The sequence below is a fragment of the Bacillus sp. FSL M8-0071 genome, from assembly GCF_037975455.1.
GTDB lineage: Bacteria > Bacillota > Bacilli > Bacillales > Bacillaceae > Bacillus > Bacillus subtilis.
The window spans coordinates 1231238-1344343 of the sequence record NZ_CP150256.1 but is presented as its reverse complement, the minus strand read 5'-3'; the positions used below and the strand labels follow the sequence as shown (position 1 = coordinate 1344343).

At 44.2% G+C, this 113106-nt stretch carries 132 protein-coding genes, 1 tRNA gene, 3 pseudogenes and 2 riboswitches (2 of these 138 only partly in view); of the genes and pseudogenes, 42 read left to right on the top strand and 94 right to left on the bottom strand.

The window, feature by feature from the left end; genetic code table 11:
* The 6 genes from steT to spoIISC form a co-directional block, all read left to right on the top strand.
* Positions 1-603, top strand: partial view of a serine/threonine exchanger gene (steT, locus tag MKX71_RS06990; RefSeq protein WP_003244819.1) — the final stretch only. It extends 714 nt beyond the left edge of the window; the window shows 603 of its 1317 coding nt (coding positions 715-1317); the start codon falls outside the window, past its left edge; the stop codon is at positions 601-603.
* A gap of 275 nt (positions 604-878) precedes the next feature.
* Positions 879-1496 carry a DUF47 domain-containing protein gene (locus tag MKX71_RS06985; protein WP_003218470.1) on the top strand — a complete coding sequence of 206 codons (618 nt, stop codon included), beginning with the start codon at positions 879-881 and terminating at the stop codon, positions 1494-1496.
* Between the two features lie 12 nt (positions 1497-1508).
* Complete coding sequence (locus MKX71_RS06980; RefSeq protein WP_003232642.1) at positions 1509-2510, top strand: inorganic phosphate transporter; 1002 nt, start codon at positions 1509-1511, stop codon at positions 2508-2510.
* 109 nt (positions 2511-2619) lie between these two features.
* Positions 2620-3366, top strand: a complete 747-nt coding sequence (gene spoIISA / locus MKX71_RS06975) for a toxin-antitoxin-antitoxin system toxin SpoIISA (protein WP_003244695.1) — start codon at positions 2620-2622, stop codon at positions 3364-3366.
* The gene (spoIISB, locus tag MKX71_RS06970) at positions 3366-3536 is read left to right on the top strand and encodes a three component toxin-antitoxin-antitoxin system antitoxin SpoIISB (protein WP_003232646.1); all 171 of its coding nucleotides are present in this window, start codon (positions 3366-3368) and stop codon (positions 3534-3536) included. The genes spoIISA and spoIISB overlap by 1 nt, the downstream gene beginning before the upstream one ends.
* Before the next feature lie 85 nt (positions 3537-3621).
* The gene (spoIISC, locus tag MKX71_RS06965; protein WP_003232648.1) at positions 3622-3759 is read left to right on the top strand and encodes a three component toxin-antitoxin-antitoxin system antitoxin SpoIISC; all 138 of its coding nucleotides are present in this window, start codon (positions 3622-3624) and stop codon (positions 3757-3759) included.
* 36 nt (positions 3760-3795) lie between these two features.
* Here the strand turns inward: spoIISC and MKX71_RS06960 are convergent, their stop codons facing one another.
* The 36 genes and pseudogenes from MKX71_RS06960 to MKX71_RS06785 all read right to left on the bottom strand — a co-directional run bounded on the left by MKX71_RS06960 (position 3796) and on the right by MKX71_RS06785 (position 31260).
* Positions 3796-4689 (bottom strand): N-acetylmuramoyl-L-alanine amidase, encoded by an 894-nt coding sequence (locus MKX71_RS06960; RefSeq protein ID WP_014479567.1) that lies wholly within the window; start codon positions 4687-4689, stop codon positions 3796-3798.
* 12 nt (positions 4690-4701) lie between these two features.
* Complete coding sequence (locus MKX71_RS06955; protein ID WP_003232653.1) at positions 4702-4965, bottom strand: phage holin; 264 nt, start codon at positions 4963-4965, stop codon at positions 4702-4704.
* Positions 4966-4977: 12 nt separating this feature from the next.
* Positions 4978-5247 carry a hemolysin XhlA family protein gene (locus MKX71_RS06950; protein ID WP_015252265.1) on the bottom strand — a complete coding sequence of 90 codons (270 nt, stop codon included), beginning with the start codon at positions 5245-5247 and terminating at the stop codon, positions 4978-4980.
* Positions 5248-5299: 52 nt separating this feature from the next.
* Positions 5300-6139, bottom strand: coding sequence for a phage-like element PBSX protein XepA (xepA, locus tag MKX71_RS06945; RefSeq protein ID WP_339231903.1), 840 nt, complete (start codon positions 6137-6139; stop codon positions 5300-5302).
* A 43-nt stretch (positions 6140-6182) separates the two neighbouring features.
* A complete protein-coding gene (locus MKX71_RS06940) occupies positions 6183-6347 on the bottom strand; it encodes an XkdX family protein (RefSeq protein WP_128992693.1) in 165 nt (54 codons plus the stop codon).
* Positions 6344-6673, bottom strand: a complete 330-nt coding sequence (locus MKX71_RS06935; RefSeq protein WP_339231901.1) for an XkdW family protein — start codon at positions 6671-6673, stop codon at positions 6344-6346. Before MKX71_RS06935 ends, MKX71_RS06940 begins: the two co-directional genes overlap by 4 nt.
* Before the next feature lie 1858 nt (positions 6674-8531).
* Positions 8532-8795 (bottom strand): annotated as a pseudogene (locus tag MKX71_RS06930) (terminase); the annotation flags it as partial.
* 2 nt (positions 8796-8797) lie between these two features.
* On the bottom strand, positions 8798-9070 hold the full coding sequence (locus MKX71_RS06925) for a hypothetical protein (protein ID WP_003232665.1): 273 nt from the start codon (positions 9068-9070) through the stop codon (positions 8798-8800).
* Positions 9067-9645 carry a YmfQ family protein gene (locus tag MKX71_RS06920; RefSeq protein ID WP_339231900.1) on the bottom strand — a complete coding sequence of 193 codons (579 nt, stop codon included), beginning with the start codon at positions 9643-9645 and terminating at the stop codon, positions 9067-9069. The genes MKX71_RS06925 and MKX71_RS06920 overlap by 4 nt, the downstream gene beginning before the upstream one ends.
* A complete protein-coding gene (locus MKX71_RS06915; RefSeq protein ID WP_015252271.1) occupies positions 9629-10675 on the bottom strand; it encodes a baseplate J/gp47 family protein in 1047 nt (348 codons plus the stop codon). Before MKX71_RS06915 ends, MKX71_RS06920 begins: the two co-directional genes overlap by 17 nt.
* Positions 10668-11093, bottom strand: coding sequence for a DUF2634 domain-containing protein (locus tag MKX71_RS06910; RefSeq protein ID WP_029317673.1), 426 nt, complete (start codon positions 11091-11093; stop codon positions 10668-10670). The genes MKX71_RS06915 and MKX71_RS06910 overlap by 8 nt, the downstream gene beginning before the upstream one ends.
* A gap of 56 nt (positions 11094-11149) precedes the next feature.
* Positions 11150-11416, bottom strand: a complete 267-nt coding sequence (locus MKX71_RS06905; RefSeq protein WP_015252273.1) for a DUF2577 family protein — start codon at positions 11414-11416, stop codon at positions 11150-11152.
* Positions 11416-12393, bottom strand: coding sequence for a phage-like element PBSX protein XkdQ (locus MKX71_RS06900; protein WP_003245730.1), 978 nt, complete (start codon positions 12391-12393; stop codon positions 11416-11418). Before MKX71_RS06900 ends, MKX71_RS06905 begins: the two co-directional genes overlap by 1 nt.
* A gap of 15 nt (positions 12394-12408) precedes the next feature.
* Positions 12409-13068, bottom strand: coding sequence for a LysM peptidoglycan-binding domain-containing protein (locus MKX71_RS06895; protein ID WP_339231899.1), 660 nt, complete (start codon positions 13066-13068; stop codon positions 12409-12411).
* Positions 13061-18142, bottom strand: coding sequence for a transglycosylase SLT domain-containing protein (locus MKX71_RS06890; RefSeq protein ID WP_339231898.1), 5082 nt, complete (start codon positions 18140-18142; stop codon positions 13061-13063). The genes MKX71_RS06895 and MKX71_RS06890 overlap by 8 nt, the downstream gene beginning before the upstream one ends.
* Complete coding sequence (locus tag MKX71_RS06885) at positions 18143-18283, bottom strand: hypothetical protein (RefSeq protein WP_014479557.1); 141 nt, start codon at positions 18281-18283, stop codon at positions 18143-18145.
* Between the two features lie 41 nt (positions 18284-18324).
* Positions 18325-18771 (bottom strand): phage portal protein, encoded by a 447-nt coding sequence (locus tag MKX71_RS06880; protein WP_015715734.1) that lies wholly within the window; start codon positions 18769-18771, stop codon positions 18325-18327.
* Positions 18772-18861: 90 nt separating this feature from the next.
* Complete coding sequence (locus MKX71_RS06875; protein WP_076457802.1) at positions 18862-19305, bottom strand: phage tail tube protein; 444 nt, start codon at positions 19303-19305, stop codon at positions 18862-18864.
* Between the two features lies 1 nt (position 19306).
* Positions 19307-20707, bottom strand: a complete 1401-nt coding sequence (locus MKX71_RS06870; protein ID WP_339202519.1) for a phage tail sheath family protein — start codon at positions 20705-20707, stop codon at positions 19307-19309.
* Positions 20704-20922, bottom strand: coding sequence for a hypothetical protein (locus MKX71_RS06865; RefSeq protein WP_003232679.1), 219 nt, complete (start codon positions 20920-20922; stop codon positions 20704-20706). The genes MKX71_RS06870 and MKX71_RS06865 overlap by 4 nt, the downstream gene beginning before the upstream one ends.
* A gap of 3 nt (positions 20923-20925) precedes the next feature.
* A complete protein-coding gene (locus MKX71_RS06860; RefSeq protein WP_339231896.1) occupies positions 20926-21366 on the bottom strand; it encodes a phage portal protein in 441 nt (146 codons plus the stop codon).
* 12 nt (positions 21367-21378) lie between these two features.
* The gene (locus MKX71_RS06855) at positions 21379-21864 is read right to left on the bottom strand and encodes an HK97 gp10 family phage protein (protein WP_339231895.1); all 486 of its coding nucleotides are present in this window, start codon (positions 21862-21864) and stop codon (positions 21379-21381) included.
* Complete coding sequence (locus MKX71_RS06850; RefSeq protein ID WP_070548845.1) at positions 21861-22217, bottom strand: YqbH/XkdH family protein; 357 nt, start codon at positions 22215-22217, stop codon at positions 21861-21863. The genes MKX71_RS06855 and MKX71_RS06850 overlap by 4 nt, the downstream gene beginning before the upstream one ends.
* On the bottom strand, positions 22214-22597 hold the full coding sequence (locus MKX71_RS06845) for a DUF3199 family protein (RefSeq protein WP_021479474.1): 384 nt from the start codon (positions 22595-22597) through the stop codon (positions 22214-22216). The genes MKX71_RS06850 and MKX71_RS06845 overlap by 4 nt, the downstream gene beginning before the upstream one ends.
* A gap of 21 nt (positions 22598-22618) precedes the next feature.
* Complete coding sequence (locus tag MKX71_RS06840; protein ID WP_003232690.1) at positions 22619-23554, bottom strand: phage major capsid protein; 936 nt, start codon at positions 23552-23554, stop codon at positions 22619-22621.
* Between the two features lie 25 nt (positions 23555-23579).
* The gene (locus MKX71_RS06835; RefSeq protein ID WP_339231893.1) at positions 23580-24407 is read right to left on the bottom strand and encodes an XkdF-like putative serine protease domain-containing protein; all 828 of its coding nucleotides are present in this window, start codon (positions 24405-24407) and stop codon (positions 23580-23582) included.
* Positions 24408-24426: 19 nt separating this feature from the next.
* A complete protein-coding gene (locus MKX71_RS06830; protein ID WP_339231892.1) occupies positions 24427-25914 on the bottom strand; it encodes a phage portal protein in 1488 nt (495 codons plus the stop codon).
* Between the two features lie 3 nt (positions 25915-25917).
* Positions 25918-27219 (bottom strand): PBSX family phage terminase large subunit, encoded by a 1302-nt coding sequence (locus MKX71_RS06825; RefSeq protein WP_003232697.1) that lies wholly within the window; start codon positions 27217-27219, stop codon positions 25918-25920.
* A complete protein-coding gene (gene xtmA / locus MKX71_RS06820; RefSeq protein WP_339231891.1) occupies positions 27216-28013 on the bottom strand; it encodes a phage terminase small subunit in 798 nt (265 codons plus the stop codon). Before xtmA ends, MKX71_RS06825 begins: the two co-directional genes overlap by 4 nt.
* Positions 28014-28127: 114 nt before the next feature.
* A complete protein-coding gene (locus MKX71_RS06815; RefSeq protein ID WP_024572595.1) occupies positions 28128-28637 on the bottom strand; it encodes a sigma-70 family RNA polymerase sigma factor in 510 nt (169 codons plus the stop codon).
* Between the two features lie 115 nt (positions 28638-28752).
* Positions 28753-28959 (bottom strand): phage-like element PBSX protein XtrA, encoded by a 207-nt coding sequence (gene xtrA / locus MKX71_RS06810; protein WP_003244900.1) that lies wholly within the window; start codon positions 28957-28959, stop codon positions 28753-28755.
* Positions 28956-29306, bottom strand: coding sequence for a phage-like element PBSX protein XkdD (gene xkdD, locus MKX71_RS06805; RefSeq protein WP_021479479.1), 351 nt, complete (start codon positions 29304-29306; stop codon positions 28956-28958). Before xkdD ends, xtrA begins: the two co-directional genes overlap by 4 nt.
* Positions 29307-29390: 84 nt before the next feature.
* Positions 29391-29558 carry a hypothetical protein gene (locus tag MKX71_RS06800; protein ID WP_003245588.1) on the bottom strand — a complete coding sequence of 56 codons (168 nt, stop codon included), beginning with the start codon at positions 29556-29558 and terminating at the stop codon, positions 29391-29393.
* The gene (locus MKX71_RS06795) at positions 29558-30358 is read right to left on the bottom strand and encodes an ATP-binding protein (RefSeq protein ID WP_015252287.1); all 801 of its coding nucleotides are present in this window, start codon (positions 30356-30358) and stop codon (positions 29558-29560) included. Before MKX71_RS06795 ends, MKX71_RS06800 begins: the two co-directional genes overlap by 1 nt.
* Positions 30258-31094 (bottom strand): phage-like element PBSX protein XkdB, encoded by an 837-nt coding sequence (locus MKX71_RS06790; RefSeq protein ID WP_003245799.1) that lies wholly within the window; start codon positions 31092-31094, stop codon positions 30258-30260. The genes MKX71_RS06795 and MKX71_RS06790 overlap by 101 nt, the downstream gene beginning before the upstream one ends.
* Entirely contained in the window at positions 31081-31260 is a 180-nt protein-coding gene (locus MKX71_RS06785) for a hypothetical protein (RefSeq protein WP_015715728.1), read from the bottom strand. Before MKX71_RS06785 ends, MKX71_RS06790 begins: the two co-directional genes overlap by 14 nt.
* A 177-nt stretch (positions 31261-31437) precedes the next feature.
* Here MKX71_RS06785 and xre point away from each other — a divergent pair, with 177 nt between their 5' ends.
* Both xre and MKX71_RS06775 read left to right on the top strand, forming a co-directional pair.
* On the top strand, positions 31438-31779 hold the full coding sequence (gene xre, locus MKX71_RS06780; protein WP_003232719.1) for an HTH-type transcriptional regulator Xre: 342 nt from the start codon (positions 31438-31440) through the stop codon (positions 31777-31779).
* A 166-nt stretch (positions 31780-31945) separates the two neighbouring features.
* Positions 31946-32542: an ImmA/IrrE family metallo-endopeptidase gene (locus tag MKX71_RS06775; RefSeq protein WP_003232721.1), complete on the top strand. Its 597-nt coding sequence runs from the start codon at positions 31946-31948 to the stop codon at positions 32540-32542.
* Between the two features lie 43 nt (positions 32543-32585).
* Here the strand turns inward: MKX71_RS06775 and MKX71_RS06770 are convergent, their stop codons facing one another.
* Positions 32586-33422 carry a manganese catalase family protein gene (locus tag MKX71_RS06770; protein ID WP_041351205.1) on the bottom strand — a complete coding sequence of 279 codons (837 nt, stop codon included), beginning with the start codon at positions 33420-33422 and terminating at the stop codon, positions 32586-32588.
* A 76-nt stretch (positions 33423-33498) separates the two neighbouring features.
* Positions 33499-34101 (bottom strand): poly-gamma-glutamate hydrolase family protein, encoded by a 603-nt coding sequence (locus MKX71_RS06765; protein ID WP_128992666.1) that lies wholly within the window; start codon positions 34099-34101, stop codon positions 33499-33501.
* Positions 34102-34206: 105 nt separating this feature from the next.
* On the opposite strand from MKX71_RS06765, the gene MKX71_RS06760 reads away from it, so the two are divergent.
* Positions 34207-34584: a PH domain-containing protein gene (locus tag MKX71_RS06760; RefSeq protein ID WP_014479546.1), complete on the top strand. Its 378-nt coding sequence runs from the start codon at positions 34207-34209 to the stop codon at positions 34582-34584.
* Between the two features lie 39 nt (positions 34585-34623).
* Here MKX71_RS06760 and MKX71_RS06755 read toward each other — a convergent pair whose 3' ends face one another.
* Positions 34624-35577: an N-acetylmuramoyl-L-alanine amidase gene (locus tag MKX71_RS06755; RefSeq protein WP_128992665.1), complete on the bottom strand. Its 954-nt coding sequence runs from the start codon at positions 35575-35577 to the stop codon at positions 34624-34626.
* A 120-nt stretch (positions 35578-35697) separates the two neighbouring features.
* On the opposite strand from MKX71_RS06755, the gene MKX71_RS06750 reads away from it, so the two are divergent.
* Positions 35698-35955, top strand: a complete 258-nt coding sequence (locus MKX71_RS06750; RefSeq protein WP_003232731.1) for a YciI family protein — start codon at positions 35698-35700, stop codon at positions 35953-35955.
* A gap of 29 nt (positions 35956-35984) precedes the next feature.
* On the opposite strand, the gene phrA is transcribed toward MKX71_RS06750, so the two are convergent.
* From phrA to yjoB, 3 genes are all read right to left on the bottom strand, one after another.
* Entirely contained in the window at positions 35985-36119 is a 135-nt protein-coding gene (gene phrA, locus MKX71_RS06745; RefSeq protein ID WP_326237668.1) for a phosphatase RapA inhibitor PhrA, read from the bottom strand.
* Positions 36109-37245, bottom strand: coding sequence for a response regulator aspartate phosphatase RapA (gene rapA, locus MKX71_RS06740; protein WP_015252291.1), 1137 nt, complete (start codon positions 37243-37245; stop codon positions 36109-36111). Before rapA ends, phrA begins: the two co-directional genes overlap by 11 nt.
* A gap of 145 nt (positions 37246-37390) precedes the next feature.
* Positions 37391-38662, bottom strand: coding sequence for an ATPase YjoB (gene yjoB / locus MKX71_RS06735; protein ID WP_230488570.1), 1272 nt, complete (start codon positions 38660-38662; stop codon positions 37391-37393).
* Between the two features lie 148 nt (positions 38663-38810).
* On the opposite strand from yjoB, the gene MKX71_RS06730 reads away from it, so the two are divergent.
* Together MKX71_RS06730 and MKX71_RS06725 are read left to right on the top strand one after the other, a co-directional pair.
* Positions 38811-39275, top strand: a complete 465-nt coding sequence (locus MKX71_RS06730) for a DinB family protein (protein WP_014479541.1) — start codon at positions 38811-38813, stop codon at positions 39273-39275.
* 224 nt (positions 39276-39499) lie between these two features.
* Positions 39500-40264, top strand: a complete 765-nt coding sequence (locus MKX71_RS06725; RefSeq protein WP_014476525.1) for a sulfite exporter TauE/SafE family protein — start codon at positions 39500-39502, stop codon at positions 40262-40264.
* Positions 40265-40302: 38 nt separating this feature from the next.
* Here MKX71_RS06725 and MKX71_RS06720 read toward each other — a convergent pair whose 3' ends face one another.
* The 13 genes from MKX71_RS06720 to MKX71_RS06660 all read right to left on the bottom strand — a co-directional run bounded on the left by MKX71_RS06720 (position 40303) and on the right by MKX71_RS06660 (position 55391).
* Positions 40303-41796 (bottom strand): altronate dehydratase family protein, encoded by a 1494-nt coding sequence (locus tag MKX71_RS06720; RefSeq protein WP_339231890.1) that lies wholly within the window; start codon positions 41794-41796, stop codon positions 40303-40305.
* Positions 41793-43235: a tagaturonate reductase gene (locus MKX71_RS06715; RefSeq protein WP_339231888.1), complete on the bottom strand. Its 1443-nt coding sequence runs from the start codon at positions 43233-43235 to the stop codon at positions 41793-41795. The genes MKX71_RS06720 and MKX71_RS06715 overlap by 4 nt, the downstream gene beginning before the upstream one ends.
* Before the next feature lie 75 nt (positions 43236-43310).
* Positions 43311-44312 (bottom strand): LacI family DNA-binding transcriptional regulator, encoded by a 1002-nt coding sequence (locus MKX71_RS06710; protein WP_108029317.1) that lies wholly within the window; start codon positions 44310-44312, stop codon positions 43311-43313.
* Positions 44313-44399: 87 nt separating this feature from the next.
* Positions 44400-45668, bottom strand: a complete 1269-nt coding sequence (locus MKX71_RS06705) for an MFS transporter (RefSeq protein ID WP_339231887.1) — start codon at positions 45666-45668, stop codon at positions 44400-44402.
* A 47-nt stretch (positions 45669-45715) separates the two neighbouring features.
* Positions 45716-46552, bottom strand: a complete 837-nt coding sequence (locus MKX71_RS06700; protein ID WP_038828735.1) for an SDR family oxidoreductase — start codon at positions 46550-46552, stop codon at positions 45716-45718.
* The gene (gene uxuA / locus MKX71_RS06695; RefSeq protein ID WP_339231886.1) at positions 46549-47628 is read right to left on the bottom strand and encodes a mannonate dehydratase; all 1080 of its coding nucleotides are present in this window, start codon (positions 47626-47628) and stop codon (positions 46549-46551) included. Before uxuA ends, MKX71_RS06700 begins: the two co-directional genes overlap by 4 nt.
* A gap of 24 nt (positions 47629-47652) precedes the next feature.
* A complete protein-coding gene (locus MKX71_RS06690; RefSeq protein WP_339231885.1) occupies positions 47653-48672 on the bottom strand; it encodes a zinc-binding alcohol dehydrogenase family protein in 1020 nt (339 codons plus the stop codon).
* Between the two features lie 5 nt (positions 48673-48677).
* Positions 48678-49682, bottom strand: coding sequence for an ureidoglycolate dehydrogenase (gene allD / locus MKX71_RS06685; RefSeq protein WP_339232035.1), 1005 nt, complete (start codon positions 49680-49682; stop codon positions 48678-48680).
* Positions 49683-49796: 114 nt separating this feature from the next.
* The gene (locus MKX71_RS06680; protein ID WP_192858367.1) at positions 49797-51176 is read right to left on the bottom strand and encodes an MFS transporter; all 1380 of its coding nucleotides are present in this window, start codon (positions 51174-51176) and stop codon (positions 49797-49799) included.
* 67 nt (positions 51177-51243) lie between these two features.
* The gene (gene uxaC / locus MKX71_RS06675) at positions 51244-52665 is read right to left on the bottom strand and encodes a glucuronate isomerase (protein ID WP_339231883.1); all 1422 of its coding nucleotides are present in this window, start codon (positions 52663-52665) and stop codon (positions 51244-51246) included.
* Between the two features lie 199 nt (positions 52666-52864).
* The gene (locus MKX71_RS06670) at positions 52865-54043 is read right to left on the bottom strand and encodes an FAD-dependent oxidoreductase (RefSeq protein WP_003232765.1); all 1179 of its coding nucleotides are present in this window, start codon (positions 54041-54043) and stop codon (positions 52865-52867) included.
* Positions 54044-54082: 39 nt separating this feature from the next.
* Positions 54083-54505, bottom strand: coding sequence for a DUF1641 domain-containing protein (locus MKX71_RS06665; RefSeq protein ID WP_003220510.1), 423 nt, complete (start codon positions 54503-54505; stop codon positions 54083-54085).
* A gap of 388 nt (positions 54506-54893) precedes the next feature.
* A complete protein-coding gene (locus MKX71_RS06660) occupies positions 54894-55391 on the bottom strand; it encodes a cupin domain-containing protein (RefSeq protein ID WP_033884358.1) in 498 nt (165 codons plus the stop codon).
* Positions 55392-55522: 131 nt separating this feature from the next.
* Here MKX71_RS06660 and MKX71_RS06655 point away from each other — a divergent pair, with 131 nt between their 5' ends.
* The 3 genes from MKX71_RS06655 to fetB all read left to right on the top strand — a co-directional run bounded on the left by MKX71_RS06655 (position 55523) and on the right by fetB (position 58121).
* Positions 55523-56497, top strand: a complete 975-nt coding sequence (locus MKX71_RS06655) for a multidrug resistance efflux transporter family protein (RefSeq protein WP_020425117.1) — start codon at positions 55523-55525, stop codon at positions 56495-56497.
* A 119-nt stretch (positions 56498-56616) separates the two neighbouring features.
* On the top strand, positions 56617-57369 hold the full coding sequence (locus MKX71_RS06650) for a phosphate ABC transporter ATP-binding protein (protein WP_003232774.1): 753 nt from the start codon (positions 56617-56619) through the stop codon (positions 57367-57369).
* The gene (fetB, locus tag MKX71_RS06645; RefSeq protein ID WP_017697302.1) at positions 57369-58121 is read left to right on the top strand and encodes an iron export ABC transporter permease subunit FetB; all 753 of its coding nucleotides are present in this window, start codon (positions 57369-57371) and stop codon (positions 58119-58121) included. The genes MKX71_RS06650 and fetB overlap by 1 nt, the downstream gene beginning before the upstream one ends.
* A 45-nt stretch (positions 58122-58166) precedes the next feature.
* On the opposite strand, the gene MKX71_RS06640 is transcribed toward fetB, so the two are convergent.
* Positions 58167-58982, bottom strand: coding sequence for a uroporphyrinogen-III synthase (locus MKX71_RS06640; RefSeq protein WP_339231882.1), 816 nt, complete (start codon positions 58980-58982; stop codon positions 58167-58169).
* A gap of 173 nt (positions 58983-59155) precedes the next feature.
* Here MKX71_RS06640 and MKX71_RS06635 point away from each other — a divergent pair, with 173 nt between their 5' ends.
* Positions 59156-59344 (top strand): hypothetical protein, encoded by a 189-nt coding sequence (locus MKX71_RS06635; RefSeq protein ID WP_003232781.1) that lies wholly within the window; start codon positions 59156-59158, stop codon positions 59342-59344.
* 40 nt (positions 59345-59384) lie between these two features.
* On the opposite strand, the gene MKX71_RS06630 is transcribed toward MKX71_RS06635, so the two are convergent.
* Together MKX71_RS06630 and yjiB are read right to left on the bottom strand one after the other, a co-directional pair.
* Positions 59385-60563, bottom strand: coding sequence for a glycosyltransferase (locus MKX71_RS06630; protein ID WP_070548839.1), 1179 nt, complete (start codon positions 60561-60563; stop codon positions 59385-59387).
* Between the two features lie 22 nt (positions 60564-60585).
* Entirely contained in the window at positions 60586-61776 is a 1191-nt protein-coding gene (gene yjiB / locus MKX71_RS06625) for a monooxygenase YjiB (RefSeq protein ID WP_038428813.1), read from the bottom strand.
* A gap of 390 nt (positions 61777-62166) precedes the next feature.
* On the opposite strand from yjiB, the gene MKX71_RS06620 reads away from it, so the two are divergent.
* Positions 62167-62445 (top strand): hypothetical protein, encoded by a 279-nt coding sequence (locus tag MKX71_RS06620; protein WP_042974212.1) that lies wholly within the window; start codon positions 62167-62169, stop codon positions 62443-62445.
* 30 nt (positions 62446-62475) lie between these two features.
* Here MKX71_RS06620 and MKX71_RS06615 read toward each other — a convergent pair whose 3' ends face one another.
* The 4 genes from MKX71_RS06615 to fdhF all read right to left on the bottom strand — a co-directional run bounded on the left by MKX71_RS06615 (position 62476) and on the right by fdhF (position 67529).
* Complete coding sequence (locus MKX71_RS06615) at positions 62476-63102, bottom strand: NUDIX hydrolase (protein ID WP_256683362.1); 627 nt, start codon at positions 63100-63102, stop codon at positions 62476-62478.
* Positions 63103-63180: 78 nt separating this feature from the next.
* Entirely contained in the window at positions 63181-63822 is a 642-nt protein-coding gene (locus tag MKX71_RS06610; protein ID WP_339231880.1) for a DUF4352 domain-containing protein, read from the bottom strand.
* Between the two features lie 196 nt (positions 63823-64018).
* On the bottom strand, positions 64019-64579 hold the full coding sequence (locus tag MKX71_RS06605) for a DUF1641 domain-containing protein (protein ID WP_003232799.1): 561 nt from the start codon (positions 64577-64579) through the stop codon (positions 64019-64021).
* Positions 64572-67529, bottom strand: coding sequence for a formate dehydrogenase subunit alpha (gene fdhF, locus MKX71_RS06600; RefSeq protein ID WP_181216992.1), 2958 nt, complete (start codon positions 67527-67529; stop codon positions 64572-64574). Before fdhF ends, MKX71_RS06605 begins: the two co-directional genes overlap by 8 nt.
* A gap of 145 nt (positions 67530-67674) precedes the next feature.
* Here fdhF and MKX71_RS06595 point away from each other — a divergent pair, with 145 nt between their 5' ends.
* On the top strand, positions 67675-68250 hold the full coding sequence (locus MKX71_RS06595) for a YjgB family protein (protein ID WP_014476503.1): 576 nt from the start codon (positions 67675-67677) through the stop codon (positions 68248-68250).
* Positions 68251-68350: 100 nt separating this feature from the next.
* Entirely contained in the window at positions 68351-68749 is a 399-nt protein-coding gene (locus MKX71_RS06590; RefSeq protein WP_319620474.1) for a DUF2809 domain-containing protein, read from the top strand.
* 8 nt (positions 68750-68757) lie between these two features.
* Here MKX71_RS06590 and MKX71_RS06585 read toward each other — a convergent pair whose 3' ends face one another.
* A complete protein-coding gene (locus tag MKX71_RS06585; protein ID WP_339231879.1) occupies positions 68758-69657 on the bottom strand; it encodes a DUF2268 domain-containing protein in 900 nt (299 codons plus the stop codon).
* A gap of 126 nt (positions 69658-69783) precedes the next feature.
* Between MKX71_RS06585 and MKX71_RS06580 the strand changes: the two genes are divergently transcribed.
* Positions 69784-69951 (top strand): YjfB family protein, encoded by a 168-nt coding sequence (locus MKX71_RS06580; protein ID WP_014476499.1) that lies wholly within the window; start codon positions 69784-69786, stop codon positions 69949-69951.
* Positions 69952-70075: 124 nt separating this feature from the next.
* A complete protein-coding gene (locus tag MKX71_RS06575; RefSeq protein ID WP_003244679.1) occupies positions 70076-70549 on the top strand; it encodes a YjfA family protein in 474 nt (157 codons plus the stop codon).
* 39 nt (positions 70550-70588) lie between these two features.
* On the opposite strand, the gene pdaC is transcribed toward MKX71_RS06575, so the two are convergent.
* Positions 70589-71992, bottom strand: coding sequence for a peptidoglycan-N-acetylmuramic acid deacetylase PdaC (gene pdaC / locus MKX71_RS06570; protein WP_026113742.1), 1404 nt, complete (start codon positions 71990-71992; stop codon positions 70589-70591).
* 253 nt (positions 71993-72245) lie between these two features.
* On the opposite strand from pdaC, the gene cotT reads away from it, so the two are divergent.
* The 4 genes from cotT (at position 72246) to MKX71_RS06550 (ending at position 74889) form a co-directional block, all read left to right on the top strand.
* On the top strand, positions 72246-72494 hold the full coding sequence (cotT, locus tag MKX71_RS06565; protein WP_015715704.1) for a spore coat protein CotT: 249 nt from the start codon (positions 72246-72248) through the stop codon (positions 72492-72494).
* A gap of 122 nt (positions 72495-72616) precedes the next feature.
* Entirely contained in the window at positions 72617-73606 is a 990-nt protein-coding gene (gene cyoE / locus MKX71_RS06560) for a heme o synthase (protein WP_076457955.1), read from the top strand.
* 620 nt (positions 73607-74226) lie between these two features.
* On the top strand, positions 74227-74556 hold the full coding sequence (locus MKX71_RS06555; RefSeq protein ID WP_088325626.1) for a YjdJ family protein: 330 nt from the start codon (positions 74227-74229) through the stop codon (positions 74554-74556).
* A 138-nt stretch (positions 74557-74694) separates the two neighbouring features.
* Positions 74695-74889 (top strand): DUF4177 domain-containing protein, encoded by a 195-nt coding sequence (locus MKX71_RS06550; RefSeq protein WP_003232825.1) that lies wholly within the window; start codon positions 74695-74697, stop codon positions 74887-74889.
* Between the two features lie 39 nt (positions 74890-74928).
* Here the strand turns inward: MKX71_RS06550 and ybaK are convergent, their stop codons facing one another.
* The gene (gene ybaK, locus MKX71_RS06545) at positions 74929-75408 is read right to left on the bottom strand and encodes a Cys-tRNA(Pro) deacylase (RefSeq protein WP_029317643.1); all 480 of its coding nucleotides are present in this window, start codon (positions 75406-75408) and stop codon (positions 74929-74931) included.
* A gap of 228 nt (positions 75409-75636) precedes the next feature.
* Between ybaK and MKX71_RS06540 the strand changes: the two genes are divergently transcribed.
* Entirely contained in the window at positions 75637-76032 is a 396-nt protein-coding gene (locus MKX71_RS06540) for a hypothetical protein (protein WP_101502008.1), read from the top strand.
* Between the two features lie 218 nt (positions 76033-76250).
* Entirely contained in the window at positions 76251-76757 is a 507-nt protein-coding gene (locus MKX71_RS06535) for a GNAT family N-acetyltransferase (RefSeq protein WP_339231878.1), read from the top strand.
* A gap of 45 nt (positions 76758-76802) precedes the next feature.
* Here MKX71_RS06535 and MKX71_RS06530 read toward each other — a convergent pair whose 3' ends face one another.
* The 4 genes from MKX71_RS06530 to manR form a co-directional block, all read right to left on the bottom strand.
* Complete coding sequence (locus tag MKX71_RS06530) at positions 76803-77285, bottom strand: YjdF family protein (RefSeq protein ID WP_087962193.1); 483 nt, start codon at positions 77283-77285, stop codon at positions 76803-76805.
* A gap of 169 nt (positions 77286-77454) precedes the next feature.
* Positions 77455-78402: a mannose-6-phosphate isomerase, class I gene (gene manA, locus MKX71_RS06525; protein WP_339231876.1), complete on the bottom strand. Its 948-nt coding sequence runs from the start codon at positions 78400-78402 to the stop codon at positions 77455-77457.
* Between the two features lie 14 nt (positions 78403-78416).
* Positions 78417-80369 (bottom strand): PTS mannose transporter subunit IIABC, encoded by a 1953-nt coding sequence (gene manP / locus MKX71_RS06520; protein ID WP_339231875.1) that lies wholly within the window; start codon positions 80367-80369, stop codon positions 78417-78419.
* A 146-nt stretch (positions 80370-80515) separates the two neighbouring features.
* A complete protein-coding gene (manR, locus tag MKX71_RS06515) occupies positions 80516-82462 on the bottom strand; it encodes a mannose transport/utilization transcriptional regulator ManR (RefSeq protein ID WP_339231874.1) in 1947 nt (648 codons plus the stop codon).
* Positions 82463-83012: 550 nt separating this feature from the next.
* Between manR and MKX71_RS06510 the strand changes: the two genes are divergently transcribed.
* Positions 83013-83360 (top strand): Ig-like domain-containing protein, encoded by a 348-nt coding sequence (locus tag MKX71_RS06510; RefSeq protein ID WP_003232839.1) that lies wholly within the window; start codon positions 83013-83015, stop codon positions 83358-83360.
* Between the two features lie 148 nt (positions 83361-83508).
* On the opposite strand, the gene MKX71_RS06505 is transcribed toward MKX71_RS06510, so the two are convergent.
* The 5 genes and pseudogenes from MKX71_RS06505 to MKX71_RS06485 form a co-directional block, all read right to left on the bottom strand.
* Positions 83509-84264 carry an SDR family oxidoreductase gene (locus MKX71_RS06505; RefSeq protein WP_003245148.1) on the bottom strand — a complete coding sequence of 252 codons (756 nt, stop codon included), beginning with the start codon at positions 84262-84264 and terminating at the stop codon, positions 83509-83511.
* Between the two features lie 236 nt (positions 84265-84500).
* On the bottom strand, positions 84501-84818 hold the full coding sequence (locus MKX71_RS06500; RefSeq protein ID WP_212059231.1) for a putative quinol monooxygenase: 318 nt from the start codon (positions 84816-84818) through the stop codon (positions 84501-84503).
* Positions 84819-84991: 173 nt separating this feature from the next.
* Positions 84992-85309, bottom strand: a pseudogene (locus tag MKX71_RS06495) (hypothetical protein); the annotation flags it as partial.
* Positions 85286-85414: pseudogene (locus tag MKX71_RS06490) on the bottom strand (hypothetical protein); the annotation flags it as partial. The pseudogenes MKX71_RS06490 and MKX71_RS06495, both read right to left, overlap by 24 nt.
* A gap of 152 nt (positions 85415-85566) precedes the next feature.
* Complete coding sequence (locus MKX71_RS06485) at positions 85567-85887, bottom strand: hypothetical protein (RefSeq protein WP_339231872.1); 321 nt, start codon at positions 85885-85887, stop codon at positions 85567-85569.
* A gap of 125 nt (positions 85888-86012) precedes the next feature.
* On the opposite strand from MKX71_RS06485, the gene MKX71_RS06480 reads away from it, so the two are divergent.
* Together MKX71_RS06480 and MKX71_RS06475 are read left to right on the top strand one after the other, a co-directional pair.
* Entirely contained in the window at positions 86013-87242 is a 1230-nt protein-coding gene (locus tag MKX71_RS06480) for an amidase domain-containing protein (protein ID WP_339231871.1), read from the top strand.
* A 402-nt stretch (positions 87243-87644) separates the two neighbouring features.
* On the top strand, positions 87645-87875 hold the full coding sequence (locus tag MKX71_RS06475) for a hypothetical protein (protein WP_033884384.1): 231 nt from the start codon (positions 87645-87647) through the stop codon (positions 87873-87875).
* A gap of 206 nt (positions 87876-88081) precedes the next feature.
* On the opposite strand, the gene MKX71_RS06470 is transcribed toward MKX71_RS06475, so the two are convergent.
* Positions 88082-88154: transfer RNA gene (locus tag MKX71_RS06470), tRNA-Val, on the bottom strand.
* A gap of 172 nt (positions 88155-88326) precedes the next feature.
* Here MKX71_RS06470 and MKX71_RS06465 point away from each other — a divergent pair.
* Positions 88327-89517, top strand: coding sequence for a DUF819 domain-containing protein (locus MKX71_RS06465; protein WP_029726265.1), 1191 nt, complete (start codon positions 88327-88329; stop codon positions 89515-89517).
* Positions 89518-89586: 69 nt separating this feature from the next.
* Complete coding sequence (locus MKX71_RS06460) at positions 89587-90132, top strand: GNAT family protein (RefSeq protein WP_003232852.1); 546 nt, start codon at positions 89587-89589, stop codon at positions 90130-90132.
* 32 nt (positions 90133-90164) lie between these two features.
* On the opposite strand, the gene metC is transcribed toward MKX71_RS06460, so the two are convergent.
* Together metC and metI are read right to left on the bottom strand one after the other, a co-directional pair.
* Positions 90165-91337, bottom strand: a complete 1173-nt coding sequence (metC, locus tag MKX71_RS06455; protein ID WP_014479474.1) for a cystathionine beta-lyase — start codon at positions 91335-91337, stop codon at positions 90165-90167.
* Positions 91330-92451: a cystathionine gamma-synthase/O-acetylhomoserine thiolyase gene (metI, locus tag MKX71_RS06450; protein WP_015715681.1), complete on the bottom strand. Its 1122-nt coding sequence runs from the start codon at positions 92449-92451 to the stop codon at positions 91330-91332. The genes metC and metI overlap by 8 nt, the downstream gene beginning before the upstream one ends.
* Positions 92452-92518: 67 nt before the next feature.
* Positions 92519-92639, bottom strand: a riboswitch (SAM riboswitch).
* Between the two features lie 167 nt (positions 92640-92806).
* Between metI and MKX71_RS06445 the strand changes: the two genes are divergently transcribed.
* The 3 genes from MKX71_RS06445 to MKX71_RS06435 are packed head-to-tail and all read left to right on the top strand — an operon-like array spanning position 92807 to position 94507.
* Entirely contained in the window at positions 92807-93529 is a 723-nt protein-coding gene (locus MKX71_RS06445) for an esterase family protein (protein WP_339231870.1), read from the top strand.
* 36 nt (positions 93530-93565) lie between these two features.
* Positions 93566-94081 (top strand): YjcG family protein, encoded by a 516-nt coding sequence (locus MKX71_RS06440; protein WP_003232861.1) that lies wholly within the window; start codon positions 93566-93568, stop codon positions 94079-94081.
* Between the two features lie 3 nt (positions 94082-94084).
* On the top strand, positions 94085-94507 hold the full coding sequence (locus tag MKX71_RS06435) for a GNAT family N-acetyltransferase (RefSeq protein ID WP_339231868.1): 423 nt from the start codon (positions 94085-94087) through the stop codon (positions 94505-94507).
* A gap of 72 nt (positions 94508-94579) precedes the next feature.
* On the opposite strand, the gene MKX71_RS06430 is transcribed toward MKX71_RS06435, so the two are convergent.
* Positions 94580-94834 carry a hypothetical protein gene (locus MKX71_RS06430; protein ID WP_042977867.1) on the bottom strand — a complete coding sequence of 85 codons (255 nt, stop codon included), beginning with the start codon at positions 94832-94834 and terminating at the stop codon, positions 94580-94582.
* A gap of 116 nt (positions 94835-94950) precedes the next feature.
* On the opposite strand from MKX71_RS06430, the gene MKX71_RS06425 reads away from it, so the two are divergent.
* Entirely contained in the window at positions 94951-97230 is a 2280-nt protein-coding gene (locus tag MKX71_RS06425; protein WP_339231866.1) for an ATP-dependent helicase, read from the top strand.
* Between the two features lie 73 nt (positions 97231-97303).
* On the opposite strand, the gene spoVIF is transcribed toward MKX71_RS06425, so the two are convergent.
* The 4 genes from spoVIF to yjcA all read right to left on the bottom strand — a co-directional run bounded on the left by spoVIF (position 97304) and on the right by yjcA (position 98763).
* On the bottom strand, positions 97304-97558 hold the full coding sequence (gene spoVIF, locus MKX71_RS06420) for a sporulation-specific transcription regulator SopVIF (protein ID WP_003232870.1): 255 nt from the start codon (positions 97556-97558) through the stop codon (positions 97304-97306).
* A 132-nt stretch (positions 97559-97690) separates the two neighbouring features.
* Positions 97691-97837, bottom strand: a complete 147-nt coding sequence (yjcZ, locus tag MKX71_RS06415; protein ID WP_015252337.1) for a sporulation protein YjcZ — start codon at positions 97835-97837, stop codon at positions 97691-97693.
* Between the two features lie 81 nt (positions 97838-97918).
* Positions 97919-98125, bottom strand: coding sequence for a hypothetical protein (locus MKX71_RS06410; protein WP_017695696.1), 207 nt, complete (start codon positions 98123-98125; stop codon positions 97919-97921).
* Positions 98126-98406: 281 nt separating this feature from the next.
* On the bottom strand, positions 98407-98763 hold the full coding sequence (yjcA, locus tag MKX71_RS06405) for a sporulation protein YjcA (RefSeq protein WP_014476457.1): 357 nt from the start codon (positions 98761-98763) through the stop codon (positions 98407-98409).
* Positions 98764-98922: 159 nt separating this feature from the next.
* Between yjcA and MKX71_RS06400 the strand changes: the two genes are divergently transcribed.
* From MKX71_RS06400 to cotZ, 5 genes are all read left to right on the top strand, one after another.
* Positions 98923-99309, top strand: a complete 387-nt coding sequence (locus MKX71_RS06400; RefSeq protein ID WP_029726269.1) for a spore coat protein — start codon at positions 98923-98925, stop codon at positions 99307-99309.
* A 39-nt stretch (positions 99310-99348) separates the two neighbouring features.
* On the top strand, positions 99349-99672 hold the full coding sequence (locus tag MKX71_RS06395; RefSeq protein ID WP_015252340.1) for a hypothetical protein: 324 nt from the start codon (positions 99349-99351) through the stop codon (positions 99670-99672).
* A gap of 94 nt (positions 99673-99766) precedes the next feature.
* On the top strand, positions 99767-100279 hold the full coding sequence (cotX, locus tag MKX71_RS06390; protein ID WP_015252341.1) for a spore coat protein CotX: 513 nt from the start codon (positions 99767-99769) through the stop codon (positions 100277-100279).
* Positions 100280-100430: 151 nt separating this feature from the next.
* Positions 100431-100919, top strand: a complete 489-nt coding sequence (gene cotY, locus MKX71_RS06385; RefSeq protein WP_014479465.1) for a spore coat protein CotY — start codon at positions 100431-100433, stop codon at positions 100917-100919.
* Between the two features lie 127 nt (positions 100920-101046).
* Complete coding sequence (cotZ, locus tag MKX71_RS06380; RefSeq protein WP_014479464.1) at positions 101047-101496, top strand: spore coat protein CotZ; 450 nt, start codon at positions 101047-101049, stop codon at positions 101494-101496.
* Between the two features lie 92 nt (positions 101497-101588).
* Here the strand turns inward: cotZ and cotO are convergent, their stop codons facing one another.
* The 10 genes from cotO to MKX71_RS06330 form a co-directional block, all read right to left on the bottom strand.
* A complete protein-coding gene (gene cotO, locus MKX71_RS06375; RefSeq protein WP_217011485.1) occupies positions 101589-102272 on the bottom strand; it encodes a spore coat protein CotO in 684 nt (227 codons plus the stop codon).
* A 100-nt stretch (positions 102273-102372) separates the two neighbouring features.
* A complete protein-coding gene (fabI, locus tag MKX71_RS06370; RefSeq protein WP_003232896.1) occupies positions 102373-103149 on the bottom strand; it encodes an enoyl-ACP reductase FabI in 777 nt (258 codons plus the stop codon).
* A 135-nt stretch (positions 103150-103284) separates the two neighbouring features.
* Positions 103285-104100: a bifunctional hydroxymethylpyrimidine kinase/phosphomethylpyrimidine kinase gene (gene thiD / locus MKX71_RS06365; protein ID WP_014479462.1), complete on the bottom strand. Its 816-nt coding sequence runs from the start codon at positions 104098-104100 to the stop codon at positions 103285-103287.
* Positions 104101-104118: 18 nt separating this feature from the next.
* The gene (thiF, locus tag MKX71_RS06360; RefSeq protein ID WP_033883575.1) at positions 104119-105129 is read right to left on the bottom strand and encodes a thiazole biosynthesis adenylyltransferase ThiF; all 1011 of its coding nucleotides are present in this window, start codon (positions 105127-105129) and stop codon (positions 104119-104121) included.
* The gene (thiG, locus tag MKX71_RS06355; RefSeq protein ID WP_010886483.1) at positions 105126-105896 is read right to left on the bottom strand and encodes a thiazole synthase; all 771 of its coding nucleotides are present in this window, start codon (positions 105894-105896) and stop codon (positions 105126-105128) included. The genes thiF and thiG overlap by 4 nt, the downstream gene beginning before the upstream one ends.
* Positions 105893-106093 carry a sulfur carrier protein ThiS gene (gene thiS / locus MKX71_RS06350; RefSeq protein ID WP_015252345.1) on the bottom strand — a complete coding sequence of 67 codons (201 nt, stop codon included), beginning with the start codon at positions 106091-106093 and terminating at the stop codon, positions 105893-105895. Before thiS ends, thiG begins: the two co-directional genes overlap by 4 nt.
* A complete protein-coding gene (gene thiO, locus MKX71_RS06345) occupies positions 106093-107202 on the bottom strand; it encodes a glycine oxidase ThiO (protein WP_151262124.1) in 1110 nt (369 codons plus the stop codon). Before thiO ends, thiS begins: the two co-directional genes overlap by 1 nt.
* On the bottom strand, positions 107186-107803 hold the full coding sequence (gene tenI, locus MKX71_RS06340) for a thiazole tautomerase TenI (RefSeq protein ID WP_021479540.1): 618 nt from the start codon (positions 107801-107803) through the stop codon (positions 107186-107188). The genes thiO and tenI overlap by 17 nt, the downstream gene beginning before the upstream one ends.
* Complete coding sequence (gene tenA / locus MKX71_RS06335; protein ID WP_339231865.1) at positions 107778-108488, bottom strand: thiaminase II; 711 nt, start codon at positions 108486-108488, stop codon at positions 107778-107780. The genes tenI and tenA overlap by 26 nt, the downstream gene beginning before the upstream one ends.
* A 78-nt stretch (positions 108489-108566) precedes the next feature.
* A riboswitch (TPP riboswitch) is annotated at positions 108567-108675 on the bottom strand.
* A 61-nt stretch (positions 108676-108736) separates the two neighbouring features.
* Positions 108737-110581 (bottom strand): monovalent cation:proton antiporter family protein, encoded by a 1845-nt coding sequence (locus MKX71_RS06330; protein WP_029317615.1) that lies wholly within the window; start codon positions 110579-110581, stop codon positions 108737-108739.
* A gap of 234 nt (positions 110582-110815) precedes the next feature.
* Here MKX71_RS06330 and prpE point away from each other — a divergent pair, with 234 nt between their 5' ends.
* On the top strand, positions 110816-111550 hold the full coding sequence (gene prpE / locus MKX71_RS06325) for a bis(5'-nucleosyl)-tetraphosphatase PrpE (protein WP_024573345.1): 735 nt from the start codon (positions 110816-110818) through the stop codon (positions 111548-111550).
* A gap of 12 nt (positions 111551-111562) precedes the next feature.
* Here the strand turns inward: prpE and MKX71_RS06320 are convergent, their stop codons facing one another.
* Positions 111563-112462 (bottom strand): RluA family pseudouridine synthase, encoded by a 900-nt coding sequence (locus MKX71_RS06320; protein WP_192858360.1) that lies wholly within the window; start codon positions 112460-112462, stop codon positions 111563-111565.
* Between the two features lie 14 nt (positions 112463-112476).
* Positions 112477-113106: the 3' portion of an NAD kinase gene (locus tag MKX71_RS06315; RefSeq protein ID WP_003232918.1), read on the bottom strand. The gene runs 171 nt beyond the window's last position; 630 of the gene's 801 nt are visible here — the last part of the coding sequence; its start codon lies off the right edge, out of view; it ends in the stop codon at positions 112477-112479.

Genomic DNA, 113106 nt, shown 5'->3' with positions numbered 1-113106 from the left:
ATCTATATTTTCATTAATTTTGCATTGCTTCACATCCTGTCAGCGAACGAAATTGTCACGCTTGGTGAAAATGCGACAAGCACCGCTGCAACCATGCTGTTCGGTTCAATTGGCGGAAAGCTGATCAGTGTAGGGATTATCGTCAGCATCTTTGGGTGCTTAAATGGAAAGGTGCTTTCTTTCCCGCGTGTTTCATTTGCAATGGCGGAACGCAAACAGCTTCCATTTGCTGAAAAACTGTCACATGTACACCCGTCGTTCCGCACACCATGGATTGCGATTTCTTTTCAAATTGCTTTGGCTTTGATTATGATGCTGATCAGCAACCCTGATAAGCTCTCAGAAATCTCCATTTTCATGATCTACATTTTTTATGTGATGGCCTTTTTTGCAGTGTTTATTCTCCGCAAGCGAGCAAAGGGAGAAAAGCGCGCCTACAGTGTTCCGCTTTATCCATTTATGCCAATTCTGGCAATCGCGGGCTCATTCTTTGTGTTAGGCAGCACACTCATTACAGATACAATGAGCTGCGGATTATCCATCCTCATCGGCCTTGCCGGACTGCCTGTCTATTACGGGATGAAAAAACGAAAAGCAAGCTGATAAAACGGTTCCCTTGTTTAGGGAACCGTTTTTTGGTGAAACAGAAGATAAAAGTTGACAGGAAAAACACAACTTTTGATATACTTTTTACGTTAAGCAGAAAGTTTTTGCAAACTTGGGTCGTTTTTTTAAAGCGAAGTAGGTCAAAATAAGGAGACACGATTTATCAAAAAAGTCAAGATACGTTTTTTTCGACTTTACCTGTTTTTTTTCGACAAAAGGCTATATAATAATTTGATGTGTGCATTGTTCATTCAAACTATGGAGGGTTTTTAATGATAAGAAGAAAAAAAGATAAGTTCTCACTCCTTTTAACAGAAATTGCAAAGAACATAGACGAAACTGCAGAATATTTTGTGAATTTTAAGGTCACTAACCAAACGACTCTTAAAGAATTTGCAGATACGTTAAAGGAATATGAAACAAAAGGTGACAATCATGTTCATGTCATGATTAAAGAGCTTAACAAAGCGTTCATCACTCCTATTGAGCGCGAAGATATCCTTCAGCTGACAAACAGCTTGGATGATGTGCTTGACGGAATCGAACATTTCTCTGCCATGATGGAGATTTTCTCAATTACTTCATCAGACGAGCATATTGATAAATTCAGCGGATATATCAGAGAATGTGCGAAAGAGATTTTGATTACGATCGAGCTGCTGGCAGAAAATCGCTTAAAGGATATTCAGCCTCACGCAATCAAAATTAAAGAGTATGAGCACAGTTGTGACAACTTGCACAGAAAATCATTAAAGAATCTTTTCGGAAATGAAACAGATCCAATCAAAGTCATTCAATATCGTGAAATATACGAAACGCTTGAAGAAATCGCCGACTCTTGTCAAAGTGTTGCCAATAATCTTGAAACCATCATTATGAAAAACGCGTAACGAGGGGTAAAAATGGATATTCTATTAATATTAACGATACTAATAGTCATTTGTGCTCTGGCGTTTGATTTCATCAACGGGTTTCATGATACGGCAAACGCAATTGCGACTTCAGTATCAACAAAAGCGTTGAAACCGCGCCATGCCATTATATTGGCGGCTGTGATGAACTTTGTCGGAGCAATGACGTTTACAGGTGTTGCCAAAACCATTACGAAAGACATCGTAGATCCTTATACGCTGGAAAATGGCTCTGTTGTCATTTTGGCTGCGCTACTCGCTGCAATTGCCTGGAACCTTATCACATGGTACTACGGTATCCCAAGCAGCTCATCCCATGCCATCATCGGCGCTATTGCCGGTGCAGCCATTGCGGCAGCCGGATTTGCAGCGTTAAACTATAAGGGCTTCATTAAAATCATTGAAGCACTGATCCTATCACCAATTATTGCCTTTGTCCTTGGTTTTATTCTTTATAGCATCGTTAAGCTGATTTTCAAAGACAGCAACTTGGCGAAAACGAATAAGCAATTCCGCAGAGTGCAGATTGTAACAGCTGCCCTGCAATCGTATACACACGGAACAAACGATGCGCAAAAAGCAATGGGAATTATCACAATGGCTCTCATCACAGCGAATTTACATACTTCTGCTAATGACATTCCTACCTGGGTGCAATTCGCCTGCGCGACAGCCATGGGTCTCGGAACATCAATCGGCGGCTGGAAAATCATCAAAACCGTTGGCGGAAAGATCATGAAAATCCGTCCGGTAAACGGTGTTTCCGCTGACTTAACCGGAGCAGCCATTATTTTCGGCGCCACGTTTATTCATTTGCCGGTCAGTACAACCCACGTCATTTCTTCATCAATTCTTGGCGTCGGTGCGTCCCACCGCGTAAAAGGCGTAAACTGGGGTACGGCCAAGCGAATGCTCATTACATGGGTCATCACGCTTCCTATTTCAGCGACACTTGGTGCCATCGCCTACTTTATTTTAAATATGATATTTTAATGTCACACCGCTTCTGTCAAAGGAGCGGTTTTTTTGATGGAACAGGAAAACCATCCGGATCTCTCGAATACAATAAGCAGAACCTATTTCAGATGTGAGGGATTCGAATATGGTTTTATTCTTTCAGATCATGGTCTGGTGCATCGTGGCCGGACTGGGGTTATACGTGTATGCCACGTGGCGTTTCGAAGCGAAGGTCAAAGAAAAAATGTCCGCCATCCGGAAAACTTGGTATTTGCTGTTTGTTCTGGGCGCTATGGTATACTGGACATATGAGCCCACTTCCCTATTTACCCACTGGGAACGGTATCTCATTGTCGCAGTCAGTTTTGCTTTGATTGATGCTTTTATCTTCTTAAGTGCATACGTCAAAAAACTGGCCGGCAGCGAGCTTGAGACAGACACAAGAGAAATTCTTGAAGAAAACAACGAAATGCTCCACATGTACCTCAATCGGCTGAAAACATACCAATACCTATTGAAAAACGAACCGATCCATGTTTATTATGGAAGTATAGATGCTTATGCTGAAGGTATTGATAAGCTGCTGAAAACCTATGCTGATAAAATGAACTTAACGGCTTCTCTTTGCCACTATTCGACACAGGCTGATAAAGACCGGTTAACCGAGCATATGGATGATCCGGCAGATGTACAAACACGGCTCGATCGAAAGGATGTTTATTACGACCAATACGGAAAAGTGGTTCTCATCCCTTTTACCATCGAGACACAGAACTATGTCATCAAGCTGACGTCTGACAGCATTGTCACGGAATTTGATTATTTGCTATTTACGTCATTAACGAGCATATATGATTTGGTGCTGCCAATTGAGGAGGAAGGTGAAGGATAATGGAACGTGCGTTTCAAAACAGATGCGAGCCCAGAGCGGCGAAGCCGTTTAAAATCCTGAAAAAACGTTCAACCACCAGTGTCGCAAGCTATCAAGTCAGTCCGCATACAGCAAGAATCTTCAAAGAAAACGAACGGCTGATTGACGAGTATAAACGAAAAAAAGCATGATCACACTAAAAGGACAAGGGAAAACAGCTCTTGTCCTTATTCCTTTTCTTAAAGGGTGACATATAATAAATACAAACAGAGGATAATGTCAGGTGATACAGTGAAAAAATTGGTGAGGCGTGTGAAGTTTGTTGATTACGGAAGGTTTGGGCTTTCCGGGTACTCGCTTCGGGTGAGGGAGCGCAGTGCTGGAATTATTAAAAAGTTGAAGAAGAAAAAATAAATCCCGGAGCAGCTCCGGGATTTTTATGGTCTTTGATCAGCTTAATTGCGCTGCGATCTTCGCTTTCGTCGCAGGCCCGTAGATACCGTCAGCAGTTAGACCGTTAACAGACTGAAAACGGGCAACTGCGTCAGCTGTTTTCGGTCCGTAAACGCCGTCAATTCCGTTGTTAACAGCGCCTTTATCAGGGTAAAAATACAGAGCCGCAAGTGCTCGTTGCACCTGAAAGACGTGTTCTCCTGAGGTATATGGTGTTGTCAATTGAATGATACCATCAGGGAGCGGATAGAGCTCGGGTTCTTCAGCGGACGATGGAGCACTTACAATTAATACTTGACCAACGCGAATAAGATTCGGGTCTTCGATATTGTTCCACTCTTGCAGCTGAGCAACCGTAACACCAAATGCTCTCGCTATAGATGTAAGTGTGTCGCCCTGTTTCACGACGTAAGTTTGGCTGCCGCCTCCCCCAATTCCTGCTTTGAACGAATCCCACGTATCTAACAATTTTCGCGGACATTCCTTCCCTGACCAATACTTATGAGGGACGACATTGGCGAGACTGATATTATGTTCAGCCATTAATGTTTTGATGAGCCACTGGGCATTTGCTGTTGCTTTTGCAAAATCGCCATCGGCATTTTCGCAAATTTCAATTCCAATAGAAGCCCGGTTGCCGCTGCCATTTCCGTCTCCCGCATGCCAGCCGTTTTCATTTAAAGGCAGATGCTGATAAATTTCTGTATCATCAACTGTAAAATGCCAGCTTGTCGTCGTATCAGGATTTTTCAAATAGCGGGCATGCGCTGCAGCATCTGCTCCTACTGCGGTATTCGCTGTGTTGTGCACCGTAATGTAAAGCGGCGTCATTGCGTAGCCTGGACGGTTATTTGCGCCAACCGGAATAAAGTCTTGAATAATGTTAACCATTTTCATCTCTCCTTATTTCGTCAGATTATTGTCCCTTAACAAGTCGCGCTGTTTTTTTCCTTTTTCTGTTACATAGTTGTTTTTAAACCAAGCGGCAAGTGTCGTTCCAATTGTAAATGCGATGGAACCGGCTGAATAAAGAGCGTCAGCGAGCTGATTGACCTGCTCCTCCTGAATGTCCAATGGTGATTTGCCGAGCATCAGCATGGTCTGGTTGATTAAAGCAATTAAAAGAAGCACCGTCCTGATGACCGTGCCCTTGTCAAACGTGTTCATGAAAATCCCCCTTTAATGCTGCAGCAGGCTGTACATAATGGCGATGGCTCCGCCAATGATGCCTGTAGACACTGCTGTAATGATGGCACCTGTGATGGTGCGTTTAATCCACGTGGTGTTTTCTTCAATTTTGTTTAATTTTTCGTTCAGCGTCATGATTTGCTGGTCTTGACGGTCAGACACGCGTTCTAATGCGGAAACCCTCTGCTCAAGTGCTTTGTGCTCGCCTTTTATGTCTGCTAAGTCCTGCTGAAACACATTCACATCTGCCTCTTGCTGCATTATTCACTCCTCCTTCACATGCAGATCACCTCCCTTCCGAGAGCCAAAACTGTTATGAAACAGCGGTCCCTTTTACCGAGAGAGTACCGCCGGTGATACTGACGATCTCCATGATGATCTCCTTAAACCCTTTAATATCGAAGGCCCATGCCTCAGCTTTTCCTAATGTACTCAAAGCAGAGATGGCATCATCAGTTTTCACGCCTCTGATCGGCAGTTTCTGTCCTGACACCGATTTGCCCCAAAATTTGACTTCGCTCATTTCTGCTGTGCCGTAGACTTCAACGAGTAAATGCGCGGCACCGTCAACAGGTAAAGCAGCCCCCTCGCTGGCGGACTCTGCATTTTCATGAAAGACAAAGTCAAATGTTTTGCGAGCCTCGACTTTCAGCCGTCCATCGTGTGTTTGATTCTCCGCAAAGTCAATCTGTAAAGGCGTTTTTTCATTGACACGCACATCCATCTCACCCGCACCGACTGATTGGTATAATACAAACTCAGATTGCTGAAGATTCCCGTTCACATAGCGGAAACGGTAATAGCGTTTAGAAAGATATACCCAGTCCGTCGCTGTCAGGACGCCTGCTGCGACATTAACTGCTGCTGTCGTTGTCCAAACATTGTTGTTGTCGCTTTCTTCTATAAAGAGCGTACCTTCACGATCTGCATACGCCCAGCCCTTCACTTTCGAAATCAGAACTGCGCCAAGCCTGTCCTGCCCGAGCTGACTGTATGCCTCAGTCGCCTTTAAAGCAGCATTTGTTAAAATCTCCGCTACGCCTGACAAATTCGAAACAGGTGTCACAAAATCATTTTTTCCTCCTCGATAGGGCTTTACAGCGCCGGCTTTTCCAGCCTTATCGAGAGGAAATTCATATTGATACTTCACCATCTTCATCCTCCTTTGATCTAAAAACAGGCAAAATAAAAAAGCCTTACATGGCTTTACCGGTAATTTCTTTATACTGGTCAGCTGTGATCAGCTTTTTGTTCACACCCTCTGCCAGATCCTCAATTGAACAGTCTTCATATTCTAAAGCCTGTTTCACCATATCCGTTGTCGCCCACTCATAATAGAGGGCAAGCACCCAATAATTCATTCAGCATAATCTCCTTTCAAGGAAAGTAATGATAGCTTTATATCTGACAACTCGTTCCCTAATGTTTTGTTCAGCTCTTCAAGCTGCTTGCGTGCCAGCTTTTCCTGTGACAATTCTTGAGCGAGAAGCTCCACCTGATCAGGCGGCTCGTACGGCGGATTTTTTTGCAGCTCTTCCCACCAGGTTTCGAGTTCTTTTTGTGTTGGGATTGGAGCGCGCAGGTTCCACTCGGCTATATAAGACCCTTCCCCGTCATTTTGAACGATAAAATCTCTTGTTGGGTCTGCACTGGGGTATTTAAACATGATTGCTTCTGCGATCATCATTTTGCCTCCTATCTTATACTGTAGGATAGTTAAGTCCTCCAAGTTCTTGGATGTCTATATAGTTGTATAGCTCGTTAAAATCGGATACACCTCTTCTATCATCACCGCTATAATTGCAATAACAATAGATCTCTATATAGTCACCTTTGTTCATAGGAACGGTTACATTACCATTTAATCCAAGGTACATTTCATTTTGCTTATCAACAAAGTCCCCTCTCTTATGGTCAATTGGTTTATACAATGATCCATTGAGATAGAGTTTCAGATGAAAATTGATGTAAGCCGGTGTATTTATCATATACAGCCCAACTCCCACTAAAAACATTCCATCATTAGGAGCAACGAATCTACTATTATTTGTGTCAAAAGCATTATGACTATCTTTTATTTTGCGTTTAAACTGAATTTTTGTATGGTTAGCTTTATTTAAATATTGTATGCTGTTGGCCCGAATATTGGCATGTGCAAATCCAGAAATTTTATGCCAGGCTGTCCAGCCTGAATCTGCCCACCAATGGCGAATCCAAGAACCTGTGTTGGCAAAGTAGGAGCTAGATTCATTTCCAGTTCCATAAAAATACTGAGTAAATCTATAATTACTGTGTTTTTCATTTTTTACAATACCATAGGTAAGAGGGTATCCTGTTGTATTATTTGCTCCTATATCCATAAAAGTCAGCCCAGCTGGATACTCATTGCCGCTTGTTCTAGCGTCTTGAATTGCATTGGATCCTGTAAGAACTGTTAATTTATTATTCGTATAATTAGAGTCAACATAGTTTTTAGCATCAGCTAAGGCTTTATCTGCTTTAGCCTGAGCGCTGGTTTCAGTTTCAACCTTGTTCCATCCTTGCCATGCAACAGTACTTCCATCATAATAATTCGTAAAAACGTTGTTTCTGTAATCGGTAGCTAAGACCCAACCAAACATACCTTTCCCCTCAGTTGATTGGCTAGTCAAATGAAATACTCCTCTTATTGAAAATGGTGATGGAGCGTTTACAGCTTTTCCATGTGCATAAAATGTGCCCATACCTCTACCTTGATCAATTATTTTTTGAAGAATGTCCTCTCCTTCGTTTGCTGCAATGGACACCCCTCCTATATCACTTGTTATTTTAGTAAGCTGAGCTCCATTCCATTTACTTCTCTCAACAGATGTAATGTGTATTGCTGAGTCCTTAGCATGATTAGATACCTTTTCCTCTGCTCCAGCTGTTGTCTCTAATTCAATCCAATCTGACCAGATTCCTCCTGAGATCGTCTTTCGATACGTTTTATTTGTATTGTCAAAAGCGATAATTTGCCCGTAATTTCCAGTCGCATTAATAGTCCATAAGCCCCTGACTGAAGTACCAGGGCCGTTTAGTGTATTTGGTGCAGAAGCAAAATGAACCAATCCAGTGTTCTGTGGAACAATTTTATGAAAATCATCTGTTTCGCTTAAGTATAGTTTTCCTTGACCGTTGTCTGCAGTAATTTTAAAAAGCTGGCTGTTATTCCACTTGTCTTTTTCTGCTTGTGTGACATGTATGTCTGAAATGTCTGCATGAGCGTTCACTTTTGTTTGAGCGCCCTCTGTCGTCTCCAATTCAACCCAATTTGACCAGATACCGTTTAAGAGAGTTTTACGAAAAGTTTTATTATCATTTGTCACCACAATTACATGACCATTTAATTTGCTGTCGCTGCAAGTCCAAAATCCTCTTCCTGAGCCGCCTGGTGAATTTAGAGGCGTGCCAGTATAAGAAAAATAAGTCAATGTAGGATAGTTCAACAGTTCCGTATGGAAATCACTCGTTATATTGAACATAGGCTGTCCATCATCTTTTGTAATCTTAGATAATTGACCTTTGTTCCATTTCTCTCGCTCTTCCTCTGTAACATGCCGCACCTGATCTTGCTCATGCTTGTCAAAATCCTTCTTAGCCGCCTGCTGCACATTATCCACATTCCCCAGCCCGATTTGCGCCTTTGTTGTGTTGTGGGGGTTGTTCATGTCGTTTTTGTGGGCAGCCAGGTCGGTGTGGGCGTCTTTTATTCCTTTTTCCCAGCGGTTGACGTCATCTTCGTTGATGGGGTCGTCCGGAAGCCAGTCTGTTTTTTCTTCGTATGCCATGTTTACACCACCTCAAAAGTAAATCTGAAATCGAGTGTTCTGTTTTCGCTGACGTCCAGGTCAGTCTTTCTCTCTGTGATCACATTGCCCAGCTCGTCAAAAATTTGTACCGTTTCAATATGCTTGATGTCTTCCTCACGTTTTGTCAGAACGGTGACTGTCGCACCGTCAATGGCGAGCTCTACTATTTCTGTTTTTTGGCCGTTGAGCAGCACGTGATCGATTCTGCTTTTTAGATCAGCCGCTGTGCGTTCTCTGTATATGGTTGAAATCAAGTTAAAACCACCTCATTGTTGTTAAGAGTGACAGAATAACCGACCTTGAGCTCATTGGCTGTTCGGTATCTGCGGTGATTCAGGATGACTGTATCTTTGATTCGCAGCGTCTCATTCAATCCGCCTCTGAGCGTATACGCCAAATGAGCGGGTTTCATGTTTTCTATCGCTTCGATCAGCTCATTCATGTGCTGGAGGTCATCAACATTGATATCGACGTTAAATCGGTATTCGCCGGGAAGCAGGCGGACCTGTGCAGACGGGTTTTTCAAGAAACGGTTTACCGCCTGCTCAATGGCCCTGTATGTGATTGGCGGGATGTTCGACATTTTGGAAATGAGCCGCAATCGTCTGATCTCATCAGTGTCGCCTGATTCCCGCGGGACGTTTAAAATTTTTTCCCAGCGGCTGAGCCCCCAAGTCGCCGTCGGCACGAATAACTGATCCGTCAGATCAAATATGCTGTCATTTTGTTTATCAAACTCAGGCGCTTCCGCTTTCAGCAGCTCAGCCATTTCTTTAAGGCTGGTGAGAAACGGCGGCAGATACGCTGTCATGTCATCTTGTTTGCTCAATGATCTTCACCTGCCCAAGCTTAGGAATTTCCACGTCGCTCAGCACCAGATTTTCAGACGTGCCGTTGATTTGAATATTGGAGTAGTCACTGACTGATGGTGAATTATAGACGATATTGTTAATTTGAGAAAGGCGGATGACGTTATCTTCAAACGCCATTTTCTTAAAGAGATTTAAAACGCCTTCCTCAATTTCTGACTTCACTTCATCAATTGAGTGATTGATCTCAGGCAGCACTTCGGCAGAAATCTCAACTTCTTTCCAGACCGCGCTCTCCACTGTGACAACGGCTCCGATTGGCGCCTGTCCCTCTCCCTGCCCTGGTTCAGGGTCGATATAATCTTTCACTTTTTGAATTAAAATTTGAGAAGCGGGCTCAAGATTCGCATTCGTGACGACAATTTTGACCGTGCCTTCACCGTTCCAAAGCGGGAAGATCTTTGCCTTGCCCACACCGTCCACTTCTTCAGCCCACTCTTTATAATGCATTTTATTGGCACTGACGGCCTCACGCCGAACCCTTGTAAAATACCGTTCTCGCAAGCTGTCATCTCCCTCTTCCTCGCGCCCCGGAATCAGGATTTCTTTGACTATAGCCGTTTCTAAACCGGGAATGGTATCCAATGACAGTAAATTGCGTCCGGTCAGATTGGCGTTTCCCGCTTCACCAGGTGTTTCACAGATGAGCGTCCCGTCTGCCGTATATTGAAAATAAAGATTATCCACGTAAAAGCGGGAGCCGACAGGAATAGTAACTCCAGATGTAAACTCTCCCGCTCTGACAGCCTTTGTCGCGGCAGTTCTTTCAATTCCCGCTTCCGCTGCACGCCTGTCTAAAAATTCGCCTTGTGCGGTATCAGAAAAAACTAGCTCAAGCACAGTATCCAGCCATATATAAGACTTCGCAAGCTCGGCCGCCGCCGGGGCTAACGCATTATAAATGACACTGCCTTCTCTTGTATCAATATCTGCGGAAATGCTGTTCAGCATACGCTCCATAATCGCTTCAAAAGTCTGATCTTCAAACATCTTCGCCAATCACCTCCTCAATCTCAAGCGTTCCTTCATCCGTCTCCACCACGAAGGACACATGAAACGCGGCGCCTTGTTTTTCAATCTCAAAATCTGTTACAGCCGATATCCGGTCATCATAAACCAGCGCCTCTTCTATCAGCCTCGGGATCTCCATCTTTTTATAGGCATCAGTTGTCTCATGATCGGTCAGCACGTCCTGAAGCTCGTTTCCGACATTATGGCTGTATATGGAATACGCATAGCGTTCTGTCTGTAAGGCGATATACACGAACTGCCTGATCGCTTCAAGTCCGGTAATCAGCTCATTCGTAATTCTTCCGTTTTCAAAATCTATTTTGTACGTTTGCGAGGTTTCAATGATTTCACTCACATCTTCAATATCTTCAAACTCCACTTCTGGTGTCAGGGCCATGATGCCCACTCCTTTTACATGCTAAATAAAAACCCCTTCGTACTGAAGCGGTTTGTCTATACCTTATCTAAAATAAAAAACGATTGCCCGCCAGTCAGAGCCGCGGTCATGAGGCGATCCCCCGGCTCGAGTGCATCGTCTCCTCCGGACTGCATTCGTTTTGGGATAATGATGGCGTCTTCCGGTATGATCAGTTTGCTGTTTTCTTTTAATTTGATTTCCACAGGAGAAACCGAAACAACTTCAGCCGGGAGCAGTTCTACCGGAGACTCAGCGTCAATTGCGCCGACTGCCAAATGTTTTATAGCCTCACTTAATCTCATCAGGATACTCCTTCCGGCATCGTATTCTTTTCGACAACATCGATCGTCATCGTATGTTTCGTTCCTTTAAATTCATGCCGGTCCGTATCTACCCAATAGGTTTTCTTGATGCCGGCCTCCGGAATCGAAATATAGACGGGCAAGCCGCTCTGCACTTCCGGGATGCCCACTGCCTGAATATTTTTCAGTTCTTTTTTCACGCCCTTTTTTTCAGCAAGGCGTACATCTGCCCGCTGCTGAAGCTGTGCCTGGTTGATGTCATCTGTGACCGTTTCCGTATATTGAAGCACACCGTATTTATTTAAGCCTGAACTGTCCTTGGCAGAGGCTTTATATGTCTTATTGTCCTTCTGCCGGCGAAGCACCACCCGAGTAGCAGTGTCGTTTATAGAAGTGCTGTATTGGTAGCCCGTGATATTGACGCCCGTTTCAAGCACCCATACTTCTGACGGATCTGGCCAAGCGCGCAGACCGAGCTTTCCTTTTTCCGAATACAGCTGGTAATGTCGTCCTGTCTGGCTTTTCGTCTGTTTCAGCGCTTTTAATATGATGTCATACAATGTCGTATCATTTTTAATGACAAGACTTTTGATCGTATGGCCTGTGTTTGCGATCGAGGTTGTCGGTATCTGGAAGTCACTCGCAATCCTTCTGATGATCTGGTCGGCCCGCTGATTGGAAAACACGTACATATCCTGGTTTTTCACCAGGTACTGAAGCATGTCATAAGCGCTGAAGGCAAGCGTATGCTCGTCCGGGGTTCTTGCAAAAACAATGCCCCGAAACAGCTCTTTTCCCTTCCATTTAAACAAGACCGTATCTCCTTCTGAGACACTGTAATACGTCTGGTCGCCCTGCTTGGTGACGATGGTCGCTTCAATGGAACGCGGCGCCTGATAACGATGGCCTTCAAGCGATACGCTTTCTGCAACCAGCTCAAGCCACTCTGTGTCTTTAATGACGAACAGTTCTATCATCATACATCACCTGTTTCATTGCGGTATCTTTAATTTTTGGCCGAGAAAAATCCAGTGGCCCGGCTGCCTGATGTTCCGTTTGCTTCGTTTGATCATTGCTGTTTTATTGGCGTTCCAAATTTTGCGCCATTGAGTGCTGTTCCCGTAAAATCTGCCTGCAATGTCCCATAGCGTGTCTCCCTTTTTCACTGTGTACGTCTTCGGCGCAGCCTTCGACGGACGTTTTGCCTTTGTTTTTTTCTTCTGCTTGATTTTCCGCGGGGAAGCGGTTTTGTATTCTTTTAATACAATATCAAAATCCCGATCTCCTATTTCATTGTCTCCCTCACTATATTTAAGGCTTTCAATACTGCATGTCATATTGATTTTTGTTCTCGTAATTAAAAATTGAACAGGCTTTTTTGCCTTCATCCATTTTTCAATTTTCGCAATGGCATTTTCCGGAGACGGGAGATTTTGATATTCAGCTATCGGCGTATACTTTTTTGGAAAAAAAGAAGAAAATGAAATTTCTTTTGCTCCGGGTTCTTCAATAAACGTTAGTTCACCCAATCCCGTTATCTTTACTGAGTCATTTTGTACACTATTCGCTATATCAATCGCTTCAGGAAGAACAGGGAATCGCAGCTTTTCTTTCCCCTGTGATATCCAAAATTCATAGATAGACTTAGTCAAAAGCCACGACCCCCTTTGTTCCGGTGTTAATGTCATTTTGTAATTCATCAAGTAATGCCTGCTTGATTTTCGCAACCAGGCCATCAGCATCCTGTCCATTATGGAAATGCTGATCGCCGTTAAACTCAATCTTTATTTCTTTCGTTCCGGCTGTTTGTATCGTTTGCCGTGTACCGGATGTAACTGCTGAAACTTGTCCTGAAGAAAGCTCAGACTGCTGGGATTGAGACGGATCTGTCACTTCCATACCAAGAGCTTGCGCAGCTCTCTGAAGGAGGTAGCGGCCGCGGATGCCTCGCTCCTCCGGAATGATCCATTCCCGCTTGTTTCCTTCTCCGACACGTGCAATTTGTTCTTTTGTAATCAGCCCGCCGTTTGCGTAACCGACATACGGTCCGCCATGATTCAGGCTTTTAATACCCGGCACATTGTTGATTGATCCATATCTGCTTTTAATATAGCCGATCGCAGCAGCTGCGTTGTGAATCGGGTTTTTAATGTTACCCATACCCGGTGCTTTATGGTCATTAAAGGTGCTTGGGATCGTCTGCATCAGCCCTCGTGACGGATGCCCCGCTTTTGCGTTGCTGTCCCACAAGTTAATTGCATTCGGATTGCCTCCGGATTCATACTGCGCAATCGTCATGAGTCCCGGTAGCCAGCTCATCGGTGTCTTGGTGGCCATGAGAGCAGCCATAATCCATTGTTTTACGTTCCCGCCCATGGCTCCCATTCCGGAATAGGCAGCCGCCAGTGATCCGGCTTGTTTTTCAGCATATTTCTTTACATCTACTGAGCCAAGGCCTTTGACAACACCAATTGAAGCAAAACGCCCCAAGCTCATCATGACACGGGAAGGTGAATGAATATCTAGCTCCTCACGGAAAGCCTGCTCCACTCTCTTGGCCATATCCTTTGCTGCTTGTTTTACTTCACTGGATTTAGAATTCATGCCTGTCACAAAGTTTCCGATCAAACCGGAGCCCCAGCTGTTCGATGTGTCTTTTGAACGCAGGAACGGTTTGTCAACATGTGTACTCACATACTGTGCAGTCCCTGTTTGGGTTGAGTTTTGTCCTTGCGCAAAGCCTTTGACCGTTCCTGTGCCCCATGAAGACGATTTGTTCACAGTGGCTTGGTACGGCGTTTTAACTTTTGATTGCAAAAAGCCGTCCGTTCCGGTTGCTGTACCGTTTTGGCCCTTGGCATACCCGCTTACCATTTGTTTACCGTAATTTGGTGAAGCAGAAATCATTTGTGTAAATGGCGTATTGATGTTTTTCTTTTTCCAGTCTTCCATTTTGACCGGCTGATCGCTGATGCCTTTACCAAAGCCTTCTGAAAATTGCTGTCCGAGTGTGGACGCTTGGCCTGTAAGATTTGCAGTGTTCATTACTGGGGAGGCTGAGCCTGATAGAGGACTGACAGCTGCTCCTCCTGAAACAGATGCTGGACTTCCGCCAGAAGACGAAGCTGCGCCCATATCGTCTACAACTTGCATACCCAGCTTAGACGCCGCTTGTGAAAGAAGCATCTTCCCCCGGCCTCGGTTGTTATCAACCGGGATAACGAATTCCTTGCCGGCTTCACCGATCCACGAGATGGTTGGTTTGGTGATGTAGCCGCCTGTGGCATTTTTATCCGGATCCTTACCTTTATTCGGATCACCGCCGCCGGTTACAAAATTAATTACTTTACTAGCTACGCCGCCAGCTTTATCCCAGATTTGCTTCACCCAGCCGAACGCTTTAGAAAAAGCATCTGAAATCGCTTCTCCCACCTTTGTAAGAGGTTCTTGAATATTCTTTTTAAACCAGCCGCTCAGGCCTTTCCAAATGTTCTTAACGGTGTCTATCGCTTTTTTGAAAGCATCTGAGATTCCCTTACCTACATCTGAGACTGTATTTTTGACCGGGTTCCAAACTGTATCCATGAACCATCCCGATACCGTACTGAAAACACTCTTAATCTTATTCCAAGCACCGGTCATTTTATCCCAGATTGTAGTTGCCGCTCCTATTACAGCAGATTTGACTGGCCCCCACACATTACTCATAAACCATGAAGCAACTGTACTGAACACATTTTTAATTGTCGTCCATGCATTTACGATTTTAGACCATATTGCTGTTGCTACACCCACAACTGCTGATGAAACCGGTGTCCAGACATTGTCCATAAACCATGTTGATACAGTACTAAATATCGTTTGGATCGTTGTCCAAGCATTCACGATGTTGGACCATATGCTTGTTGCTACACCCACAACTGCGGTTGACACTGGCGTCCAGACATTATCCATAAACCATGTTGATACAGTTCCCCAAGTATCCTGAATGGCTGACCAGGCATTTTGCGCACCCTCTGTGATGCTGTTCCATGTATCTTCTAGAGCGCCGGCATCAATTGCCTTACCTAAACTTTCACCGCCGAAAGTACCGGCAATTCCTCCTACAACACCGCCAATAGCGGTCCCGACTCCCGGCACAACGCTTCCAATAGCCGCTCCTGCAGCGGCTCCTGCTAAACCTCCGCCGGCTGAACCTACTTTTTCACCAGCATTATCCTTATTGATACCGGCTAAGTCAGTAAGGGACAGTATTTCGCCTAATCCCGGTATTCCTTTTGCCGCTCCTTTTAAGCCCTTCAGTCCGCCTTTTAAGCCTTTTGATTCACCCAATGTTTTCAGAAGGCCTGAAAAACCTTTGCCTGATGCTCCTTTAGCAGATTTAGGTGTATTCACAGGATTTGTTTTATTCCCTTTTGTTGATGAACCGTTTCTATTTTTCACTTTTTTGCTTTTGCCTGTACTGATTCCGGCACAGCAGCAACCACAAGCCCCGCCCCATTTGCCGCCTGACTTTTTCGATTTTGAACCTGAAGATTTTTGGTTCATAGAAGGTTTTTTAGTGCGGTTTGAATTGTTAGAAGTTGAGTTCTTTGTATTGGCTTTTGAAGCTTTTTGTTTGCCTTTGCTTCCGCTGGATTTGCCGCCAAACAACCCGCCAATATCCAGATTCCCCAGCTTCTCAGCAATGCCTTTTATAATTTTTTCAAAAAACTCTCCCACTTTTTCAATAATTTTATCAGGGCTGAATTTCTCGAATTTCTTGGCGATTTTTGAAACAATGTTATCAACAAACTTTTCTGCTTTATTAGCGATTTTATCCGGGTTCAGGAAATTAAATTTCTCTGAAATTTTGTCAACAATATTTGTTACAAAGTCTTCCGCTTTAGTAATAATGGCGTCTGGACTGAATTTGCTGGCGACATCATCTACTTTTTTCATAAAGGAATCTGTAAACTTGTCAAGCTCGTTAAAAATGGTTTCCGGACTGAATTTACTTACGACATCGTCCACTTTTTTCATGAAGGAATCTGTAAACTTGTCAAGCTCGTTAAAGATTGTTTCCGGGCTGAATTTACTTACGATATCATCCACTTTTTTCATGAAGGAATCTGTAAACTTATCAAGCTGCTTAAAAATCGCTTCTGGACTGAATTTGCTTGCGATATCATCCACTTTTTTCATAAAGGAATCTGTAAACTTGTCAAGCTGCTTAAAAATCGCTTCTGGACTGAATTTACTTGCGATATCATCCACTTTTTTCATAAAGGAATCTGTAAACTTGTCAAGCTGCTTAAAAATCGTTTCTGGACTGAATTTACTTGCGATTGCATCCACTTTACTCATAAACGATGTTGTGAATTTATCCAGCTGTGACAGAATCGTTTCTGGACTGAACTTCGTTGCAATTGCGTCCACTTTATTCATGAACGATGTTGTGAATTTATCCAGCTGCGACAAAATCGTTTCTGGACTGAATTTCGTCGCAATTCCGTCCACTTTACTCATGAACGATGTTGTAAACTTATCCAACTGTGCCAGAATCGTTTCTGGACTGAACTTCGTTGCAATTGCGTCCACTTTATTCATGAACGATGTTGTGAATTTATCCAGCTGCGACAAGATCGTTTCTGGACTGAATTTCGTCGCTATTGCGTCCACCTTGCTCATAAACGATGTTGTGAATTTATCCAGCTGCGACAAGATTGTCTCTGGACTGAACTTTGTCGCGATTGCGTCCACCTTGCTCATGAACGATGTTGTGAACTTATCCAGCTGTGCCAGAATCGTTTCTGGACTGAACTTCGTTGCAATTGCGTCCACTTTACTCATGAACGATGTTGTAAATTTATCCAGCTCTGTTAAGATTGTTTCCGGGCTGAATTTTGTGGCGATCTCATCCACCTTATTCATGAACGATGTTGTAAATTTATCCAGTTCTGTTAAGATTGTTTCCGGGCTGAACTTTGTAGCGATTTCATCCACCTTTTCCATGAATGAAGCAGCAAATTTGTCCAGTGCTGTCAAAATCGTTTCTGGATCAAACATGCTCGCAATATCTCCTGTACCTCCTGCTGAAGGCGCTCCTTTTTCGGAGGGACCTGAACTTCCCATGCTGTCAATTCTTTTCTGCAATGAATCCAGCTTATTTGACACCTTGTCATTAATAGCGAGCTCAAGTTTGTTGTCTTTTCCTGTTAAGGCATTAATACCAGCAGAAATACGACCGACTGTTTTCATGACGTGATCAATCACGCGTATCGTAACAGAGTAACCATTTTTAAGTGCAGTTTCCATATAGCGCTGTATTTTTTGCACAGCCGGCAACACTTGATCTTCTGCACTCAGCATAATCATAAAGCCTTTAAAACCTGCCACGAGCTCTCTTAATCGTTCAAACTTTTCGGTTGCTTGGTCACTAGCATCTATTTTAATAGATACAGATGACGGCAATCCCTGCAATTGAACATTAACCTGCTGAATGATACTGCTGGCTTTATCCTCAGTTGAAATGGAGATCATTTGGGAGCCAAGCTTTTTCTTTAATGATTTTTGTATGCGATCAATTGTCCTTAATACAGTTTTGCTTTCTTTTCGTACATCAATAGCGCTTTTTCGCTGCACCATTTTTCTAAATTTTTCAAGTGCTCTAAACCCATTCTGGATCTTTCTTAACTTTTTACTTACACGGTCTTCCATTTCAAACCTTGCTGTCAGCTTTGCCAATTACGATGCCCCTCCTTTCTTTGCTTGTTTTTCAAGGAGATCGAGCTTATATCCGATCAGTCCATATAACAGCGCTTTATAGTTTCTGGGCGCTTCGTAGAGCGCCAATAAATCTGATGGGGAATAGTGAAGCTCGTGCATCGCATAGTAGAGATACACGGCTTCTTTATGCCCATCCTTGATTAGTTTTTTGCTTCTTCTTCCAGATCCTCTAATTCATCTTCAAATCCATTAATCTCAATCGCTTTGTTTAACCAGTTCGCATACTCGCCTCCAACTGAGAGCACGCGTTTCGCAACTTCTACCGGGTCAGCCGTTTTGTAAGCTTCTCGAAGCTCTTTTGAACGGAAGTCCGGATAAACGGTTGATTCAACTGCGATTCGGGCATAAAAGCGCTGGCTGTCTAAATCTTTTACACGGCCTCTGCCTTTGACATTTTTATACGTTGTTGTTTCTTTCTCCAATTCATCAATGCGCTCCGTCGTGATCGCTTTAAAAATAAATGGCACGATGTTCCCTTTTTTATCAACAAAACGCTTTGAGATCGGCACCTTGATTTCCTCAGCTTCAATTGTTTTTCCCGGCATAAAAAAGGAAAGATCATATACGTTTTCGTTCTTCTCGCTCATGTAAAAAACTCCCTTGTCTATTGTTTGGTTTCATCTTTAAAAAACAGACCTTTCTGAGAAAGGTCTGCGCATGGGTTGATTCAGCTTTGATTAAAACGTGTCAGATAGCTTTTGAGGGACGTCGAAGTCTTCGAATGTAAATGGAACTTCTTCCTCTAACGCTTCTGAATCGACATCAAGGCTTGCGATTTTGGCAGAGTCAAAGTTGACGTCGTACAGCGTGACTCGCTCTGTGCCCCGGCCTGAGGATTGATCATCCAGCACAGCTTGAAGTGTGAAATAAGGGTCGCTGCCTTTTTTGACATAGTCCATCATCAATAGCACGAATTTTGATGTGACTTTGTAGAACGTTGCGGTCCCTGTTCCATTTGCCCCTGTTGTTTTATGGCCTGTCATGCGGCGGCCCATAATGTTGACTTCGGATTTGTTTTTCTCAACGTTTGCTTCAAATGTTTTGATGTGCGCCATTTCCTCACCATCGAGAAATAAGCGGCCTTCTTTTCCTGAGATTGTGTTTTGTGCTTTTAATGCCATATTAGTTTACCTCCACATTAAAGTAGAATTTTTCTGCTGCGTCGACAGGCTGTACAGCTAGGTCAATCAAGAAGCCGTCACGATCTTCATTCATTGAAATTGTGATATCTTCATCGGAATCAAAGCCAGTGATGCCGCCTGCATCCTGAAGCGTTGTCATGTATTGCGTGATCATCGTTTTTACATACTGCAGTCCGTCTTCAGATGCCGGGATATCGCTTCCGCTGCCTTTTCTTGATTTAATTAAGGCTTTCAGCTCGCGTGTTAAATCATTATTCACAGCATCCAGGACACGAACGATTTTGTTTTTCGCAAATTTCTTGTTTTTCTCAGCTGTGAACGTCACGAGTGAGTTAATATCCTTTTCTACACTGACGGATTTATCGCGGGCGTCGAATGTGAATAAAAATTCACCTTTGCCCAGACGTTCAACAATCGTATCGTGGTCAAGGCGGTGTAACACATCAACGGCGCCTTCGTACTCTACAAATGTGAGTGATTGGTTAAAGGTTGCTCCTGCACTCGCTCCAGCTACCCAAGCCGTTGCTTTGTCCGGTGTAACTTCCGTGCCATCTTCAAGCAGCACGCCCTCGGTTACGTTGATGATGCCTTCATAATCACCGGCATAATTGGCTGTGACGCCTTGCACTTTTTGTCCTTGGCCGTCGCGAAGGCGTTTAATGAAAGCAGCAAACGTCGCCTTCAACTGGTCACCTTCTGCAACAGGCAGCGCAATCACATCAAAGCTCTCCGTTTCAGCCGCGGCTAAGAAATCTGTATAGTCGGAGTTAACAGGGGCTTTATCCGTACCGCCAGATAAACGGATTCCCGCGGATGCATTCAGCGTCTCAGCTGCAGTGTCTCCTTCTGATCCAGTGAGAGGAATCGTTGAAGAAAGATCGCCTGTTCCGGTAAAAGTGACATAGCCGTTAGCTGTTAATTCTTCAGCCTTTTTGACAGTCTGTTTATCAACCTCTGATTCGTCCATATATGTTGTCACATCGAAAGAATTAGCATCCAGCACATTTTGATTGATGCGGATGATAATGTCATTACCTTTTGTTCCGCCATATACTGCAGTTGCTTTGACGCCTTCAGCAATATCAGCAGACGCTCGGACACCTTCGGTTAGACGGTACATCAATACCGTTTTCGCATTTTTCTTCGCTTCACGCAGCAGCAATAGAGACGGGTCATCAATGCTGATGCCCACTTTTTTGTTTAGGTCTTCAACGCTGGAAATGGAGACGAACGTTTTCGCTTCGCCCCAGCTTGATGCGACCGGAAGTGCGACTGTTCCCCGTTCACTGAGTGATACCCGCTCCTGTGCCGTCGTTTTAAAGTTAAAATAAATGCCTGCACGTTCTTTTTCTTTGCCTGTTGTAAATGTTCCGCCATTCATGATGACATGACCTCCTTGGTTAGAAATGTTTGAATCAATTGATTGGCTTCTGATTTCGTCATGCGTGGTTGATCCACGCCAAATAAAGCCCCCTGAAGAATATCCGGCTTAACGCCAAACAGTTCCTTCGCGTGCTTAATCAAATCCGCTGTATCAAATAGAGCTTCCCGGCTCTTTGTATGTACAGCCTTCTTCTGTTGTTTGTCCTTTGACACCGTTTATTTCACCCCGCTGTTCATGTCGATATCGTGTAAGACAGGCTGTTCTGTTTTGTGATAATAATATCGGCTGCTCCACCTGATCACCATGGCCGCCTCGCCCCTGTCTCCTACCCTTGTCTCGATTTGGGAGATGCGAACCATATCCCCCGTCTTCTCACCGGATTCACTCAGCAGCGGAATCATATTTCTCGCTTCTCTGATGGCATCCGCGAGCCTGTCCGCTTCATCCAGCGCCTGAACGGAGTCCAGATGAAACAGTTTTACATTGAGACTGTAGGTTTTTTTAAATGTGGAGACCGTATCTGTTTCCTCGAAAACAGATGGTGGCGGGACGTATAACGACGGCACCTGAAAGTGATCAGGAAGCTCGCGTTCATAAATGGGAACAGACCACCGGCTGTACAAAAACGCCATGATCGATCCTGTTTCACTGTTCATCCTGCTCCTCCTTTACAGCTTCTTCAGCCACTGGCGCAGTTTGCTTTCCAGCGATTTTTCAAACAGCTGTTCATATAAAAGCAGTGCATGATCCCAGTAGCCCGTGCCCGGTATCCATTTTCTCTTGAGCGCCATTCCCGTTGAAGCCGCTGGATCATAAATAAACCGTGAGCCTTGAAAACGCCCCGGCACCCATCTCACATCTTGTTTTGACGTCCAATGGCCGTCATTAAGAAATGAGGCGTAATCAAGCTGTGTCCCCACCTCAAGCGAAAGCCCGCCGCTTTGCACAATCCAGAGATTGTCCTCTGCGCCTTTCTCAAAGGAACTGAGCAGTTTTTCTGTATCAATCGTTTGTGTGCTGATGAGTTCAGATTGGACGATCTCCAGAAAATCTTGCCCGCACTCCTCAAGCCACTGGGACGCCTGTCTGGAAAAACCGCCTGAAGCCGCTTCTTTTAATGCCGTGTTCAGCTGTTTCAATCCCACTATTTTCATAGGCTTTCATCCCTGACTGCGACGACCTCCCAATGATGATGTCTGATCCTTTTCGGCAGCTTTAGTATATATTTATGATTCTCCCAAATGATTTTATCGTTCACGCGGATGTCCGCTGACAACGGAAAATGGACGAGAAAGCTATGATATACAGTTTGATCCGGCTTCTCCTGAATCAGCTGCTGCGTTTTTTCGGTAAAATAACAAGGGACATCTTGTTCATCGGGTGTATCCGGATATGAAATCATCGGCTGCAGCCTGTCTGCCGGAATCCCAAATCGGCCTGCAAACGGCGCTTGCGCTACTTCATGATAAATGTCGCAACGGTGAATGAGCATCTGCTTGTAGCTCATAAAGATCTCACCTTCAGTCTGGAGGATTCAGGGACGTAGCCCGGCTTGATAAACTCTTCGAGCAAATGATACACCTCAGGCCGCTGAATCCCGCCTTCTCCGGAAACCGTGTAGGAATAATCCCCCATTTTCTCAGACTGATAGCTTGATGAGGCAGATTCATCGCTGTTGACAAGCGCAAAATACTGGGCAAGCTTTACTAAAGCCAACTTCACCTTACCGGGCAGCGGATCATACAAGCTGTCTTCAAAGCGGTGGCCCGTGATGAGAGCCGCTTCCGCTTCCGCCTCGATGATATCCTGCGCCAACAGCTCTTCCGGCCTGTTTTTCACCCGATCATAGACCGAATAGGAGGCTACGTCAGTCGGTTCAATGAGCATGAGCTGACCACCTCGTTTCTATTATTCTTTTACGTTAATTAATTTCGCGCAGGCATCCTCTTCCTCGAACTTGCTGTCCAGCTTGGCCGTTAAGACAATAATGAATTTACGGGAGCGGATGTCTTTGTCGACTTCAATTCGGATATTGCGGGAGAAGCCGAGAATGATATTTTTCGGATGTGTGAGAATGATATCAGAAGCGTCATATTGCGCGTCTCCCTCACCGACTGTGTACGGCTGAATATTGGATACCCCTTTGACCGGTACGCCGAATGCTGTTGACAAGCCGCCCTGAACAGCCTGGTCCCCAAGGTTTGTCTGGCGGTCTGCCACGCGGTCCTTCCATTCAACTTCTAAGCCGTGAGACGTATAGAATCTGAATTCCTGAGGGATGCGCAAATATTTTGGCGGAACTGCCTTTAAGCCTTTCTTGAATGTCGCTCTGGACAGTTCTTCACCGTTCATGTCAACGATATGGGAAACCGCCTGTTTACGGATGCCGTCCAGCTGTGCCAGATACGGATCAGCTGATGCTGTATCACCGTTAACGATCAGCTCTTCAATATCAACTGCTGCGCGCTCTGCTAAAATTTGCATGATTGTCTGCTGCAGGCCGTCTTTTTCAATATTGTTTTCAAGTGTGTCATACGTAATGTTAATTTCCGCAATGACTTCCTTCGTGTTCAGCTGGACAGTGCTTGTCGTTGGAACTGTCAGCTCGTCGTTTGACAGTGCTTTTCCTTCTTGCGCAGCCCGCAGAATACGCTGGCCGAAGCCGATTTTCTCAAATTTTTGCGAGTCATTTTCCATTTGAATCACGCGAGATTCGCTGAAAATGGTCGGCGTGTTTTGCACCATGCGGATAAAAGCCGATGCTTGCGCAGGGTTCATAAGCCCGCCGCTTTTTAAAGCAGAAAGCGACATTTCCGCTTTCCGAATGATCTCTTGATTTCTCAATTGATTTCCTCCTCCTTGACTGGTTTTACAGCAGTCCGCTCCAGATTGATTTTTTGACTTGCTCTGTATTGCCGCCCGTATCGTCAGCTGTCTGCTTAGACGCGCCTCGCGCTTTTTCCAAAGCCTCGATGCGTTCGATCAGCGGGGCAAGCATGTCTTCAACGAGCTTTTTCAGACGCTCGTCATCACCCGTCTGCTCCGGCTTTTCCTCCGTGTCTGTGTTTTTTTCAATCCGCTCAAGCCGTTTGAGCAGAGGGTAAAGCGCATGCTCGAATGATTCTCTCATGTCTTCTTTTCTCATTTCTTCAGTCTCCTTCCCTGTTTTGTCAGCAAGCATCTGCTTGAATACACTGAAGAATCCCGATTTTTCGACCGGTTCTTCTTCATACACATCTGCAGTGCCCGCCATGCTGTAGCCGGTGATGATTCCAGCCTTGATCTGTTCCCACACCTCGTCAGACGCTCTTGTCACGAGCACCCAAGAGCCCTTTGTAATCCGCTTTGACCCGATCATAAAATCATCGGGCGCCACATAGGACTCGACCACGACGCCGGTTCCGCCCTCAAAGCTGTGATTGATATCTATCTCCCGTGCTTCAGCGAGAAAACCGTGCGCCGCTTTTTCAATTTCCTCGGCGGTCATAAAATCGCCGTGGGCATCAGGAACATCAGGCTCATACACGATTCCGTACACGAGCTTTTGTTCATCCTGCTCACTTTTTGTAAACAGCCGAACCTTTTTTTCAAATGACGGAGGTTCGGCTGACTTCGTAAAGAAAAATTCTGTCTGGTTAGCCGCCTTGTCCACATAACTGACAAAGCTGATTTTGGCATTTCTTAATTCTCGCGCCACCTGCTTGATTCACCTCCCTTCAGGACGTTTTGATATCTTCGATGCTTTCTTTCAACTCCTGCATGAGCGCAGCCAGGTTTGTCTTTTCCGCATCCTGTCCTGCAGGCCGTTTATAAATGTCCTCAGGCCACTCCTCCAGTGTTTTGCCAAGCACCCGTCCGGCAAGGTCGCGTAAATCATTCGGCGAGACCGCTCCTGCTGTAATAAAAGGACCGAGCACCTTCGCAATCTCAAGCGGATCACGAAAGTCCGGTCCTTTTAATGTCAGCCTGACGTCATGGATATTCAGCTCCGGCAAAAGCAGCGTGTTCAGTTTATTCACGAGCGTTTTTCGCTCCGGCTGAAAGACCTGCTCCTCTGTAATTTTTCTAGCCGTATCCGCTGTTGCCCGATTGTAGTCCTGGGCCTCGCCTGTATACAGCGGCGGGAGGCGGAACGCCGAACGCAGCTTATTTCTGCTTTTTTCATCGTATTCAAGAAACAAGGCGTCGTTTTGCAGAATTTCAGCCAAGGATTTGATTTCCACGGAAACCGGTGTAATGTCCTCGCTTCCGTGAAGATCTTTTTCTTTTGCGATTCCTTCCGCTTCAATCAGGAGAAATTTATGGGCGTTTTCAACGCCTTCAAGATCATTCATGTATTCCTGCAGTTCCCGGTAAGAAGCTTCAGACAGCATCCCGTTTTCCACTGTAATCGCAGCTGGAACGTGACGTCCCTGCTTAAAATACATAAAATTGAGTTCTTCTGCTTTTCTTGCTCCGTATAAATTGACTATATTGCCGATCCAGCGGGGCACACCGTATACGCCGCTTCCAATTTTCAGGTGAATGGCTTCATTTGCTTGATACTTCTCTGCCAATGTGTTTACATATTCACCAGTACGCATATCCATTTTTCGCGGATCGCCGTATTCTTTAAAAAATACTTTCTTTCCATTGATCATCTGGACATATTTTCGGAAGCGTTTTTGCCTTTTGATCCTTTTTATTTTCCCGTTTTCTTCATATATAAATGAGACCTCAACAGGCTCACCGGCTCCGCATACACGCATATATTTCACATCTAAATATTCGATGCCGGCCGGTTTTCCCGCCCCGTCTCGAAGCACTTCCATAAAGCCGTTGCCTGTTTTTTCTCTGTCTTCGATGGCATATCCTAAAATCATTTCAGCTGATTCATCAAAGTGAAGACATTTATAAAAGGCTTCGAGTCTTGCCCATTCTTTTTCCGCTCTTTTCTTTTTTGTCTGATCGACATCACTCGCGTTGACATCAAATGTGTACTCCACATCAAAGCCAAAACCTGTAATATTCACTTTGTACGCATCTATACATTGCTGAAGAATAGTCGAGTATTCGGCAATGGTTTTGAGCTCGATGATATTGTAGGGCGGAGCGATAATGTCCTCTCCGTACAGCTCAGAAAAGTCATCTTCATAGATTTGCTTTGTCTGAGGAGCCGCGGCATTGGCTTTAAATACAGTTGCTCTGACTGTTTGATTGTGCATGATTTATGACCTCCTCCTTTCTCGGTTCGGCCGGATTCGTTTGTGTGCTGTCTCTTTCATATCAGCAACCTCATAATCATCAAGCGCATACCAAATGGCAGAAAGCGTATGCGGGTCAATCGTGAATTCATCCTCAATCAGAGCTCCGTTTTTATCTTTGGCATACGTAAGTGTCTTGAGCTCATAGATGACATTTTCACAGCGATCCGAACAGAAGATTTTTTTGAACCGTTTTACCTTTTTGGTATATTGAAGCCTGGAGCCGGGAAACTTTCTGGCTCCAACCATCCGAAAGCCCTGCTGGCGGAAATATTGAATGCTTTTCGGCTCAGCCGAGTCGGCTTTGATCAATTCCTGTGTCTCAATAAACTCACGCAGCTCCTCAGCCGTCCTGTCATCTGTCATTTTGTTTTGATAATACTCCCAATAAATGTAGAGGTATTTTTTTTCAGGATCTACAGCAAGCCGGACGACGGCATTATAGGATTCCTCGAATCCAAAATCCATGCCTGTACGAAAGATTGGCTTGCTGATGGCTGCGATACATTTTTTCATTTGATTATGCGGGAGTACCTCGAACTGCGGCAGCACCCTGATCCCATTGACGCCGAATCGTCCTTTGCGGGCAATCCGGTACAGGTCGGGATCATACTCTTTGAGTCCGTCAAGCTGTTTCAGATAGCTTTCCGGGAGAAAAAGATTGTCGTTAGCGGTGGAATGATGGTAATACGTATCTCCCTTCACAATCGTCCGCTTTTCGTAAAGTTCGCTGTCATCCAGCACAAACCGTTTCTTGCGTTCATCCCGAAAAAAATGTCTGTACGTCCAATTGGAGGTGCCGACGGGATTGGTGGTACAGATCATATGAAGCTTCAGCTCAGGATGGCGAAGACGTCCGATTAATTCCTTGAACCCCTCATACTTCACCTCTGAGCACTCTTCAATCCATATTAATGAAATGTTATGAACCGATTTTAATTTTGCCGGATTGTCCATTCCTTTGAACATGATCCGGCTGCCATTGTGAAATCGCAGCTGCAGCGGGGAAGAAAGAGATGCCACAGCCTTTGTGAGACCGAGCTCTTCGATCACCTCTTGAAACAAGGCGAAGGTCGAATCCCGATGGGTATCGAACACCTCCCGGATCACAAGGGCCGTCCGTTTTTCCTTCAGCAGCTTTAGCACGATTTTCAATGCCGTATGATAGCTTTTGGAGGAGCCGTAGCCGCCGACGAGAAATTGGTACGTCTGCTCCCAATTGAACACGTAATCTTCGAAATGAGGATTGATTTCTTTTACAATCATGACTTGCCCTCTTTTCGTTTGATCATAATTTCAATCGGCTCCTGGCTGTCATCTGTTTTCTCCGCTTTTTGTTTGGCAAGCTTCAATTTCTCATTTTCAATTTTTTGTTTAAATTGATCTGGAAACAAATCAAAATATAAGGACAGCTTCTCAAGCGCCTTCATTTTATCTGCAAGCTTGATGGCAATGCCTTCTTTGCCAAGCTTTGCTTCCGTTACAATGGTGCCGTCAACGAGCCCCGAGTCTTTGACATCGACAAAGCTGATTTCCTTCATAATCGGGTTATCATCTTCATCAAACAGCGGACCCGATTTCCCGACAGCCTGGACCTCTTTTTTTCCAAAGGTCACATAGTCCGTAATATCCGCAAACGCGATCTTGATATAAACCTGCAGCACATCCATCGCTTCAATAAACATCTCATTGACCATTTCTTTTTTTATGCGTCTGATTTCAGCAGCGACCTTTTCGTTTTTTAAGAGCCGGCTGCCCGTCACATGAGCGCTGTCCGGAGAATAGCCCGCTTTGATTGCTGACTGTGTGGCATTGAAGCTTTTGACGTAATACAGGCAAAACAGCCGCTGGCGTTCATTTAATTCATCGTTGTCTATAGGGCGCTGTTTTTGTTCGTTTTTGGACGCAGAAAACAGGACCTCTTTCCATTTGTCTTGTTTTTTCCAGATGCCGATTGTTTTCGCGGAAACACCGATTGTGTCCGCAATCGCCCGATTTGTGATCTTTCCTTGATGTTGTTGATAGATTGCTAATGCTTGTTCGCGAAGTTGTGTTTTCATGCTACGGCATCACCGCCACCTCCAGCATGGTTGTCTATTCATAAAAGCGGCTGATCAGCCAGCCGCTTATGTGTCATGCTATTCACTTATAGGTGGCAAACGTATGACAAGCTTTCATGCAAGTGATCGATTCATTTCTTCCTGCTGTCTTTGCATCTTTACGATTGCCCGTTTGATCGTCGTTTGCACTGTCGATTTTTTCACGCCGAGAAGATCGGCGATCCGTTCATAAGAAAAACATTCTACCTTATGCAGCAAAAACATTTCCTTTTCTCTGTCCGTTAACAGGGCTAATGCTTCTCGAATTCTCTCTCTGTCTTCTTCTGATACCTGTCCGTCCGGCTCAAACATCATAGCGCTGGAAAATGATTCGATGATCCTCGGGTCCTTGATCATCAGCCGCTGGTAGGCATCACGCCGGTCAATGGCCCGTCTGATGCCGGGCTGCCTTCCTTTTTCAAGCCACTCTGTTACATATTCAAGATCAGTAATCATATTTCTAATGATTTTTTTATCCTTCAGCTCTTCAGCTGAGAGCACGGATTCATCTGCCTCAGCGAGCGGTTTATATTGGTTTCTTGTTTGTTTGAGCGTTCGTTTATATTCAAATAGTAAGTCTTGCATTCTATGATCCTCCTCATTTTTGGCAAATAAAAAACGGACACCAATCAACGCACAAATGCTGTGCAGTTGATCAGTGTCCGCAGGCTTTCCGTCTTGGACGTATTCTGTTTTCGCTTTAATTTAATTTGTAGCCGATTTCAAATTCCACTCGGGCAAGGTCGCCCTTTCTTGTTTCGACGAGCGTTTTTCCATGCTCGGGCGCTTCTGTGATCCATGCTTCTTGCTTGATGCCATCCACAATAATGACACGGATTTTCCCGTCCTCCAGCTGGCTCTTAAGCGTGACGGAATCGATATGCAGCAGTTTTTTAGGATGAATCATGTTTTATTTCCTCCCCTTTTCGGTGCAGCGCTTGCTTCAGCTTTTTCTAATAGCTGAATGATGCGCTCCTTTGAATGAACAGAATTCCCTTTCAGAAAATCAAGCGCTGCTTTAGACGCTTCCAGCAATTCAGGCGCAGCGGCCATCAAAGCGGCATTGCTTTTTTGCGAATAAGAGCTAAGGTCAAATACAGCGGCAATCAGCCGTCCGTTTGAATATGGGAATCTTTCTTTTTCTTCTTCACTGTAAGCTGAATAAATATAGATCGGTTTCGTATCCCCGCACGGGACAGCACGCCACGGCGCAGGGCTTTTCTCTGCCTGTTTTGTCTTTGCCAACACTTTCACTTCCCGTCGTCCTTATACCATTGTTCAATGTTTTTTTCTGTTCGCTTTGCCCGAAACAGCAAAGTGATTAGAGCAGTCAGCTGTTTAATCATAGATATTCAGCCTCGCTTTTCCCGCTGTCAGCATTTGCTCCAGCTTTTGAATGACAGGCGTTAAGTCAGTGCCGGACCGGCAGTTCGGACATGGATGAAAAACGACCCCAATACCGGTATGTTCCACAATGACTTTCTTTGTTTGACAAAGCTTGCACATTATCTGACGCCCTCCAATCTATGGTTAAGCTCGTAGGCTGCTCCTTTGATAATCACTAAATAGTCACTGCACATCTCATAGATTCTCGTGCCGAGCGCTTCATCGACCCGTACAAGTGCTTCAATTGTCAGCTCGCTCGAAAGCAAAATCGGTTTATGATTTAAGTAGCGATAGTTGAGTACCGAATACATTTGCTCTAATTGCCAATCTGTAGCGCGGGGTTTGCCGTTAACCGGTTTAAACAGATCATCAATGAACAGCACATCCGCCTGCTTCATCCGGTTCAGCTTCGCTTCTAATAGGGCAAAATCATTTTTCAGATCAGTAAAGCCTTCCACGAACGGAAAATAAATGACAGGCACATAGCATGTTCTCATTAATTCGTTGGCAGCGGCGGTCAAAAGGTGTGTTTTCCCTGATCCGGGCTGTCCTAAAAGGGCAATGCTGTTTTTTCGGCAATCCTTGATTTGTTCATAATCGGCAACATACTCTTTTGTACACTCAAATGCGTCTTTTATAGCCTGCGGCTTTCCCTCCGTGCGGAATTCCTTGAAGCCGAGTTGTCTGAAAGCGTGGGTAATCTCACTTGCACCCAGCAGCCGCTTCACTTTCCGTTCTGCCATGCAGCTGCACATCGTCCAGACTTCCAGGCCATTCTGCCTGACGAGATAACCTCCCTGATCCTTGCAGCGCAGGCAATCATACCTGCTTGCGTCTGATTCGGCCGGTTTGTCCGCCAGTAATGGACGTCTCCCTCTTCTCAGCTCGTCCAAAATCTGTTCGATTGTTCGTTTTGTCATGTTTTTTCATCCTCTCATGCTGAATTGCGGCATTCTTTTTGGCTTGCTGCGCGAAAAATCGATCTTCAATGAATTTCGAGCAGTAGCGAAAAGCCTTGATTGTTTCAGAAGCGGCGGTCCGCCGGTTTTCAAAAGCCTGAAAGCATTCTTCAAGCCATTTGATTGTTTGCGTGACAGGAACGCCGATGGCAACAATGCGGGCGATGGCTTGATAATCTCTTGAGGAAGGATACACGGTGCGTCCTTCTTGAGCCGACCGTAATTGTGTAAACCGCTTCGCAATGTGATCCACTGCATCATCAGCAGCAGTATATTTGTTTGTTTTATCTATATCTGTACGGTCGTTTGTGTCCGGTGTCTGCGGCGAAAATGGCCGTTCTTTTAGACTCCCGTGTACAGTATTGTCCGATCTGAAGCTGAATTTTTTGGAATGCTTGACCGAAATCATCAGTCCGTATGGCGCACGGACGGCCTTTATGTAATCATGGTTTTCGAGAAGCTCCAGCCATCTTCTGACGGTTTTTTCACTTACGCCGAAGACTGCCGCCATTTCTCTCGCTTTTAACGGCTTATGGCCGAGTACGATGCCCCAGCTTACGCCGTCTTTTTCGATTTCTTTTGTTGTTGAGCTGATAAACCAGAGAAACAGCCATAGCGCCGGGCCAATTTTGTCATAATGTTCTGAATTCAATAGCCCTGAATACGTCGGAAAAGGATAGCTTTTATCGTTTTTCATTGGACGCCGCTTCTCCTTTTAACATCATGTATGCTTGAAACTGTTCCTGCGTTTCAAAGTGAAACACCGGAAGGCCGCATGCGGTAAACGAAATGGTGCCGCCGGATTGTCCGAGATGGCGCTGATCTATGGGATTTTCACTAAAAACGATTTGGATCGGATACATGTGATCACTCTCCTGATCTTTTTTGATACATTTTGTATCAGTTGTTACCAAGTATAAACGATACAATCTGTATCATCAAGTTATTTTTGATACTTTTTTTATCATAACTTTATTTTGATACATTTTGTATCTATAATCATAAGTAACGTAGGGAGTTTAAAAAAGAGAGGTCATAGTATGATAGGCGGCAGATTGAAGAGTCTCAGAGGGAAAAGGACACAGGAAGAAATCGCATCACACATCGGTGTGTCACGGGCACGATATTCCCACTATGAAAACGGGCGAAGCGAACCCGATTACGACACACTCCAAAAGCTGGCTGATTACTTTCAAGTAACGACTGATTACTTATTAACGGGAAAAGACAAAAAATCCGATGACGATATGTTCTCAGATCCGGACCTGCAGCTTGCATACCGCGATATGCAGGATTTTTCCCCAGAAAGCAAACAGCAGGCCATCGAATTTATCAACTATTTAAAAGAAAAAGAGAAAAACCGCAAACCGAAAAATAAATAAATAAATCGTTCTCTGTTCTCTAAAACATATAAAAAGTAGACCGATATAAAGAAAAAAGTGTTTATTTTTTAAAGAAAAGGGAAAGATTTCTACACTACCTTCCAGTCCTATACGGGCTTTTCTTTCTCGCTAAAAACAGAACAAACGTTCGAAAGGGAGTATTCAATTGGGCGATTACTTATCACATCTGGAGGAATACGTTAAAAATTTATACGGCCGGCTGGGCATCACATCCCCTCATCACATTGACATGCTGAAAATCGCAAAGGATCTGGATATTTGGGTGCACTTTGAGGATATGGGGAGCATGATGGTGAAATACGACGGCATGTACAGTATCGTATTGAACCAAAAAAAGTCACGGGAAGAGCAATGGGAGGATTTTGGCCATGAGCTGTGCCACGTGTTAAAGCATGCAGGCAATCATTTTCAGATGAACAAGCTCTTCAGAGAGCTTCAGGAATTTCAGGCAAATCAATTTATGTACCACTTCTGTGTGCCAACCTTTATGCTGTTGCAGATGGAACTGCCGCAATGGAGAAGCCAGGCACTCGCCACAATTGCGGCGGTATTCCGGGTAACAAAGGAATTTGCTGATAAAAGGCTTGACATGTTTGAACGGCGTAAAGCAGGTATTCAATTTCAGAAGCGGCTCGCTTATTTATTATCTCACAAGCGGCCAAATGCGTACGAGGAAGGCGATCAGCAGCACTTGCAGGTCGCTGAGGAAAAAGCGTTATATCATATTGGCAAAAACATCTGATCAAATACGGGCTAAGGATATATTCCTCAGCCCAGAAGAGAACCTAACATTTCGACATTGGGGGAACTGTATTATGCAGCCACATGGGCGCCGGTTTAAGATGAGGCGCAGATGCGAACGCAATCGGAGCCGGGATATACCTGAATTCACCCCGGCCGTCAAAGGCTTCCCCATGTGCCCATCTTCCTTGTGAGCTTTCATCCCCCCTGGAAAAGTTAAACAGGTCATAGGAGACTTCCTGCTTTTCGAGCTCACGCGGAAACGTCGTCGGGACGACAATATCCCGTTCTCTCTCCTCCAGCTCTTTAATGGCCGCGTACCACATATTTTGATGATAGGTATCCCTTGCAATCAAAAATGACAGCATATCTCTTACCCCTGGATCATCGGTCATGGCATAAAGCCGTGTCACCTGAAGGCGTCCTTGGGCCTCCGCATTTAAGTTAGCGCGAAAATCAGCCAGCAGGTTTCCGCTTGAGATAATGTATTTTGCATTCCACGGATAGCCCTCACTATCTGATGCCATCGCCCCCAATCCGGACACAATCGCGTGCTGAGGATTCATACCTGACATGACTGCTGCGATAGCGGGATTGCTTTTATAAGCTTCCTCCTGTACATCCGCGGGTGCATTGTCCAGAAGCCTGGAAATCATCGTTGCCAGCATTTCTACGTGCCCGATCTCTTCGGTCCCCACATCATATAACAAATCTTTATACTTAGCATCCGCCCTGCAGTTAAACCCTTGAAACAAATACTGCATCATGACGCTAATTTCACCGAATTGGCCGCCGAGCACCTCTTGAAGTTTTTTCGCATAAACCGGATCAGGATGAGCTGGCTTTGCTTGATATTGAAGCTCTTTTATATGATAAAACATGAATCATTCCTCCCCACACTTTCGCACAACCCCAGCGTATGAAGGAATAGGCCGACCGTGCAGGTCCCGTCTAGTTTTATTTATAAAAGCCAAGCTTGACGGCTTCCACATATCGATCAAACAAATCGTTTTGTATGTAGCTTTTATCACGGCACCCAAAATTGCGGAATAGCGCATTTCGCTGTGCCGTGCTTACCTCCAATTGCAGTCCCATTTCTCTTTTCGTCCGATTGACAATATTGTTTGGGTGTACACCTGCCAGGCGGTCTTTCTCATTAGTGAGCTCGGCGCTAAAACCCGCTTCATTCAGACGCTCACAAATGAGCTTGGCTTTTTTACGATCCGCCCCCCCGACCAATGTATGCGGGATTTTCGGATCATAATACCCGTGAAACGCTAATGCGTAATGGTGGTCATTCACTTTTTCTAAAGCCAGCGGCTCATCAAAACGAATGCTAGTGAGATGCAAGGAACGGTTGTTTCGCGGCTTTAGACCCTCAAACAAATAGATGGAACATCGATCCGAAAATGCCCGCACCAGTTCACTGACGCCAGGCTCAATTCTGCCGCCGTGAGGACCGAGGACGATAAGCTCACTTCCGTTTTTCTCCTCATAAATAATCCGATACTCCGACTCAGAAGCAGAAAGGGCCGCAAAGCTGTCATACATATCTTTCATCTTGAACGCCCCCCTTTACCATTCAGCACCAGTTTACTCTACTCATCCATGAATGAAAACCTTTTTTATAGTATGATTTGATAGAATACGAAGAGGAGGTATATGATGGGGTTTATTGATGGATTACTCGGCAATGCGTCAACACTGTCAACGGCTGCTGTAAAAGAAGAGCTTGCTCATATTTTACTTGAGGGTGAGAAGGTTGAAGCCGCGTTTAAGCTGGTTCGCGATTTGATTGTCTTCACTGACAAGCGGCTTATTCTTGTGGACAAGCAGGGGATCACAGGCAAGAAAACGGAGTTTCAATCGATTCCGTACAAAAGCATTTCCAGATTCAGCGTGGAAACGGCCGGCCGCTTTGACCTCGATTCAGAGCTGAAAATTTGGATTTCCGGCGCAGAGCTCCCTGCCGTCTCAAAGCAGTTTAAAAAAGATGAGAGCATTTATGATATTCAAAAGGTGCTTGCCGCAGTTTGTATGTAAGGCAAAAAGACGGAAGCTTCACAGCTTCCGTCTTTTCATTTACAGCTTTTCCTCCAGCTTCGCTTTCGTTTTCGGACCGTAAATCCCATCAGCCGTTAAACCGCTGACAGACTGAAAACGTTTCACTGCATTTGCTGTTTTCGGGCCATAAACGCCGTCAACGCCGTGATTTTTCGCTCCTTTATCAGGATAAAAATAAAGAGCGGCTAAAGCAGTCTGCACCTGCTTTACTTTTGTCCCTTTCGTCAGCGGGCTTGTCACTTTGATCACGCCGGATGGGAGCGGATATGAGGATGCGGCATGGCTTTTAGAAGCAGATGCCGTCTGAGGCAGTTTGATCACTTGTCCGACTTTAATGTAATTCGGGTCAGTAATATGATTGATGCTTTGCAGCGTTTTCACACTGACTCCGTGTGATGCGGCAATCCCTGACAATGTGTCGCCTTTTTTCACATGATATACAGACGCTGAAGAAGAGACTGCAGCTTTTTTAGCTGATACACCCCCGTTTAATTCCTTTTCAATTGCCGCCTTCACTTGATCCCAGCGCCCCTCTGATAAAATGCGGTGCGGGCAATACTTTCCGTTCCAGTCCTGGTGCTTTCTCACCCGATCGATGCCCCAGCCGCGCTCCTTCAAAAGCTGTGCTACAAATGAAATCGCCAAGGCTTCAGCTGCCTCATACTTTGGGCCTCCCGATTTGCTGTAGCAAATCTCAACGCCAATTGATTTGCGGTTTCCCGGACCGTTTGTACCGTCACCTGTGTGCCAGGCGTTTCGGTTAAGCGGCAGACCTTGAATCACCTCTTGATCATCGACTGCAAAATGAAAGCTTGTCGAGCTTGTGTTCCCGATCATATAGCTGATTTCATTGGCCGCTGACGCATCGTTTGCCGTGTTGTGAATGGTAATGTATTCAGCGGACATTGCATTAGGACACTTCAACGCGTATTTCGCCTCAGAAACCAAATTTTTCTTTACTGGAATGCTCACCTATCATCTCTCCTTTTCTTTTTTCATAAATAGGTGGCATTCGTAGGACGAAAAGCTCATATCATCTATCACTGTAATATGGATAAATGTGTTAAACTGAAGTTCACGGAGGGTCTGAATATGTATACATATTTAATGCTGACAATGAGAACGGAGAAATTTAATCAGGAGCATGTGGCTGGGCACTATGAATTTCTGGATCGTTTACAGGCAGAAAAACGTTTAAAAATGTTTGGGCCATTCAGCGACGCCACAGGCGGAGCGTATGTCATCGAAGCAGATTCACTGGAAGAGGCAGCGGAAATCGGCCATGCGGATCCGCTGGTGGCAAGTGGATCTTCTGAGCTGACGATAAAAGAATGGAAGCTGAAGAAATAAAAAAGACCCCTAAGGGTCTTTTTTATGCATCATGTTTGATTGCGTGCCGCAATATGAAATGTTTTCCCTTCTGTGTTTGCTGTTTCACCTCCATGAACCATCACCTGAGTAAAGCTGAACCCGATCGCAACGAGCAACAAACCTGACATCCATTTAGATTTCATATAAACAATCTCCTCTCTGGATTTGTTTTTGTGCGTGCACCATTTTCTCATAAAATGAAAGTGCTTTTTCGGGCTGTCCGTTTTCTATATAGAATTGGGCAGCATCATGCGCCAGCTCTTCAATATAAGGATACAGCATATGTTCTTCAAGAAATTGAAAGGTGTGTGAGACCGATTCTGTGTCAATGTTTTTTCCGTATAACGCATGTAAAAATTGAAAAAGCTCCACAAATAATTCATCACTGTATTGACGGGCGATTTCCAATCCTTCACGATACTTTTTTTGCGCTTCGGCGTCATTTTTTTGTTTATACAGAACTTGTGTTAAAGAGTAGATAGAATGCGGAAGATTATCGAACTTTTCCGACTTGCAAATAGAAACAGATTTCTCAAAGTATTCGGCTGCCTTTTGCAGTTCACCCATTTTCTCATAGCAGTTTCCGAGATTATATAGGGCAGAACTGATCAAGCGGGGATTGCCTTCTTTCTTTGCAAGATCTAAAGCCAGTTCTAAGTGGGGCAATGCTCTTTCTGGATACTGCATATCATCATAATTACCTGCAATAACGAATTCACATTGGATTCTGCGGACGGTGTACGTTTCATACATTTGGTATGTTTCTAATGCCTGAACGGCGTAGCTCATCGAAACATAGGTTTGTTTTAAATTGTAAAAAATCTCAGCCATTTTAAAAGCAAACTCTGCTTTCTCAATATCATCCGAGACGAGGGCAAGATTCTTTTCTGCCCGTTTATAATACATCATGGCACTGACAAACATCTTCTGCTTAAATTCATACATTCCTCGAAAAAAGTTAAAGTAATATTCGAGAAGCCCTGTCAGCTTGTACTGATTCCCTTCGATGTCTTCTAACAATTCTGAAAACTCTAGCTGCGACGTGTCCTCTCCAAAAGGCTTAATGTAATCCAGCATGACACGGTGCCTGAACTCCATTAAAGAATAATACAGCAGCAAATCTTGGTCTTCTTCCATATCCTCAATTTCTCTTTCTACTTCGAGCTTGACCCGTTCGGCTTCAGCGACGTGGAACTGCCGGATATGAGTATACCATTCATTAATTTTAAGCCCGACATAAGAGGACGGAATCGTCTGCTTCATCCTCAATTAATCCCCCCTTTTTGAATTACCCGAGATATGTCATATTTTATCATATTTGCAAGAAAAAGAAGAACGCAAAATAACCGCAATTGTCGAATTTCGGCTAACCGCAACAAAAAAGCACGGGTTTTTCAAACACCCGTGCTTTCTTTTAGTGAAAACCGACTTTGTTTCTTTCCATCCAGCTTCCCCGCTGGCTTTTTCTTTGCTCTCCTGTCATGTCTTTCACCATGGTTTCAATATGGTGATTCCCTTCTTGGTGCCATTGAAGGGCTGAAGATACATATAATTCTCCCAGCTGTGCAAAGGAAAAGCCTTCTGTAAGTTTTGCGGCATTTTTTATTTCTCCTTCACTCAAAAAGATGCCAAAGCCTCTCATTTTCATATATTCCAGCCGCAGCTCTTCATCCGGAAGCCCGATTTCATAGGCACGGTCAAATCGCCCTGCACGATTCATCAAACCTGGATCGATCTCTTCGGGATAGTTTGTCGTGCCGATGAGAAATAGCCCCTCTTTTGATGTCGCGCCGTCCAGCGTATTGAGAAAAAAGGACCGTACATCTTCCGGCATCGAATCTATATCCTCGATGACCAGAACTGCAGGAGCAAGGCGTCTCGCTGCCTGAAAGACTTCTTCTATTGTCTCGCTCGACGTAAATTCAGTAATTTGCCAATAAGCAACAGGTGCATCGATACTGCCTGCGATCGACTTCACTAACGTCGTCTTTCCGTTTCCAGGAGGTCCATATAACAGAATGCCGCGCTTGTAAGGGATGTCATATGTTTGATAAAACGATTTATCACTATGAAAAAACTGATCAATTGATCTGTATATCTCTTTTTTCAATAGCGGATTCATGATGACTTGACTCCGCTGAACCTCTCTGACAATGGCTTCCTGCTCTCTTGAAGTCCCTCCATCTCCATCCGTAAACACGGTCACTTTTCGCTTGCTTTTTTCCCAAAGACGCGGTCTGACTCCCTCCAGAAATGCACGCATCTTTTCATCGTTAACCGCAAACAGACAATCAAAACTCATAATGCTCCCATCTTGAAAATATGGAATTCTGGCAAAAGCAACTCCCTTTTCAGGATACGCGTATACACTGTTTCTTATAGACTTATGGACGGTATAATCCGGTTCTTTCTCATCTTCATCGTAAGCAAAGGTTTTCTTTTCAAGCTTTTCAAATATATATGCCACATGCTCAGGCTCCAATGAACCGCTGCGGACATCTTCTACAAGAAGCTCCCAGTATTCCGTATTTGGATCATCACTGGCATAGAGCTCATAGAATACACCGTATTGATTATAAAGCGTTTCTTCAATCCGTGTGATAAGGTAACCGAAAGTGCCGTAGCCCGCCGCAGCTCTTTCATTCTCTTTTTCTTCGTACTGATAAATGAAAGGTATGTTAGTCATGTTTATACTCCATTTCATGTTTTGTGAACGTTATATATACGATTGACATAGCATTTTGTTTCATCCCACAGCATATTACTTGTGAATTCATAACCGTTGATATAGGATTTCATTGCACCATTTATTTTTACATATGGAGGAGATCATAATGAGCCAATCCAATCAAATTGTCAGCCATTTTTTATCCCATCGAAACGTGACCAATGAGCTTGCCGAAAAAATCAGCAAAGACCATTACAGCTACAAACCGGCAGAAACATCAATGTCAGCAGAAGAGCTGGTCAAACACATTCTTACGTCTTTCCACTTGTTCGCAAATGTCATTAAGGAAGGCAATGCCTCACCATTTCAAAACAAGCAGGAAGAAACAGAAACAGATCTCAATGTTCTGGCAAAAACATATACAGAAAAAACGGCCGCTATCCTTGAACAGCTGACTGAAGAGCAGCTGGACAGAGAAATTGATCTGACATCCGCTTTCGGCAGAAAAGTCACAGGCCGCGCGCTGCTTCAGCTTGCAATGGAGCATGAAATTCACCATAAAGGCAACCTGTTCGTGTATGTGCGGGAAATGGGCCACACTGAGCTTCCTTTCTATCAGCAGCGCATGTAGCGTAAACAAGAAAAAAGATACCTGTTAAGAGGTATCTTTTTTTTGAGCCTTTAGTACTTCTCGATTTCGTCCAGACACTCATTATAGGGCAAATGAATAGAGATATTGAGCATACCAAAATTTCAAGCAGCTAACGTGCAAAAATTCAAAAAATTTAATTGATTAACGCGTCCTAATCATATATAATCTGATAAAAATAGTCGGGTTTTCAGGAGGCCTTTATCATGAGTGTAAGCATCATATTGATGGGTTTGTTTGTCGGAGCCTTAGTCGGATTGACGGGAGTGGGTGGAGCGGCCTTATTAACTCCCCTTTTAATTGTGCTTGGAATTAATCCTTCCATCGCGGTCGGTACAGATCTTGTATATAACTCGATCACAAAGCTGTTTGGCGTTGCCTCCCATTGGCGGCAGAAAACGATTAACTTTAAATTGGTAAAATACTTAGCCATCGGCAGTATTCCGAGTGCTTCGCTAGCCATTGGCATATTGCATTTGTTCCCCGCCTTTCACCAGCATCAGGAAGAAATTATTAAGCACGCTCTAGGATATGTGTTAACGCTGGTTGCCATTTCAATCATCGTTCGTTTGTTTTTGGATAGAAAACTTCGTCCCAACCGCTGGCAGCTGATGCCGCTTGAAAATAAGCGGGCGCTGACGATTCTTATTGGTGTTGTGTTTGGGTTTATCGTCGGCTTAACATCAATCGGTTCTGGCTCATTATTTGCAATTGCCATGATTTACTTATTTAACATGAAAGCGTCACAGATTGTCGGAACCGATATCGCGCATGCTTTTCTTCTTGTTACGGCAGCAGGCATTTTGAACGCAAGCTTCGGAAGCGTGGATTACATGCTGGCAGCTAATCTGCTCATTGGTTCAATTCCCGGCGTGCTGATCGGGAGCCATCTTTCGCCTCGATTCTCCCCGCGTCCGCTGCAATTTATTATGGCGTCCATTATTTTAGTCAGCGGTTTAAAATTGATTTAATGAAGAAGGCTATCCGCTTGAAGGATAGCCTTTTCTTATTATAACGTCACACCCGATTTAAAAATGGCGAGTTCTTTGAAATCATTTTTTTCATGGTTCACAAGCTGGCCGCTTGCCACCTCAATCATATAGTGGATAAACTCACGCAGCACATATTCCTCATGAACATCATCCTCTGCTAAAAGGCCTGCGTTAAAATCAATCCAATGCGGCTTCGCCTCATACAGCTCGGTGTTTGTCGCTACTTTCACCGTCGGGACAAAGGTGCCAAACGGCGTGCCTCTTCCCGTTGTAAAGAGGACAATTTGGCAGCCGGCAGCCGCCAATGCGGAGGAGGCGATCAAATCATTGCCCGGTGCGCTCAAAAGAGTCAGCCCTTTTGTCTTGAGTACTTCACCGTATTTCAAGACATCCGTGACAGGAGAAATCCCCGCTTTTTGCGTACAGCCCAGCGATTTATCCTCAAGTGTAGAAATGCCGCCCGCTTTGTTGCCCGGTGAAGGATTTTCGTACACCGGCTGATCATGTTTAATAAAGTATTGTTTGAAATCATTGATTAAATCGACTATCTTATGAAACACTTCTTCATTGGCAGCCCGCTGCATCAGGATGGTTTCTGCGCCGAACATTTCCGGTACTTCCGTCAGCACAGTACTCCCTCCCTGTGCAATGAGATAATCTGAAAAACGTCCAAGCAGCGGGTTTGCGGTTATGCCGGAAAAACCGTCCGAACCTCCGCATTTCAGCCCGATCTTCAGTTCAGACAGCGGAATGTCTTCTCTCTTATCTCCTTTGGCCGCTTCATGAATTTCCTTCAGCAAAGCAACGCCTGCCTCCATTTCGTCGGTCACCGACTGGGATTCCAGAAACTTCACCCGCTCCAGGTTCACATCTTGCAGTGCTTCCTTCATTCTTGCCAGCTCATTGTTTTCACAGCCAAGCCCTAACACCAAGACGCCGCCGGCATTTGGATGGCGAATGGCATTCAGCAGGATTTGCTTCGTATTTTCATGATCGTCGCCAAGCTGCGAGCATCCGTATTGATGCTTTAACACCAGTACGTTATCAAATGGAGCGATATCCCCTGTTTCTCTGACAAAACGCTGCAGCATTTTTTCTGCTATTCCATTGACACAGCCGACAGTTGGGACAATCCACAATTCATTCCGTACACCCGCATCTCCGTTTTCTCTTCTAAAACCTTTAAACGTCCGGTTCTCATTAGAATACGGATTTTCATCAAATCTCGGTGTATAGCTGTATGATTGGATATCAGACAGGTTTGTTTTCGTATTATGGACATGAATATGCTCTCCGATCGAGATATCTTGTGATGCATGACCGATTGGAAACCCGTACTTGATGATGCTGTCATTTTCTTTAATAGGCTGCAATGCAATCTTGTGGCCTCTTTTTATATCATCCTTTACTTCAACCGACACACCGTCCGCATGCAGCCTCTCTCCCTTTTGGATATCCCGCAGTGCAAGAAGGACATTATCTTGCTTATGAATCTTTATAAACGACTTCAACGTACCTCTCCCCCTTGTATGCAGTATTGTTCAAGAGCCCGCTGCATGCCCAGCTCATGAATATGATTCAAGTAAACAGCGACTCTATCAGTCAGCTTCGGTATCTCATTGAGATCTGCCCCCCACAGCCGCTGTTCGCCTAACACTCTTGATGCAATCCGAAGCATGTCGCCATCCTCCTGACACCAAACCTCTTTGAAAAATTGAAGCACTGCCGGATCATCCTGCAATGTCTCATTATTATGATAAAAATACAGAAGAGCGCTGAAAGAAAACACCAAGCGTTCAGGAAGCTGTCCCTTTTGTTCAGAATATTCCTTAAGAGTCGGCAGGTTTCTCGTTTTGAATTTGGAAATGGCGTTCAATGCAATGCTTTCCAGGTAATGCTTAATATACGGGTTTTTAAAACGGTTCAGCACATCGTCAGCATACTGAGAAAGACCTTCCATTTTTAAAACAGGAAGAATTTCGTCATCAATCAGCTCTCTTATAAATCGCCCCACTTCCGGATGCTCGACTGCATCCCTAACAGTCTTCAAGCCGTATAATAAAGCCACTGGCGTCATTGCTGTATGAGCGCCATTTAAAATTCTTACTTTTTTAGTCCGGTATGGGGTGAGGTCGCTGACGATCTTTGTATGCAGCCCTGCAACCGCAAAGGGAAGTTCTTTTCCAATCCAATCAGGCCCCTCGATAACCCATAAATAATATTGCTCTCCCACAACTATCAAATCATCCTGATAGCCAAGATCTGCCGTGATCTCCTCGATGCTGTCTACAGGAAAACCCGGGACAATCCGATCTACTAAACTATTACAAAATGTATTAGCCTCATGAATCCACTGTGTAAATCCTTCCTCCAGCTTCCACAGACCTGCATAATGAAGAACCGTTTCCTTCAGCTTTTCGCCGTTGTTCTCAATCAGTTCACATGGGATTAGGACACACCCTTTTGTCTGATCTCCTTTAAAAGCCTGATAGCGGAAGTAGAGAAATGCAGTTAATTTCCCAGGGAATGTTTTTTGCGGTCTATCCTCTAAACGATCTTTTTCCTCACATACAATCCCAGCCTCAGTGGTGTTGGAGATGATAAACCGAAGCCCTTCGCTTGATGCCAATTCTTTGTATGCTTCATAATCAGAAAACAGGTCAATCCCCCGGCTGATTGAGTTGATAATCATATGCTCGTTTACCGCTTCTCCGTCTATCATTCCTTGTAAAAAAAGCGTATATAATCCATCTTGCTGATTTAATCGTTTGATTTTTTCTGAGCCTCTTGGCTGGACAACTGCCACGCTCCCATTAAAATTAGCGTGTTGATTCAATTGATCAATCTGCCAATCAACAAATCCCCGAAGAAAGTTTCCTTCTCCGAATTGGAGAATTTTTTCTGGATACCGAGTATAGTGATCGTACACATTTTTATTCAGTTTCTGCATCCTTATTGCCTCCCTCTTTTTATGCACACGTTAACATTTTTCTTTATAAAAGAATGCCCGCTGAAAAACGGGGCATCACGTCGTCAATCGTCTGACTGAATCACGCACCATGAATTCTGTGTTTTCCAAGATTTTTTCTGCTTTTGTTTCGGGCTCGCTGATCAGCGACAAGAGTTTTTGCGCACCGAGCACGCTGATTTTCTCCACTGGGCGCTTTACTGTTGAAAGCCTTGGCGTGATGTACTGTGAAAACCCAATATCATCAAACCCGATCACCGAAACATCATCAGGAACGCGCAGGCCCTTTGCGAATATCGCATTCATCGCTCCGATTGCCATGTCATCATTCGAACAAAAAACAGCGGTTGGAGGATTCGGCAGCGCCAGCAGCCGCTCCATCGCTTGAAATCCGCTTTCCATATCGTACTGTCCTTTGACACTGTATTCATGCTTGATCGGAATATGATGTTGAATCAGTGCAGATAAGTACCCTTCCTTTCGCTGCTGGGAGGATTTAAAGCCTTCGATCCCCTCGATGATGGCGATGTCTTGATGTCCGGACTGAATGAAGTATTCTACAGCTTCTTGAGAGCCTTCCTTGTCATTGGACAAAATATTCGTGATGGTGCGATCATCAATATCACGATTCAGCACGACAAGCGGAATGTTTTTTTCGCGAATATGGTAAATAAAAGAATTATCAATGTCACTTTGGCTCATTAAAATGATGCCGTCATATCTCATCGGTGTAACGGAGTCATAGTTTTTCAGATCATCAATGCCGCGCACATACAGATTGTAATCCTCACTTATGGCTTGATTGACGCCTTTGATTGTGTCTGCAAAGAAGCTGTGTGAGGTTCCGTTTGTAATGCTTGTAAAGAATAGCCCGATCGTATGCGACTTTTGCATCGCCAGACTTTTCGCATTTACATTTGGTGTATAGTTGAGCTGCTCTGCTAGCTCTAATATCTTTTTCTTCGTATGTTCTTTGATGTAAGGGCTGTTATTGAGTGCTCTGGAAACGGTTGTGTGGGATACGTTTGCGAGTTTTGCGATATCTTTTATGGTTACCATCTAATTCCCTTCCTTATCATACCGGCTGCGATTATTTACTGTATATTGTATCATCAAATATACCGCCTCTCCCACTATATTTCCAGATTAATAAGACACAGGATTCTCAGCTTCTGTTCCCGCTGGCTTGCCAATGATTGGACGGACAAAACGAATCACAGCAAGTGAAGCGAAGACAGCCAGCCCTCCGGCAAGCAAAAATGCTCCAGAAAACGTGCCTGTTTGGTCAACAATAAATCCGGTTAAAGCCGGGCCGATAATTCCTGCCGTGTTGGCGAGGAAATGCATGAAGCCGCCAACAGAACCGACATTGTTTTGATCAACCACATCTTGAATGACAGCCCAATAGATAGCACCGGTCAAATAAAGAAAGAACACTGACAGAGCGACAAGAGTGACAGCCCCCGCAGTCGTTGCCACAAGCCCGGCAAATCCAATCAGGACAGCTGATGAAAACAAACACGTGACAAGCACAACCTTGCGCGAGAACAGCACACCTTTTCGGGCCGTTTTTTTGTACACATAGTCAGAAACAAATCCCCCCGCAGCCAGCCCGATAAATCCTAAAATCCACGGTATGACCGTGATGACACTCATCGATTCAACACTTAATCCCCGTTCGTCGACAAGATAGCTCGGAAACCATGTCAAAAAGAAGAAGAGGATGTAGTTGTAAGCGAAAAAAGCGAACGCCGTGAACAAGACCGTTTTTTGCTTCAGGTAAAAGGTGAGCGGAATTTTTTCTCCGGGAGACGTTTCTGCTTTTATTGCCGGTGCTTCCTTGATCGTCTCTTGCGGCTTTTCTTTGACAAACTTGAACCAGAGCACTGCCCATATCAATCCAATAATCATAATGAGAACGAAGGATACCTTCCAGCTGAACGCCACTGCGATCATGCCGACTATCGGGCCGGAAATGGCTCCCCCGAGCGGCGTGCCGCTGTTGGTTACACCGATAACAGACGCCCGCTGGGTCGGCGGGAACCAGTTGTTCACCATCTTGTTGATGGTCGCCGAAAGCGGGCCTTCTCCCATTCCGAAGAGAATGCGTATAATCAGCAGGCTGACAAAGCCAAAAGCGAGGGCGACTGCTCCGCTAAACAGCAACCAAACAACCATCGCGACAAACAAGGTCAGCTTTGCCCCATAGCGGTCGGATGCCACGCCCCCAAGAAAGTTAAAAATCGCATAACCAATCGAAAAACTGCTGAAAATCAAGCCCATTTGCGTGGCAGACAATGTGAGATCATCCTGAATAAAAGGAGCTGCAATGGAAAGCGCCGAACGATCCAGGTAATTAATCACCCCTGCCAGGAACAAAAAAAGGATAACGGGAAGCTTATCTTTTGAAAACATCTCAACCTCACCCCTATGTTGGTTCAGTTTCTGTTGCATCGCTTTCGTTACACACCTGAATAAGCCATAAATCCTCCATCGACAGGAACGGTGATCCCAGTGACAAAACCGGAATAGGATTCATCCGCCAGCCAAAGGAGCGTACCGAGCAAATCCTCGGGTTTTCCGAAGCGCTTCATCGGTGTTCCCGCAATAATTTTGTGAGATCGGCTGGTGAACGTTCCGTCTTGGTTGATTAGCAGATCATGATTTTGTTTTGTCAGAAAGAAGCCTGGAGCAATCGCATTGACCCGCAGCCCGGTTTCGGCAAAATGAACAGCCATCCACATCGTAAAATTATTAATGGATGCTTTGGCGGCACTGTATGCCGGAACCTTCGTCATAGGTGAATAAGCACTCATCGAAGATAGATTGATAATCGCCGGTGAATCAGCCTTCAGCAGCTCTTTTCCAAACACTTGAGAGGCTAGAAACGCACCGGTGAAGTTGGTGGAGAATACAGTTAGAAAGCCCCTCTCATCCATATCAAAAAAGGATTGGCCTTCTCCCGCTTCTTCATATGTCTCCACATCGGTTATCGCGGCAGGATGATTGCCGCCAGCCCCGTTAATTAACAGATCAACAGCGCCAAATTGGCCAAGGATGTCTTCCTTTGCCCGTTCCAGTGACATCCTGTCCAGCACATCCGCAGCAACAGCGCACGCTGTGCCGCCAGCCGCCGTTATCTCCTTCACGACCGCTTGGCCTTTTTCAGCCGTCCGATTCAATATCGCCACCTTCATGCCATGACGGGCTAGCTCCCGTGCCATCGCAGAGCAAAGCACGCCGCTGCCGCCAGTGATGACAGCCGTTTTACCAGCCAGGTTCTCATGCAGCGGGATCATACGCCCACCTCTTTTTTTGCCATTGCTTCATAGGCGTCCCACAGCCCGTTCAAATACATGATGCCAAGTGCCCGATCGTATAAGCCATATCCCGGGCGGCATTGCTCGCCCCAAAGATGGCGCCCATGATCCGGTCTGACATATCCTTCGTAATCCTGCTTATGCAGTTCTTCCATCACGCCTTGAATGTTGATCGAACCATCCTTTGTTAAATGAGATGTTTCAATAAAATCACCATTCTCATAAATTTTCACATTGCGAATATGTGAAAATGGAGCGATGCCGGCATACGTTTTAGCGATCTCCACCATGTCGTTAGCGGGATTGGCTCCCATTGAACCTGTACAAAGGGTGATACAATTAGACGGTGAATCTGATATCGCCCGCAGTTTCTTATAGCTTGCCTCTCCTGTGATAATGCGCGGCAGTCCGAAAATCGGCCACGGCGGGTCATCCGGATGAATGGCCATTTGAACCCCATAGGCCTCAGCAACAGGAAGAATTTCCTGCAAAAAGAATGATAAATTGTCCCATAGCTTTTCTTCATCGACCGTTCTGTAGGCAGCAAAAAGCTCTTTGATCCGAGCCAATTTTTCGGGCTCCCACCCCGGCAGTGTCATGTCAGATGCTTCCTCCACCGTCCGAATCAGCTCTTGAGGATCAAGGCTTTCCACCTTGGCCTTTTCAAAAAACAGAGCGGTCGATCCATCTTCTAGCGGCCGGAACATGTCCGTGCGTGTCCAATCAAAAACCGGCATAAAATTATAGCAGATCACTTTCACGCCAAATCCGGCAAGGTTGCGGATCGTTTGCTTGTAGTTTTCAATATACCGGCCGCGTTCTTCGTTCCCAAGTTTAATCGCTTCGTGAACATTCACGCTTTCTACAACTTCAGCATGAAAACCATAGGATTGAATATATTCAGTCTCGGCTCTGATTTCTTCTTTTTCCCACACGTCGCCGACGGGCTTTTGATGGAGAGACCAAACGATGCCTTTGACACCGGGAATTTGCTTCACGTGTTCAAGTGTGACTGTATCGTTGCCTCGTCCATACCATCGGAATGTCATATTCATGCTCGCACCTCCGGATTCAGTCATTTAATCAAACGTGATGACGGCTTTCCGCACCTGATCTGGATGCTCCTTAATAAACTGAAATGCATGATGAACGTCATCAACTGAAAATGTATGGGTCACCAGCCCGTTATGCATTAACCGGCCTCCATTCAAAAGCTCTACCACTTTTGGAAACTGATTGGTCTGCAATCGGGATCCGGTTATCGTGACTTCTTTTTTTGTAATTGGCAGCTGAGAAATCTGAGCCGCTCTTTCATCAAATCCAAGCACAACCACATGTCCCGCCGGTGACACAGCCTCAATTGAAAGTGCAAAAGTCTCCGGCAGGCAAACAGCATCAATGACCACGTTTGCTCCTTCATTCCCAGTCCATTCAAGGACCCGCTCGGCAACATGTTCTGCTTGGACATTTACAACAGCATCGGCGCCGTTTTCTTTCGCAAATGCCAGCCGCTCGTTGTTCAAGTCAGTCATCATGACAGCAGCGCCCGCCAGTTTTGCCATTTTTAACACACAGATCCCGATGGGCCCCGCTCCCTGGATCAGGACGGTATCACCTTTTTCCACCTGGCCTCTCCACACTGCCTGGGCGCCTATCGTATAAGGCTCGGCCATGACTGCTTCCTCCCAAGGCAAGTCCTTTGAGACCGCGTGAAGCTGTCTTTCCGGAAGCACAATATATTCCCGCATGCCTCCGTCCTCATGTACGCCAAATACAGAAAGCTTGGCGCAAACATTCGGCCGCCCTTTGCGGCAGGCATAGCACGATCCGCAATAAGAAATCGGCTCAATTACCACATGATCACCGGGTTTTAGGCTCTGTACTTTCGCACCAACTTCCTCCACTTGTCCCGTTACCTCGTGTCCGATGACTCTCGGGAGGGTAGCAAGCGGATTCGTTCCATGATAAATGTGCATGTCTGAACCGCAAATGCCGACTCGCTTGACTTTCACGAGCACTTCATCATCCTTTGAAAGAACTGGCTTCTTCACCACCGCTGTCACCAGATCATACGCTTTTCGCACTTGAACCGCTTTCATTTTTCTCACCTGCTTTTTAAGAATTCATACACGCTCCGGGCGATAGAAATTCCTTTTTCCTTATTTCTTTCTTCAAGCAGCTGCTCGATCTCGCCGGGCACATACACTCTTTCGAATCCAACAGCCGGCGGTGATTGCTGCAGTTCATCAATCATGTCATCCATCTGCTCTAAAAACGTATCCCAGTCAGTAAAAAAGGCTGGATTGATCGCGCAAACGTAATGCCCCAGCTTTCTTTTTTGATCAAGGCCGCTGTACATTTTGGCAATATGAGGACCAAAAGCCGCGCCCGCCAGCAATCCGGAAAACACATCCACTACAATCGATAGTCCATAGCCTTTCGGGCCGCCGAATGTTGAAAGTGAGACGACCTTGTCAGGATCAGTTACTGCTTCTCCGTTTTCATCGACTCCCCATCCTTCAGGAATTTCATTGCCCTCTTCACGGGCCTGCAGAATCTTCCCAAAAGCCACTTTGGATGTCGCCATATCTAGGATAAACGGTTTTTTATGCTTAGCCGGAACACCGTAAGCAATCGGATTTGTCCCTAAAAAAGGAGTCCTCCCCCCAAACGGGACAACGATACTGTCTGTATGCGTCATTGCCATTCCGATCAGCTTTTCGTCAGCCGCTTTTTGCACAAAATAGCTTAGCGCTCCGCAATGGCTGCTGTTTACGGCCGTGACCATGCCGACTCCTTTTTTCTTCGCCATGTCAATTGCATGGTCCATCGCCATGTCGCAATTCACATGACCGAAACCATCGTCTCCGTCAAGCACCCCGGTCACAGGCCCCGTCTCTTTAAAAACAGGCTGTGCCCCAGGATTGATCCCTCCCGCTAAAAGCCTGTTCACATAGTGTTCTGTGCGCAGCACGCCATGCGAATGTACATTGCGCAAATCAGCGTGCACGAGAACATCTGCCACTTTTTCAGCATCTCGTTCATTCAAACCGGCACCGGCCAGCTTTTGCCAAACGAGTTCCTTTGCTTCTTCAGCTGCAATTGTTATCGTTTTTCAAGCAAGTGCCTCCTTCCTTTTCAGTTTTTTGGGCACTCTCCAAGCGAAACCCCTACAAACACATTTTATTTACAAATTATTTTAAATATTCTTTATATTATATTGTCAGCTCTTTTGATGAAGATCCTGAACGATCTGAGCATGCTGCTGGTCTGTGAGTTTATAAAGAAAGCCGATAATGAACATCGCTAATGCCAAAGCAATGGCCGGATACAGAAGAAGCAGCGCTTTGATGCCAATCAGCGCCTGTGCTGTCTGGACTGCATTCGGCACATAGCCGATAATCCCCAAACCGATCCCCGAGAGAAAGCCAGACAAAGATTGAGCAAGCTTTCTTGAGAAATTGAAAAGTGAATATGTCGTTGCTTCCTTCCGTTCACCGGATTTCCATTCGCCATAGTCGATAATATCGGAGACAAGAGCCCACGTGATGCCATTTGGGATACTGATTCCAATAAAGGCGATACTGGCGAGAATTGTAAACACATAAACGTTAGATGGAAGCATAAAGTTGATCAGATCCGCGGCCACACTGATGCCGAAGCCGATCATTGCCGTTCGTTTCTTTCCAAACATCTTGACGAGCTTTGGAAGGAATACGACGCCCAAAAAGGAAGAACCGATAATGATGAAGTTCATATAAGCCATTAATTCAACATTGCCCAAGTTATATTGTGCGAAATAGACGAGCATGGCGGATTTAATGTTGTATGCGGAAATTGAAAAAATCGTCATCAGGACAAGGGTTAACAGCGGTTTATTTGTAATAAATGTTTTGACGACAGATGAGAGTGTTAATTTTTCTTTGGGTGCTTCCGATATGACAATGCGCTCTTTGCAGTTGCGGTAGCAAATATAAAACCAAAGCACACCGAGTGCGGCGAACAAGCCCATGACCACCGGGTAGCCGACCTTCGGATTATCAAACTTGATGAGCAGCGGCATCACGGCAACACTTGTGATAAACAAGGCGCCAAGTGATCCGATTTGGCGGAACGTCGAAATGGAGGTCCGGTCCTCAGAATTTTGAGTCATCGCTGCCCCTAATGAGCCGTACGGAATATTCACAAACGAATAGCCGATGCCCCAAATCATATAGGATGCATATGCATAAATCAGTTTTCCAGTCGTTGATACATTGGGAGACAGAAAAATAAGAACAGTAAGCACCGCAAGCACGAGGCTGCCGATTAATAGATAAGGCCTGAATTTCCCCCGTTTGCCGATGTTTTTGCGATAATCGATTGATGAGCCGACAATTGGATCTGTTATCGCCGCAAACAGCTTACTGACTAAAAAAATGCCGCCGGCCATCGCAGCGGGGATTCCCGCTACATCAGTGAAATACTTCAATAAATAAATCTGGCCGAGATCAAACATAAAACCATTGCCAAAATCACCAAAACCATAGGACATTTTCTCTTTCAATGAAAGCCTTTTTTCCGTTTCGACCGACACAACCTTATTTGCCAGTTCAGTTCGCATGTTCCACCTCTGTGTCTTAAGAATTTTCGGATAGTGATCCGCTCAGCGATACTGAGCGGATACTTTGTTACACGTTTGCTTTCTCTTCTTGAAATTGAAAGTAGTGTTTCGCATTGTCATAGCAAATCCCCTGAACGATGCTTCCCAGAAGCTCCGTATCGCGCGGCACTTCGCCGTTTTCCACCCATTCTCCAATCAAATTGCAGACGATCCGCCTGAAATATTCGTGGCGCGTATACGAAAGAAAGCTTCTGGAATCGGTGAGCATGCCGATAAAACGGCTGAAAAGGCCAACATTTGATAACGCTTTCATTTGGTCGAGCATTCCGTCTTTAGTATCGTTAAACCACCAGGCTGTGCCGAATTGTATTTTTCCTGGGGTAATACTGTCCTGAAAACTGTTGATCATGCTGGCGATGACATAGTTATCATTTGGATTCAGTGAATATAAAATCGTTTTCGGCAGCTGGTTCTTCATCTCAACTGAGTTCAGCAGCTTGTATAAAGGCTTAGCAATTTCTTCATCGTTCATTGAATCATACCCTGTATCAGGTCCGAGCCTTTTCATCATTTTTGTATTCGTGTTTCTTAAAGCGTTGATATGAAACTGCATCGCCCAATCGAGCTCCGCATACAAACCGCAAAGAAACTGAAGCGTATATGTCTTAAATTTCTTCTCATCTTCACAAGAAACCTCTGTTCCTTGTAATCTGTCAGAAAAAATCCGTCCAGCTTCTTCTTTTGTTGTTTCGGCAAATACCATTGAATCTATCGCGTGATCAGAAACTCTGCCGCCGGCTGAGTGGAAGAATCGCACTCGTTTTTCCAACGCCTTTAAAAACGCATCATAGGTTGTAATCGATATGGCGGCGGCATCTTCAAGCGCCTGCACCCACTCAGGAAAGCCTTCACGATTGATCTCAAGCCCTTTATCCGGCCGAAATCCGGGCAGCACGCTGACAGGAAAGTCTTTGTCTTCTTTTAATAATAAATGGTATTCAAGAGAATCGACAGGGTCATCCGTGGTGCACACGACCTTTACATTTGATTTCACGATTAAATCCCTTGCCCCGAAGCCTTCCCCTTTGAGCAGTTCATTTGTCCGTTTCCATATAGCCGGCCCGGACTTCTCGTTTAAAATCTCATAAATGCCAAAAAAACGCTGCAATTCTAAGTGAGTCCAGTTGTAGAGCGGATTGCCAATCGCCATCGGCACGGTTTTCGCCCAAGCCATAAATTTCTCTTCATCAAGCGCATCTCCGGTGATGTATGTCTCCTCAATTCCATTGGCTCTCATGATGCGCCATTTATAATGGTCACCATACAGCCAGGCTTCCGTGATGTTTTGAAATGTCTTATTTTCATAGATTTCTTTCGGACTTAAGTGGCAGTGGTAATCAATAATTGGCATGTCTTTCGCATAATTGTGATAGAGGCTGACAGCGGTTTCATTTTTCAATAAAAAGTTTTCGCCCATGAAGGGTTCCATGTCCTCACCGTCTTTCATTCTATTTCAAAATGTTAACGTTAACATTTTGATTTGTTTTTATTTTACCTTTATATTCCTTTGGGATCAATCTCTTTTTTGAAAATGAAATGTGTTAACGCTGTCATAAACATAAAAAAAGACATTGCCAGAAAGCACTCGGAAAGGAATGCTTTTGGCAATGCCAGATTCATTAAAAGGATTAGTAAGCCAGGCTGAAAAGTCCTTTAATATGTGTCAAATATCGTACATTACTTGCTTCTTTCATCAAGGAAGCAGGAAGACCTTTAAGCGGTGTAGAATTAGCACCAATGATGGCAACCGCGTCTTTGCGTCCAAGGCTTGCAAGTGTACCAGAGTTTACTGGCTTGAATGTTTCAAGCGTTTTGCCTTCTAGGTAAGCGAATAGGTTGTAACCGATCAGCTCACCCATTTGCCATGCGATTTGTGCAGTTGGCGGGTATGGACGGCCGTCGGGACCGAAGTAAACTGCGCTGTCTCCAGCAACGAATACATCTTCATGAGATGTAGATTGCAGGAAGTCATTTACAGTCGCGCGTCCGCGGTTCACTTCTAGGCCTGATTCACCGACTAATGGGTTACCTTGTACGCCGCCAGTCCAAACAAATGTGTTGGCAACAACTTTAGATCCGTCTTTCAGATCGATTACGTTTCCTTCTACATTTGTAACAGGAAGACCTGTTAAGAACTCAACGCCGCGTTTTTCAAGGCTTGCAGTCGCACGCTCGATAAGATCATCCGGAAGAACAGGAAGGATCTTCGGACCTGCTTCAACAAGTTTCAATTTGATTTCTTTATGGTCTACGCCGTATTTTTTCGCAAGGTTCGGCATGATGTCAGCAAGCTCACCAACAAGCTCAACACCTGTTAAGCCGCCTCCGCCGATAAGGATTGTTGCATCTGCTTCGTTTTTCGTTTTAGAGTACTCGCGCACACGATCTTCAACATGTTGGAAGACTTTGTTCGCATCGGCAGCAGATTTCAATACCATGCTGTTTTCTTCAAGACCTGGGATGCCGAAGTAAGCCGTTACAGAACCAAGACCTACAACAAGCGCATCGTAAGTTAATGTAGAACCGTCAGCAAGCGCAACTTCTTTTTTATCAACAGAGAAAGAGCTTACTTCCGCAATTTTAAGATCAATGTCTTTGCCTTTGAAAAGTTTTTCTAATGGCATTGCAACCGCTTTTTCAGACACGTTGCCTGCAGCAAGGCGGTGTAATTCCGTAATGATTTGGTGAGTTGGGTATTTGTTTACCACTGTCACGCGTGCTTGTTCTTTTGTGTAATGTTTGCGAACTGTTAGAGCAGAAAGAACTCCGCCATAACCAGCGCCTAGAATGACAATATGTTTTGACATCGTATATCCTCCGTCCTTTATATCAATTTGAATCTGAGATTATTTTTGGTTTTCGCGTTCGTTCATGACTTCAAGGTAGCTGTTAGCAAAACGGAACAGCTTTTGAGCTTGAGGATCTTTCAGCATGCGAAGAAGGCCGAAAAGTCCAATTGTTTCGTTGCTTGCTTCCGCGCGGTCTTTTGCTTCGATCGCAGTCGCAGCTACTTCTTTCGCTGTTTCTTTTACAGGCTCGAGAATTTCAGTGATCGCACCGACTGTGTCGCTCTTTAACACTTCGTCAGTCGCTACAGACTGAGCGAAATCATAAGACTTCGTTAAAATATTCACTAACTCAGTCAGCTTCGGAAGCTGGTCAACTAAAACAGTCAATGATTCTTGAACTTCTGGCTTTAATAGCTGATCAATAAGATCTTGCTGGCTTTGGCTGACAGACGCATTTGTTTGATCGATTGTTTCTGGCATATCCAATTCTCCTTTACTATAAGCAGTTTGCTGATTTTTTTGGAAAGGGTAGTGCCTCTCCCTGTCTCACGCTTTTAAGGCATAAGAATAAGGATTGTGAATTCGTGCACAATCATTTACAAAAATAAATGTTTACTACCCAGTTTTTCATCTTGCCATATTCAGTATTATTTTTATCTAAAAATAAACAATTGAATAAGTCAAAATCCTTTACTCTCTCTGAAAATAGCAAACACAAAAAACTCCAATTCGATTACCTTCTATATGATAACACTTTTTGAACAAAATTTGAACGTGAATTGCTTCGATTATGAAATTAATTTATATGGAGCTCATGTCATAACGTTTCTGCGGCACTAGTTATTGACAATCCAACAATTTCTCCCCTTCACTTTACCCATATTTCCAATAGAGGCTCTCTTTTTCCTGTGATCGGGTCATTCGCCGGCAACGCCGCCTGCTTAATCTGTTTGAGCGCTTCCTCCCGCTCATTCGGTTTCCCCGTCTTCATATCATACTGAACGCCACCGGGATAGGCGCCAAGGACAGTAAAATCGGGACTTGAGCTGAGCTTTTTATGTCCGACTCCGGCTGGAATCACGACTGCGTCGCCTGATTTGAAAGGGATGGCAGCCCCTTTTTCTCCCCCAAACTGAATCACAGCCTCTCCCCTAAGGGCAATCAGGACTTCATGCGTATTGCTGTGATAATGATGGTATGGAAAAACACTCCCTGACCAGCTGTTTGACCAGCCATGCCGGATGACGATCCGCTCTGCCAGTCCGGTGTCCTTAAGCGCGTTTTGATACACCACGAGCGGAAAATCAGGGTGATTCGGAATCCTGCCGTCATCCGGAAAGAAGTATGTCTGTGTCTCTTTTTCCATCAATTACACCTCCCTTTTTTGTCTTCCACACATAGCGGTTCGCAAAACATGATGTTTTTCTCATGATTCCATTGATCTGCATGATACCGAATAGTATAGTATAAAAAAATAATGCCAGAATGAGGGATATCATGAAAGCTATCGTTATCGGAATATTGGCTTCACTCTTTTTCGCCGTTACCTTTATATTAAACAGAGCGATGGAGTTATCAGGAGGCAGCTGGCTTTGGAGCTCTTCGCTGCGCTTTATTTTTATGGTGCCGTTTTTATGTTTGATTGTCATCATGAGAGGGACATTCACGCCTCTCTTACTAGAGATGAGGAAAAAGCCGTTTTATTGGATCAAATGGAGCTTCGTCGGCTTCGTGCTTTTTTACGCGCCGATTACATTTGCGGCTGCATACGGTCCGGGGTGGCTCATAGCCGGAACCTGGCAAATTACAATTGTAGCCGGGGTGCTCTTATCTCCTTTGTTTTATGTCAAACAAGATATGCCGGGCGGTCCGCAGCTCGTTCGCCAAAAGATTCCCCTGGTTTCACTTGGCACTTCCATGATCATCCTGATTGGAGCGGCTCTGATTCAGCTTCAGCATGCAGAATCGCTTTCTGGGAGGATGCTGCTTTTCAGTGTGCTGCCGGTTGTCATTGCGGCTTTTGCCTATCCGTTAGGAAACAGGAGAATGCTCGAAGAATACGGAGGCCGGCTTGATACATTTCAGCGCGTGCTTGGAATGACATTGGCAAGCCTTCCATTCTGGCTTATATTAGCAGCTTACGGCTGGTGGTCAGATGGCCTTCCAACAGCAAGTCAAACCGTTCAATCCTTTATCGTTGCCGTCAGCTCAGGCATCATTGCGACGGTTTTATTTTTCTGGGCCACTGATATGGTAAGAGACAATCCGCAAAAACTCGCAGCTGTTGAAGCCACTCAATCCGGTGAAGTGATTTTCGCGCTGCTTGGTGAAATTGTTCTGCTGTCAGGCGTTTTCCCATCTCTTTTATCATTTGCCGGTTTGTTCATTATAATAGCGGGGATGATGTTACATACCTTCGCTTCACAGCCGAGAAAACCGAAAAAGAAAGCACAGTCAAATCTGACTGCGTAGCATCTGCAGGAGAATGGGTGAAAGCCTGTTCTCCTTTATTTGTGCTACCAAAAGGAATCTGTTTCACGTTATAGTTAAATATAATGTCAGCCTACTTATATTGAAAGGTGATTATTGTAATGGAAGCAAACGATCAAACACAAAACATACCAGCCATCTCCTTCAGATCAGTCAGAAAAAGCTATAAACAAGATGGACAAACCTATGATGTGCTGCAGGATGTCACCGGAGACATTCAACAGGGCGCAATCGTAGCCGTTTTAGGTCCTTCCGGCTCAGGCAAAAGCACCCTCCTTTCTATGTGTAATTTAATGAGAACGCCTGACAGCGGCGAAGTCAACATATACGGAAAGGAAGTCAGAGAATGGAATGTCAATGAGCTGAGGCGAACGGCAGCCCTCGCGTTTCAATCGGCTCCCGTGCTCGACGGGACAGTGCGTGACAATTTAAGTCTTGTACAAAGGCTGCATCAATCCCAGCTGTACTCTCCTGAAAAGCTGGCTTCGCTTGCAGGGCTGCCGCCAGAGTTGTTAGACAGAAGCGCCAGAGACTTATCGGGCGGGCAGCGGCAAAGACTGTCACTGGCCAGAACGCTCTCAAATCCTTCCTCCATTCTATTGTTGGACGAAATCACATCGGCCTTGGACCCGGTCTCTGCTCTTGAGATTGAAGAACTGATCAAACGTCAGCATCAAGAGAAAAAATGGACAGTCATGTGGGTCACTCATAATATGGAGCAGGCAAAACGAATAGCCGATACCATTTGGTTTATGGCAGATGGCCGGCTGCTTGAAATCGCTGAAACCGACACATTTTTCTCCGCTCCGCAGCATGAAGCAGCGAAAGAATTTTTGAAGGGTGGGACCCGGTAATGGATTACCTTTCTCTCTCTTTAACGATGATCTTTGTTTTGATCGCCTTGTTTTTATCAAAATCCTTTAAAGCCGGTGTAGAAAAAGACATGATCATCGCCACCATCCGGGCCGCGGTGCAGCTGCTTATCATCGGTTATGTTTTGTCGCTGATTTTTCGCGGAGACCACCCTGTTTTTATCCTGCTGATGGTGCTGTTAATGCTCGCGGTGGCGGCGCAAAATGTCATCAAGCGAAAGAAAAATGCAATCGGTTCGTTTTGGAGGGTGTTTGCCGCGTTAGCAATCGTAGAAATTGTGACGCAGGGAATTCTGCTGTCTCTTCATATCATTCCGCTTACGGCACGATATGTCATTCCGATCAGCGGGATGGTCATCGGAAATTCGATGGTGCTCTCAAGTTTGTTTCTAAACCGGCTTAACTCAGAAGTCGGCGTTCGCAAAGAAGAAATTCAATTAATATTGTCACTTGGCGGCACACCGAAGCAATCCATACAGCGCATTCTTACCTCAGCGATGAAAATGAGTATGATCCCGACGCTCGAAAGCCAGAAAACACTGGGTCTTGTCCAGCTTCCCGGCATGATGACTGGCCAGATTCTAGCCGGCGCGGACCCGATTCAGGCAGTACGCTTTCAGCTCTTAATCGTGTTTACAACGATGGCCTCAGCCGCGCTGACTTGTGTAATCTTAAGCGTGCTGACATACCCATCATTATTCACCGTTCATCAGCAGCTGAAGCAGAATGAATGACAGACAAAAGCCGCTTTCCAATGGAAAAGCGGCTTTTTGTACTTGTTATTCCTTTTCTTCATAATACTTGGCCAGCTCAACAATCATCGCACCCATCCGCTCAATCTCTGGCGCAAGCAGTCTCGTAATGCCCTCTTCCCGCAGTGCTTCAGCAGTCACTTTTCCGACAGCAGCTGCGATGGCGCGTTCTTCGAATACCTTCTTCACTTCATTGATATAACCTCGCCCCTTAGCAAAATCAAACAGGGAACGAACCTGAATGGCCGTTGTAAAACAAACGGCATCGATCTCACGGTTCATCAGCTCTCGGCATAACCGCTCCACCGTTTCCTCCTCCGGCGGGATGTGCTGATAAGGCAGAATCGGCAGGACAGACGCGCCTTTTTCTTCAAGAAATGCCATGAGAGCCGGCGCTTTTTCGCCATGAAGCTGCACCATGACTGTTTTTCCTGAAAAGTCGTGAGGCTCCAAAGAACGGATTAAGCCTCTTGTTGTCCCGTCTTCATCCGAAGCTTCCGGTGTGATTCCAAGCTTTTTCAGCGCAGACAGCGTTTTGTATCCCCGGCATGCCGCTTTCGCTTGGCAAATGGCCTGCAGAAACTCATCTTTCAGTCCAATTTTCTCTGCCATATCGACAAGAGTCTCCAACCCGATGCCTGTCGTGAAAATGACCCAGTCAGCTTTTTTTCCCTCCACAAACGTCCGCAAATCCGGCTCCACCTGCTTCTCTGCTAAGTAAACCGTGCCTTGGAGAGGCCGGATGACAGGTATTCCGCCCTGTTTTTCAATGATTGTACTGATTTCTTCCGTTTTTCGTGAGCCACCGATTGCCACATGTTTTCCAAGTAACCCTTTTCCCATACCCGTTTCCTCTCCTCTTTGCATAGGCTTTTTATGTATACAAGCTTATTAAAGCTATTTTGGCGCAAACCAAGGGAGAAATCAAGATAAACCCAAACTCCTAAAATCCATTGAATACGCCGGAAGCTTGCTGTAAGATAAACAGCAGACACGTCTTGTAACGGAGGGACGACATGGAAACAAAAAAAGAAGAATATGAAACAAAAGGCTACGATACATCGATCGTTTACGAATTCAATGAATATCCGGACGCCCGCAGCGGGCGCTGCGACAACTGTGATTACACACTGTTCAAAAGCTCTGTAAAAGGCGGAAAATTTCTTAGAGAATGCCGGAGATGCGGGATGAAAAAAAATATTTAAACAGAAAACCGAAATCAAATTGATTTCGGTTTTTATGTTTTTACTGTGGGACAGCGGATTTTTTCATAAACGCTTCAATCTCAGCTGCCGCACGCTCCGCTCCGCCAGCTTCTTTTACATCCTTTTGCATATTCTTGACGCGGCTGAGCAGCTCTTGATCACTGGATACAGCCTGAACCGCTTCCTGCAGGCTGGAAACATTCACTTCCTCTTTCGGCAAATAAACGCCAAGGCCTAATTCATCAACCCGATTTGCAGTGAGCTCTTGCTCGTACATTTGCGGAATGACGACAAGCGGCACACCTGCGTTCATCGCTTCCATCGTACTGTTCATCCCGCCATGAGAGATGAACAAATCAGCTTTCTCTAACACCTCAAGCTGCGGCACACTTTGGCGAATGGTAAAGTTAGCAGGAATATCCTCCAAGCTTTCTGGATCAATCGTTTTCCCAACCGACATGATCACTTGCCATGAAGAATCCCGAAATGCCTTGATGCACATCTTGTAAAATTCCGGCCATGCGTTAAACGCCGTACCCAAAGAAATCAGCATAAGCGGGCGATCATCCTTGTCAATCAACAGGCTTTCTTTTTCCTTCCGTTCTCCGAGAGAGGGGCCGACAAAACAGAAACGGTCATCGAACGTCTCATGCTGAATCTGAAAAGACTTCGGCATAAAGACAATATTTAATGCTTCCGGCACAGCTAACTGTTCAAATGAAACAGCCGGCAACTTCTCTTGCTCCAAGTAGGCTTTAAATTCAGCCTCTGCTTCTCTTATTTTTTTCAGCATGTCTTCATTTCCTAACTGAAAGGATTCATTTTGGGCATATGACGAACAGAGCTTAATGACCGGAACATTAAGCTTTTCAGCAAACAACTTACCAGCCAGCGCAACAAAGTCATAGATGATCAGATCAGGCTGATCATCCTTATATAACTCCTCAAGCTGCGGCAGAATGCTGAGTGATTCTTTCAAAAGACTGAGGGGCGCGTCATTCTTTTCCATCATCTCCCTGATTTGCTTAGGATCAATATTCAAGGATGTATGATAGATCAATGCTTCTCCACCGGCTTGCTGAACAGCGGGCGCAAACTCCTCAGTCGTCGCGTACGTGACACGGTGCCCTTTCTCACAAAGCTTCTCTACTAAAGCAAGCGTAGGATTGACATGTCCGTATGCCGGGATATTGATCATCGAAATATGGTACTTTTTCATGAATCTCCAGTCTCCTTATCTATTACATTTTCACACGGAAGCTCTTTAATCCGTATATCACACTGTTTTCAATCGGAGTGATACTGACGCACTCCATATGAGGAAAAGCAGAAATCAAAGACGTTAACGCGATATTTGCTTCAAGACGGGCAAGCGGAGCCCCAAGGCAAAAATGGATGCCATGGCCAAACGCAATATGCGGGTTGGAATGGCGGCGGATATCAAACATGTGCGGCCTGTCAAACTTCGCTTCATCACGATTTGCCGATGCCACAAACGCCAAAACCATATCACCTTCTTTAATCAGATGCCCACCGATCTCCGTATCCCGCTTGGCAATGCGCCTCAAAACCGGGGCGGGCGCTCTGAAACGTAAGGCTTCCTCCACTGCCTGAGGCATCAGTTCAGGATGGCTGCGCAGTTCCTCGTAAACGCCTGGCGTTTCTAATATGCTGTACATCGCATTTGAAATCAGGTTTGTTGTGGTTTCATTTCCGGCCACCAGCAGCAGCGTGCAAAACGGAATCAGCTCTTCACCGGACAGCTTCTCGCCTGTTTCTTCCGCTTTCACTAAAATAGAAATAATATCCTGTGCCGGTTTGTTTCGCTTTTCTTCTATGATGCCGGCAAAAAACGCAGCCAGTTCTTCCTCACACTTATCTCGTTCTTCCAAAAAGGCTTTTTCAGCTTCTTCACTTTTATCCTTCGGTGTACTGACCAGAAGATCAGACCATGCTTTAAACTGATCCATATGCGCTGAAGGCACTCCTAGCAGCTCAGATATCACAATAACCGGAAGCGGGTATGAAAAATCGTGAACAAGGTCAAACTCACTGCGCCCCTGACATTTTTGAATCAGTTCATCTGTGATTTCTTGAATTCTCGGTTCCCATTGCTTCATCACGCGCGGAGTAAAGGCTTTATTCACGACTGAACGGATTTTTGTATGCTTCGGCGGGTCCATGTTAATGATGGAATTTCCAATAGAGCTTGTCTGCTGCGGCATGTAACTGGAAAACAGCTCTTTATCCCCAACAACTTTTTTGACATCATCATAAAGAAAAACGCTCCACACTTGATTTTCTTCATCAAAGGAAACAGGCGCATCCTTTCTCATCGATTCGTACCATGGAAACGGATGATACGCATCCTGTTTGTTTTTCCCATTGAGCAGCGCTCGCTGCAAGGCTTGCCGGCGGTTTAACACATTCATGTACGGTCACTCCCCTTGAAAGAATTCAGCAATTAATGTTCCACTTCACCTCCCGCTTTCGAAAAAGAGAGGGACTACCACAAATAATTAAATTGATAACAGCAGGCAGGCGATCACGATGTTCGATGCAGGCATCATATATTCCCCCTCGAATTTCGTTCATCTTACCATAATCTTTCAATTTTTTTCTATTCTGCACTGCTGTTTTGGCTCACAACGTGACCTTAGGCATAAGCACGCAAATCCAATATGGATTCAATTGCACCGCTCCGCTCAAAAAACGCCTCTGTTTTCAACCAAATGCACTAACTCCAAAAATGACTTTCCCATTATGTAAAATAAGCTGATTCTATGATTAAATAGAAGGTAAAAGGTGAAGGAGAGAACAACGTGGCAGCACAGACTAATTACAAAAAACAAGTTGTCGGCATCCTACTTTCACTTGCATTCGTACTGTTTGTGTTCTCTTTTTCTGAGAGACATGAAAAACCGCTTGTTGAGGGAAAAAAACAGGAAAACTGGCATACTGTCGTCGACAAAGCCTCTGTCAAAATTTATGGCAGCCGATTAGTTGAAGAAAACAAATTAAAGCAAAAACTCGGCCATAAACAAGCCGATTCTATTTTGACCCTTCTGAAACTCGCCAACGAAAAACACATTACATTATAAAAAAGAAAGAGCCAATTGGCTCTTTCTTTTTTAGTCAAATATCGTTTTCTTGTCCGGATGGCGCAAAAAGTCAAACAGCATGCTAAGCTGTGAGGGTGTGTTTCGTTTTGGAGAAAGCGGCGGGAGGCTGTCTTCCGGAAAAAAAGCGGCATGATTCGTCTCGATCCCTGTTTCCCCCTGCCCGCCCGTCATGCTGCATGCGATGAAGATTTTATAATAGTGATAAGGCTGAGGGGGATGAGAGTGTTTATGGCTGTCTAGCACGGCCAGCAATCGAGACGGCTCTGTATCGTACCCCGACTCTTCTTTGATTTCCTTGACAACGTTTTCAGCCGGCGATAAACCAATCTCGCAAAATCCGCCCGGCAGCGACCACAGCTCATCATGCTTCTCCCGGACAAGCAAAATCTGATTCTCTCTGAATACAGCGCCGCGAACATCCGCTTTCGGTGTTGGATAGCCCTTCTCGCCTTGCCATAAATCAGTGATAACTTCAATGTCCTTCTCCGAGTAATCCGCCATCATTTCCGCGCTAAGCTTCATTAGCTCTTCGTACCTCTCCCTGTCGTACACATCCTTGGAAAAAGCAAGCCCCGCTTGGGCGATCGCCCGAATCCGCTGTGCCCGTTCCAGCCATTTGGTTTGCACTTTTATCACTCATCCTTTCAAGTCAAGTTTCGCTATAAAAAATGCACGTTTTCCACAGATGAAAAACGTGCAACTGTAAATTAGCTTCTAATCTAACTTCACCAAGTAATCAATATCGTCCTTTACTCTCTCTTCTGTATTACTGCTATTTGTATCAGCTAAAAACGGATTATATACCAGTGTGTAATGTTTCTGTTCTCCTTTAGGGATGACATAACTGAGTACACCTGTAACCTTTTTCCCCGATACTAGTGTTCCTCCCATAAGGATTCTGCCCTTCTCTTCTATAGAAAAAACAGGCCGCACTGATTGATCATTCTTATCTCTTAAATCAAACCCGATAAAATTGTAGCTTATTGAATCTTCCCCTATATTTTCCATCGTAACTTCTATAATAAGCCGTTCCTCATCATCTTTTATTGTTTTTGTCTCCTCATTTACAGCTCCGCCAACATTCATATATTCACCTTTTTGCACTCTATCAACTTTATTCACTGTAAAATTCGTATGTCCTGCTTTAAATGTTTCTCCTATTTTATGTATTTGATCATCTTTTTTGGTCTTCGGCTCACCGACTTTTTTCAATTCCTTATCAAGTTCCTTTTCAAGCTCTTCTTGCGATTTTTTCTCTTTCGGTTTTTCCTTCTCTGACGCATCGCTCGATTGGCTGCACGCAGAAAGCGCTAACCCGATCGTCAAGACAAATAATAGTAATAAGACTTTTTTCATGATTGTTCCCCCATCTAAAGTAATCGATTTCTATTATAATCAGATTTTTCCTTTTCTTAACAGGTAAGAAAGTAACGATTATTTCTATCTCATTCATCACAATCTTACTTCTTCCTAGTATTTGAATATTTTTCACTAGTCCATTAGACCTTTTCATCAAAAAACCCGAGCTGGCTGAAGCCGCTCGGGTGGGAGGTCAATCTCGCTTATTCATTCCTCTTTTCTCTCGAGGTTCCTGATGATGTTTTTGGTGTTCCGGAGGCTGCGTCGTGCGTTCCAGCTCCTTTGTATCTTGTCCCATTCCTTTTAAAAAGGAAAAGAGCAGTGTAATTGATTTGTTGATTTCCGGGTCTTTTAGCGAGCGGATAATATCAAAATAACCTGTCTTTTCTTCACTGTTTTTCTGCTCTACAGCGCTTGCCACACCCGCATTCACTTTCAAAATGAGAGGCTCCAGCTGCTTCACGTCCAGCATGCCGAGTGTTCCAAACAGAAGAAGCAGATTTTTCAGCGTATTGGCTGTTTCCTCTGTATCTGCCTTTTTCACCAGGATATCAAGAACTTTATCCCCTTGGCCAAAAAGGCCGCGGAGCAACGGCAGGACACCGCGCTCGTTCATATGGCCCAGCATATGCAATGTTTCGAGAATCGCTTCTTTGTGGTCAATTAGAGCATCTTCAATTTCCCGCAAATCACGCTTTCGCTGATCCTCTTCTGTTACCTCGATTTTTTGGATTCGTTTAATCGCTTTAGCCATTATGGCCCATCCCCCTTTTCACAGCGTCACCAGGGAAAATATAATCCTTCCGCGCCCATTTCTTATGAACCTGCACACCGATTTGCGGCTGCGGATTGCCGTTGCGGTGGTTGATCTTAGGCAGCGGGCTGATTCCGTCGTGCTTCAAAATTTCCATCTTGGCCGATGTTTCTTTGTAAGCAGGCGTATCGGTATCCTTATCGGCATGGCTGCCTGTTAACAGGTTGATCGCCGCTTCCCCTGAATCGTTCATTGGCAGATATACTTCCTTCCCTTTGACTCGATCAGTAATCAGGCACTTCACTTTGACATTTCCGAAAGGCGATGTGAGTCTGACGAGGGTTCCGTCCTGAATCCCTCGTTCTGCCGCAAGCTCAGGAGAAATTTCTAAGAACACTTCCGGTGTTTTCTCCGAAATCCCTTTTGATTTGTAAGTCAGGTTCCCTTCGTGGAAGTGCTCCAAGAGCCGCCCATTGTTGACATGGATATCATATTCCTCACCGAATTCCTCAGGCTCTGTCCACTGGACAGGGTAGAGAATGGCCTTGCCGTCCGGGAAAGGGAAGCGCTCTGTAAAGAGTAAAGGCGAATCCTTTCCATCAGCGTTTACAGGCCATTGCAGGGAATTATAGCCCTCAAGACGTTCATAGGTGACACCGGCATAAATCGGCGACAGCTTGGCTGCTTCCTCCATAATGTCTGCAGGATGCTTATAGTGCCAGTCGGCGCCAAGCTTATTGGCAACCTCCATAATAATCTGCCAATCCGGCTTTGATTCACCCAGCGGTTCAAATACCTGATACAAACGCTGAATCCGGCGTTCTGTGTTTGTAAACGTTCCTTCTTTTTCAAGGCTTGGGCTCGCAGGAAGAACCACATCAGCAAACTCCGCTGTACGTGAAAGGAAAATGTCCTGCACCACAAAGAAATCAAGCTTTTCATATGCGGCGTGTACATGATTGATGTTGGAGTCGACAAGGCCCATTTCTTCACCTTTTACATACATCGCTTTCAGCTGTCCGGAATGGATTTTTTCAATCATTTCGTGGTTGGTCATACCCGGCTCCTTCGGCAGCGGCACGCCCCACGCCCGCTCGTATTTTTGGCGGACTTGTTCATCCGTCACTTTTTCATAGCCCGGTAGTCTGTCAGGCATACTCCCGAAGTCACTTGCTCCCTGCACGTTATTATGGCCGCGCAATGGGTAAGAACCTGCTCCCGGTTTTCCGTAGTTTCCTGTCACAAGCAGCAGGTTAGAGATCGCCGTGCTCGTGTCGCTTCCTCCAATGTGCTGTGTCACGCCCATCGCCCACAATGCACACACACTGTCAGCTTGCCCGATCATCTCTGCCATTTGGATAAGGGTTTCTTGATCAATCCCGGTTTTCTCCTCAGCATATTCAAGTGTGTACGGCGCGAGGCTTTTTACATATTCATCCCGTCCGTTCACTCTTTCTCTCAAAAATCGTTCATCGGCCTTGCCGTTTTCTATTAAATATTTGGCGATCGCATTCAGCCAGACGATATCCGATCCGGCACGCGGCTGGACAAATAAATCGGAGCGTTCTGCCATTTCGTGTTTTCTGATATCCGCGACGATCACTTTCTGCCCTCTCAGCTTATGAGCCCGTTTAATGCGAGTGGATAAGACTGGATGCGACTCAGACGTGTTCGAACCGATAATCAAAACAAGGTCCGCTTGCGCGATATCTGTAATTGATCCTGAATCACCGCCATAGCCGACTGTCCGGAACAGGCCGGCAGTCGCAGGAGATTGGCAATAGCGGGAGCAGTTGTCCACATTATTTGTGCCAATGACCCCTCTGGCCAGCTTTTGCATAAGATAGGATTCTTCATTTGTACATTTAGAAGATGTAATAAAAGCGAGAGAATCCGGGCCAAACGCCTCTTTTAATTCAGTGAACTTGCTGGCGATCAGCAATAACGCCTCCTCCCACTCTGCTTCACGGAAATGGTCGCCTTCCCGGATCAGCGGCTTTGTCAGGCGTTCTTCGCTGTTGACGAAATCCCAGCCGAACTTGCCTTTCACACAAGTAGAAATGCCGTTGGCTGGCGCTTCCTCCTGCGGCTCTACTTTCAGAATGTCTCTGCCCTTTGTCCAGACATCAAAGCTGCAGCCGACGCCGCAATACGTGCAGACGGTTTTCGTTTTTTTGATTCGTTCATCACGCATGGCCGATTCCATATCAGAAATCGCGAGAATCGAGCCGTAGCCTGTCTCTACGCCTTTCGTGATCTCAATCATCGGTCGCAGCGTTTCGTTATTGATGCCTGTTAAATATCCGGCTTCCCCTTCCATTCCTTTTTCCATCATCGCGTTGCACGGACAGACCGTTGAACAATGGCCGCATGACACACATGACGACTCATTGATCGGCACGTCGTTATCCCAAATGACGCGCGGGCGTTTCCGCTCCCAGTCAATGGTCAGCGTTTCAGTTACCTGAACGTCCTGGCATGCCTCAACACAGCGTCCGCACAAAATACATTGATCTGGATCATAACGATAAAACGGATGGGATTCATCCTTATGGTATGGCTTGTGATCAAACGGAATGCTTTGGTGATTGATTTTCATTTCCTTCACCGTATTATGTATTTCGCATCCCCCATTGTTGTAATCGCAAACTGTACAATAAAGCTCATGATTATATAAAATCTTGTCCATCCCGATGACCTGCGCTTTTTTCACGTCAGGTGAGAGCGTATCAATGATATCCCCATCCTTTAATTCAGCGGAGCACGACCTCTTCAGCTCACCATTGATGCTGACGATGCACGTATCACATGTTTCAATCGGTCCTAAGCTTGGATGATAGCAAACTTGCGGCACTTCAATCGAGCTGTTATTCAAAAGCTGCAGCACCGTCTGTTCCTCGGACGCTTCCATTTCAACGCCGTTTATTGTGATTTTTTTCTTGCCAGGCATCTCCATTCCCCTTTCTTGCTTTATATACCGAATTACCTATTTCAGTTCCCTTACAACAACTCAATAAAACATACAAAGCGCACTCACATGTTTTATTGCACTAACACCGGGAAACGGGATGGTAGATCAATAAGGAGGGATCAACATGAAAAAGACAATGTCTGCTATTACCGCTGCGGCAGCAGTAACAAGCTGTTTTACCGGCTTTGGGGCTGCGTCCTTTTCAGCACCGGCAAAGGCCGCAGCTCAAACAAACACGCTCTCAGAAAACACGAATCAATCAGCCGCCGAGCTTGTCAAAAACCTCTATAACACCGCCTATAAAGGGGAAATGCCTCAGCAGGCGCAAGGCCTTACCATTAACAAAAGCACAAAAGGGGATGTCCACGCTGCGTTTGGGGAACCGGAAAGACCAGTCGGGGGAGACAATCGATTTGATTTATATCACTGGAATATGGGACAGCCGGGCTACGGATTTTCCTATCATAAAGACATGACAATTTCAGAAATCCGTTACTTTGGAACCGGTGTGGAACGGCAGCTGAATTTAGGCGGAGTTACGCCGGAAGTACTGCAGAAGCAATTAGGGCCAGCAAATCGGGTGTTAACCGTCCCGTTTACCGATGAAATCGATTATGTATATGATACAGGCCGCTATGAACTCCATTTTGTAATAGGCACGGATCAGACAGCCGACCATGTAAACCTAAAAGCAAAATAAACACCCTACGCGGCTATTCAGCCGCTTTTTTAGTGGACAAATAAAAGCTATATTCCTTACAATACAGGGAGATGAAAAAGAGACGGGGTATCAATTCGCAATGAAGCGAAATCGTTGGATATATGCAGTTTTCACCTTACTGATCATTGGGCTGGGGCTTGGATCCAGAGCATACTCCAGTGTTCTTCCTGATACCCTCAATACTTATCTTGGGGACTCGTTGTGGGCCGCCATGATCTTTACGGGATGCGGATTTCTATTTCGGAAGCTGAAGACAATGAAAACGGGCATTATCAGTCTTTCTTTCTGTTTTGTCATTGAATTCAGCCAGCTCTATCATGCCGAATGGATCGACCAGATTAGGGATACTTCTCTTGGCGGGCTTGTACTGGGGTACGGTTTTTTATGGAGCGATATCGAAGCATATACAATCGGAATTGCCGCCTGTGCCGCCATAGAACTGCTGGTTTTGGGAATCAAAAAGCGCCGCTGTATGTGACGCTTTTTTCATGTAGAAAACAGCCCGCATTGAGAAAGAATGGTCTTCGCATCCAAACGTGTGGCCTCGCTTATCGTGATATGATGTTGATTCATAAATGACTGAACGGCATGATAGCCAACTGCATAACCCGCAAAAGCCGATAAATCTGCAGGCTTAAAGCCTTGGTCGTTAGCAATTGGATCACCAAACATATAACGGCTGACTTCCGAAACTCCTTTCACATCCAACATCTCATTAATCACATCAATGGAATATTGCAAATCCTCATGATCAAAACGAGTTACCCAAGGGCCCAATCGTTCCGTACCAAACAGCTCTCTGGCGAATGATTCCGCCAATCCTTCAATCACAAGATAATCCCCGACACTTACAGAGCCATGATGAAAATCTATATACGAAAACCGCACATTATGATGAAACTCATGAGCAATAATGGAAGGAATCCTTGGCAGGTTATAACTGTTCGGATTAATCCATACATGAATAAAGCCCGGTATCCCGCCAAACCCGCAGTAGCCTTTTTGCAGCTGAAGCTTATTTGGATCAGCGATATAAAGGCCGAATTTGATCTCCTTTGCATTCACCCGCAGCTGTTCGCGCTCAGCAAAAAATATGCATTGCCGAAGTGCAGATTCAGCTGTCTCTGAAACATGTGATTCTTTCAGTATTTGTAGTGCTTTCTGGCCGCTTTCAGCATCACGGACATCCAAATAGCCCAGCATTTTCGCAGCCATGATCACATCATAGCCGTTTGGCTCCTTCGCTTTCAGCGGAACTTGGATGGCGGTCCACATCTTTTCAAACGGCCTCATCATCGTATACAGAAATACATCTTCTCTTTTCTGTTCTTCCATTGAAAACAGCTTTTCGTATTGCTCAAAGGTCTTTTCCATTACTAGATTCATCCTGATTCCCTCCTTGTCAAAAACATACGATATGCCGCAGCGTAAGGGTCAACAAGAGAAATTAAGCCATTTTTCACTGTAAAATCATACAAACCCGCCGATAGGTAAGGCATAGGAGGTGGAACCATGGATATTCCTGCTTTATCGGTTGCGATGCATCAAGCATCCCTTGCCCAGAATGTAAATATTGCTTTAACGAAAAAAATGCTGGACACCGCCCAGCAAAATGCCGATCAAACCTTAAAGATGATTCAACATCCAACTCTCGGACAAACCATTGATGTAAAAGCATAACCTCATACCAGAGGCGGCCAAGAACTCCATCCTCCCGGCCGCCTTTATTGTTCACAAAAAAGCATGCATGTTTTGATTGTTCCTCCATATGATTTATTGTTTGCCATATTAAGGAGGTCATAAATTGAAAAGACTGTTTATGAAGGCTTCATTGGTGTTATTCGCAGTAGTATTTGTTTTTGCCGTCAAAGGTGCACCCGCCAAGGCGGAAACCCATGCCTACGATGGAAAAAGCCCTTATTACAATGATTGTGCGTCCAGCGGCTCTACAAAAAAATCCTCAAACTTAGTGAATGCCAGCAATCAAGTCATCGGAGTAGTCGAGCTTAAATTCAGCAGTACATGTAAAACGGCTTGGGCAAAAATCACGATGAATAATACATTGACGTCTGGCTATGAAGCAAATGCGGAGATTACCCGGAACACAGACGGAAAAAGATATAATTGTGATTCTGCAGGCGGCAATGGAAAAGCGGTGGCCGGCCAAAAGTCTTGCTATACACCGATGGTATATGATTTAGATCCAAGGACTTCTTACGCTTTCGGCAAGTATTCAGGACCAAACTTAAATGTTTGGGCCACCACAGGCTCTTATTAAATAGAAAAAAGGCTGTCCGTACGGACAGCCTTTTCTAATTTATTTCGCTTCTCTTTGTTTTTTAACCTCTTCAAGCTGAGAAACTGTCACCAATTGATAGCCTTGATCGGTGAGCTTTTTTATAATTTCATCGGCCGCATCAGCAGAGGTGCGGTAAATATCGTGAATCAAAATGGTTCTTCCATCTCCCGCCTGATTCATGACACGGTCAACAATTGTTTTTTTGTTACGGTCTTTCCAATCTTCCGGGTCAACATCCCATAACGCAACATCCATTTTCATTTGACTCCGCAGTTCATCATTAATGCCGCCGTATGGGGGTCTTACAAGCGTCGGACGATATCCGCTTATTTTTTCAATGATGTCTTGCGTATCATTGATCTGCTTTAACGCTTCTTTCACTGAAAGCCTTGTGAGAAGCGGATGGCTCCATGAATGGTTCCCCACCTCATTTCCTTCTTTCAGCATTCTTATTAGCGTTTCCGGATAATATTGAACTCTGCTCCCCAAAACAAAAAACGTGGCATGACCCTTATATTTCTTCAAGGAGTCTAGAATCTGATTTGTTGTCGCAGGATTCGGGCCGTCGTCGAAAGTAAGCGCAATGACTTTTTGATTTGGATCAACTGTTTCCTCTTTGGGTAAAGAAATCACTTCATGCTTCGGCTTTTGTTCTTTGATTTTATTTTTATTTTTTGCTTTATCAATATATTGTTCTTTCAGAATGTCTTTCAAAAGACTTTTCTTAATGGCAATCGATTGCTCTCCAAGATAGCCTGCTGCAACCTGATATGTGTCAAAGTAAAGTTCGATATAATCCTCCTTGATGGCAAAGCGGCTGAAATTTTCTTTTTTCGGAGCCGTCCCTTCCTTTAACAGTGCATCGTCCGCGGCAATGTCCTTATTCTTTTTCAGCTCGTGATAAGCGATTAACGAAAGCTTATGTAAGTAGTCAGCGTCCTCTTTGAAAATATCATCAATGGAAAGAAACGCTTGTTTACTAAAATCATAGTTAAACGTTTTTTTCACGGTTTGCCCGTGTGCCCCGCCGATGTATTTATATTCATTAAATATAATCGCCACTGTCTGTTTGGCATAATGGACAATTTTATAATCAACATTTAATTCGTTGCGTTTTGTCGTATGCTCTTGGTCAACGTCTTTTGTTTCCTTTTGAAATTGACGAACCTCTTTTTCTGCGAATCTTTTTAATGCCGAATCCATTTTTTCATTTTTGAAAACGGGATAGTTAACCGCGTAATTAAAAGTTTTCCCGTCATTCACAAGCGTTGCGATCTCAACATTCCCATATTGAGAATCAGTTCTTACTTTATTCATGACCGTTTCTTTTTTCAATGAATGATTATGGAAAAAGCCGATAAGGCCCACCACACATACAACTGCTATTAATACATGAAACCATTTGATTCTTTTTGCCAACAACAAAAACTCCTTCTTTCGTAGCCATTTCGATTTACTCTTCATCAGTTGGAACTGTATCTATTTAGAAATGTTTTTGTAACATTGTAGTAACATTTATTTCACATTTGTAATACTATGAGATTTAGAAGTTCATGTCAATCCTTTTTAAGGAATTTCATCATAAAAAAAACCGAATTTCATGAATGTACATACACCCAACTTAAGCATCAGGAATATGGTAAAAGGAATAAAAAAAGCTAGGGAGGTTTTCCTCTTGGATTACCCTTTGAATGAACAGTCATTTGAACAAATTACCCCTTATGATGAAAGACAGCCTTATTATTATCCGCGTCCGAGACCGCCATTTTATCCGCCTTATTATTATCCAAGACCGTATTATCCGTTCTACCCGTTTTATCCGCGCCCGCCTTATTACTACCCGCGCCCGCGACCGCCTTACTACCCTTGGCACGGTTACGGCGGCGGTTATGGCGGAGGATATGGCGGAGGTTACGGTTACTAGTCGCCGCATATCAAAATGGGGGCAGTCCAGCTCCCCATTTTTTTGTTTTAAAAATGACAATATCATGACAAATATAGGAAATAATTGTGATTCCGTCCCCCTCTTGTTACGATAACAAAAGCATGCAGTTTTGGGGGAGGCGTCTATTTTTGGAGAATACAAGAGATTCTGCAGCCATATCTGAAACAAAATACATAAAAGCTTCGAACCGGGTAACCATTTACGATTTTATCAAACTTGCAAAACCCGGCATTATCATATCAAACTCGATAGCAGCCTTCGGCGGATTTTGGATCGCGTTTGCAAGCGCAGAAAAAACGTTAACCGGCTTGGCTTTTTTGATGACAATGGTAACAGCAATGTTGGGAACCGCGTTTGTGATGGCTTCCGGCACTGTCTATAACAACTATTTTGATCGGCATATGGACGCAAAAATGGCACGCACTCGCAGCAGGGCCTCGGTCACAGGGAAAATGCCGCCAGCCATGATCTTAACATATGGCTCTGTTTTAGGAATCGCAGGTCTTGCCATGCTTTATTCCCTCAATCCATTAACGGCCTTTCTCGGACTGGCCGCCTTTATTTTTTATGCGATTATCTATACGGTATGGGTGAAACGAACGTCTGTGTGGAGCACATTTGTCGGGAGCTTCCCAGGAGCTGCGCCGCCATTGATGGGGTATTGTGCCGTAACCGGTGACCTCAGTATGACAGCAGTGCTGTTGTACACGATTATGTTTCTGTGGCAGCCGCCGCATTTTTGGGCGATTGGGATAAGACGCAAAGAGGAATATCGCGCTGCTGGCGTTCCGCTCTTGCCAGTAGTCAAAGGCAATCATTTAACAAAAATAAAAATGATGCAATATATTGCCGTCCTGGTGCCGGTCACGCTATTATTTCCTTTCTCTCTAGGCACCGGCCATATAAGCCCATTTTATTTCTTAGCCGCCTTGGTTCTCGGAGGCATATGGATCAAAAAAAGCATCAAAGGATTCAAAACAGACGATGACGTGAAGTGGGCAAAGGATATGTTTGTCTACTCGCTTATTTATTTTTGCTTGCTGTTCTTCATCATGATGATCGATTCATTTATGATGTTTCTGATCAGATGATGCAAAAAGAGCCACACATTAATGTGACTCTTTTTTGTTTGGAAAAACAGCATCTAATAGAAATGTCACGGCAAAAAACACAGCCATGCAAATCAAAAATCGTATAATCTCACTCAAAATCCAGCTATCAGCTATGCGCATACCATCGGTTTCTCGGAGGGTTGCGCATATTGAAAAAATCATGAGTATGTTTTTTAGGGTTTCTTTGTTCATAAAATACCATCGCTTTCTCGATAGGATGACTTAAAGGCAATGAGATAAGTCATCAAGATATAAAATATGTCGCATCGTTGCATGTTTTGATTGAAAGAAATCATTGTTTTTTTGCCAGCCAATTGTAAAGCTCAGGCAAACAGATGAAAAGCGTTTCTGTGAAAAAGCAGATCTAATCGAATGCTTCTATACTCTCTCCACAAATAAAAAATGCTTAAGAAATACATTTGTTTCTCTAATCTATAAACCCGCACTCTTTTTCCATCATCAGGTATTATAAGCCAAAAACAAACAAAAAAATAGACTTGCGTTTGAGTTGTATGAAAGTGAAATTGCAAGAATAACCCATACGGTGGTAATATATTGTTTGATTTTCCCATATTCATAGATTTGGAGGTCATACAAAAGTGAAGGGAATATTTTTAGTTGTTCAGCTTGGATTTTCTATTATGATATTTCTGTTTTTAGCTGCTGTTAATTGGTATCAAGGAAGCGAGCTTGTTTCAGATCGATTTGATTGGAACTATACTGCTAAACTCTCAAAACTGCTTAATGGAATTGATGCCGTCAGCAGCCCCAAACAAATTTCACAGCTTGATTTTTTCATCTACTCCGCTAAACACTACCCTGTTATGAGTGCGTTAATGATCATCTCCTTCTTATATGTTCTGGCCGCTCTTTTTTTACTTATATACTCAGTCAAATGCAATAAGCAAGAGATTCATTTGGACTGCTGACCCGGTAAAATCCGTTTTTATAGCCATGCAGGCATAAATGGATTTGTTTAGTGAGTGAAATATACTTTCCGACCTTAACCTAGCTTTTCGGAACTTCTTGCTCAATTATGCGTATACCTTAATAGGAGGGATCAAACGATGAAAGAATATGAATTCGTAAGAGTTGAGCTGAGCACGATGAGAAGAAGGCCTAAAGAAGATTACCAGCAAATCATCCATGATTATGCGAAAAGAGGCTGGAGATTCGTTCAGATTTTCGCTCCCAGTATAGATGGGTATGGGGCAGCTGCTTATTTTGAAATCATATTTGAAAGGGATGCGGAAAAAGCTTAATCGATATGACTAAGCTTTTTCGTTCCCCTATATCTGCATCTATACAATTTCTGCAAATGCGGCATCACATGATCTGGCTAAATCTTGTGGCGCCAACTTTAGCTGCATACCGATTTTCCCTGCACTGACAATAATAAAATCAAGCGTTTCTGCAGATGCATCAATATAGGTCGGGAACAATTTTTTCATGCCAATTGGCGAGCAGCCGCCGCGAAGATAGCCAGTTACCGCTAACAGCTCCTTCATTGCAATCATTTCTATTTTCTTTTCCCCTGTCACCTTTGCTGCCTTTTTTACATCTAACTCTTCTGCAACGGGTACAACAAAGACATAATAATGATTTGTTCCTGCTGCTGCAACCAACGTTTTATATACATATTTCAAAGGATAACCGATTTTTTCCGCAACAGAGATGCCATCTACCGGCTGGCCGTCTGTTTTATACCCTAATACCTCATAAGAGATGTTCTGCTGTTCTATCAGACGAACCGCATTTGTTTTTGCCATTTTTTTCGCCATTGTTTTCACCCACTATCAAAATGATGTATGTCTAACTTCTTGCAGTAATATGTAAATTCTATCATCCTAACCAGCATTTTCAAGGTTACTAGCATTGAATCAACGAAAGGACAAATTGATTTCATTGGACGCCTATAGCCCATTATTAGTCTACATGGAACAAAACAGGAATGAACAAATAACTCCCACATACAATTTGTATGAATGGAAAATAAAGGAGTGGTTGCTTTGTATCATTACTTTTATGGCCCTGCGTTAATTCCTTACTTTTCACATACTCATAACCCTCAAAGAAGTCCAGACTTTTCAGAAAGACAGCGAAGAAGAGAAATCACATTGACTGTAGATGGCATTGTCCCCCCATCTTCCACCAAAGATCTTGGAGACGGCTTTTATTCTTACGCATGGACGAACCAACAGGTCATCAATCCAGGTGAATACTTAGTTTGTCATCTTGAAGGAAGAGATATCAACGTGATAAATGGTGGATTCACTCCGCGCGATACTGCTCCATTGTATGCTGTAGCAAGCTTTCCAAGACGAAGAAACCAATGGGTCATTATCATTCATAATCCTGTGCAAACCCAAAGAGCTATATCGCTTTATTTGATTGCGAAAAGGTAGCACAACATGTTATCAGAAACCCTGCATTCAGGAACAGAAAAACGGGTAGGGACACATTAACATCGGTATTTTCCTACCCGTTTTTGGTCTGGGCAAACTCTTACCTGTCACTCTTTCAATTCCCCTCAATTTCTTCATCTTTCTCTACTGCCAAGGTATCAGAGAAAATTGTTATATGTTATCATTATTCCCAGTAAAAAGAAAAGAGGATTAGATATATGGTTCTCCTTGAAACGAATCGATTACGATTACAAACGATTGATATTCCCCTTCTTGACGCCGCGTCTAAACTAGATCATCAGGCTATCAAAGACTTAGGTTATGAAACAAATGGTGAATGGCCAAATTCTGATTTTTTTGAAGCGATACCTTATTTCCGCGAGATTTTAGTCAAAAACAATGGAACAAAAGGATTTGATTCATGGATTATTGTAAAGAAGGACAGTCATGAAATTGTTGGGGGAACTGGATTTTTAGGTGACCCAGACGAAAATGGCATGATTGAAATCGGTTTTGCAACAAATAAAAGTCATCGCCGCAAAGGTTATTGTGTGGAAGCCGCCCAAAAACTAATAAACTGGGCATTAAGCCAAGAAACAGTAAACCGGATCACCGCAAGATGCGAACATGATAATCTAGGCTCACAAAAAACCTTGAAGAAGTTAGGGTTTATATTGAATCATAAATCAGCGGATTATAAACATTGGATATATGTTACAAAGTAGAGTCCTTAATTACAAAAGCAGGCACTGCGCCTGCTTTTGTTTGGATTATTTACCTCTGTGCTTCTTTTTCGCTTTTTGCTTTTTGAGCATATACCTTTGCTCTTTTACATGTTCTCGTTGTTCTTTCATTATTTGTTTTTTCTTTTGCTTTCTTGCTTCAAGCTCTAGCTTTATCGCCTCTTGAGCTTTAGAAGCTACTCCGGCGTTTTTCAACTCTTTTGAAACCTGGCGCTGCAATCTTTTTGGATTGATCTTTTTTTGACGTCTGCCTTGTAAACGAACTCCTTCCTGCTCAGCTTGGGCCAACATATTCAGGAGTTGGTTATGAACAAACTCTAATACTTCAGAATCCCTCGGCTCTTTGCCAAAAAGATGACGAAAGGCTCTTAGCTTTCCATTGTTCACAACTTCAACAACGCCTACCCAAAACTGACCATCGTAGTAAACCGTTAATTTCATAACGATTCCCTCCTCATAAAAGATATTAAAGAATGATGGACATCCCGAGGAGGGGAAGGTTACTGACATTCTCAATCATGCATCCGGACTACCAACCGAATCGTGTTTTTTCATTCTTTACCATATACAGAAAAGAGTGTAACATTTCTTCTCCAACTATTAAACTCTTATTTTATTTAGATCATTGCTGGAGAATAGGCGTCTTCACTCGCAAATTTATTTCTCAAGCCCTGCCATGTTACAGATGGGAGACGATACATTCTGCATATCCTTCGAGTTTAAATTCTCCAAGACCGTAAGGCAGCAACATATGATCTCCTTTTTTGAAAGGATAGACATACTCACCAGAGATCATACGGCCCTCCCCTTCAATCACACTGATAAGAAGGAATGGTTTTTGCTGCTTTAAGCTTGCTGATCCTGATAAGTTCCATTTCCCCACCGAAAAGTAAGCGCATTCAATCAATGTCGTTGTAAGCAAATCCTCAATTTGTTCATGGTGAACTGTATGCCGTTCTGGAATAGACGGGACCTCTATCACTTCGATGCTCTTTTTCAGATGAAGCTCGCGCAGCTTGCCTTCTGCATCTTTTCGATCATAATCATATAATCTGTAGGTTGTGTCTGAGTTCTGCTGCGTCTCCAAAGCAAGAATTCCTTTTCCAATCGCATGAACAGTACCGCTTGGCACATAGAAAAAATCCCCCGGCTTTACCTTTACACGGCGCAAGAGCTCATCCCATTCTCCACGCTCTATCATGGTAGTTAGTTCTTCCTTTGTTGTTGCATTGTGGCCATAAATAATCTCGGCATCACTTTGGCAATCAATAATGTACCAGCATTCTGTTTTTCCAAGCTCACCGTTTTCATGTATGTTGGCATATTCATCATTCGGATGCACCTGAACAGATAAGTCCTGGTCAGCATCTAATATTTTTGTAAGCAGAGGGAAACGATCCCCTTCAAGCTGTCCGAATAAATGTCTGTGATGTTCCCATAATTCGCTGAGCGTGAACCCCTTATACATTCCGTTTTGAACAACGCTTTGACCATTTTGATGCGCGGCAAAAGCCCAGCACTCTCCTGTTCGTTGTGACGGAATGGTATAGCCAAAATCAGCTAAAGCGGTCCCACCCCAAATTCTTTCTTTGAAAACAGGCTTGAAAAATAACGGTTCAGTCGTCATGAAAATCCCCCGCTTTATTCGATTTCTTCTAGCAGCTTGTATGCTTCTTCTGTTGTTTGCACGGAGAGCAGCCGCTCCCTATAATTGTCATCCATTAGCTTTCGAGATAGCATCTGCAGTATTTTGAGATGCTGGTTTCCCCCGCTCTCTTTCGGTACAGCAATCATAAAGATTAATTTAGCTTCTGATCCATCCAGGCTATTCCAATCAACGCCTGATCGTTTGATCCCAAAGGCAACACTCGGCTCCCTGACCGCCTCAGACTTTCCGTGCGGAATCGCGATATTCATGCCAATCGCCGTTGTTCCCTGTTGTTCACGATTCAAAATGGCTTGTTTAAACCCGCTCTCTGAAAGCAGCGCACCTCTTCGGGACAATTTCTGAATCAATTCATCTATGATGTCATCCCTCGTTTCCCCCGATAAATTTGGTTCAATTAATTCCGGGCTGATAATGTCTGTCAGTTTTTTAAATTCCGACATCTCAGCTTTTTGGCTTTGAATTGGCTGCTTTATTTCATTTGCTGCCGCAGCTTCACTTGGCGCGGAGGGCGGTGCAGTTTCACTGAGCACAGGAGACGCCGTAATATCCTTTTTTAGTACATTGACGAACAGAGCAGTGACAAGAGATCCTGCAATCACAGCAATAAAAAACATCAAGACATGATCAACTGCACCAAGCACTGCAACGATAGGTCCGCCGTGCGCCACTCTGTCTCCCACATTGCCAATCATGGCTATCACAGAACCTGTCATTGAGCCTGCCATAATACTTGGAATGACGCGCAGAGGGTCCTGCGCCGCAAATGGAATCGCTCCTTCAGTAATGCCGAAGAGACCCATCGTAAATGCCGCTTTCCCCATTTCTCTTTGAGATGCCTCGAATTTTCTTTTTCCTAAAAACGTCGCAATGCCAAGGCCAATCGGGGGGATACAAATGGCGACAGCAATTGGTCCCATGATTTCATAATTTCCTTCTCCAATCATTGCCGATCCAAACAGAAACGCCACCTTATTTACAGGACCGCCCATATCAAATGAGATCATCGCACCTAAAATCAATGCCAGAAGGATCGAGCTCGACCCTTTCATCCCCGCCAGCCAAACTGTTAAAGAGGCGAAAATTTGAGCTACAGGCGCGCCGATCAAAAACACAAACGCTAAACCTACAATCAGTGATGCAAACACCGGAATAATAATAATCGGCATAATCGGCTGGATTGCTTTTGGAACTTTTAATTTTTTGATCCAAAGTGCCGCGTATCCGGCCAAAAACCCGGCAATAATCCCCCCGAGGAATCCGGCGCCGCTTGCGCTGTCATAAAAACTTCCAGTCGCCGCAATATAACCGCCGATCATCCCTGGAACAAGTCCCGGTTTATCAGCGATGCTATAGGCGATATAGCCGGCTAAAATCGGAATCATAAATGAAAATGAAGCACTGCCGATCTGTTCAATCGTTTTCCAGAAGGAATCATCCGGAATAACTAAGCCTTTAGGTGTTTTCTCCCCTCCAAGCGTTAATGCAACCGCTATCAATAATCCGCCGACAACAATGAAAGGAACCATAAATGAAACACCATTCATTAAATGACGGTAAATTGGATTTTGTTTCTTCTCCTGATGATTACCGGATTCCGATTTTGTAGAGGAACGATAGACCGGTATATCACCGTTAAGAGCTTTTTGAATCAATTCTTCCGGTTTGCGGATACCGTCCTGTACCCCCACAGACAGCAGTTTTTTGCCTATAAACCGGTCTTTGTTTACCGAACGGTCTGCAGCAATAATGATTGCGTCCGCTTCGCGAATTTCCTCTTCGGTTAGCTTATTTTCGACACCAATTCCCCCCTGGGTCTCAACTTTGATGCTAACGCCCAGTCTGTCAGCAGCTTTTTGAAGATTTTCCGCTGCCATATACGTATGGGCGATTCCATTCGGACAAGATGTAATCGCTAACAGTTTCATAGGAAACCTCCTTTAAAGTGTGAATAATAAGATCTTGTCTCAACTGTATACCGAAATCAGCTCATTAAAATCGTTTTTTTTACCATAGGTTCCGGTAATAAAGGCATTTTTCCCATAACAAAAAAAGCAAGGAATAATCCCTGCTTTTAATAATCCAAATGAGATAAAAATGTCATGACATTGGTTTCTTTCGTCAGCTTCTGGACGAAGGCCGGCTGCTCGCTAAGATATGAAAGCTCGCTAAACAGCTGCTTTGTCATAGTTTGATCCTCGTGTTTGACAGCCAGCATAAAAACGAGCGAAACTTTTTCATTTCCCCATTCAAGCGGCTCCTTTAATGTGGCAATCGCGATTGCTGATTGTTTAATAAATTTAGCGTTTGCATGAGGAATGGCAATGCCTGATCCAATATTTGTCGCCGACATTTTTTCCCTCATCACCGCATGAACCGCATAGTCCTTATCAACATAGCCTTTCTCAAACAAAGCTGTCGCCAGCTGTTCGATTAACTTGTAGCGGTGCTCTGCCTCCTGCTGCAAAAAAACCAAAAAAGGAGTCGTATTGTTCAGCATCTGAAACGTTTTTTGTTTTTGGCGGTGTGATTCGCCCAGCTGACGTATAAACGCACTTAATTTCATCTCTTCACCAGGCTCTAAAAGCGGAGACACAACAATATGGGGAACCGTTATATTCTCCAGCGCAATGGTGGATATGACAAGATCAATATCCTCATGCTTTTTGATATAATCCTTTAAATCGGCCTTTGCAATACAGGCCATTACAGCGATTTGATGACATTTCCGTTCAATTTTTGTCCGCAGCAATTGTGACATCCCAATCCCCATGTGGCAGACGATAACCGCCTTTTTATGTGTCTCGCTGCTGCCCTGCATCCGTTCGATCGCTGCCTGAAAATGCAATGTCAAATATGCTGCCTCTTCCTCAGGAATATGAAGATCAAAAGTTTGATTGATGTCTTCCAAAACATCAATGATGAGGTGGAACAAATAAGGGTACATCTTTTTGATGTCATTGAGCATAGGATTTGCTACAGAAAGATCGTAGCTCAGCCGTTGTAGCACAGTATTGAGATGAATGTTCAAACCATTGATCAAATCCTGATCCTTGTGAAAATCCATCATTTTCAGCTCTGAAACACGATTGATTAAATGCCCTACAACCTTAGGAAGCACAGCATTTTCAAGGTTCTCTTCTGTTTGCAATGGATAACGAACTTTACCGCCCAATATATGTAATGTTAAGTACACGGCTTCTTCTTCAGGAAAGCGGATTGCAAAAACCGGTTCGAGCCGTTGTAAACAAGCAAATGTCCATTGATATTCTTTCTTCTTTTTTACTGCCGCCATTTCTTTTGGGGACAATGAAATCGGCTGCTTCATTTTGATGCGGCGGACCATTAACAATGTATGCAGCAGCAAACTTTCAAACGTTTCGTCTGTGAAATAGAGGGAATGCTTTTTTTGCAATGATTTGATTTCTTTCGTCACAAAGTCTACTTCATAATGTAAAAACTTACTTTTAATAAATTGGCTGGTAAACGCTGTATTGTGAATCAAATCAGATATTCTTGCCAATGCCTTTCTTTTATTTCTTTCGTTCCCTTCAACCTTTAATCCAAGCCGCTGCCTAGAAACCAGTGTGAGATCAAAACGCTTCAGCCACTCTTCTACTGCGTATAAATCCTTTTTAATGGAAGATCGATTGACAAAATGCCGAGCGGCAATGTCTTTTGCGGAAACAGGCTTCGGATTCATTAATAAGTCATAAGCAATGTGTAGCATTCTTTCTTCATCGCTCCGCTGCCTAGAAGAAAAATGTTCAGTATGTAATTGTTGGCTTAGCCAGGTCCTTTCCTGTTCTTCTATATGTAAATAAACGCCCAACCCTGGTTTTCGAATAAGCTGTGCATGAGAATGCTCATTGAGATAATCCTCTATCACTTTCAAATCATTCCGGATTGTTTTTTCAGAACACTGTACCCTATCTGCGAAATCTTGCACAACTAAATAGTCATCAGGTTCAGATAACAACAGATACAAAATCTCTTTTTGTCTTGTATTTATGTATTCCATCTGTTTTTCTATCCTTCCTGTCAGTATCTACTTGAGCAAATTGATAGTATAAGTATACTATATAAGAAACCGTTTACATTATAAAATGAAATCATAGAGACAAAAGTTTCGTTTTTTACCGAAGCTTCCGGAAAAAAGCGATTTTTATACTCTTTGAGTTTGCTATGTAATGTATATTCAGCAGAAATTCATAAAAATACTCCAATTCTTCACCTATTTAGAACGAAGATTTTCTAATGTATGAGTACGAAAGTAAGAACATGATGAAGAAAAGTGATTTGATATCTTCGGGGATAAAGTGCAGGTAACAAAATTTCCACACGCTCAACAAACTAATAACCATCAAATGTGTTTTATTAACATTTTAAGGATGGCCATTCTCTCTCAGCAATTTTCAATCATAAATACAAACTCTGTGCAGGGCACACAATAGTCTTAGCTCAAATCAGTTGATCGTTCACATATTATTAACATTTATTTACAAGGAAAATAATTACTTTTATTGAATTGTTATAGTGCAAGACAAAAAACTTTAAAGGAGTGTTTCAAAATGAATTTCAAAAAAACGGTTGTTTCTGCTTTATCGATTTCTGCGTTAGCTCTGTCGGTCAGCGGGGTAGCTTCAGCTCATGAAATAAACTCCACACCTACTGAAGTAAAGAACATTTCTATTTCACCTACACATGTTATCAAGATTCAAGACTATAATTTACCTCTAAAAGTTGGAGAAACCTATTCTGTTAAAAATAATTCAGCTACTCGTTATTGGACTGATAACCAAAAAGTTGCTGAAGTCGATCAAAATGGTTTAGTGACGGCTAAATCAAAAGGGAAAGCCACGATTACTTTGTTTAAAGGTACTGCAGTATTCGGAAAAGTATATGTAACGGTTTATTAATCTTTATCCGCCAGATTTTCTGGATGCAAAACATGCATGAATAAAATAAGGTCCCCCTCTAAAAAGAGAAGGGACCTTATTTTCGCTTCAAGTTTAGATTTAGTTTTGGGAATACATCATACATTGGTGTATATTGTGTTTCAGTAGCTTAGCCCCGAATAAATCCACCTTCTGAATGAATAATTTGTCCAGTTATCCATTCAGCCTCATCACTTGCAAGAAAAGCAATCATTCGTGCTGCATCATCTGGTGTGCCAATACGGCCCATTGGAAATTTAGGTGAAAGAAAATTTCTTATTTCATCTGTCATCCATGTAGAATCTGTTGGACCTGGGTTTACAGCGTTAACAGTGATGCCCAATGGTGCAAGTTCTTGTGATAACGACCTAGTAAAGGCAGAAATAGCTCCTTTAGTAGCTGCATACGCTAACTCCCCAGGCAAAGGACCTAAATCCTGCCCTGATGTCATATTGATGATCCTTCCTGATATTAAATTAGATTTTTTAAACCGACGGGCGAATTCAACACAAAGAAGAAAATTCGATCTCATATTAACCGCATAATGCTCATCAAGTGATTTAGCATCTAACGATACATAATTATCACTTGCGGAATGAGCTGCATTATTAATAAGGATGGAAGGATATCCTAATTTATCTGAAATTTTTTCATGTATTGTGAATGCAGCATGTGCATCTGATAAATCAATTTTCATTGCCTCACAGCGGACACCCATACGTAAAATTTCTTGTTGAAATTCTTCTATCCAGGCCGTATCAGAATTCCAGTGAGTAAAGAAGATATGTATACCCTGTGAGGCTAACTTACGACAAATAGCCGTACCAATATCCCCTTGACTGCTTGCTCCTGTAATTAGTGCAATTTTTTCTTGAGAATGACTCATTATTTTAACCTCCAATTTATACGGAGTATCTCCATTATGATGGTAACAAGCTATCCAAAGAATATAATCCATTAAATCAAACAGAGCTGACTTTGAATACATTTTAAAATCAGCTTAAAAAAACATTTTCGTCTCAAAAAATATTAAATAGAAAAAATAAGAGTTGGACAACAATTTACTACTTAGTCACAAGTGGCTGATACTAAGTCATTGAATGTCTCTTTTTAAAGAGCCTTTCAATCATTCACATTGCTTTTCATTAACCATTCTACTTCCGTTAATTCTTGTTTTTGAACGTCTATTGTGTGTTTTTTCGTGAAATGGGTTTTCACAGCTTCTTCGTTTTCCCAAATCTCCCAAAGCATTATTTTACGTTCTGATGGCTCAAGCGGATAAGCATGGAATGTAATACAACCCTCTTCTTTGTTCGTTTCTTCCTCAAGTTTTTTGAATTCCTTCATTATTTCATTAAGGCCTTTATCACTGATGATTTTTAAACATGCCGTTATGTAATGCATCGAAATTTCCCCTCCCATCATTTTATGGCTTTTCATTATAACATTTTCTTGAAAAATAAATATAACTGCGACATTGATTGCTCGAGTTAATCAATCGCTGTATGTAAAGGATTTAAAAATTGATAACAAATAAAAAACCTTCATTTTATAGGAAGGTTTAGAAGTTATATTATCAAGTTTGAAGGCAATCTGAAGCAATGTGAAATGTGTTAGGTGTTTGTTTCACTGTAAAGTCTGTAGCGAAACCACGTACTAAAACTAATGACAAGCCCATCTTCAATTTCGCTGACCTCAGATATGAGGGACCTATTCTTTTTCAACTCTTTGATCATTTTTTCCTTATCAGAAACGAACATAATGCGCTGCGCCCGAAGAATGGCCGCATATTGAATCTGAATTTGATCCCATATCATATCAGCAGGCGAGCGTTCCTGAATCTCTTCCATGATTTCAAGCGTCTCTTCTGGCAGGAATTTAGAGAAAAAGCCGTGAGTCACAGCGTTTTGATTCTTCTGTGGTGCGCCGCCTTTGCCACGTCTGAGTGTTTGCATGTTAGTGTTCATCATTTGTTGCCAGAAACGATCTAAGCGCTCATGTTGCTTCTGTGATGGTTTCTTTTTGGACTGTTTCATGTCTAATTACTCCTTTCATAGCTAGTAATCGCGATAGACATCTGGTTAGTTGCGAAAAAAAACGGACACCGATCGAAGCACAAATTTCTCTGTAAAACGATCAGTGTCCGCAGGCTTTCCGTCTTGGACTTATTCAATTTTAAAATTTATTTTTACGGCCCTGTGCCACAACTTACTTCGTATTCACCATCTGATGATTTTTTCGAATAGCATAAGTGAGGAGTTTGCCCTGTTTTATCTTTCCAATCTAGCCAATTTACATAATAAAGATTCCCAGATTCATTGTCTCCTTCTCTTTTCTGGAGAACTGCAAAGTAGCTTTGGTAGGGATATCCTCTTTTATAAATTTCGTGTCTGATTGCTCCTTTTTCCGAAGAAGCTGTAAAGACAACAGGAGATAGAACTGGAAGTACTATCAATATAACAATAAGTGCTGCCAAGAGAGAAAGTATAATTTTAGTTTTCTTTTTCATTTTTTCCTCCGATACCTTTTTATGTATTTATTTTTATGTTATATTATTACATGTATTTTATGCCATATTTCAATTGGTGTAAATGATAAATATTACTTATATTTAGATTTTATTGGAGGTTTCGTATGAAAAAAGAATTACTTTCTTCACTAGTTTTATGTCTATCATTGTCACCATTAGTGTCAACAAATGAAGTTTTTGCAGCCACTACTAATAAAGAGACTAAAGAAAATGTTTCAATTACCAACGAGATTGGTTACGAAAAAGTTAAGGATATGTTAGAACAACAGAAATATGATTTTGAACACAACACTCCTTTAGCGCATCCTAAAGAGTCTAAATTGACTGATTCCGACGAAGGAGTCTTACTGTATTCTGCGTTAAGTAAAGTGGACAAACAAAAATTCCACGAGTTTACATACGATATAGACGATGTTAAGACTTCTGAAAAAAACAATAAGCTAATTGTTGAAGCTTATATTACTCGAAACTTTGTTTTTGGTGTTGAAAAAGTAACAACATCTCTGGGCGATAATATTAAACTTGAAATTCCCAAAGCAACTTCTAATAAACAAAGTTCTCAATCAACAAATACTTCTAATCTAAGTTTCTCTCAAGTTAAAAATTCTTCTAATCAACTAAATGTAATACCATTGAGTAATTCTTCTAAGCAACTAAATGTAACACAATTAAATAATTCTTCTTCAACTCTACAATATGAAAATGATGAAGAATATTCTTCGGATGTTAAATTAGATGAATTTTTAAAAAATTATAAGCAAGAAGTGAAAAATGATGATAAAGAAGAAGTGAAAAGTGAAGATAAACCAGTAAGTATGAACTTCAATGCTGCTAACTCTAATCAACTAACTGTGACTGCAACATCTGTTAAAGGATATAGTGGTTACGCTGCAATGAAATATGCAGAAAAATATGCCTTAAAACCAAATAAAAACTATAAATATTATAAAGACAAAGATTGTACTAACTTTGTTTCCCAAGCATTAAGAGCTGGAAGAATGCCGTACTTTAAAGAATGGAAACCCTATACAGATGCTTGGGTTAATGCAGGAGCCTTTAGATCATACATTTTAAAAGCTGGCGGAATAAAAATGAAGACTGTTTCTGATACATATTCAAATGTAAAGCTTGGAGATGTATATCACTATGATTACCATAATAAAATAGGTCTTCGCTATGCTGATGGTTGGATGGATCATACGGCTATCGTAACGAGCCGAGCAAATATGAAACTTTATGTAAGTTATCATTCTACCAATAGACTTAACGTTCCTCGGGAATATGTTACTTCTAAGGAAGGCGGAAAACGGTATGTTTCTAGTATTCGCAATTAATAAATTGATACTAAATCGTTGATCATGCCTTCCGCTACTTAATAAGCTGTTGGGAAAGCAATCCCCTGATCTAGAGTGGTTCAGGGGATTTTTGTAATTTAAACGTGTTCCAACGCTCAGAAATTCCGTTCATTTGTTTTCCTCTTCTCTCAATACATCAATATCTTTAAAGTAAACCGCAGCTTTAAATGAAATGATTGCCCCGATCAAAGCAAGGTTCGCTTTCATGTCCGGCCTGTAATCGTGTTGGAAATATATCCAGAATCAACATCCCATCAGCAGAAACAATATTCTAAGTGCCATCCAATCCCCCTAACTCAACTTACTAACAAAAAAACACCTTGGATATTTTTGTATTCCATTTAATAATAAAGTTGTATTTTAAAAAAGGAAGTGCTTAAAATGAAATTGAAAACAGCTTTAACTGGTTCTGCATTATCCCTTGCTTTACTCGTTTCTGTTGCTCCTGCTTTTGCTACAAGCCTTGCAAACCATAGCACAAATCACGAATCAGTATCACCCCAAGCAATTTATCAAGATTATTATAAAGGGGCTGATTCTAGAGCAGAATTTAAAAATACAATTGATGTTTTCAGTACAAAATTTCATTTAAAAGATGCATGGCTGAAGTGACGGTCTTGGACTGGCTATTCTCAATGAAGATTTAACAGAAATCCGATCTTCCGTTTGTTACTATTGAACTAATCAAGTAAGTTTGGAGGTAGTTTTTGGACTGCGGTAATGAATTTCGCCAACAGTTCGCCAACAACTCACGAATTTGACGAACCGGCTTTATTAACGCAAAATAAAAAACCCTTGCGTAGCAAGGGTTTATGCTATGATTCCGACTGGGCTCGAACCAGCGACCTCTACCCTGTCAAGGTAGCGCTCTCCCAGCTGAGCTACGGAATCATGATATGTATGTGTTGCTGGGTATGTTATTGTCTTTCTGACAAGTTCTATTATATAACCTTCCCTTCTATTCGTCAACTGCTTTTTTAGAAAAACTTTTTTTGGACTTGCTGTTCCGTTCCCCGGCTATTATAATATGTCTTAATTTTCTAACAATAGAGGTGATGGGGTTTTGCATTCTTTGATCTCTTCCGATGATGTTTGGGTATTATGGGGGTTTATTGCGGTGTGGGCGGCAGTGAGTATCGGGCTGGAGCAGCGCTTTAAGTGGGCTTCTGCTGTGTCGGGCGCTATTATTGCCCTTGCAGGTGCTATGGTGTTTACAAATGTAGGAGTGCTTCCTGTTGAGTCGCCTGTGTATGACACTGTGTGGTCTTATGTGGTACCACTGGCGATACCACTTTTATTGTTTCAGATCAATGTTAGGCAAATTTTTAAGGAAAGCAGGCGTTTGCTGTTTATTTTTCTGATTAGCTCAGTTGGAACAGTGCTTGGCAGTATCCTGGCTTTTTTTCTACTCAAACAGCATATTCCCTATCTCGATAAAATCGGCGGGATGATCAGCGCCTCTTATATCGGCGGCGGGGTCAACTTTGCGGCGATGGCGGCAAAATTTGAGACGCCTGGTGAATATGTGTCGGCTACCGTTGTGGCTGATAATTTTATGATGGCGCTTTTGTTTTTTATTTTAATCAGCATTCCTGCACTCAAATGGTTTCAGCGGCATTATGCCATGCCGTTTGAAGAGAAGGTAAAAGCCGATGGAAACAGCGGAAACAGTGCTGAAAGCTATTGGAAACGGAAGGATATTTCCTTAAAGGATATCGCATTTAATGCCGGTGCCGCTTTCGCACTTGTTGCGGTTAGTATGAAGGTTTCCGGTTATTTTAAAAGCATTTTTTCTCATCCCCTGCTGACCGGTACGCTTGGCGATCAGTACCTGGTGCTTACGTCTTTAACTGTTCTTATCATTTTTCTTTTCCCGCGTTTTTTTGAAAGGCTCAATGGATCTCAGGAACTTGGAACCTTTTTGATTTATTTGTTTTTTGTGGTGATCGGCATTCCTGCAGATCTCCGCTTAATCGTCACGAATGCGCCTCTTATTCTATTATTCGTGTTTATCATTGCGATCAGCAATTTAGCAGTTTCCTTAGCTGCCGGAAAATTGTTCCGCGTGCGGCTTGAAGAAATTCTGCTCGCCGTCAACGCTACTGTCGGGGGACCGACGACTGCGGCTGCGATGGCAATTGCCAAGGGATGGCGGGAGCTTGTCGCCCCGATCATGCTTGTCGGTACGCTCGGCTACTTAATCGGCAACTATGTTGGCACTTTTATTGGAAATTGGTTTTCTTCCTTCTTATAAAAAGGATATTTGCATTTCCCTGAGAATAATGTAAGAGGAATGCTGACACGAGAGCGGAGAGATCACTGTATGTTAAAAGGAAAAACCATTTATGTTAGACCTTTAGAAGTAACGGATGCCGAAGAAAATCTGCGGCTGCAAAGCGAAAATCGGGATTTTTTCGAACAGTTTTCTATGATACGCGCAGACGATTACTATACGGTTGAGGGGCAAAGAAAACGGATAACCGAGTATCAGGAAAGACTTGAGAAAGATGAAGAATATCATTTTGGCATCTTTACAGCGTCAGACGATAGATTAATCGGGACGGTTTCGCTCTTTCAAATCATCCGTGGCGCGCTGCAAACTGCGTTCATCGGGTATTTTTTAGACAAAGCCCATAATGGAAAGGGCATTATGACAGAGGCAGTCAGATTGGTTGTTGATTATGCGTTCCACGAATTGAAACTGCATCGGATTGAAGCCGGTGTGATGCCCCGTAATCTCGGGTCCATGCGTGTTTTAGAAAAAGCGGGATTTCACAAAGAAGGCATCGCCCGAAAAAATGTAAAAATTAATGGCGTTTGGGAGGATCATCAAGTCCTCGCGATTCTGAATCCTGATGACGAACAATAATAAAAGAAGCCGGGCCATCCCCGGCTTCTTTTTTAACGAACCGCAACTGGAGCAATTTCTTTCAGCGCTTGTTCGAAATCGTGTTCTAAATCGTCTGCATGTTCGACGCCCACACTCAGACGGAGCAGGCCATCAGTGATACCGCGTTTTTCACGCTCTTCCTTAGGCATTGCCGCGTGAGACATCGTTGCCGGATAGGACAAAATCGATTCCACGGCGCCAAGGCTGACAGCGAAGACTGGAAGTGACACATTCTCGACTAACTTCTTAACGGCCTCTTTGCTTTCAAGCTCAAAAGATAGTACGGCGCCCGCTCCCGTTGACTGGCTTTTATGGGTTTCAGCGCCGGGATGATCAGCCAGTCCCGGATAATACACGCGCTTCACCGCCGGATGCTTTTGGAAAAATTCCGCAAGCCGCTGGGCTGTTTGACTCGCCTTCTCTAAACGGACCTGCAATGTTTTTAATCCGCGCAGGACAAGCCAGCAATCCTGTACGCCAAGGACGGCGCCGAACGCGTTTTGCAGCTTATACAGCTGCTTCCCAAGCTCTTCATCTTTGACAGCAGCCAAACCTGAGAGCACATCGCTGTGTCCGCTTAAGAATTTTGTCGCGCTGTGAAGTACAATATCCACGCCGAGGTCAAGCGGACGCTGCAGTGCCGGTGTCATGAATGTATTGTCCAGAAAGGTCAGACAGCCGTTTTCTTTTGCAAGCTGAACAATCGCTTTAATATCCGTAATCCCAAGTGTCGGATTTGACGGTGTCTCCATATAAATGACCTTTGTGTTCGGCTTGATGCTCCGCGCCACTTCATTACGATCCGTCATGTCGACAAACGTATGCTCAATGCCAAACCGGGTCAGCACCTCTGTCACCATACGGAAGGTTCCGCCGTATACATCTTCTGTCACAAGAACGTGATCACCCTGTGACAGCAGTAAAAATGCTGTTGAGATGGCAGCCATGCCTGAACTGAAAGCAAATCCTCTTGTTCCGCCTTCCAATGCGGCAATTGTTTCTTCGAGAGCTGTTCTTGTCGGCGTGCCAGAGCGGCTGTAATCATATGCCCCGAACTCTTCAAATGAAGATTGGTGAAAAGTCGAGGCGTGCTGAATCGGTACACTGACCGCCCCGGTTCCGCCGTCTGTTTTAAATGGATTGTGCACGAGCTGGGTTTCCAGCGTCCAATTGTGTTTACTCAAATGAAACAGCTCCCTCTTTGACCTGACATAATGCCTGTTTTAGATCCTCTTTTAAATCTTCCGCATGTTCAATACCGACAGAAAAGCGCAGCAACCGATTGCACACCCCGTTTGCGATGCGGATCTCTTCAGGAATATCCATGTGCGTCTGGGTCGCAGGGTATGTAATAAAGCTTTCCACCCCGCCGAGGCTTTCTGCAAAACAAATGGTCTTCAGTGCTTTTAAAAACGGATTGACCCATTCTTCTTTTTGCAGACGGAAGGACAGCATGCCGCCTTTTCCGGGATACAGCACATCCGAAATTTCTTCCTGCTCTTCTAAAAACGCCGCAAGCTCCTGCGCGTTTGCCTGATGCTGACGCATTCTAAGGCTCAGCGTCTTCATTCCTCTCATCAGAAGCCACGAATCAAATGGCGGCAGGACGGCGCCGATCGCATTTTGATGCTGAAACATTTCCTCTCCGAGCTGCTCATCCTTCACCACGACAAGTCCAGCAAGCAGATCGTTATGCCCGCCTAAATACTTGGTTGCGCTGTGAATGACAATGTCAGCTCCCAGCTCTAGCGGCCTCTGCAAGACCGGTGTATAAAATGTATTATCTACGATCAGCAGAAGACCGTGCTCCTTTGTCATCCGGGCAATATGTTCAATGTCCGCCTCCTGCATGAGGGGGTTTGTCGGCGTTTCCACAAACACCGCTTTTGTATTCGGCGTAATCTTAGAGCGTAAACAGTCCTCATCGCTGAAATCATCATAATGAAAAGTCAATCCGTATTTTTTCCATTCATTTTCAAATAAACGGTACGTGCCGCCATATAGGTCCGATGAAACAATCAGTTCATCTCCGCTTTTAAACAGCGCCATAATCGTTTGGATAGCAGCCATTCCTGAACTAAAGGCAAGCCCTCTTGCGCCGTTTTCTAAGTTAGCGATCGCGTCCTCAACAAGCTGGCGTGTCGGATTTTTTGTGCGGACATAATCAAATCCAGTTGATTCTCCGATCCCTCTGTGGCGGTATGCTGTTGATAAATAAATAGGAGCACTCACTGTTCCCGTGACTTCATCGCTTCGGTTCCCTATTTGGGCTAATTTCGTTTCAACGTGCTGTGACATATAGCTGACACCTTCCCTTTTCAAAATAAAAACCCCTTCTTCATAAGAAGAAGGGGTTTAACGCTTCTTCTTATCTTCCAAGCATAAAAAACGCTTGCTGGATTTAGCACCTTGGCGCTTTGCACATGCAAAACAAGCCGGTTGCTGAGGTTTCTAAGGGCCAGTCCCTCCACCTCTCACGATAAGAAATATCGATTTCAATTTTCTGATTGTTTTATATTAGCGCAATTCACAGTTTATTTCAACACTTTTTTCTTCGTGTTCCGAACCGTTTAAAGAGAGAAATTTCTAATAATTCATGGTACAATAATTGAAAATGCAAGAAAGTATAGTGATGTCCTGGAGGAATGTTTTTATGGCACCGAAAAACGGCACAGTGCAAGAAAAGAAATTCTTTTCAAAAGAGCTTAACGAGGAAATGACCTTGCTTGTTTATCTGCCGTCCAACTACTCCCCGCTTTATAAATACCATGTCATTATCGCACAGGACGGCCACGATTATTTCAGGCTGGGGAAAATCGGCAGACAGGTTGAGGAATTGCTGTCGAAACACGAAATAGACCGGAGCATTATTATCGGTGTTCCCTATAAGGATGTAAAAGAGCGCAGAAACACCTATCATCCGGAGGGTTCAAAATTTTCGGCGTATAAACGGTTCATCGCCCATGAGCTCGTTCCTTTTGCAGATGATGAGTATCCAACCTATCAGATCGGTTATGGCCGAACCCTGATCGGTGATTCGCTCGGAGCGACCGTGTCACTTATGACAGCGCTTGATTATCCGAATATGTTTGGCAACATCATCATGCAGTCTCCCTATGTTGACAAACACGTACTAGAAGCCGTAAAACAGTCAGACGATATCAAACACCTCTCTATTTATCACCAAATCGGAACAAAAGAAACTGACGTCCACACGACAGACGGGAACATTCTGGACTTTACAGAACCGAACCAGGAGCTGAAGCAGCTGCTGGAGAAGAAGCTTTCCGATTATTATTTTGAGCCATTTGACGGAGACCACAAATGGACATACTGGCAGCCGCTCATCACCCCGGCGCTGAAAAAAATGCTTTAACACTCTATCATACTTTATTTCCAGGAGGGACATAATATGAAATACGGAATCGTTTTATTTCCATCAAAAAAGCTCCAAGACCTTGCAAACTCTTACAGAAAGCGCTATGACCCAAGCTACTCTCTAATCCCGCCTCATTTGACGCTGAGAGCATCCTTTGAATGCGCGGAGGAGAAAGCGGATCAGCTCGTATCACATTTAAGAAACATCGCAAAAGAGTCCCACCCACTCGTTCTCAAAATGACAAAATACAGCTCATTTGCGCCTGTCAATAATGTCATTTACATCAAAGCAGAACCGACGGAAGAGTTAAAAACACTCAATGAAAAGCTATACACCGGTGTGTTGGCAGGAGAACAGGAATATAATTTCGTTCCGCATGTGACGGTCGGCCAAAATCTTTCCGACGATGAGCATTCAGATGTGCTGGGACAATTAAAAATGCAGGAAGTGTCGCATGAAGAAATCGTTGACCGTTTCCACTTGCTTTACCAGTTGGAAAACGGATCGTGGACAGTATATGAAACCTTCTTGCTAGGCAGAGGAGAATAATGTTTGAAAGCAGTTATCGCAAAAAATGAAGAACAACTGAAAGATGCATTCTCTGTAAGAGAAGAAGTCTTTGTCAAAGAACAAAACGTGCCTGCTGAAGAAGAAATTGACGAACTTGAAAATGAGTCAGAGCATATCGTCGTGTATGACGGTGAAAAGCCTGTCGGTGCCGGAAGATGGCGTATGAAGGACGGCTACGGCAAGTTAGAGCAGATTTGCGTACTGAAAAGCCACCGTTCAGCCGGTGTCGGCGGCATCATTATGAAAGCGCTCGAAAAAGCCGCGGCAGACGGAGGCGCTTCCGGTTTCATTTTAAACGCGCAAACACAGGCTGTGCCGTTTTACAAGAAACACGGGTATCGCGTGCTTTCTGAAAAAGAATTCCTCGATGCCGGCATCCCCCACTTACAAATGATGAAGGACTGAACGCATCCGGATCTTTTTGAGATCCGGATTTTTTCCGCATATAAAAAACCGTTCTCTCGTATGAACGGTTTTTTATACATATCGATTAATATATGTGCCCATTCCTTTTTCTCGCAATCTCTTATAAAGAGAGCGCTTACGTTTCATCTCGTTTACCTTTCTTTCAGCGGCCGTTTGATTCTCCTGCTGCTTTTCCAGTTCTTTGTATACCCGCTGAAACGGGACATAGCTGATTTTTTCGGTTCCGGCATAATCCTGCTTATGTCCAGCCGTTCTATTAGCATATTGAGCGTATTGCTGGTTCTGAATTTGACCTGCATATATCATACAATACCCACCCCTCTGCTGTCTCTTTTCCCTTAAACTTACTTTTTGAAACACATTTCTTTTGATATGATAGTCATTGTCTGTAATGAACACCTTTTGATTGGGAGGACCCCTTTTTGAAATGCGCCCGACTGAATGATAGAATCATACATTTACATACATATTCGAGAGAACATTATCAATTCCTCTTTGAAGAGGGAATAAAAGGACATTTATTTTGTTCTCATTGCGGAAAGCCCGTTTTGTTACGGCTTAACATCGCCGATCCGCCAGAGTTTATCCATCGCCAGCCAGGCGATTTTCCGGCATGTGAGGAGGCGTGCGAACCGAAGCCCTCTAAAGAGGAAAAAAAAGAAGACGATCAGGAATCTGGTGTCATTCGTTTACCCAAGGGAAAAGCGATCGCCGCTGACCCGTCCCCAGCTGTTACGGAATGGCACCGTCCTAGAAGCATTAAACCAGGAACACCATTTGTGCCAAAAACAATAGAACCCGATACGAGCCTTTTTCCGTCTGTCGGTTTAAACACGGATCAGCTGAAAGCTGTCACGGAAACAGATGGCCCGCTGCTTGTGCTTGCAGGTGCGGGGAGCGGAAAAACACGGGTGCTGACAGCCCGTGCCGCCCACATGATCGAACACTTAGGCATACCGCCTGAAAATATGCTGCTTGTCACCTTTACAACAAAAGCTGTCGCTGAAATGAAAGAGCGTATGGCGAACCAGTACGGATTACAGCCGGCAAAAGTCAGAAGACTTGTGACAGGAACATTCCACAGTCTGTTTTATAAGATCTTGTATCACTCTAATTCTGCTAAATGGAACGGTGAGCATCTGCTGAAAATGGAGTGGCAGCGGGAACAATATATCAAAAAAGCACTCTATGAAGAGGGCATCGATGAGAAAGAATTCCCAGTTGACCAAGCCCTGCAGCAGATCGGTTTTTGGAAAAACACTTATGTCCCAAATGAACGCATCCCTCTAAAAGATGAGTGGGAAAAACAAGTTTATCGTTTATATGAACATTATGAACGCCAGAAAAAAGAACACAGCCAATTTGATTTTGATGACATGGCTTCAGCCTGCTATGAATTGTTTATCGAGCGGCCTGACCTTCTGGAACAATATCAATCTCGGTTTACGTATATCTTAATTGATGAGTTTCAGGACATTAATCCGGTTCAATACAAAATCATGCAAATGCTCGCCAGTCCGGAGCAAAACCTGTGCTGTGTCGGAGACGATGACCAGTCCATCTACGCGTTTCGCGGAAGCAATCCGTCTTTCATTCTTGATTTTCAAAAGGATTATCCGGGAGCGAAGACGATCTATTTAACTGCGAACTACAGGTCTACGCACCCGATCGTCTCTAGTGCTGATATCGTTGTGAAAAAGAACAAAAACAGATATGCCAAAACGCTTGAAGCGGCCCGCGATGACATTCAGGTCCCTGTGCTGTTTTATCCTTATGATGAAGAGGAAGAAGCCACAATGGTCGTTTCCGATATCAAAGAAAAAATTCAAAATGGAGCCAGTCCAGAAGACTTTGCGGTTCTTTACCGCACAAACAGCGGAGGCCGTGCTATATATGAAAGGCTTCATCAATCGTCAATTCCGTATACAGCTGACCGCGGCGTCCAATCGTTTTACAGCAGACGGATCGTCCGCCAGATTCTCGCCTACTTGTATGCCAGCCAAAATGAGGATGACACCGAGGCGATTAAACATTTGCTTCCCGCCTTGTTTTTAAAACAGTCCGCTTTGAATACGCTGAAGGCGCTCTCGATTACAGAGGACTGTACCATGATCAAAGCGCTGGCCAAATTGCCTGATCTGAAGCCATTCCAGCTGGACAAAATCAAGAAAATCGTACCGTTTTTTGCAAGCCTCCGCACGATGAAGCCCGTAGAAGCCATCACCTTTGCAGAAGGAAAAATGGGCTTCTCCGAGTATTTAAAAAAGCGGGGCAATGAGGGCAACAAGCTGGAAAAAGGTTCCGATGACCTGCGCGACATCAAGGTTGTCGCCAAGAAGTTCAAAACGATTCCTGACTTTCTTGCCCACGTAGACCATATGAGGGCCGCTGAGAAAAACAGAACGGATGAACATGGCGTTCAGCTGATGACCATTCACCGGTCAAAAGGCCTTGAATTCAAAACAGTCTACGTGTTAGGCACTGTAGACGGCTCGATTCCGCACGATTTCTCATTAGAAACGGCAAGAAAAGGAGACGAGGCCGCTCTTGAGGAGGAAAGACGTCTTTTATATGTAGCCATGACCCGGGCGAAACAGCATTTATATTTGTCTTGCCCCGCTAACAGGCGCGGCAAAACAGCCAACCGCTCAAGATTTTTGTATCCCCTTCTACAAAAAGCAAGACAGCCCTTGCATCATTAACAGCCCGGCAGATTACTGCCGGGTTTTTACTGTAAAAAAAGGCCCGCTGCAGTGAGTCAGCCAGGCCATCCACTTATTTATTATCCATCATTTTAGAAATCGTGCCAAAATCAAGCTTTTCTTTTCCGCTTGTAATAGATTCCACAATTTTATCTTCTAATTCTTTTGGCACGCGTCTGTTTGCCATCTGAGCTACGCGGTTAATCACACTGCGCACTGTATTTTCATCTTTAAAATTAGCGTTTTGGAGTGATCCGGCAAGATTCATTACATCCTGCATCTTCACACCTGTTTTCTTTTCGATGTTCTTAAAAAATTGATTATCCATAATGCGCCTCCTTTTGGCGGAGTAATACGGTATTGTATGAATGCACATAATACAATGTGCTTTTCCAACATTTTTAAAAATAAACACAAGGCAAGGAAGCACGGGTTATAACCCGTACTTCCTCAATACATCTTAAAAGAAAGATGCACCTACGATGATGAGGAGAATGAATAATACGACCAACAAAACAAATGTTGAACCATAGCCGCCGCCGTAACCGCCAGCATAACCGCCATAACAGCCGCCGTAGCCGCCGCCGAATCCGTATCCAAAGCCCATAGATAAGCACCTCCTTTACTCTCTATACACTATGTGAGCTGCTTGGATCGGCTTGGATATTCGCATAGGGCGTTTGCGGATTTATGATTGATCATATTGAGCTTGATGTTTCTTAAGTAAGGCCTCCGTTTTTTCAGCCAGCTCTTCAATCTCATCTTCAAATTCCAGACCGGCTTTATCAAATGCATCCAAGTCTTTTCTGATACGGCCCATCGTGTCTTCATACTCTTTTTGCTTTTGTTCGTGTGGTTCATATCTTCCTTCTATCCATTTTTCAAACTCATTCACTTTTATCCCCCCGCTTATGATATATGCTGAGCGAGGCCGCCCCGTTAAAAAAACAAAAAACCGGAGTTCTCCGGTTTCTTTGCCAGGCTATTGAGGCTTTTTCTTTTTATTTCCGCACCCGCAGCCTTTCTTTTTTATCTTTTTTGATTGATACGATGAATCTGTATATGGAGATTTTTGGGAAGGTTTATGATGTTGGCTCATTTTTGTCCCCTTCCTTTCCTTATGTCATATATGCTACTTTATGCTGATGCTAGTGAAAAGTTGCTGGTGGTAACGCCTCATTCTTGCAGCCATTTTGATACGAGCGTTTCTATGATGCCGGCAAGGCCGGCGATCGCCAAAAGTAAAATCAGCCACTGCGCCGCTTGCGGGATCAACGCCTGGCATAAAATCAAAAAGCCGGCGCACCACACGCCTGTGCACCAATAGCAGCTCAGCAATTCACCAATAAACGCCCTGACACCGGTTCCCTTAATCACGATATAGGTTTCAATGTTCCCGTCCGCATCCTTTTCTTCCTTCTCTTCATGAAACAGACTGCGAAGCGGCGCCATAATCGTGTCAAACACCAGCAGGCGGGCGAGCCGAAAGACCGCAAGCGATAGAAGAACAATTGTCAGCCCATTTATAACCACTCGTTCACTCCTTTGCCAATCATGATCCCTTCACATATATGCGAAAACCCTATTCTTCATGAATTGTATCTTGTCCGGCAGAAAATTGGTTATTTTTATTATTCCGCTCGGCACCCCATTTGCATTATATAGAGTATGGATAAGAAAGGAGTGAAGGTTATGTCATTTGAAACAAAAATTGAATCCCTGCATCCTGACATATTTGAGCAATTATCAAGCGAATTCGAGCAGCAGATCGAAGTGATTGATTGCGAAAATATCACAATAGATACGTCACATATAACAGCTGCCCTTTCTATACAAGCCTTGGTTACAACATTGATTATCCTGTTGACACAGCTCGTTATTGCCGACGAGGACTTGGCCGACACAGTAGCAAGCGAAATACTCATTCTTGATAACTCTCAAATCAAAAAAAGAACCATCATTAAAATTATCAACAGCCGAAACATCAAGATTACTTTGTCTGCAGACGAAATAATAACCTTTGTACAAATCTTGCTTCAGGTGTTAAACAGTATGCTCCTTGAATTCGACATCCTTTAACCCTTTCTTTTCACAAACTAAAAGTTGAGGTGAGAACAAATGTCAGATAACGATAAAATCAAAGAAGAGCTTGAAAAGCTCCCAGAAGTTGATCCAATGATGAAAATGCTGGTCCAAAACATATTTGTAAAACACGGCATCACAAAAGACAAAATGAAAAAAGTATCAGATGAAGAAAAAGAAATGCTTTTGAATATGGTAAAAGACCTGCAAGCGAAATCAGCGGAGCTAGCTGAAAAACACAAGAAGAAAAAAGAAGAAGAAGCCGTACAAGAGCAAAAGAGCGATAAACCGCTTAGCCGCAGAGAGCAGCTCATTGAACAGCTCAGACAAAGACGGCAAAACAATAACAATTCAAATTAATCATAAAAAATAGGGCACATCATCAAGATAAATGCCTCAGTCAAAGTAAGAGGCTCGCTCATTTAATAACAGTAAAAGAAAAGGAGGAATAGATATGGAAAGCAGACCATACTCTTGGGTTGCACTTGATCCTGACTGTGACCATCCGTTAGAGCACAAAGAGAAAGAAAAAGAAGAAAGAAAATGCAATTGCGATATTTGCTGCAATAACAATGGGTTTGGCAATGACAACAACGCCTTTATCGACCAAGATCTAGCTCAGGCAAATCTCAACAAACAAGTCTCAGATGAGACGATTATTATTAGAGACTCTTGTGACATCAACGTTTCATCTACAGACGTTCAAGCCGTAACATCTATTGTAACAGCGCTTAATGCAGCTGTCTTGACAGTAGCTCTCACCTCCATTGCAGATGGCGTTATTGCTGAATTAGTCGCACAAGATTTATTGCAGCTTACAGCTAACAAGCAAGTAAACCGCCAGAAACTTCTTATCGAATGCTCCCGCGGCGTAAACGTCACAACAGTAGATGCCGATATCGCAACCCTTGTCTCTACAGCTACAAACGTTCTGATCGCTGTCCTAGTCATCACTCTTGTCCTCTAGAACCTAAAAGCAGAGCTAAAAACGCTCTGCTTTTTCTTATTTTCCAAGCATATGATGAATATATAGACGTTCACCCACACCAAGTGGGGCACGGGTACATATGTTGTTAAGGACTAAAGTCAAATACCCTATAAAGAAGGAGCTGAAATCAATGAGCTGCGGAAAAACCCATGGCCGGCATGAGAACTGTGTATGCGATGCAGTGGAAAAGATTTTAGCAGAGCAGGAGGCAGTTGAGGAACAGTGTCCGACTGGCTGCTATACAAACCTTTTGAATCCGACAATTGCAGGTAAAGACACAATTCCGTTTCTCTTGTTTGATAAAAAAGGCGGATTGTTCTCCACATTCGGAAACGTGGGGGGATTTGTGGATGATATGCAATGCTTTGAATCCATTTTCTTCCGCGTTGAAAAATTATGTGATTGCTGCGCAACACTGTCTATTTTACGCCCTGTCGATGTCAAAGGCGATACCTTAAGTGTTTGCCACCCTTGCGACCCGGATTTCTTCGGGCTAGAAAAAACAGATTTCTGCATTGAAGTGGATCTCGGATGCTTCTGCGCGATTCAGTGCCTGTCACCAGAGCTAGTTGACAGAACATCGCCTCACAAAGATAAAAAGCATCATCACAATGGATAAACACTTGTAAAGAGGAATCCCCTTCCAAACTCTATTACAGGTGCAAATCATTCAGCTGCTTCCAGCGTGAGGCAGCTGACTCTCCATCATTTCGCCAGTCTCAAATTTATAAGGCAGGAGGGATAATATGAGCCAGAAAACATCAAGCTGCGTGCGTGAAGCTGTAGAAAATATTGAAGATCTGCAAAACGCTGTTGAAGAAGACTGCCCGACCGGCTGCCACTCTAAGCTTTTATCTGTAAGCCATTCGCTAGGCGACACAGTGCCTTTTGCAATATTTACATCAAAATCAACGCCATTAGTCGCCTTCGGAAATGTCGGCGAACTCGATAACGGCCCTTGCTTTAATACAGTATTTTTCAGGGTCGAAAGAGTGCATGGAAGCTGCGCAACACTGTCATTATTAATCGCATTTGACGAACACAAACACATTTTGGACTTCACCGATAAAGATACGGTGTGTGAAGTGTTCCGACTCGAAAAAACGAACTACTGTATTGAAGTTGACTTAGACTGCTTCTGCGCAATCAACTGCTTAAATCCTCGATTAATTAATCGTACACATCATCAGCATTAATCATAAGCTGGAAAAGCTTGCAAGCCTGCAGGCTTTTCTCTATGTAAAAAAGCTGTCCGGCAACATCAGCCGGGCAGCTTTTTTCTTTTTCGTTAAAAACCGAGCGGGTGCAAAGAGGTAATATCATCGATTGCCAGTTCGGTTGGGGCTCCGTTTCCGGTTGTTCGAAGCAGGACGGAATCATTTCTTCTTCCGACAATCACGCCCCTGTACGTTCTTCCATTGGCTTCAATCAAACAAAGCGCTCTCGGCATGTTATGAGGCAGCTTTGTTAAAAAATCAATTTTTTCGTGGATCGTCATCTTGCTCATCGGTTTTTTCACTTTTCGTGCCGGCGGTGCTTTTTCCTCCGCTTTATCAGCACTATGGACAGCTTCCGGTTCTTTCTCAGGCTTCCGGGTCTCAAGTGCAGGCTCTTCCTTTTTTTCTGCTTTCGGGGGCTCGTGTTCAACGGTTTCTTCTACGGCCTGCGGCTCTGCTTTCTGTTCCTCTTGGCTTTTTATGTTCTCTGGTTCTCTCACCTCTTGAGTTTGCTGACTCACTGGTTCGGCTGCAGGCTTTTGGTCTTCTTGCAGGACATCCTGTGCCACAGCTTCCTCCTGCTGCTTCTCATGGTAAACCGGCTTTTCCTCAGCTTTTGGCGGAGCGGGTTTGTCGGCCTTTCTTTTGATGACAATCTCCTGCATGGATGATCTTGTAGTTTCTGCATAATCCGGCTGAACAATATACATGAGCGGTTTTTTATCCGCGTTTCTTTTCTTATTAGACATCTTCATCCCTCCGATTGTGTCATATTCTATCTATATGACAGAAAGCTGAAAATCAGAAGAAATAAAAAAGCAATCCCTATTCGGGATTGCTTGATATAGATCCTGCTTAGCGGGCAGTGATATGGAAACCTGAATCAACGTGAAGATTTTCACCTGTAATCCCGCGGGACATATCGCTGAACAAGAACGCAGCTGTATCGCCCACTTCTTCAGGTGTTGTCGTGCGGCGAAGCGGTGCACGCTCTTCGATGTCTTTTAAGATAGAGTTGAAATCGCTGATGCCTTTAGCAGATAATGTTCTGATCGGGCCGGCAGAAATGCTGTTGACGCGGATATTTTCTTTTCCTAAGTCAGCAGCTAAATATTTCACACTTGCATCAAGAGAAGCTTTTGCTACACCCATGACGTTGTAGTTTGGCATCACAAGCTCTCCGCCAAGGTACGTCAAAGTGACAATGCTTCCGCCTTCAGTCATCATCGGACGTGCCGCTTTGACAACAGCAGTCAGAGAATATGAGCTGATGTTATGAGCCAAAAGGAAGCCGTCACGATTTGTGTTTAAGTATTCGCCGACAAGCTCTTCTTTGTTGGCAAACGCGATACAATGCGCGATACCGTGGATTACACCGACCTGCTCCTTAATGCTTGCGAAGCAAGTTTCGATTTCTGCGTCGTTTGTAACATCGCAAGGGAGGATGATGGAATCGTTGCGGTCTAATGTTCCGGCAAGCTCGTGAACGGATTTCTCCAGGCGTTCACCAGCGTATGTGAAAATCAAACGTGCACCCGCTTCATGTAAAGAACGCGCAATGCCCCAGGCGATGCTGCGTTTGTTGGCTACCCCCATCACAACAATGTTGCGGCCTTCAAGTGAAAAATTCATATGTATAAAGCCTCCTATATTTAATAAAGACATAGTATTAGTACCTGATCTTAATTCCTATCATATCATAACCTTGTCCAGATGAAAAGCGCATACCGTAGCAAACGCAAAAGAGATCACCATCAGCTGGTGATCTCATCGGCTTGTATTTAAGCTGTTTCGTTTAAAAGCGAAATGGTTTGTCGGCCCGTGTCCCGATCCGATGCCGAGCGTATTTTCCACCGCTTCACGGACAAAGTTGGCCGCAACCTCAAATGCCTGATGGATGCTGTCTCCTTTAGCCGTTTGGGCCGTTAAAGCCGCAGCAAAGGTGCAGCCTGTGCCATGCGTATGCTTCGTATTGATATAAGGATGGGTGATTTGCATAAACATGCTGCCATCAAAAAGAAGGTCAGTAATGTGATTGTCCTCAGGCTGGTGCCCGCCTTTGATAATGACATGCTGCGCACCCATCTTGACGAGCTGCTCCGCTGCTTTTTTCCGGTCATCCAGCGAGCTGATTGTCATTCCTGTCAGCGTTTCTGCTTCCGGGACATTCGGCGTAATCGCGTAGCTTCTTGGAATGAGCAACTCCTTTAAGGTGGCAACTGACTCATCACGCAGCAAGGATGCCCCGCCCTTTGCGATCATAACCGGATCAACAATTACACGATTGAATCCGTACTCGTCAATTTTTCTTGCCACTTCTTCAATCATGTCGGCATTCCAGAGCATTCCCGTTTTGACTGCATCCGGTCTCAAATCCTCAGCAACAGCGTCAATTTGCTGTCTCAACGCCTCTACAGTCAGCGGATGCACCCCATGAACGCCAAGCGTATTTTGAGCGGTTACCGCTGTAATCGCAGACATTCCGAATACATCAAGCTCTTGAAAGGTTTTAATATCAGCTTGTATCCCTGCGCCGCCGCCTGAATCTGATCCGGCGATTGTCAATGCTTTATATATACTCATTACACTACACTCCTTTTATTACCCGATCCATTTATGATAAATGGATTTTGCCCGGGCAATATCATTTGTTCCATGGATCAAAGCTCTGCCGTCCCGGAACAGCACCATTTTCATATCATCCGAGCGGCAGGAAATTAAATACGGGTTCGCAGCTACTTCAAGCCCGGCCTGCCTCAGCTGACCGGCAAGCGCTTCAAGATCCGCTTCTTTCGTAATAGATGATCTGATCTGCACCGTGTTCCTGCCGCACAATACAGCCGCTTTTGTTTGATTTTCATATGACAAAAACGGAAAATCCTTTGTGCCGCAGCTTGGGCATGCGTCATGTTTGAGACTGGCCGCTCTCACTTCTGACCGCTCGTTTTTCCACAAATCAAAGGAGCGCAGCACCGGCTCGCACTCCTCTCCCGTCAGCAGCTTCAGTGCATCTGTTACCTGAAAGACTGCTACCTGCAAAACAGCCGGACTGATGATGCCAGCTGTGTCACACGTTGCTCCGCCAATCGGAAGTGTATCGAGCAAGCAATGCAGGCAAGGGGTAGATCCCGGCACCACGGTAAAGGTGAGGCCGTAGCTCCCTACACAGGCACCGTAAAGAAAAGGAATCCCTTCCTTTACCGCAGCATCATTTACGATCAGGCGGGTTTCAAAATTATCAGCCGCATCCACTATAATTGATGCATCCCTAATCAGCTCGAAAATATTTTCTGCTGTCACATCCATGACAAGGCCGGTCACATCAACATCGCTGTTAATCGAACGGAGACGGCGCTCCGCAGCGGCTGCTTTCGGCATTTCTTTTTTGACATCATCTTCTGTATAAAGCTGTTGGCGCTGGAGGTTGCTCCATTCAACATAATCTCTGTCGGCAATTTTCACAGAGCCGACTCCCGCTCTCACCAGCATTTCTGCACTGGCTGTTCCGAGCGCGCCGGCGCCGATAATCACGGCGCGCGCTTCTTTCAATTTTTTCTGGCCGGATGGGCCGATCGGAGCAAACAGCTCCTGCCTTGAATACCTGCCCGTCATACAGGAAGACCTTCTCCCGGACTGCTTGCCGTTCCGTATTGCTTAAGCGGGATTCGGCCCGCCTCATAAGAAAGGCGCCCTGCTTCCACTGCGAGCTTCATGGCACGAGCCATTTTCACGGGATCGTCAGCGCCAGATACAGCCGTATTGAGCAGTACGCCATCCGCTCCAAGCTCCATTGCGTATGCCGCATCTTTAGGCGAGCCGATTCCCGCATCCACGATGACCGGCACTTTCGCCTGTTCAATAATAAACGACAGATTCAAAGGATTTAAGATTCCTTGTCCTGATCCAATCGGAGATGCACCCGGCATGATGGCATGAACGCCGAGCTCTTCCAGCTTTCTCGCCAGCACAACGTCATCCGACGTGTACGGGAGCACAATAAAGCCTTCTTCAAGAAGCTGTTCAGACGCTTTTAATGTCTCAACAGGGTCAGGCAGCAAGGAACGGCTGCATCCGATGACTTCAACTTTAATCATGTCACAAAGGCCGGACGCTTTCGCCAGCCTTGCAATCCGAACCGCTTCTTCAGCAGTGCTGGCGCCCGCTGTATTCGGCAAAAGCGTATATTTGGATAAATCAAGCTGTTCCAAAAAATTCGGCTGAGATGCTTCAAAGATGTTCATTCTCCTTACAGCAAATGTTAAAATATCAGACTCAGAAACAGCTACTGCTTCCTTTTGAATGTCAAACGATGGGTATTTCCCCGTGCCCAGCAGCAATCTTGATTGAAATGATTTTCCGCCAATTGTTAACATGCTCATCCGCCTCCTACAAAATGGACAATTTCAATGACATCACGATCACAAAGCTCAACCTCGTGATAGCGTTCTTTCCCGATTATTTCTTTATTTCTTTCCACGATAACGATTTTATTTTCAAGCTGATACGACGCCAGCAGGTCTTGAATTGTACCTGCGTCTTTTTCCCACTTCACGTCTTTACCGTTCAGCTGTAGCATCATATCTGAACCGCCTCCTTGCGATCAATTCGGAATGCGTGCAGCCAGTCTTGGTTGACCTCTTTATTCATGATGAGATCACTGATCAAAGCGCCCGTTGCGGGAGCAAGCAGGATCCCGTTTCTGAAATGGCCCGCCGCAAATAAAATACGGCTGTCCTCAGGATGTCTGCCGATGTACGGTTTTCCATCCTTTGTTCCCGGCCGGAGTCCCGCCCAAAAACGATCCACCTTCATATTCTGTATAGCCGGCAGCATCGTTTTTGCTTTTTTCATAACGGATTCCAATCCGCCAAGATCCGGTGTTTCACTCCAGTCCCCCGGCTTCATTGTCGCGCCGACAACCAGTTTGCCGCTTTTTCTCGGTACGATATAGCAGTGATCATGGTAAAGCGTTTTTGTCAGCGGGATATCATCATTCCAAACGGACAGGCACTCCCCTTTTACAGGGAGAAAAGCATTGTTCAGTCCAAGCTGTTTAAAAAACATTCCGCTCCACACTCCGCTGGCAACGACAACATGATTAGCCCATACGTCTCCTCTAGGGGTCTTGATGGACAGGGCTTCACCGTCACGTTCGACATGCAGGACGGGCGTATGCTCAAAAATCTCCGCCCCAAGCATTTTTGCTGCTTTCACATATGCCTTGCAAACAAAATAAGGCTCCACATGCACATCATCCTGAATAAAAGATGCACCAAAGATGTCACCAGACGCATACGGCTCTTTTTCTAACACCTCTTCTTTTGAATACCAGCTGACAGAGTCCAAATCGTCCATCTGTCTCAGCTGCAGCACATCTTCTTCAGAAAATGCAAGTTTAAACATACCGCCGTTATGCTGCCTGATATCCACACCTGATAATGCATAAAGCTCTTCTCCAAGACCTTTGTACAGACGCTGACTGTGCATGGCGAAATCAAAAAACGCGTCACGTTCCTCGCATTCGGCATGGGCGCCCAGCATTCCGGCAGCGGCACTTGTCGTTCTGCCGCCCATTGTTCCGCTTTCAAACAATGCGGTGCTTTTGTTTTCCTTTGCCAAATGATAAGCAATCGCGGAACCGATAATTCCGCCTCCAATCACCACTGCTTCATAATGCCTTTTCATAGCGCATCTCCTTTAGCTTGCGGGAATATCGTCTGGCTGCTTCCAAAGGTTCAGCGGAAGAGAAAATTCCTGACATAACAGCAATGCCGTCTGCCCCTGCTTGTTTTACGTCTCTTAACCTGTCCGGCGTCATCCCCCCGATGGCTATAACCGGGATGGAAATCCGCTGTTTGATATCTGACAGCAAAGATACTCCTCTGCCTTCAAGACCCTTTTTGCAATCCGTTTCAAACACATGGCCGAACAGCACGTAGTCCGCGTCTTCCTTTTCTGCTTGAACCGCTTCCTCCAGTGAATGCACCGACCTCCCGATATGAAGGTGTGGAAATCTGGCTCTGACCTGCTTCGGTGAAAAGCTGCCGCTTGGCAGCTGCACGCGGTGAATAGTAGAGAAAAGTGCAATATCCACGCGCCCGTTCATCACCAATTTTCGTTTATCTATACCGCCTTCAAAAATAAGCTCGAGCAATTTCAAAATATCCGCCGCCGATTTTGAGCGTTCCCGAATATGAATAAAATCAACTTCATTCTTAATCGTAATGATGATTCTCGCTAGCTCTTCTACCGGCTTGCTGTCATCCGTTATGGCGTGAAGCTCCACATTCCTCCACCTCTTTTATGGCGCAGTCAGACCAGCCTTCTTTTCGATAGGCCATTCCCCAAAATTGATATTCGTAGTAGCTGGAGATGACAAAATTCTCTTTCATCTTGGCACGCACTTCCTCCGTGCTGTTTTCCGCCAGCTCATCAAAGCGGTTGATTTGCTCCTCGACCTGTTGTCTAAACCAATCACCGCCATATGTGCCAATCCACTTCTGATAAATTGGATGCCCCGGATCACAATGCAGCAATTTCTCACCAACCTCGTAATAGAGCCAATAGCATGGCAGCAGGGCCGCTAAGATTTCTGCGAAATTCCCGCTCAAAACCGAACGGTACATATGGGATGTATAAGAGTACGCCGTAGGAGACGGCTTAAACGCCTTACGCTCTTCCTCGCTGATTTCCAACAGCTCGGCAAACTCGCGATGAAGCGCCATTTCCGCCTCATATGTACCTTGGGCATGGCTTGCCATCCGCCCCGTTGTATAAAGATCCTTCGCATAAGCGGCACCAAATGACTGCACCTTTGCAAAATGCGTTAAATAATAGGAATCCTGAAGTACGTAGTATTTAAAACGGTCAATCGGAAGCGTTCCGTCACCGATTCCTTGAACGAACGGATGGACAAAGCTCCCCTCCCACCATTCTGCGGCTGCACTGCGGCATTCTTCTGAAAACTTCACAAATCATTCCCCCTCTGAAAATAAAAAAACCACTTTCCCGCAAGGAAAAGTGGTTTGGAATTGGCATAGTAAAATAACACAAATACCGCTCCACTTCCCTACGCAGGTCTGAACCTGTTCAAGTTATGAGGGTCTAAAAGTCACACTTTTATCTCAGCCCTTATGAAGGACACCCCTAGTGGTTAAACGAATACATATTGAATTGTTCTGCACCTCTATATTAACACGAATCCTTATTTGGTCAAGATTTATCCTTCCAATGTTTTCTTAAGATCCGTTACGTACCCCCGAGATCCGGTGACAATTAAACGGTCTCCAAGTTTCAGCCTCGTATCCCCATGAGGAACGATGCTGTCCACACCTCTGAAGATCCTGACAAAGATGACGTCACCTGTTAAAGGGAATTCCCGTAAAATGACACCATCATATTTACTGTTCTCCATATTAATTTGATACAGCGAAGACTCTTGGTTCGTGAGCAGCTTCATGACGCCAGGCGCTTCAATCAGTGCGCGAAGCAGCGTTTTTGTCGACAGCAGAATAGAAAAGATGCTGATTCCCTGCTCCTTCAGAGCTGCTTCATGCTCCGGTGATCCTACGCTTGCAATGACTCTTTCTGTGCCTTTATCTTTTGCAAGTAATGCAATGTCTGCATTCATATCTTCATTTCCTGTCGCCACAACGAGGATATCCGTTTCAAAAATGCCGAGTGATTCAAGCGTCTCGTGTTCATAGTCAGAAATTGTTTCAACAGCAAACACTGATTCTGACAGCTTTTCCTCCGCATTCTCTTGGTAGACGTGTACAACACGCACGTCATACTCTTCCTCTGGCAATTCGAGTGTGACAGGCAAAGTCATTTGATTGGCGCCAATGAACGTAATCGTCTTTTTCTCCTCCGGCTGCTCTTCCCGTTTGTATAATTTTTTAAAACAGATCGGCGTAAAAATACTTGCAATGACGGCTACTAAAATTAACGCTCCTGACATATTTGCACTGATCACGTGAAGCTGCTGCCCGATTGTTGCAGCGGCAATCACGAGCGAAAGCGTAGATGTCAGCAAGAAGCCAGACGCGAAAATGGTTCGGTTATCATACCACTTCTTTAGGTACATGACAGGAATGATTTTGCTGACTAACAGCGCCAGCAGCAGGAGCGGAATCATGATTAAAATTGTTTTATCCTGGAAAAGAGTCCAAATATCCAGCTTCACACCGACCATCACGAAGAAAATCGGTATTAAGAACCCATAACCAAATGAATCCAGCTGCTGAACAAGTTCTTTGTTTGGCGAAAGCAGGGAAACGAGAACCCCCGCTAAGAAAGCGCCGAGAATATTTTCCGCCCCAAGTGATTCAGACAGGGCAACGAGTACAATAATTAACGTAAAAATGGCACGCGTCCCGATCTGGATCGTCCCTTTTGACATGGACTGCACAAAAGAGCGATGTTTAAAGACCCGGCCGAAAAAGTAAAGCACCACTCCGGCCGCAAACAGAATCATCAGGAGCCACATGTTTCCGCTGTCCTCTCCGTATAAAGAAGAAAAAACAGCAAGAAGAATCATCGTGGCCAAATCAGCAATAACAGCAACAAGCAAAATAATCTGCCCGATATTCGAATTCATGATCCGTTCTTCTTTTAATGTTGGAACGACAACGCCTAATGAAATCGTTGAAATAATCAGGGTCATCAAAAATGCATTTTGGATAAATCCGGCCAAGACGAACCCATAGGACAAGAGCAATGATAAAATAAAAATACCGACGAAAATAACAGATGCCGCAGCAAACGTATTCGGCGCTTCCTTGCCATTCGGCAGGAACTGCTTTTTCTTTCCTTTCTCAAACGACGAAAAATCAATTTCAAGCCCGCTTAAAAACATCAAAAAGATAAATCCGAGCATAGAGAGTGTTTGGAGCCAGGTGTCACCCTCCACAACTAAATTAAGGCCGCTTTTCCCAATAATCAGCCCCATAATGATTTCAGCAACAACAACCGGGATGCTGAGTTTAAACCGATGCAAAAGGATGGGTGTCAAAAATGCAACGATAAGTACAACAACTAATGATGCGACAGATGTATGCGCCATAATCAGAACCTCCTTTTTAAGTCAGGGTTATGCTAGTTCTCACTCAGAGAACAAAACCTCATTTTTAAAAAACATAACGCGATTTTAACAAGGGTGATGATGAAAAATAAAGTAATATGGTCTTAATCCTGTTTAGAAAATGATTCTTCTTCTATAATTTGCACATAAAAGCTTGTGATGACTCACAACACTTTGCTTCATAATAAATAAAACAATCGGTAAGGAGGATACCGCATGGCTTACGATATCATCAGCGATATTCATGGCTGCTATGACGAAATGACTGCATTAATCCAAAAGCTTGGCTATACAATCAAAAATGGAGTACCTGTCCATGAAGAAGGCAGGGTGCTTGTTTTTGCCGGAGATTTAACTGACAGAGGGCCCAAATCGATAGAGGTCATCCGATTTGTAGCCGGCGCTTACGAAAAAGGCGCTGTGCGTTATGTCCCGGGAAACCATTGCAATAAATTATATCGTTACTTAAAAGGAAATCCGGTAAAAGTGATGCATGGTCTCGAAACAACAGCGGCAGAGCTTGAGGAACTTTCCAAGGATGAGAGAAAATCAGTCAGCGAACAGTTTATGAAGCTGTACGAAACAGCGCCGCTTTACGACATCTTACATAATGGAGAATTAGTTGTCGCCCATGCTGGCATAAGAGCTGACGATATCGGCAAATATACCCGCAGAGTGAAGGACTTTGTGCTTTACGGTGACGTGACGGGTGAAACATATCCGGACGGCAGACCCGTCAGGCGTGATTGGGCGGCAGCCTATAACGGAAAGGCTTGGGTGGTATACGGTCATACACCTGTGAAAGAGCCTCGGAAGGTCAATCGCACCATCAACATTGATACAGGCTGCGTGTTCGGAAATCAACTGACAGGCTTTCGCTTTCCAGAAATAGAAACCGTCTCTGTTCCAAGCTCCCTGCCTTACGACGAATCAAGATTTCGCCCCATATAAAAAAGGAGAGAATCAATGATTCTCTCCTTTTATCAGTTTTCTCATGTCCTGAGGCAGTGGAGCATGAAACGTCATGTTCTCCTGTGTCAGCGGATGGATAAATGAAAGATGCTCGCTGTGCAAAGCCTGCCGGCCAATTTCCTGTCTCGTACCGCCGTACAGTGTATCGCCGCACAACGGGTGCCCGAGATAGCTCATATGAACACGAATTTGATGGGTTCGTCCAGTCTCAAGCTGCAATGCCACCGAGGTCATGTCGTCATTTGCACATGTGACGTAAAAATGAGTAACAGCCTTCTGGCCGTCTGGCGTTACCGTCCGTTCAATAATACTATCAGGATGTCTGCCAATCGGAGCATCGACTGTTCCCTCCATCTGTGCCATCCGCCCGTGAACCACTGCCGCATACCGGCGTTTCACAAGGCCGTTTTTTTGCGCAGACGATAAAATGGAGTGGGCAAATCGATGCTTGGCAACAAGCATGACACCTGATGTATCCCGGTCTAGCCGGGTAACAAGATGTACTGTGGCCCTCACTCCGGTTGTTTGATAATGATCAATAATTCCATTGGCAATGCTGCCGGAGGGATGCTCTCTCGAAGGGATTGATGACACATACGGCTGCTTGTTTATCACAAGCACATGTTCATCCTCATAAAGGATATCGAGCGGAACAGGCTCTGCCAACAGCGTCTCGCTCACCTGTTCCTCAGGAAACTTCACGATAAGAAGATCTCCATCTTTCAAAACGTATTTGACCGTCACATGCTCACCGTTAATCTGCAGGTCTCCCCCGCCAAACTTAATATCGGTCAGCAGACGTTTCGAAATTCCCAGTTCACCGGCATATTCTTTTACAGTCATCCCGTCCTCAGCGGAAGTAATGTTCTTTCTGATAAAAAAATGCTCCACGATATGTCCTCTTTCTATTCACCTTTTCCAATAAACGAATCCTGGACTCTTTTCCAAAATGGAAACGGACGGAATCTCGCAAACCGCACTTTTTCGGATGCAACTTGGCAGCGGATCGACTTTACATCCTTATGGAGAAGGGTTAAATGGTCAATCGTCACTTGAAAGTCAACTTCGTTTCTCGGCTTAATCATGCAATCATGATGGGATGGGAGAAGCAGAGGTGACCCGACCGTACGGAACACGCGGTTATTAATTGAAGCCATTTCCGCAAGCTGGATCGCCCTGATAGACGGATGGATAATCGCTCCGCCCAGCGCCTTATTGTAGGCTGTGCTGCCTGATGGAGTTGACAGGCAGAGGCCATCGCCCCGGAAGGTTTCAAAGAGCTGCCCTTTGATTTCCACATCAGCAACAAGGCTTCCTTCGATGCTTTTAATCGTACATTCATTCAAAGCTAAGTATCTTTCTTCCCGCTCGTTTTCGTGATAGGTCACAATGACTTCGAGAAGCGGATATTCGACTGTATGATACGGCGTTTTCGCGATGGCAAGAACAAGTTTTTCAATTTCATGAGGAACCCAGTCGGCATAAAAACCCAGATGACCTGTGTGAACGCCGACAAATGCTGTTTTGTCCAAGCG

Excerpts from the sequence above, each read along its gene's own strand:
- MKX71_RS06985 (WP_003218470.1), top strand. The coding sequence starts at position 879 with ATGATAAGAAGAAAAAAAGATAAGTTCTCACTCCTTTTAACAGAAATT.
- MKX71_RS06980 (WP_003232642.1), top strand. The coding sequence starts at position 1,509 with ATGGATATTCTATTAATATTAACGATACTAATAGTCATTTGTGCTCTG.
- spoIISA (WP_003244695.1), top strand. The coding sequence starts at position 2,620 with ATGGTTTTATTCTTTCAGATCATGGTCTGGTGCATCGTGGCCGGACTG.
- spoIISB (WP_003232646.1), top strand. The coding sequence starts at position 3,366 with ATGGAACGTGCGTTTCAAAACAGATGCGAGCCCAGAGCGGCGAAGCCG.
- spoIISC (WP_003232648.1), top strand. The coding sequence starts at position 3,622 with ATGTCAGGTGATACAGTGAAAAAATTGGTGAGGCGTGTGAAGTTTGTT.
- MKX71_RS06960 (WP_014479567.1), bottom strand. The coding sequence starts at position 4,689 with ATGGTTAACATTATTCAAGACTTTATTCCGGTTGGCGCAAATAACCGT.
- MKX71_RS06955 (WP_003232653.1), bottom strand. The coding sequence starts at position 4,965 with ATGAACACGTTTGACAAGGGCACGGTCATCAGGACGGTGCTTCTTTTA.
- MKX71_RS06950 (WP_015252265.1), bottom strand. The coding sequence starts at position 5,247 with ATGCAGCAAGAGGCAGATGTGAATGTGTTTCAGCAGGACTTAGCAGAC.
- xepA (WP_339231903.1), bottom strand. The coding sequence starts at position 6,139 with ATGGTGAAGTATCAATATGAATTTCCTCTCGATAAGGCTGGAAAAGCC.
- MKX71_RS06940 (WP_128992693.1), bottom strand. The coding sequence starts at position 6,347 with ATGAATTATTGGGTGCTTGCCCTCTATTATGAGTGGGCGACAACGGAT.
- MKX71_RS06935 (WP_339231901.1), bottom strand. The coding sequence starts at position 6,673 with ATGATGATCGCAGAAGCAATCATGTTTAAATACCCCAGTGCAGACCCA.
- MKX71_RS06915 (WP_015252271.1), bottom strand. The coding sequence starts at position 10,675 with ATGTTTGAAGATCAGACTTTTGAAGCGATTATGGAGCGTATGCTGAAC.
- MKX71_RS06910 (WP_029317673.1), bottom strand. The coding sequence starts at position 11,093 with ATGGCCCTGACACCAGAAGTGGAGTTTGAAGATATTGAAGATGTGAGT.
- MKX71_RS06905 (WP_015252273.1), bottom strand. The coding sequence starts at position 11,416 with ATGAGATTAAGTGAGGCTATAAAACATTTGGCAGTCGGCGCAATTGAC.
- MKX71_RS06900 (WP_003245730.1), bottom strand. The coding sequence starts at position 12,393 with ATGATAGAACTGTTCGTCATTAAAGACACAGAGTGGCTTGAGCTGGTT.
- MKX71_RS06885 (WP_014479557.1), bottom strand. The coding sequence starts at position 18,283 with ATGCACGAGCTTCACTATTCCCCATCAGATTTATTGGCGCTCTACGAA.
- MKX71_RS06880 (WP_015715734.1), bottom strand. The coding sequence starts at position 18,771 with ATGAGCGAGAAGAACGAAAACGTATATGATCTTTCCTTTTTTATGCCG.
- MKX71_RS06875 (WP_076457802.1), bottom strand. The coding sequence starts at position 19,305 with ATGGCATTAAAAGCACAAAACACAATCTCAGGAAAAGAAGGCCGCTTA.
- MKX71_RS06870 (WP_339202519.1), bottom strand. The coding sequence starts at position 20,707 with ATGAATGGCGGAACATTTACAACAGGCAAAGAAAAAGAACGTGCAGGC.
- MKX71_RS06860 (WP_339231896.1), bottom strand. The coding sequence starts at position 21,366 with ATGAACAGTGAAACAGGATCGATCATGGCGTTTTTGTACAGCCGGTGG.
- MKX71_RS06855 (WP_339231895.1), bottom strand. The coding sequence starts at position 21,864 with ATGAAAATAGTGGGATTGAAACAGCTGAACACGGCATTAAAAGAAGCG.
- MKX71_RS06850 (WP_070548845.1), bottom strand. The coding sequence starts at position 22,217 with ATGAGCTACAAGCAGATGCTCATTCACCGTTGCGACATTTATCATGAA.
- MKX71_RS06845 (WP_021479474.1), bottom strand. The coding sequence starts at position 22,597 with ATGCTCATTGAACCGACTGACGTAGCCTCCTATTCGGTCTATGATCGG.
- MKX71_RS06830 (WP_339231892.1), bottom strand. The coding sequence starts at position 25,914 with ATGCACAATCAAACAGTCAGAGCAACTGTATTTAAAGCCAATGCCGCG.
- MKX71_RS06825 (WP_003232697.1), bottom strand. The coding sequence starts at position 27,219 with ATGATTGTAAAAGAAATCAATCCTCATTTCGAAGATTACGTGTTCAAT.
- xtmA (WP_339231891.1), bottom strand. The coding sequence starts at position 28,013 with ATGAAAACACAACTTCGCGAACAAGCATTAGCAATCTATCAACAACAT.
- MKX71_RS06815 (WP_024572595.1), bottom strand. The coding sequence starts at position 28,637 with ATGCAAGACTTACTATTTGAATATAAACGAACGCTCAAACAAACAAGA.
- xtrA (WP_003244900.1), bottom strand. The coding sequence starts at position 28,959 with ATGATTCATCCTAAAAAACTGCTGCATATCGATTCCGTCACGCTTAAG.
- MKX71_RS06800 (WP_003245588.1), bottom strand. The coding sequence starts at position 29,558 with ATGTGCAAGCTTTGTCAAACAAAGAAAGTCATTGTGGAACATACCGGT.
- MKX71_RS06795 (WP_015252287.1), bottom strand. The coding sequence starts at position 30,358 with ATGACAAAACGAACAATCGAACAGATTTTGGACGAGCTGAGAAGAGGG.
- MKX71_RS06790 (WP_003245799.1), bottom strand. The coding sequence starts at position 31,094 with ATGAAAAACGATAAAAGCTATCCTTTTCCGACGTATTCAGGGCTATTG.
- MKX71_RS06785 (WP_015715728.1), bottom strand. The coding sequence starts at position 31,260 with ATGTATCCGATCCAAATCGTTTTTAGTGAAAATCCCATAGATCAGCGC.
- xre (WP_003232719.1), top strand. The coding sequence starts at position 31,438 with ATGATAGGCGGCAGATTGAAGAGTCTCAGAGGGAAAAGGACACAGGAA.
- MKX71_RS06770 (WP_041351205.1), bottom strand. The coding sequence starts at position 33,422 with ATGTTTTATCATATAAAAGAGCTTCAATATCAAGCAAAGCCAGCTCAT.
- MKX71_RS06765 (WP_128992666.1), bottom strand. The coding sequence starts at position 34,101 with ATGAAAGATATGTATGACAGCTTTGCGGCCCTTTCTGCTTCTGAGTCG.
- MKX71_RS06760 (WP_014479546.1), top strand. The coding sequence starts at position 34,207 with ATGGGGTTTATTGATGGATTACTCGGCAATGCGTCAACACTGTCAACG.
- MKX71_RS06750 (WP_003232731.1), top strand. The coding sequence starts at position 35,698 with ATGTATACATATTTAATGCTGACAATGAGAACGGAGAAATTTAATCAG.
- phrA (WP_326237668.1), bottom strand. The coding sequence starts at position 36,119 with ATGAAATCTAAATGGATGTCAGGTTTGTTGCTCGTTGCGATCGGGTTC.
- yjoB (WP_230488570.1), bottom strand. The coding sequence starts at position 38,662 with ATGACTAACATACCTTTCATTTATCAGTACGAAGAAAAAGAGAATGAA.
- MKX71_RS06730 (WP_014479541.1), top strand. The coding sequence starts at position 38,811 with ATGAGCCAATCCAATCAAATTGTCAGCCATTTTTTATCCCATCGAAAC.
- MKX71_RS06725 (WP_014476525.1), top strand. The coding sequence starts at position 39,500 with ATGAGTGTAAGCATCATATTGATGGGTTTGTTTGTCGGAGCCTTAGTC.
- MKX71_RS06715 (WP_339231888.1), bottom strand. The coding sequence starts at position 43,235 with ATGCAGAAACTGAATAAAAATGTGTACGATCACTATACTCGGTATCCA.
- MKX71_RS06710 (WP_108029317.1), bottom strand. The coding sequence starts at position 44,312 with ATGGTAACCATAAAAGATATCGCAAAACTCGCAAACGTATCCCACACA.
- MKX71_RS06705 (WP_339231887.1), bottom strand. The coding sequence starts at position 45,668 with ATGTTTTCAAAAGATAAGCTTCCCGTTATCCTTTTTTTGTTCCTGGCA.
- MKX71_RS06700 (WP_038828735.1), bottom strand. The coding sequence starts at position 46,552 with ATGATCCCGCTGCATGAGAACCTGGCTGGTAAAACGGCTGTCATCACT.
- uxuA (WP_339231886.1), bottom strand. The coding sequence starts at position 47,628 with ATGAATATGACATTCCGATGGTATGGACGAGGCAACGATACAGTCACA.
- MKX71_RS06690 (WP_339231885.1), bottom strand. The coding sequence starts at position 48,672 with ATGAAAGCGGTTCAAGTGCGAAAAGCGTATGATCTGGTGACAGCGGTG.
- MKX71_RS06680 (WP_192858367.1), bottom strand. The coding sequence starts at position 51,176 with ATGCGAACTGAACTGGCAAATAAGGTTGTGTCGGTCGAAACGGAAAAA.
- uxaC (WP_339231883.1), bottom strand. The coding sequence starts at position 52,665 with ATGGAACCCTTCATGGGCGAAAACTTTTTATTGAAAAATGAAACCGCT.
- MKX71_RS06670 (WP_003232765.1), bottom strand. The coding sequence starts at position 54,043 with ATGTCAAAACATATTGTCATTCTAGGCGCTGGTTATGGCGGAGTTCTT.
- MKX71_RS06665 (WP_003220510.1), bottom strand. The coding sequence starts at position 54,505 with ATGCCAGAAACAATCGATCAAACAAATGCGTCTGTCAGCCAAAGCCAG.
- MKX71_RS06660 (WP_033884358.1), bottom strand. The coding sequence starts at position 55,391 with ATGGAAAAAGAGACACAGACATACTTCTTTCCGGATGACGGCAGGATT.
- MKX71_RS06655 (WP_020425117.1), top strand. The coding sequence starts at position 55,523 with ATGAAAGCTATCGTTATCGGAATATTGGCTTCACTCTTTTTCGCCGTT.
- MKX71_RS06650 (WP_003232774.1), top strand. The coding sequence starts at position 56,617 with ATGGAAGCAAACGATCAAACACAAAACATACCAGCCATCTCCTTCAGA.
- fetB (WP_017697302.1), top strand. The coding sequence starts at position 57,369 with ATGGATTACCTTTCTCTCTCTTTAACGATGATCTTTGTTTTGATCGCC.
- MKX71_RS06640 (WP_339231882.1), bottom strand. The coding sequence starts at position 58,982 with ATGGGAAAAGGGTTACTTGGAAAACATGTGGCAATCGGTGGCTCACGA.
- MKX71_RS06635 (WP_003232781.1), top strand. The coding sequence starts at position 59,156 with ATGGAAACAAAAAAAGAAGAATATGAAACAAAAGGCTACGATACATCG.
- MKX71_RS06630 (WP_070548839.1), bottom strand. The coding sequence starts at position 60,563 with ATGAAAAAGTACCATATTTCGATGATCAATATCCCGGCATACGGACAT.
- yjiB (WP_038428813.1), bottom strand. The coding sequence starts at position 61,776 with ATGAATGTGTTAAACCGCCGGCAAGCCTTGCAGCGAGCGCTGCTCAAT.
- MKX71_RS06610 (WP_339231880.1), bottom strand. The coding sequence starts at position 63,822 with ATGAAAAAAGTCTTATTACTATTATTTGTCTTGACGATCGGGTTAGCG.
- MKX71_RS06605 (WP_003232799.1), bottom strand. The coding sequence starts at position 64,579 with ATGGCTAAAGCGATTAAACGAATCCAAAAAATCGAGGTAACAGAAGAG.
- fdhF (WP_181216992.1), bottom strand. The coding sequence starts at position 67,529 with ATGCCTGGCAAGAAAAAAATCACAATAAACGGCGTTGAAATGGAAGCG.
- MKX71_RS06595 (WP_014476503.1), top strand. The coding sequence starts at position 67,675 with ATGAAAAAGACAATGTCTGCTATTACCGCTGCGGCAGCAGTAACAAGC.
- MKX71_RS06590 (WP_319620474.1), top strand. The coding sequence starts at position 68,351 with ATGAAGCGAAATCGTTGGATATATGCAGTTTTCACCTTACTGATCATT.
- MKX71_RS06585 (WP_339231879.1), bottom strand. The coding sequence starts at position 69,657 with ATGAATCTAGTAATGGAAAAGACCTTTGAGCAATACGAAAAGCTGTTT.
- MKX71_RS06580 (WP_014476499.1), top strand. The coding sequence starts at position 69,784 with ATGGATATTCCTGCTTTATCGGTTGCGATGCATCAAGCATCCCTTGCC.
- cyoE (WP_076457955.1), top strand. The coding sequence starts at position 72,617 with ATGCAGTTTTGGGGGAGGCGTCTATTTTTGGAGAATACAAGAGATTCT.
- MKX71_RS06550 (WP_003232825.1), top strand. The coding sequence starts at position 74,695 with ATGAAAGAATATGAATTCGTAAGAGTTGAGCTGAGCACGATGAGAAGA.
- ybaK (WP_029317643.1), bottom strand. The coding sequence starts at position 75,408 with ATGGCGAAAAAAATGGCAAAAACAAATGCGGTTCGTCTGATAGAACAG.
- MKX71_RS06535 (WP_339231878.1), top strand. The coding sequence starts at position 76,251 with ATGGTTCTCCTTGAAACGAATCGATTACGATTACAAACGATTGATATT.
- MKX71_RS06530 (WP_087962193.1), bottom strand. The coding sequence starts at position 77,285 with ATGTCAGTAACCTTCCCCTCCTCGGGATGTCCATCATTCTTTAATATC.
- manA (WP_339231876.1), bottom strand. The coding sequence starts at position 78,402 with ATGACGACTGAACCGTTATTTTTCAAGCCTGTTTTCAAAGAAAGAATT.
- manP (WP_339231875.1), bottom strand. The coding sequence starts at position 80,369 with ATGAAACTGTTAGCGATTACATCTTGTCCGAATGGAATCGCCCATACG.
- manR (WP_339231874.1), bottom strand. The coding sequence starts at position 82,462 with ATGGAATACATAAATACAAGACAAAAAGAGATTTTGTATCTGTTGTTA.
- MKX71_RS06510 (WP_003232839.1), top strand. The coding sequence starts at position 83,013 with ATGAATTTCAAAAAAACGGTTGTTTCTGCTTTATCGATTTCTGCGTTA.
- MKX71_RS06505 (WP_003245148.1), bottom strand. The coding sequence starts at position 84,264 with ATGAGTCATTCTCAAGAAAAAATTGCACTAATTACAGGAGCAAGCAGT.
- MKX71_RS06500 (WP_212059231.1), bottom strand. The coding sequence starts at position 84,818 with ATGAAAAGCCATAAAATGATGGGAGGGGAAATTTCGATGCATTACATA.
- MKX71_RS06485 (WP_339231872.1), bottom strand. The coding sequence starts at position 85,887 with ATGAAAAAGAAAACTAAAATTATACTTTCTCTCTTGGCAGCACTTATT.
- MKX71_RS06480 (WP_339231871.1), top strand. The coding sequence starts at position 86,013 with ATGAAAAAAGAATTACTTTCTTCACTAGTTTTATGTCTATCATTGTCA.
- MKX71_RS06475 (WP_033884384.1), top strand. The coding sequence starts at position 87,645 with ATGAAATTGAAAACAGCTTTAACTGGTTCTGCATTATCCCTTGCTTTA.
- MKX71_RS06460 (WP_003232852.1), top strand. The coding sequence starts at position 89,587 with ATGTTAAAAGGAAAAACCATTTATGTTAGACCTTTAGAAGTAACGGAT.
- metI (WP_015715681.1), bottom strand. The coding sequence starts at position 92,451 with ATGTCACAGCACGTTGAAACGAAATTAGCCCAAATAGGGAACCGAAGC.
- MKX71_RS06445 (WP_339231870.1), top strand. The coding sequence starts at position 92,807 with ATGGCACCGAAAAACGGCACAGTGCAAGAAAAGAAATTCTTTTCAAAA.
- MKX71_RS06440 (WP_003232861.1), top strand. The coding sequence starts at position 93,566 with ATGAAATACGGAATCGTTTTATTTCCATCAAAAAAGCTCCAAGACCTT.
- MKX71_RS06430 (WP_042977867.1), bottom strand. The coding sequence starts at position 94,834 with ATGATATATGCAGGTCAAATTCAGAACCAGCAATACGCTCAATATGCT.
- spoVIF (WP_003232870.1), bottom strand. The coding sequence starts at position 97,558 with ATGGATAATCAATTTTTTAAGAACATCGAAAAGAAAACAGGTGTGAAG.
- yjcZ (WP_015252337.1), bottom strand. The coding sequence starts at position 97,837 with ATGGGCTTTGGATACGGATTCGGCGGCGGCTACGGCGGCTGTTATGGC.
- MKX71_RS06400 (WP_029726269.1), top strand. The coding sequence starts at position 98,923 with ATGTCATTTGAAACAAAAATTGAATCCCTGCATCCTGACATATTTGAG.
- MKX71_RS06395 (WP_015252340.1), top strand. The coding sequence starts at position 99,349 with ATGTCAGATAACGATAAAATCAAAGAAGAGCTTGAAAAGCTCCCAGAA.
- cotX (WP_015252341.1), top strand. The coding sequence starts at position 99,767 with ATGGAAAGCAGACCATACTCTTGGGTTGCACTTGATCCTGACTGTGAC.
- cotY (WP_014479465.1), top strand. The coding sequence starts at position 100,431 with ATGAGCTGCGGAAAAACCCATGGCCGGCATGAGAACTGTGTATGCGAT.
- cotZ (WP_014479464.1), top strand. The coding sequence starts at position 101,047 with ATGAGCCAGAAAACATCAAGCTGCGTGCGTGAAGCTGTAGAAAATATT.
- cotO (WP_217011485.1), bottom strand. The coding sequence starts at position 102,272 with ATGAAGATGTCTAATAAGAAAAGAAACGCGGATAAAAAACCGCTCATG.
- fabI (WP_003232896.1), bottom strand. The coding sequence starts at position 103,149 with ATGAATTTTTCACTTGAAGGCCGCAACATTGTTGTGATGGGGGTAGCC.
- thiD (WP_014479462.1), bottom strand. The coding sequence starts at position 104,100 with ATGAGTATATATAAAGCATTGACAATCGCCGGATCAGATTCAGGCGGC.
- thiF (WP_033883575.1), bottom strand. The coding sequence starts at position 105,129 with ATGACGGGCAGGTATTCAAGGCAGGAGCTGTTTGCTCCGATCGGCCCA.
- thiG (WP_010886483.1), bottom strand. The coding sequence starts at position 105,896 with ATGAGCATGTTAACAATTGGCGGAAAATCATTTCAATCAAGATTGCTG.
- thiS (WP_015252345.1), bottom strand. The coding sequence starts at position 106,093 with ATGCTACAGCTGAACGGTAAAGACGTGAAGTGGGAAAAAGACGCAGGT.
- thiO (WP_151262124.1), bottom strand. The coding sequence starts at position 107,202 with ATGAAAAGGCATTATGAAGCAGTGGTGATTGGAGGCGGAATTATCGGT.
- MKX71_RS06330 (WP_029317615.1), bottom strand. The coding sequence starts at position 110,581 with ATGGCGCATACATCTGTCGCATCATTAGTTGTTGTACTTATCGTTGCA.
- prpE (WP_024573345.1), top strand. The coding sequence starts at position 110,816 with ATGGCTTACGATATCATCAGCGATATTCATGGCTGCTATGACGAAATG.